This is a genomic window from Sneathiella sp., from assembly GCF_029233945.1.
Taxonomy (GTDB): Bacteria; Pseudomonadota; Alphaproteobacteria; order Sneathiellales; family Sneathiellaceae; genus Sneathiella.
Genome location: NZ_JARGOQ010000009.1, coordinates 1 through 81932 on the forward strand (window position 1 = coordinate 1; position 81932 = coordinate 81932).

General features: G+C 53.3%; 85 protein-coding genes, 1 tRNA gene and 1 other RNA gene. 43 read left to right on the forward strand and 44 right to left on the reverse strand.

Going from position 1 to position 81932, the window contains the following annotated elements:
* Positions 1–888, forward strand: an 888-nt coding sequence (locus P1U71_RS04600) for a HAMP domain-containing sensor histidine kinase (protein ID WP_301104378.1), incomplete at its 5' end; no start/stop codon positions are given.
* A gap of 46 nt (positions 889–934) precedes the next feature.
* Here P1U71_RS04600 and P1U71_RS04605 read toward each other — a convergent pair.
* The 14 genes from P1U71_RS04605 to rplU all read right to left on the reverse strand — a co-directional run bounded on the left by P1U71_RS04605 (position 935) and on the right by rplU (position 14889).
* Entirely contained in the window at positions 935–2395 is a 1461-nt protein-coding gene (locus P1U71_RS04605) for a PilZ domain-containing protein (RefSeq protein ID WP_301104379.1), read from the reverse strand.
* Between the two features lie 336 nt (positions 2396–2731).
* On the reverse strand, positions 2732–3211 hold the full coding sequence (locus tag P1U71_RS04610) for an RNA pyrophosphohydrolase (RefSeq protein ID WP_301104380.1): 480 nt from the start codon (positions 3209–3211) through the stop codon (positions 2732–2734).
* A 2-nt stretch (positions 3212–3213) separates the two neighbouring features.
* Positions 3214–4614, reverse strand: a complete 1401-nt coding sequence (locus tag P1U71_RS04615) for a divergent polysaccharide deacetylase family protein (RefSeq protein WP_301104381.1) — start codon at positions 4612–4614, stop codon at positions 3214–3216.
* Between the two features lie 90 nt (positions 4615–4704).
* On the reverse strand, positions 4705–5997 hold the full coding sequence (locus tag P1U71_RS04620; RefSeq protein WP_301104382.1) for a S41 family peptidase: 1293 nt from the start codon (positions 5995–5997) through the stop codon (positions 4705–4707).
* Entirely contained in the window at positions 5997–7325 is a 1329-nt protein-coding gene (locus P1U71_RS04625) for a peptidoglycan DD-metalloendopeptidase family protein (protein ID WP_301104383.1), read from the reverse strand. Before P1U71_RS04625 ends, P1U71_RS04620 begins: the two co-directional genes overlap by 1 nt.
* Positions 7312–8895 (reverse strand): 2,3-bisphosphoglycerate-independent phosphoglycerate mutase, encoded by a 1584-nt coding sequence (gene gpmI, locus P1U71_RS04630; RefSeq protein ID WP_301104384.1) that lies wholly within the window; start codon positions 8893–8895, stop codon positions 7312–7314. Before gpmI ends, P1U71_RS04625 begins: the two co-directional genes overlap by 14 nt.
* A gap of 42 nt (positions 8896–8937) precedes the next feature.
* Entirely contained in the window at positions 8938–9396 is a 459-nt protein-coding gene (rlmH, locus tag P1U71_RS04635) for a 23S rRNA (pseudouridine(1915)-N(3))-methyltransferase RlmH (protein ID WP_301104385.1), read from the reverse strand.
* 42 nt (positions 9397–9438) lie between these two features.
* A complete protein-coding gene (gene rsfS / locus P1U71_RS04640; protein WP_301104386.1) occupies positions 9439–9798 on the reverse strand; it encodes a ribosome silencing factor in 360 nt (119 codons plus the stop codon).
* Positions 9799–9873: 75 nt separating this feature from the next.
* Positions 9874–10479 (reverse strand): nicotinate-nucleotide adenylyltransferase, encoded by a 606-nt coding sequence (locus tag P1U71_RS04645; RefSeq protein ID WP_301104387.1) that lies wholly within the window; start codon positions 10477–10479, stop codon positions 9874–9876.
* Between the two features lie 7 nt (positions 10480–10486).
* Positions 10487–11773, reverse strand: coding sequence for a glutamate-5-semialdehyde dehydrogenase (locus P1U71_RS04650; RefSeq protein WP_301104388.1), 1287 nt, complete (start codon positions 11771–11773; stop codon positions 10487–10489).
* A gap of 22 nt (positions 11774–11795) precedes the next feature.
* Positions 11796–12920 carry a glutamate 5-kinase gene (proB, locus tag P1U71_RS04655; RefSeq protein WP_301104389.1) on the reverse strand — a complete coding sequence of 375 codons (1125 nt, stop codon included), beginning with the start codon at positions 12918–12920 and terminating at the stop codon, positions 11796–11798.
* Positions 12908–13972: a GTPase ObgE gene (obgE, locus tag P1U71_RS04660; protein ID WP_301104390.1), complete on the reverse strand. Its 1065-nt coding sequence runs from the start codon at positions 13970–13972 to the stop codon at positions 12908–12910. The genes proB and obgE overlap by 13 nt, the downstream gene beginning before the upstream one ends.
* 117 nt (positions 13973–14089) lie before the next feature.
* Positions 14090–14347 carry a 50S ribosomal protein L27 gene (gene rpmA / locus P1U71_RS04665; protein ID WP_161313885.1) on the reverse strand — a complete coding sequence of 86 codons (258 nt, stop codon included), beginning with the start codon at positions 14345–14347 and terminating at the stop codon, positions 14090–14092.
* Between the two features lie 5 nt (positions 14348–14352).
* On the reverse strand, positions 14353–14889 hold the full coding sequence (gene rplU, locus P1U71_RS17990) for a 50S ribosomal protein L21 (protein ID WP_367281121.1): 537 nt from the start codon (positions 14887–14889) through the stop codon (positions 14353–14355).
* Positions 14890–15128: 239 nt separating this feature from the next.
* Here rplU and P1U71_RS04675 point away from each other — a divergent pair.
* The 10 genes from P1U71_RS04675 to P1U71_RS04715 all read left to right on the forward strand — a co-directional run bounded on the left by P1U71_RS04675 (position 15129) and on the right by P1U71_RS04715 (position 23530).
* Positions 15129–15218: transfer RNA gene (locus P1U71_RS04675), tRNA-Ser, on the forward strand.
* Positions 15219–15341: 123 nt separating this feature from the next.
* Positions 15342–16739, forward strand: coding sequence for a cytochrome ubiquinol oxidase subunit I (locus P1U71_RS04680; protein ID WP_301104391.1), 1398 nt, complete (start codon positions 15342–15344; stop codon positions 16737–16739).
* A gap of 21 nt (positions 16740–16760) precedes the next feature.
* Entirely contained in the window at positions 16761–17771 is a 1011-nt protein-coding gene (gene cydB, locus P1U71_RS04685) for a cytochrome d ubiquinol oxidase subunit II (protein WP_367281124.1), read from the forward strand.
* The gene (locus P1U71_RS17995; RefSeq protein ID WP_367281122.1) at positions 17771–17878 is read left to right on the forward strand and encodes a DUF2474 domain-containing protein; all 108 of its coding nucleotides are present in this window, start codon (positions 17771–17773) and stop codon (positions 17876–17878) included. Before cydB ends, P1U71_RS17995 begins: the two co-directional genes overlap by 1 nt.
* A gap of 242 nt (positions 17879–18120) precedes the next feature.
* A complete protein-coding gene (locus P1U71_RS04690) occupies positions 18121–19047 on the forward strand; it encodes a branched-chain amino acid ABC transporter permease LivH (RefSeq protein WP_301104393.1) in 927 nt (308 codons plus the stop codon).
* Complete coding sequence (livM, locus tag P1U71_RS04695; protein WP_301104394.1) at positions 19047–20384, forward strand: high-affinity branched-chain amino acid ABC transporter permease LivM; 1338 nt, start codon at positions 19047–19049, stop codon at positions 20382–20384. Before P1U71_RS04690 ends, livM begins: the two co-directional genes overlap by 1 nt.
* A 1-nt stretch (position 20385) precedes the next feature.
* Positions 20386–21243 (forward strand): ABC transporter ATP-binding protein, encoded by an 858-nt coding sequence (locus tag P1U71_RS04700; RefSeq protein ID WP_301104395.1) that lies wholly within the window; start codon positions 20386–20388, stop codon positions 21241–21243.
* Positions 21240–21968, forward strand: a complete 729-nt coding sequence (locus tag P1U71_RS04705) for an ABC transporter ATP-binding protein (RefSeq protein WP_301104396.1) — start codon at positions 21240–21242, stop codon at positions 21966–21968. Before P1U71_RS04700 ends, P1U71_RS04705 begins: the two co-directional genes overlap by 4 nt.
* The gene (locus tag P1U71_RS04710; protein ID WP_301104397.1) at positions 21968–22321 is read left to right on the forward strand and encodes a DUF6867 family protein; all 354 of its coding nucleotides are present in this window, start codon (positions 21968–21970) and stop codon (positions 22319–22321) included. Before P1U71_RS04705 ends, P1U71_RS04710 begins: the two co-directional genes overlap by 1 nt.
* A gap of 105 nt (positions 22322–22426) precedes the next feature.
* Positions 22427–23530: a branched-chain amino acid ABC transporter substrate-binding protein gene (locus P1U71_RS04715; protein WP_301104398.1), complete on the forward strand. Its 1104-nt coding sequence runs from the start codon at positions 22427–22429 to the stop codon at positions 23528–23530.
* Between the two features lie 64 nt (positions 23531–23594).
* On the opposite strand, the gene P1U71_RS04720 is transcribed toward P1U71_RS04715, so the two are convergent.
* Positions 23595–24401 (reverse strand): PhnD/SsuA/transferrin family substrate-binding protein, encoded by an 807-nt coding sequence (locus P1U71_RS04720; protein ID WP_301104399.1) that lies wholly within the window; start codon positions 24399–24401, stop codon positions 23595–23597.
* A 9-nt stretch (positions 24402–24410) separates the two neighbouring features.
* A complete protein-coding gene (locus tag P1U71_RS04725; protein ID WP_301104400.1) occupies positions 24411–25304 on the reverse strand; it encodes a fatty acid desaturase in 894 nt (297 codons plus the stop codon).
* A 140-nt stretch (positions 25305–25444) separates the two neighbouring features.
* On the opposite strand from P1U71_RS04725, the gene P1U71_RS04730 reads away from it, so the two are divergent.
* Entirely contained in the window at positions 25445–26320 is an 876-nt protein-coding gene (locus tag P1U71_RS04730; protein ID WP_301104401.1) for a helix-turn-helix domain-containing protein, read from the forward strand.
* On the opposite strand, the gene P1U71_RS04735 is transcribed toward P1U71_RS04730, so the two are convergent.
* Genes P1U71_RS04735 through P1U71_RS04750 form a run of 4 tightly spaced genes read right to left on the reverse strand, consistent with a single transcriptional unit; the run spans position 26317 to position 30360 of the window.
* Positions 26317–27357 carry an ABC transporter ATP-binding protein gene (locus P1U71_RS04735; protein ID WP_301104402.1) on the reverse strand — a complete coding sequence of 347 codons (1041 nt, stop codon included), beginning with the start codon at positions 27355–27357 and terminating at the stop codon, positions 26317–26319. The genes P1U71_RS04730 and P1U71_RS04735 overlap by 4 nt on opposite strands.
* A complete protein-coding gene (locus P1U71_RS04740; RefSeq protein ID WP_301104403.1) occupies positions 27354–28202 on the reverse strand; it encodes an ABC transporter permease in 849 nt (282 codons plus the stop codon). The genes P1U71_RS04735 and P1U71_RS04740 overlap by 4 nt, the downstream gene beginning before the upstream one ends.
* Complete coding sequence (locus P1U71_RS04745) at positions 28199–29056, reverse strand: ABC transporter permease (RefSeq protein WP_301104404.1); 858 nt, start codon at positions 29054–29056, stop codon at positions 28199–28201. Before P1U71_RS04745 ends, P1U71_RS04740 begins: the two co-directional genes overlap by 4 nt.
* A 56-nt stretch (positions 29057–29112) precedes the next feature.
* Positions 29113–30360 (reverse strand): ABC transporter substrate-binding protein, encoded by a 1248-nt coding sequence (locus P1U71_RS04750; protein ID WP_301104405.1) that lies wholly within the window; start codon positions 30358–30360, stop codon positions 29113–29115.
* 216 nt (positions 30361–30576) lie between these two features.
* Between P1U71_RS04750 and P1U71_RS04755 the strand changes: the two genes are divergently transcribed.
* Positions 30577–31071: an Lrp/AsnC ligand binding domain-containing protein gene (locus P1U71_RS04755; protein ID WP_301104406.1), complete on the forward strand. Its 495-nt coding sequence runs from the start codon at positions 30577–30579 to the stop codon at positions 31069–31071.
* The gene (gene guaD, locus P1U71_RS04760) at positions 31068–32405 is read left to right on the forward strand and encodes a guanine deaminase (RefSeq protein ID WP_301104407.1); all 1338 of its coding nucleotides are present in this window, start codon (positions 31068–31070) and stop codon (positions 32403–32405) included. Before P1U71_RS04755 ends, guaD begins: the two co-directional genes overlap by 4 nt.
* Here guaD and P1U71_RS04765 read toward each other — a convergent pair.
* The gene (locus P1U71_RS04765; protein WP_301104408.1) at positions 32402–33205 is read right to left on the reverse strand and encodes an IclR family transcriptional regulator; all 804 of its coding nucleotides are present in this window, start codon (positions 33203–33205) and stop codon (positions 32402–32404) included. The genes guaD and P1U71_RS04765 overlap by 4 nt on opposite strands.
* A 143-nt stretch (positions 33206–33348) precedes the next feature.
* Between P1U71_RS04765 and P1U71_RS04770 the strand changes: the two genes are divergently transcribed.
* The 10 genes from P1U71_RS04770 to P1U71_RS04815 all read left to right on the forward strand — a co-directional run bounded on the left by P1U71_RS04770 (position 33349) and on the right by P1U71_RS04815 (position 42574).
* Positions 33349–35529 carry a malate synthase G gene (locus tag P1U71_RS04770; protein ID WP_301104409.1) on the forward strand — a complete coding sequence of 727 codons (2181 nt, stop codon included), beginning with the start codon at positions 33349–33351 and terminating at the stop codon, positions 35527–35529.
* Between the two features lie 49 nt (positions 35530–35578).
* A complete protein-coding gene (locus P1U71_RS04775; RefSeq protein ID WP_301104410.1) occupies positions 35579–36004 on the forward strand; it encodes a heme-binding protein in 426 nt (141 codons plus the stop codon).
* A gap of 152 nt (positions 36005–36156) precedes the next feature.
* On the forward strand, positions 36157–36573 hold the full coding sequence (locus P1U71_RS04780; RefSeq protein ID WP_301104411.1) for a MarR family winged helix-turn-helix transcriptional regulator: 417 nt from the start codon (positions 36157–36159) through the stop codon (positions 36571–36573).
* A 327-nt stretch (positions 36574–36900) separates the two neighbouring features.
* Complete coding sequence (locus P1U71_RS04785) at positions 36901–37083, forward strand: hypothetical protein (protein WP_301104413.1); 183 nt, start codon at positions 36901–36903, stop codon at positions 37081–37083.
* 133 nt (positions 37084–37216) lie between these two features.
* Positions 37217–37747: a hypothetical protein gene (locus P1U71_RS04790; protein ID WP_301104414.1), complete on the forward strand. Its 531-nt coding sequence runs from the start codon at positions 37217–37219 to the stop codon at positions 37745–37747.
* The gene (locus P1U71_RS04795; protein WP_301104415.1) at positions 37722–38477 is read left to right on the forward strand and encodes a hypothetical protein; all 756 of its coding nucleotides are present in this window, start codon (positions 37722–37724) and stop codon (positions 38475–38477) included. Before P1U71_RS04790 ends, P1U71_RS04795 begins: the two co-directional genes overlap by 26 nt.
* Positions 38478–38591: 114 nt before the next feature.
* Positions 38592–38993 carry a PilZ domain-containing protein gene (locus P1U71_RS04800; RefSeq protein WP_301104416.1) on the forward strand — a complete coding sequence of 134 codons (402 nt, stop codon included), beginning with the start codon at positions 38592–38594 and terminating at the stop codon, positions 38991–38993.
* Positions 38993–39985 (forward strand): response regulator, encoded by a 993-nt coding sequence (locus P1U71_RS04805; RefSeq protein ID WP_301104417.1) that lies wholly within the window; start codon positions 38993–38995, stop codon positions 39983–39985. Before P1U71_RS04800 ends, P1U71_RS04805 begins: the two co-directional genes overlap by 1 nt.
* Before the next feature lie 135 nt (positions 39986–40120).
* A complete protein-coding gene (locus P1U71_RS04810; protein ID WP_301104418.1) occupies positions 40121–41086 on the forward strand; it encodes a TAXI family TRAP transporter solute-binding subunit in 966 nt (321 codons plus the stop codon).
* Positions 41087–41191: 105 nt separating this feature from the next.
* Positions 41192–42574: a M17 family metallopeptidase gene (locus P1U71_RS04815; RefSeq protein ID WP_301104419.1), complete on the forward strand. Its 1383-nt coding sequence runs from the start codon at positions 41192–41194 to the stop codon at positions 42572–42574.
* A 3-nt stretch (positions 42575–42577) separates the two neighbouring features.
* Here the strand turns inward: P1U71_RS04815 and P1U71_RS04820 are convergent, their stop codons facing one another.
* The 9 genes from P1U71_RS04820 to P1U71_RS04860 all read right to left on the reverse strand — a co-directional run bounded on the left by P1U71_RS04820 (position 42578) and on the right by P1U71_RS04860 (position 53135).
* Positions 42578–43189, reverse strand: a complete 612-nt coding sequence (locus P1U71_RS04820; RefSeq protein ID WP_301104420.1) for a LysE family translocator — start codon at positions 43187–43189, stop codon at positions 42578–42580.
* 30 nt (positions 43190–43219) lie between these two features.
* Entirely contained in the window at positions 43220–44149 is a 930-nt protein-coding gene (locus P1U71_RS04825) for a glyoxylate/hydroxypyruvate reductase A (protein WP_301104421.1), read from the reverse strand.
* Between the two features lie 29 nt (positions 44150–44178).
* Positions 44179–45801, reverse strand: coding sequence for an ABC transporter ATP-binding protein (locus P1U71_RS04830; protein WP_301104422.1), 1623 nt, complete (start codon positions 45799–45801; stop codon positions 44179–44181).
* Positions 45801–46826: an ABC transporter permease gene (locus P1U71_RS04835; RefSeq protein WP_301104423.1), complete on the reverse strand. Its 1026-nt coding sequence runs from the start codon at positions 46824–46826 to the stop codon at positions 45801–45803. The genes P1U71_RS04830 and P1U71_RS04835 overlap by 1 nt, the downstream gene beginning before the upstream one ends.
* A gap of 2 nt (positions 46827–46828) precedes the next feature.
* A complete protein-coding gene (locus P1U71_RS04840) occupies positions 46829–47935 on the reverse strand; it encodes a microcin C ABC transporter permease YejB (protein ID WP_367281123.1) in 1107 nt (368 codons plus the stop codon).
* 28 nt (positions 47936–47963) lie between these two features.
* Positions 47964–49814, reverse strand: coding sequence for an extracellular solute-binding protein (locus P1U71_RS04845; RefSeq protein ID WP_301104424.1), 1851 nt, complete (start codon positions 49812–49814; stop codon positions 47964–47966).
* A 27-nt stretch (positions 49815–49841) separates the two neighbouring features.
* Complete coding sequence (locus P1U71_RS04850) at positions 49842–51692, reverse strand: extracellular solute-binding protein (RefSeq protein WP_301104425.1); 1851 nt, start codon at positions 51690–51692, stop codon at positions 49842–49844.
* Positions 51693–51794: 102 nt separating this feature from the next.
* Positions 51795–52568: a histidinol-phosphatase gene (gene hisN, locus P1U71_RS04855; RefSeq protein WP_301104426.1), complete on the reverse strand. Its 774-nt coding sequence runs from the start codon at positions 52566–52568 to the stop codon at positions 51795–51797.
* Between the two features lie 21 nt (positions 52569–52589).
* A complete protein-coding gene (locus P1U71_RS04860; RefSeq protein WP_301104427.1) occupies positions 52590–53135 on the reverse strand; it encodes a cytochrome c family protein in 546 nt (181 codons plus the stop codon).
* A gap of 142 nt (positions 53136–53277) precedes the next feature.
* On the opposite strand from P1U71_RS04860, the gene P1U71_RS04865 reads away from it, so the two are divergent.
* The 3 genes from P1U71_RS04865 (at position 53278) to P1U71_RS04875 (ending at position 55576) form a co-directional block, all read left to right on the forward strand.
* A complete protein-coding gene (locus tag P1U71_RS04865) occupies positions 53278–54024 on the forward strand; it encodes a 3-deoxy-manno-octulosonate cytidylyltransferase (protein ID WP_301104428.1) in 747 nt (248 codons plus the stop codon).
* Positions 54025–54042: 18 nt separating this feature from the next.
* Entirely contained in the window at positions 54043–54903 is an 861-nt protein-coding gene (locus P1U71_RS04870; protein ID WP_301104429.1) for a prephenate dehydratase, read from the forward strand.
* Positions 54904–54997: 94 nt separating this feature from the next.
* Positions 54998–55576 carry a queuosine precursor transporter gene (locus P1U71_RS04875; protein WP_301104430.1) on the forward strand — a complete coding sequence of 193 codons (579 nt, stop codon included), beginning with the start codon at positions 54998–55000 and terminating at the stop codon, positions 55574–55576.
* Here the strand turns inward: P1U71_RS04875 and nudC are convergent.
* Positions 55573–56508: an NAD(+) diphosphatase gene (gene nudC, locus P1U71_RS04880; protein ID WP_301104431.1), complete on the reverse strand. Its 936-nt coding sequence runs from the start codon at positions 56506–56508 to the stop codon at positions 55573–55575. The genes P1U71_RS04875 and nudC overlap by 4 nt on opposite strands.
* Before the next feature lie 135 nt (positions 56509–56643).
* Here nudC and ffs point away from each other — a divergent pair.
* The 4 genes from ffs (at position 56644) to recR (ending at position 59594) form a co-directional block, all read left to right on the forward strand.
* Positions 56644–56739, forward strand: an RNA gene (gene ffs, locus P1U71_RS04885) — signal recognition particle sRNA small type.
* Between the two features lie 85 nt (positions 56740–56824).
* Positions 56825–58657, forward strand: coding sequence for a DNA polymerase III subunit gamma/tau (locus P1U71_RS04890; protein ID WP_301104432.1), 1833 nt, complete (start codon positions 56825–56827; stop codon positions 58655–58657).
* Positions 58654–58977: a YbaB/EbfC family nucleoid-associated protein gene (locus tag P1U71_RS04895; RefSeq protein WP_301104433.1), complete on the forward strand. Its 324-nt coding sequence runs from the start codon at positions 58654–58656 to the stop codon at positions 58975–58977. Before P1U71_RS04890 ends, P1U71_RS04895 begins: the two co-directional genes overlap by 4 nt.
* Before the next feature lie 20 nt (positions 58978–58997).
* Positions 58998–59594 carry a recombination mediator RecR gene (recR, locus tag P1U71_RS04900; protein WP_301104434.1) on the forward strand — a complete coding sequence of 199 codons (597 nt, stop codon included), beginning with the start codon at positions 58998–59000 and terminating at the stop codon, positions 59592–59594.
* Here recR and P1U71_RS04905 read toward each other — a convergent pair.
* Positions 59591–60721, reverse strand: coding sequence for a DNA recombination protein RmuC (locus P1U71_RS04905; RefSeq protein ID WP_301104435.1), 1131 nt, complete (start codon positions 60719–60721; stop codon positions 59591–59593). The two genes, recR and P1U71_RS04905, sit on opposite strands and share 4 nt — an antisense overlap.
* A gap of 110 nt (positions 60722–60831) precedes the next feature.
* Here P1U71_RS04905 and def point away from each other — a divergent pair, with 110 nt between their 5' ends.
* From def to truA, 3 genes are read left to right on the forward strand one after another with little or no spacing between them, the layout of a single operon-like run.
* On the forward strand, positions 60832–61353 hold the full coding sequence (gene def, locus P1U71_RS04910; RefSeq protein WP_301104436.1) for a peptide deformylase: 522 nt from the start codon (positions 60832–60834) through the stop codon (positions 61351–61353).
* A 19-nt stretch (positions 61354–61372) separates the two neighbouring features.
* A complete protein-coding gene (gene fmt / locus P1U71_RS04915; protein ID WP_367281125.1) occupies positions 61373–62287 on the forward strand; it encodes a methionyl-tRNA formyltransferase in 915 nt (304 codons plus the stop codon).
* Positions 62287–63027 (forward strand): tRNA pseudouridine(38-40) synthase TruA, encoded by a 741-nt coding sequence (gene truA, locus P1U71_RS04920; RefSeq protein WP_301104438.1) that lies wholly within the window; start codon positions 62287–62289, stop codon positions 63025–63027. Before fmt ends, truA begins: the two co-directional genes overlap by 1 nt.
* Here truA and P1U71_RS04925 read toward each other — a convergent pair.
* Positions 63024–63602: a hypothetical protein gene (locus P1U71_RS04925; protein WP_301104439.1), complete on the reverse strand. Its 579-nt coding sequence runs from the start codon at positions 63600–63602 to the stop codon at positions 63024–63026. The genes truA and P1U71_RS04925 overlap by 4 nt on opposite strands.
* Positions 63599–64762, reverse strand: a complete 1164-nt coding sequence (gene dapE / locus P1U71_RS04930; RefSeq protein ID WP_367281126.1) for a succinyl-diaminopimelate desuccinylase — start codon at positions 64760–64762, stop codon at positions 63599–63601. The genes P1U71_RS04925 and dapE overlap by 4 nt, the downstream gene beginning before the upstream one ends.
* Before the next feature lie 150 nt (positions 64763–64912).
* Between dapE and P1U71_RS04935 the strand changes: the two genes are divergently transcribed.
* The gene (locus P1U71_RS04935; RefSeq protein ID WP_301104441.1) at positions 64913–65791 is read left to right on the forward strand and encodes a DMT family transporter; all 879 of its coding nucleotides are present in this window, start codon (positions 64913–64915) and stop codon (positions 65789–65791) included.
* Between the two features lie 39 nt (positions 65792–65830).
* Here P1U71_RS04935 and dapD read toward each other — a convergent pair whose 3' ends face one another.
* Entirely contained in the window at positions 65831–66676 is an 846-nt protein-coding gene (gene dapD / locus P1U71_RS04940; RefSeq protein ID WP_301104442.1) for a 2,3,4,5-tetrahydropyridine-2,6-dicarboxylate N-succinyltransferase, read from the reverse strand.
* A gap of 85 nt (positions 66677–66761) precedes the next feature.
* Positions 66762–67457 carry a pyrimidine 5'-nucleotidase gene (locus P1U71_RS04945; RefSeq protein ID WP_301104443.1) on the reverse strand — a complete coding sequence of 232 codons (696 nt, stop codon included), beginning with the start codon at positions 67455–67457 and terminating at the stop codon, positions 66762–66764.
* A gap of 167 nt (positions 67458–67624) precedes the next feature.
* On the opposite strand from P1U71_RS04945, the gene P1U71_RS04950 reads away from it, so the two are divergent.
* Positions 67625–68866 (forward strand): DUF2336 domain-containing protein, encoded by a 1242-nt coding sequence (locus P1U71_RS04950; RefSeq protein ID WP_301104444.1) that lies wholly within the window; start codon positions 67625–67627, stop codon positions 68864–68866.
* Positions 68867–68876: 10 nt separating this feature from the next.
* Here the strand turns inward: P1U71_RS04950 and argB are convergent, their stop codons facing one another.
* The 6 genes from argB to rpmH are packed head-to-tail and all read right to left on the reverse strand — an operon-like array spanning position 68877 to position 73037.
* Entirely contained in the window at positions 68877–69788 is a 912-nt protein-coding gene (argB, locus tag P1U71_RS04955; RefSeq protein ID WP_301104445.1) for an acetylglutamate kinase, read from the reverse strand.
* Between the two features lie 5 nt (positions 69789–69793).
* On the reverse strand, positions 69794–70456 hold the full coding sequence (yihA, locus tag P1U71_RS04960) for a ribosome biogenesis GTP-binding protein YihA/YsxC (RefSeq protein ID WP_301104446.1): 663 nt from the start codon (positions 70454–70456) through the stop codon (positions 69794–69796).
* Positions 70457–70469: 13 nt separating this feature from the next.
* Positions 70470–72221, reverse strand: a complete 1752-nt coding sequence (yidC, locus tag P1U71_RS04965; protein WP_301104447.1) for a membrane protein insertase YidC — start codon at positions 72219–72221, stop codon at positions 70470–70472.
* A 21-nt stretch (positions 72222–72242) separates the two neighbouring features.
* A complete protein-coding gene (gene yidD / locus P1U71_RS04970) occupies positions 72243–72527 on the reverse strand; it encodes a membrane protein insertion efficiency factor YidD (protein ID WP_301104448.1) in 285 nt (94 codons plus the stop codon).
* Complete coding sequence (gene rnpA / locus P1U71_RS04975; protein WP_301104449.1) at positions 72524–72898, reverse strand: ribonuclease P protein component; 375 nt, start codon at positions 72896–72898, stop codon at positions 72524–72526. Before rnpA ends, yidD begins: the two co-directional genes overlap by 4 nt.
* A gap of 4 nt (positions 72899–72902) precedes the next feature.
* A complete protein-coding gene (gene rpmH, locus P1U71_RS04980) occupies positions 72903–73037 on the reverse strand; it encodes a 50S ribosomal protein L34 (RefSeq protein ID WP_227947988.1) in 135 nt (44 codons plus the stop codon).
* A 265-nt stretch (positions 73038–73302) separates the two neighbouring features.
* Between rpmH and P1U71_RS04985 the strand changes: the two genes are divergently transcribed.
* Positions 73303–74142, forward strand: a complete 840-nt coding sequence (locus P1U71_RS04985) for a TVP38/TMEM64 family protein (protein ID WP_301104450.1) — start codon at positions 73303–73305, stop codon at positions 74140–74142.
* Between the two features lie 19 nt (positions 74143–74161).
* The gene (locus P1U71_RS04990) at positions 74162–75592 is read left to right on the forward strand and encodes an FAD-dependent oxidoreductase (RefSeq protein WP_301104451.1); all 1431 of its coding nucleotides are present in this window, start codon (positions 74162–74164) and stop codon (positions 75590–75592) included.
* 100 nt (positions 75593–75692) lie between these two features.
* Here the strand turns inward: P1U71_RS04990 and P1U71_RS04995 are convergent, their stop codons facing one another.
* Entirely contained in the window at positions 75693–75926 is a 234-nt protein-coding gene (locus tag P1U71_RS04995) for a hypothetical protein (RefSeq protein WP_301104452.1), read from the reverse strand.
* Positions 75927–76065: 139 nt separating this feature from the next.
* Between P1U71_RS04995 and P1U71_RS05000 the strand changes: the two genes are divergently transcribed.
* The 3 genes from P1U71_RS05000 (at position 76066) to P1U71_RS05010 (ending at position 78762) form a co-directional block, all read left to right on the forward strand.
* Positions 76066–77448 (forward strand): HAMP domain-containing sensor histidine kinase, encoded by a 1383-nt coding sequence (locus tag P1U71_RS05000; protein WP_301104453.1) that lies wholly within the window; start codon positions 76066–76068, stop codon positions 77446–77448.
* Between the two features lie 74 nt (positions 77449–77522).
* A complete protein-coding gene (locus P1U71_RS05005; protein WP_301104454.1) occupies positions 77523–77900 on the forward strand; it encodes a hypothetical protein in 378 nt (125 codons plus the stop codon).
* Positions 77901–77988: 88 nt separating this feature from the next.
* Positions 77989–78762, forward strand: a complete 774-nt coding sequence (locus tag P1U71_RS05010) for a methyltransferase domain-containing protein (RefSeq protein ID WP_301104455.1) — start codon at positions 77989–77991, stop codon at positions 78760–78762.
* On the opposite strand, the gene ggt is transcribed toward P1U71_RS05010, so the two are convergent.
* On the reverse strand, positions 78763–80487 hold the full coding sequence (gene ggt / locus P1U71_RS05015) for a gamma-glutamyltransferase (protein ID WP_301104456.1): 1725 nt from the start codon (positions 80485–80487) through the stop codon (positions 78763–78765).
* A gap of 103 nt (positions 80488–80590) precedes the next feature.
* Between ggt and P1U71_RS05020 the strand changes: the two genes are divergently transcribed.
* Complete coding sequence (locus P1U71_RS05020) at positions 80591–81577, forward strand: P1 family peptidase (RefSeq protein WP_301104457.1); 987 nt, start codon at positions 80591–80593, stop codon at positions 81575–81577.
* A gap of 32 nt (positions 81578–81609) precedes the next feature.
* Positions 81610–81932: ABC transporter substrate-binding protein (locus P1U71_RS05025; RefSeq protein ID WP_301104458.1), on the forward strand; the 323-nt coding region annotated here is incomplete at its 3' end.

Consider the following 81932-nt stretch of genomic DNA (forward strand, 5'->3'; position numbering starts at 1 on the left):
TTCCTTGTCTGCGCCGCCGCTATGAGCATTTTCGCAAGTTATATCCAGGAACTCGCGCGGCGGAAAGACTTCATCAATATGCAGATGCTCGATGACGAACGGATGAAGAGTGATGTTCTCGCTGAAAAAGCGCAGGCGGCCAACCATTCGAAATCTGAATTTCTCGCCATCATGTCTCATGAATTACGGACACCGCTCAACGCGATTATTGGATTTTCCGAAATTCTGGAAAAAGAGATGTTCGGCCCCCTCGGCAGGGAGCAATACAAGGAATACTCCAAGGATATTAACGTCAGCGGACAGCATCTTCTGAGTATCATCAACGACATTCTCGATCTTTCGAAAGCAGAGGCCGGCAAGCTGATCTTGCAAGAAGAGGATGTAGCTGTTGTCGATATTGTCAATTCCACCTTGCGGATCATTCGCGATCATGCGGCAGAACGTGGTGTACGCCTTGCCTTTGATATACCGGCGCATGACTATCACATGACTGGCGATCCGCGCCTGTTGGCGCAGGTGTTTCTCAACCTCTTTTCCAACGCCGTGAAATTTACCCATAAAGGCGGGGCTGTGGCGATCAGCTTCGAGGAAATGGCGTCCGGTAACCTTGCCATCCGGATTAAGGATACCGGCATTGGCATCGATCCGGAGAATATTGAAAAGGTCTTCGCTCCCTTCGTGCAGATTGAAGGCTCGATGGCACGAAATTACGAGGGAACAGGTCTCGGCTTGCCGCTTACCAAGAATATTATGGAACTGCATAGCGGGACCATCACGCTGGATAGCCAGCTGGGAGAAGGCACTGTTGCCATCGTTGAATTCCCAAAAGAAAGAATGATCAATCACCTTTCTGGCGATGAAAACAAAAAGTTGCTTGTACAGGTCTAGGAGTGGACGGCAGGCAGCATAGCCTCTGTTCTCAATCGTGGGAAGATTACAGCGGCTTGGTGACGATCAACAGATGGCAGTGACCTGTTGAATCAACGGCAATTTCCCGAGTAGCTTCACTATCAAGATTATGTGCAAGGTCTCGCATTTCTTCTTCTGTACGATGCACCAAAGTCCAGTCGACGGCATACTCGACCTGCCATTCCAGGCTCGTGTCAGAAGTTTTCATGCAGCCAATGATCAGTGTTCCGCCGGGGACGAGATTGGCGTAAAGGTCGTCGACCATCCTTGTCGCCCTTTTCTTGCCGAGGTAATCGGCAAGACCGACAGCATAGATAAGGTCCTGCTTTTCCAACTTCCGGAACAGTTTGCCCGTGGCCAAAAATTCGAGGAATGTCGCATGCAGGCACTTGACGGACGCTTTGCCTTCCAAACGGGCAACCTGCGGATAGGTACTGTTATAGGCATATGAAAGGGCGTCATGATCCTGATCGATCAGGGTAAATTCCATATTTAATGGTGGCGCCATCGATTTTAGGAAATTCGCGACTTCCTGCGCCGGTCCGCAACCAAGGCTCGCAACCCTGAAGCTTTTCTGGCCTCTTTCCGCCGCCCTGTTGCTCAGCTTGGCGATGGCCTGCTTAGTCATGGTCATGCGTGTCGTGATAAATTCACCTGTAGAGGTGCCGAGCCGATGGCAAAACTTAGCGTAAGCTGTATCCCCTTCCAAGCTGAGGTTATAGGCATAGTTCATGACCTGATAATCACCCGGGTACCCGAGTGGCTTCATGTATGCCCTGTTCCAGCTCGCGCCCGGTAGTAATTCTGGCGTCAGAACCAATTCCGTATATGTCTTGGTCGCCGCGATTACCGCCTCGTCATCGCCAAGTTCTTTGGTGATCTTCAGGCATTTTTGGGAAATCTCTTTCCAGCGGGCCAAGGCCTTCGTCTCGCAGGCAAGGATAATGTCCTTTATTCGTTCGTCGCGCCGGGAATCTTCCGGATTGAGGTCTTTCTCGACCTTATCCAGCACCTTGTGAATGGAGCGGAGCATATAGACGGCATCGCCGATTGCTTCCTTGTAAGTTGCCGGCACCAGATGCGATTGATCCGCCAGTCCGACGGTAACCGCCTGCTGGAGGGCGAGATCGTCATGCTGATCCAGGATTTTCTGTATGTCGAGAAATCCCTTAGTGAGCTCAATGGCGACTTTATGTTGGCTCTCGTGCGGTTCAATACGGCGGATTTTGCCATTTCCGACAAAGATCTCTGTCGTTCCCAGATTTAGCTTGAGGGGAACGTCCTTGTTCATCTCTTCAAGCCAGGAAAAATTCTGCGGACTAACAAAGCTAATTCCGCTCATGCTGATATCGAATAAATCAAAGGCTTTATCGTCGACCTTGATGACGGGCGAAATGCTGCTCATCAGGGTCTTTGCGTTAAATCGTTCGGCGCGATAAAAAACGCGTCTACCCTCGCCCCCGGTAAGCTCTTCATAATGTTTCATATTACGCTCACTAAACGATTACTGGACATTTTTTAAATAACCTACTGGTAGTGCACATGTTTTGCAACCAGCTAAATTCTAAATTAGCAACAAAAGTAAATAACGAGCAGCACGTCAGCTACCTGATCAAAAAATTAACCATAGTCATTAACTATACGCATTTAAATACAGTTAACAATTGGTTAAGATTATAATCGTATCTTAAATGGAAAGACAACCAGATAACATGCGAATTCTTTGTCAAGAAGATAAATACTATATATTGGGATTTATCGGCACATATTTAGTTTATTTCCCACAGATTGTGGTAATCGGTTGCCATTTTCACGTCGAAAATCAGATGTATGGGGAAAATTTCTGTAAAATTGTCTCATAAAGATCACGCTTAAATGGAACGATCAGGCTTGGTAGTTCCGAAAATTCAGCCCATTTCCACTCAGCGAATTCAGGATGCTGTGTTTCGATATTGATGTCATGATCCTTCCCCAGATATCGAAACAGGAACCATTTTTGCTTTTGGCCGCGATATTTTCCCTTCCAGACTTTGCCGATCAGGTTTTTCGGTAAATCATACGTCAGCCATTCATCCAGGCTGTGAATAAGCTCGACATTCCGGGTGCCGATTTCTTCGTCAAGCTCGCGAACAGCGGCCTGAAAAGGGTCTTCTCCCGGATCGATCCCGCCTTGAGGCATTTGCCAATGCTCCGTGACCATATCGATCCGCCGGCCGACGAACACCTGCCTTTTTGTGTTCAGAACCATCATGCCCGCACAGGGCCGGTAGGGAAGATCTTCTCTGGAAGCTGTTTCAGTCATGACTATTCTTGCCTTTTGATAAGGGCTGACACGGGTGCCAGAACCAGCCCTTTCTGATCCAATGTACCGGCCCAGTCCGACAAATGCCGGAATGTTTCGCTGTGAGGATAGGCTATCCCGATGGCTGATCCTGTCCTTTGGGCGATTGATTCCAGTTCTGCGAGACGCACATCAATAAGGGCGGCATCGGCCTTATGATCCAGAAATCGGTTGTTGATGGCAACAGGAATGTCCAGGTCATCGGCGATTTCTGCCGCTACACTATTGCTGGCCGTCCGGCTATCCAGATAGAAAACCGCTTTTTCCTTAAGAACTGTCAAAACGGGCCGAATGCTGTTGGTCGTTGCCGTGAACTTCGACCCCATCTGGTTGGTGACGCCGGCATACCCCGTGAACCGGTCAAGAGCCCAATCAAGGCGCGCGAGGTTCTCGCCTTCGTCCAGATCTGTTCTCATGGCTTGCGGTCCCGGATCAATTCGTGGATAGCCCACAGGTTCCATCGGCAGCTGGAGAAGCACTTCATGTCCCGCATCGCGCGCCTGATCGACCAGTTCTTGCAGGTTCTGGCCATATGGATTAAATCCCAGCGTCACAGCGGCAGGAAGACTTTCAATAGCCTCGCGCGCGCGGGAGGGATTTACACCCGCCTCGCTGATCACAATCGCGATACGAGGGCGGTCGTCCGCATAGTTGAAAGCCGCGGCATATGCCCGCCAGGGAGGGATTATCCCTGAAGATATGATTTCCTCCGACTTTGCATCGGGTTCTTCAGCCGTTTTTGTTGTCTCTTGCTCCAATTCGCTTGCCTCGTCCTGAGGTATGGGCAGTGTTGGGGGCGGGAGGTTTTTTAGTGTTTCTTCTGATGTTTCTATTTCATTCTCGCCGGGCTTATCGACGGGCGTTAAAATATGCTCCGTAACTTCGGGCTCGGTTGACGGAGCAGGAAGTTCAGGTTGATTGATACTCTCGGTGTCAGTCTCTTCATCAGTAGCAGAGTGGAGTGGAACGATATCGGTTGGTGATGGTAAGCTCTCTGGAGCGTCAACCATCACGTCAGCCAGTTCTTCCGGATCTGGGGGTGGTGTCGTAACCTGGGGGGATGCGGGCACTGGCGCGACCGGCTCAGGCGCAATGCTTGCGGAGGCTTCCTCCGTAGAGATATCTGTCGGCGTCTCTGTGATATCGCTCTCTGGCGGCAGTTGCGGTATTGCCTCAACCGATGCGTCAATCGCGGTGCTGGCCGTTATAACGGGGGCAGCGTGCTTGTCGTTATGCTTGCCAAAAAAGCTCCAGCTACTAATGCCAATAACGGCAAGAATAACGGCCAGAGAGAGCATAAATAAAACCGACACCTTGTTCTTCGGTGTCGGTTTTGAAGTATCGTCTGTTTTCAGCTTTCCCACAGTAATCCGCCGGTGTTTTTAATCCTGCCGGCGCAAGCGATGTTGCCGGATACAGACTAACTCGCCGGAAGGACTAAGATGTATAGCTACTTATTTCGCATCCTTTTTTGCAAAAAGCCAGACACCTTTTAACAGATCTTTCGCGCGAAGCAGTTGATAGTCGAGAATTTCCTCTTCAATCGCCGCTTCTACCGCGCCGTCCGCAGAAGATTCCGCTTCATCCCCATTTTCAAGGTGGTTCCGCAAATCCGCCTCGGACCGGCCTCCGGTGGATTCCAGAACTTCAAGCTTCGCCTGTTCCACTTCGATATCCGGGACGATGCCCTTGGCTTGAATAGACGTTCCCGATGGCGTGTAGTAGCGCGCCGTTGTCATCCGCATGGCCCCATTCCCCTGCAATGGAACGATTGTCTGCACAGAGCCCTTACCGAAGCTTTTTGTGCCAAGGATAACAGCGCGGCCATGGTCCTGAAGGGCGCCGGCTACAATTTCAGACGCACTAGCGGAACCGCCGTTGATCAGGACGACAATCGGCTTGCCATCGACGATGTCATCCGGTTTCGCATTGTACCGCTGCGCATCGTCTGCCTTGCGGCCCCGGGTAGAGACAATCTCGCCTTTTTCAAGGAAGTCATCCGAGACCGCGATTGCCTGATCGAGCAGTCCGCCGGGATTGTTACGAAGATCAAGAATAAGGCCCTTGAAATTGCCGTCGGCCTCTTCTTTCAATCGATTAATCGTCTTGCGAAGGCCATCATCGGTTTGTTCGGTAAAGCTGGAAACCCGAACATAGAGGATATCATCATCCTCAAGCCGACCGCGAACGGACTGCACGGTTATGATGGCGCGGGTCAAGGTAATATCAAGCGGTTCCTTCTCACCTGCGCGGCGGATGGTGAGTTTGAGGTCTGTGTCGACCAGTCCGCGCATTCTCTCAACCGCTTCGGCAAGCGTGAGGCCCAGCACGGCCTCGTCATCAAGATGGGTAATATAGTCGCCTGCAAGAACGCCTGCCTTGGCCGCGGGCGTATCGTCGATCGGCGCAACAACTTTGACCAGGCCATTTTCCATGGTGACCTCAATCCCAAGTCCGCCGAACTTACCACGGGTCTGTACTTTCATGCCGTCATAATTTTTCGGATTGAGATAGCTCGAATGCGGATCGAGAGAGCTGAGCATGCCGTTAATCGCCGCTTCGATCAGCTTTTCGTCATCGACCTCTTCAACATAATCCTCGCGGATTTTTGCAAAAACATCGCCAAACAAATTCAGTTGGCGATAGGTTTCGGAACTGGCTTCCACGCGGTCATCCGGTGTCGCAATAATGGCGACCGACAATATGAGTACCGACGCGGCCAACACTCCTGTTACAAACTGTCTCATTATCCGCTAACCTTTCTATTCTCCGCCATTAACCAGGGGACAGGGTCAATGGGCGCACCGTTGTTTCTAAGCTCCATATAGAGCTTTGGGTTTTCTTTACTACTCTTTTTCATCTGGCCCACCGGTTCACCGGCCAGCAATAATTGTCCGACCGATCCGTCAATAGAGCCCATTCCAGACAGCAGTGTATGATATCCATCACCATGGTCAATGATCAGCAATAATCCATAGTGCCGGAAAGGGCCGGCGAAGGCAATCTGACCATCAAAAGGCGAGATGACCGCCGCCTGCGCGCGGGTTTCGATAACAATTCCCTTTTCATGGCCCGCCTGATCACTTTCATCATATTTCGTTATGATCCGGCCACCAACAGGTAAGGGGAGCAAGCCTTTCGCCTCTATGAAATGGCGTGCGCGGCCAATATTGGCAAGCTTCGGCGATATGGCCGGTCTTTTTAGGACGACTTCATTCGCTGAGTTCTTCGCGTTTTCTGCCTCTTGCGCGGCGCGGGCTTGCATCTCTTTTTCTCGTTCGGCTATTTCCCGTTGAAGCCTTGCCTGTTCGGCGGCTCGTTGTCGCGCCTTGTCTTCTTCCAACCGCTGCATGAGAGTTTCCGTATCACGGACATTTGCCGCCAGTTTTTGAAGCCGTTGCTGTTCGGTTTTGTTTGCCGCGGCAATTTCTTTCTGTGCAGCGCGTTTCTCGGCGAGCAATTGATCAAGCTTATCTTGCTCGGCGATACGTTTTTCGCGTAGCGCGGTGAATTCCTCCCTTTCGGTGGCATATTGCGCACGGAGGCTTGCCAGGGTGTCAAGCTGGGCAGACAGTTGATCCGCCTCTTTTTTCAGTTTTGGCAATATGGATTGCAACAAGGAAGAGGCGCGCAAGCTATCTACCAGCCCGCTCGGGTTCCCCATCAGTGTCCCTTCCGGTTGGCGGCTGAGATTGACAAGGGCAGAGAGCATGACGGCGAGATCAGCATTCCTTTTGGAAAGATTCTGGAACGTTTCATCCTCTACCTGCCGGATTTGATCAAGCCGTTCTTCCACGTCAACGAGATCTTGGTCAAGCAGGGTGAGGTTGCGACCAGCCGTAACAAGCCTTTGCTTGAGAACCTTGATTTCACCGCCGAGATTATCCAGTTGGCTGGAGAAGCTTTCCTGCCGGGTTTCCGCATCCGCCAGCGCTTGTCGCAATTTCTCGAGATCGGTGTCCGGGGACGCCGCCCAAGAGGCTACAGGCAGCAGGAGTGACAACCCGAGAAACCCGCAGGTGATACGCCACGAAACCCGACGCAAACGAAAAAAACTGAACTCAGGACGCAACACGGTCTTTTTCCAGCCCCTCCCTCACATGCACAAGATTTGTACCGGTCATTTCCGAGGGGATATCCAAGCCCATAAGATTTAGAACCGTTGGTGCAAGATCGGCAAGTGTGCCATCTTTAACGGATGCGCCTTCGGGCCCCACGGCGAGTACGAAAGGTACAAGGTTCGTTGTATGCGACGTGTAGGGCGCCTGTGTTTTCGGGTCGCGCATAACCTCTATATTACCGTGATCGGCGGTAATCATCATCGCCCCGCCAACGTCTTCGATTGCCTTGGCCAGCTTGCCGATACAGTCGTCGATCACTTCAACCGCTTTGATTGCGGCCTCCATCACGCCTGTATGGCCAACCATGTCCGGATTGGCGAAATTAACGACGATCAGGTCAAATTTTTCAGATTGAATGGCTTCTATAAGGCTGTCCCGGACTTCAAACGCAGACATTTCCGGCTTTAAGTCATAGGTTGCAACCTTCGGGCTGGGAATCAGAAGGCGTTCCTCCCCATTATAGACCTGTTCTTCCCCGCCATTCAGGAAAAAGGTGACATGGGCGTATTTCTCGGTTTCCGCAATCCGAAGCTGTGTCTTGCCGGCAGTTGCGGCCACTTCACCCAGCGTATGCCTTACCTCGATCGGCGGGAACAGGGCAGGAATAGAGTTGGAAAGCTCTGTCGAATATTCAACCATTCCCTTGATAGTCGCCAAATTCGGCCGTTTTGCTCGCTTGAAACCGCTAAATCCGTCATCAGTGATTGCGGTAAGAAGCTCCCGTGCGCGGTCGGCACGGAAATTTGCCATGATGAAGGCATCTCCGTCCTGCAGGCCATCGTATCCGTCTGCGATATGCGGCTGGAAAAATTCATCGGTTTCACCTGACTCATACGCGTGCTCCAGCGCTGCAATTGGGTCGGTGAATTTCTCGCCTTTAGCAGAAAAAATAGCATTGTAGGCTTTCTCGACACGATCCCAATTGGTGTCGCGGTCCATGGCAAAATAACGCCCGACAAGAGTGGCAATGCCTGCGTGATTGAGGGTGCCGAGCTGTTTCACAATGTCTCTCGTGTAGTCAGCGCCACTTGTCGGCGGGGTATCGCGACCATCCATGAAGCCATGGAGGCAAACGTCAATGCCCGCATCATCCATGATTTTGGCGAGTGCTATCATATGGTCCTGATGGGAATGTACGCCGCCGGGGGAAAGCAAGCCCGCGATATGACAGCGGCCACCCGATGTTTTCAGCTTGGCAATAACATCCAATAGTCCCGGGTTTTGCGCCAGGGCGCCGGTTTCAATCTCGTGATTGATGCGGGGTAGGTCCTGAAGGATAATCCGACCGCTGCCGATGGTCATATGCCCGACCTCGGAGTTGCCCATCTGTCCATCCGGGAGGCCGACATCCGCGCCAGACGTCCCAAGCAGGCTATGCGGCTGCGTCGCTACCATACGGTCCCAATTCGGGGTATTTCCGGCGGTGATGGCGTTATCGACGTTCGTTTCGCTATGGCCCCAGCCGTCAAGAATACAGAGCATAACGGGACGTGGAGTATAAGAATGATCACTATGGCTTTTCATAACCGTCTTTATAGTCCCGTTAAAATTAAGATTCCATTATAATCATGCGCGATGATAGGGATGATTCGCCAAAATCGAGGAGGCCCGGTAAAGCTGCTCCGCCAGCAGGCCCCGGACCATCAAATGCGGCCATGTCATGGCGCCAAGGGAGAGTAATCTGTCGGCCTTTGCCAGGGTTTCCTTGCTATGACCATCCGCCCCGCCAATCAGGAAGGATACCGACTGCACGCCGTCATCGGCATATTGTCCGAGCATTTTCGCAAATTCCGAGCTTGTCATGCCTTTACCCTTTTCATCAAGGGCAATAAGAATCGAGCCGTCCGGGACGGCACTCATCAAAAGCTCCGCTTCGCGGCTTTTGCGCTTTTCCCCTTTGAGCGGCTTCTTTTCCTCGACTTCCTTCAAGTCAATCGGCCAGGGCAGGCGGCCCGCATATTCGGAATACATCGCCTGCAGCGGACCGCCCCGAAATCTGCCGACGCTGGCAATAACAAGGCGCATCCCCTTATCCTTCAAGCGTAGAAACCTAGCCCTTAAAAAGGGTTAGCTGATCATTTCCATCGGAATATCCGGGGCCCAGATTTTCTCCAGGTTATAAAAATTCCGAACTTCCGGTCTAAAAAGATGAACGATGACATCGCCGGCATCGACCAGTATCCAGTCACCGCCGGTTTGCCCCTCCATCCGGACCGAACCGAAACCTTCCTCCTTGATCCGCTCTTTCAAATGGCTAGCCATCGCCGCCACCTGACGGGTGGAGCGGCCATTGGCAATAACCATGTAATCAGCGAAGGAGGTTTTTCCGGCAAGGTCGATAGAGATGAGATCTTCCGCTTTGTCGTCGTTCAGTGTTTTTTCAACGAGATCGCGGAGTTTAGCAACTACAGCTTTGTTAGCTTTCATAATAGGGATCAATTATTCTCCAAAAAGTAATGATCATGTTTCGTCCTTACACACCTAATTTGGGAATTTTTTGGCTCAAGAGCAAGTATTTCCTACGCTGTCATGATAATTTCTTATTTGCGTACTGCTTAGGTTAAACGCCGTTTCGGGCAGAAATGCCCAAGCCGGTGGCGGCAATTCCGCAAGTTGACGGCGGTAATCCCCGTGAAGCGTGTTCAAAACACGGCTCTTTCGATACATAGAGGCAACCTTTCCGTTCAAGGCCTTATAGGTATATCCGGGCCGGTTGAAAATCGCAATCGGGACCATTTCCATGATCTGTTGCCATTGTTGCCATGCTGGTAGCTGGATCATATTGTCAGCCCCCATAAGCCAGACAAATTTATGTTGCGGATAAGTCACTTTAAGGGCAGCGATAGTGCGCGCGGTTCTTTGCTCCCCGATCCGCGCCTCAAAATCGGAAATATGGATTTTAGGATGATGGGCGATCTTTTCTGCCGCCATCATCCGGTCTTCAAATTCCGCCATACCTTCAGATGACTTTAACGGATTTTGCGGGGAAACGAGCCACCAAATCTGATCGAGATTGAGAAGACGAAGCGCCGCCAGGCTGATCTGACGGTGCCCGTCATGGGCGGGGTTGAACGATCCACCCAGCAATCCGATTTTTTGTGTTCTCATGAAACTGTCAGGGCCGGGTCTGGCCGGTGCCCTTGACGATATATTTAAAGCTGGTGAGCTGCTCAACACCGACGGGGCCGCGCGCATGCATCTTGCCGGTGGAGATCCCGATTTCCGCGCCCATGCCGAACTCTCCGCCGTCCGCGAACTGGGTCGAGGCATTGTGAAGAACAATTGCGCTATCCACCTTTCGCATAAACTCAGCGGCTGCATGATTATCTTCGGTGATGATACAATCGGTGTGATGGGAGCCATAGGTCTCGATATGGTGGATCGCCGCCTCCAGATCATCGACGATGCGAATGGAGAGGATCGGCTCCAGATATTCAGTGCGCCAGTCTTCCTCCGTTGCGGGCGTGACACGGCTGTCCAACGTTTGAACGTCTTCATCGCCACGTACATCGCATCCGGTTGCAATCAGGTCGTCGAGAATAGCGGGCAGTTGCTCCTTAGCCACTGCGCGATTGACAAGCAGGGTTTCAAGAGCGCCACAGACACTTACCCGGCGCATTTTTGAATTGAGCACAATGTCATGCGCTTTTTCCGGGTCAGCTTTTTCATCGATATATATATGAACCAGCCCCTCAAGATGGGAAAAGACGGGAATGCGGCTTTCCTTCTGTACCCGTTCGATCAGGTTGCGGCCACCGCGGGGAACGATTACGTCCACATAATCGGACATCCTCAGCAGTTCGCCGACGGCGGCCCGATCGGTTGTCGGGATCATCTGGATCGCTTCCACGGGAAGTCCGGCGGCGGCAAGCCCGTCTTGCAGGCAGGACCAGATGGCACGGCTGGAATGATAGCTTTCCGAGCCGCCGCGCAGGATGCAGGCATTTCCGGACTTGAGGCAGAGGCTCCCCGCATCCGCCGTGACGTTGGGGCGGGATTCATAGATGATCCCGATGACACCCAAGGGTACGCGCACCCGCGAAATCTGCAACCCGTTGGGTCGATCCCATTCAGCGATGACATCACCAACAGGGTCTGTTAGCTCTGCAATGGCCTCAAGACCTTCCGCCATGGCCTCGATCCGTGTGTCGTTTAGCTCTAACCGATCGAGAAGCGCGGCCGAGATTCCTTTACTGCGGGCGGTGGACATGTCCTTGGTGTTCGCGGCCATGATCTCATCTTTACGCGCGCGCAGGGCATTGGCCGCTTTGCGGAGGGCCTTGTTCTTTGTATCCGTTGGGGCAAGGGACAGCTCACTTGCGGCCTTTCGTGCGCCGCGACCCAACTCTTCCATCATGCGGGCAATGTCACCGCTGTTGCTGATCTGAGGCTGTGCTGTCATTTTTTGCTTCCCGTTTATCGGATTAGTTTAACGCAAGTTCATCCCGGTGAATCATCTCGTCGCGGCCAGAATAGCCGAGAATTTCGGCAATCTCACTACTTTTATGCCCAATGATATATTGTGCATCATCAGACGAATAGGCAACCAGACCGCGCCCGAGCTCCTCTCCGTCCATATTCACGACGGTCACAAGATCGCCCCGCTCGAACGGACCATTCACTTTGGTCACCCCCGCGGGGAGCAGGCTTTTCCCTGATTTGAGTGCTTTTTCCGCACCTTTGTCGATTGCCAGCTGACCGCGAGATGAAAGACTGGCCGCGATCCATTTCTTGCGGGCCTTGCGGGGCGTTTCATGGGCGATAAAGCAAGTAGATAGCGCACCGTCCTCCAATGCTTTTAGCGGATGCATAACCGTACCGCTTGTAATAAACATATTGCAGCCCGCCGCCATGGCGATCTGCGCCGCTTTCAGTTTGGTTTCCATGCCGCCACGGCCGACATCGGTTTTTGTCTTGCTGGCCATGGCAAGGATATGGCTGTCGAGGTCTTTGACTTCCCGAATGAATTTTGCATCCGCATCTCCCTTTGGATCGGCGGTGTAAAGGCCGTCGACATCGCTCAGCAGAACGAGGCAATCCGCGGATATCATCTGCGCCACGCGGGCGGCAAGGCGGTCGTTATCGCCATAGCGGATTTCGCTCGTCGCGACAGAGTCATTCTCGTTCACAACGGGCAGGGCGCCGAGTGAGAGGAGGGTGGTAATTGTGCTCCGGGCGTTGAGATAGCGGCGGCGCTCCTCCGTATCTCCGGGCGTGAGGAGGATTTGCGCGACCTGAATTTTTTCAAGCCCGAGTATTTCCTGATAGGCATGGGCGAGCTGAATCTGGCCGGTTGCCGCCGCGGCCTGACTTTCCTCCAGCCGGAGGGGGGTATTTTTCAAACCCAGCACATGGCGACCCATGGCGATGGAGCCACTGGAAACGATCAGCACGTCCTGCCCGCGTTCCCGCATTCGAGCGACATCCTGGCTGAGTGCTGTCAGCCAGTCCCGGCGCAGCTGGCCCGTAGCGCTGTCGACTAGAAGGGAAGAGCCAATCTTGACGACAACGCGTTTTGCACGGGTGAATCTGTTGATCAGGGACGCCATGTTGTCGGTTCTTCTCCGGCCAGCAGTTTTTCTTCAGCGTCTTGTTCAGCCTTTTCCTCCGCCTTGCTTTCATCCACGATTTTTAAGAGCGCGAAAAGCAAGGGCTCGACATTTTCGCCAATCACGGCGGATATTACATGAACGGGCTTTCCTGAAATATCCTTGATCGCGTTGATTTTTTCTTCCAGCTCTTCTTCGGTCACCGAATCCATCTTATTGAGCGCAATAATCTCGGGCTTCGCCGCAAGGCCCTCATCATAGGCCGTAAGCTCTCCCCGGATCGTCTTGTAGGAGGTGACGACATCCTCTTCAGTTGCGTCGATCAGATGCAGAAGAACGCGGCACCGTTCCACATGCCCAAGGAAGCGATGGCCGAGTCCCACGCCTTCCGACGCGCCCTCGATCAGGCCCGGAATATCGGCAAGGACAAATTCCCGCTCCCCGGCGGCAACGACGCCAAGCTGCGGAACAAGTGTGGTAAAGGGATAATCTGCAATCTTTGGTTTGGCGCGGCTTGTGACACTCAAAAAAGTCGATTTGCCTGCGTTGGGCAATCCCACCAGTCCGACATCCGCAATCAGTTTGAGGCGCAGCCAGATCCAGCGTTCTTCACCGGGCCAGCCGGGTTCGATTTTACGCGGTGCGCGATTTGTTGCGGTTTTAAAAGCGGCATTCCCGCGTCCACCATCCCCGCCCTTGCAAAGAACTATCCGCTGCCCGACTTCCGTCAGGTCAGCAATCAGGGTTTCATTGTCTTCTTCAAAAACCTGCGTTCCGACAGGAACTTTCATAATCATATCGGCTGCTGCGGCACCGGTCCGGTCGCGCCCCATACCGTGGCCGCCACTCTTTGCCTTGAAATGCTGCTGATAGCGGTAATCGATCAGCGTATTGAGGCCTTCAACGCATTCAACAATGACTGAGCCACCCCGGCCACCATCGCCGCCGTTCGGGCCGCCGAACTCGATAAATTTTTCGCGCCGGAAACTGAGCGCGCCGGGCCCTCCGTTGCCGGAGCGAAGAAACACTTTCGCTTGATCGAGAAATTTCATAACGCTGTCGCTTGCCTTCTCTCAACGCCAGATATAATCCGCGCGTCATTTAAAACAAAAAAGGGGAATGGCCGAACCATTCCCCTTCTTCAATCTTCTAACCGTTAGAAGCGGGCGTTATGCCTGCTGTTCCACGGATACATAGATCTTTCCGCCGCTTTTCTTGGTAAATTTTACATTACCATCGATAACAGCGAAGATGGTGTGGTCCTTGCCCATGCCTACATTGTCGCCCGGGTACCATTTGGTGCCGCGCTGGCGCAGAATGATGTTGCCTGGAATAACTTTTTCGCCACCATATTTCTTGATGCCAAGGCGGCGACCAGCTGAGTCGCGACCGTTGCGGGATGAACCGCCAGCTTTTTTATGTGCCATCTAGCTTACTCCTCGGTTTTCTTTGCGGCTGCCTTTTTGGGCGCTGCTTTCTTTGCAGGTGCTTTCTTTTCAGCCGCGGCCTTCGGGGCGGCCTTTTTGGCAGGGGCCTTTTTCGGAGCTGCTTTCTTCGGTGCGGCTTCGGCCTTCTCTTCCTTTGCGGGAGCAGCAGCTTTTGCTTCAGCTTCCTTCTTCGGAGCTGCTTTCTTGGCAGTTGCCTTCTTCGCGCCCTTGGCGGCGATATCCGTGATTCTCAGAACGGACAGGTCCTGGCGGTGCCCGGCCTTGCGGCGGTAGTTCTGCCGACGCTTCTTCTTGAAGACAACAATCTTGTCGGCACGTGCCTGCTCCAGCAGGGTTGCCGAAACAACGGCACCGTCGAGAAGCGGCGCACCAATGGTCAACGCGCCGTCATCACCTGAAATGGCCAGAACTTCATCGAGCTGAACGCTGTCACCGGCTTCACCTGCCAGGCGTTCCACCTTGATGACATCGTCTTTGGCGACTTTATATTGCTTGCCGCCGGTTTTGATCACTGCAAACATGGCTGATCCGTTTCGAACATGTTGAATGGGCCGCCAAGACCTAATTCCTAGCGCACCGCAATTGAAGGGCGCAATATATCCATGGAGAGGGCGAAGTCAACCTGATTCAAGCGCGGATCTGAAGTTTTTGATGCATTCTGCTCTTGCGCCACCAAATCCCATGCGCTACAAGCCGCTTTCCACGGATTTTGAGCGTAAACTTGGTACAAAATAAGCCTCTATGCGAAAAATGCAAATGCGGTCGGTTGGCAGAGTGGTTGAATGCGCCGGTCTCGAAAACCGGTAAGGGTGAATGCCCTTCGAGAGTTCGAATCTCTCACCGACCGCCATATCGTTCGCACTGATATTTCAACCAGTTTGCAGCAATTTGTCGCAGCGCGTGCAAAAACACCTGACAACGCCTGAAGAAATGCTAGTCTGTCCGCATCTTGGAGTGTGCGGAGTAGGGCAGCATGTTTGGCATTGACGCAATCGATCTCGCGCGAATGCAATTCGCCTTTACAGTGTCGTTTCATATTATTTTCCCGGCATTTTCTATTGGACTGGCCAGCTACCTTGCTGTGCTTGAAGGCATGTGGCTCTGGAAAAAGGAAGAGCGATATCTAGAGGTCTTCAATTACTGGAAGACAATTTTCGCTGTTGGTTTTGGTATGGGGGTAGTGTCCGGCATTGTGATGGCCTATCAGTTCGGCACGAACTGGTCCGTCTTTTCTGATAAAGCAGGGCCAGTGATCGGGCCACTCATGGGCTATGAGGTTATGTCTGCCTTTTTCCTTGAGGCAGGCTTCCTTGGCATCATGCTGTTTGGCCAGAAGCGGGTCGGGTCCGGGCTCCATTTTTTTGCGACGCTTATGGTAGCGGCAGGCACTCTCTTCTCTGCCTTCTGGATTCTCTCTGTCAATTCCTGGATGCAGACGCCCACTGGTCATATCATCAATGCAGCAGGCCAGTTTGTCCCGGACGACTGGTTTAATGTGATCTTCAATCCGTCTTTCCCCTACCGGCTCGTCCATATGGTGCTGGCGGCGTATTTGACGACAGCCTTTGTCGTTGGTGCTGTCGGTGCTTTTCATTTGCTGAAAGACAAGGCCAGCAAGAACGCCCGGCTAATGTTTTCAATGGCAATGTGGATGGCGGCGATTGTGACGCCAATCCAGATCATCGCGGGCGATCAGCATGGGTTGAACACCCTGGAGCATCAGCCGGCCAAGATTGCGGCGATCGAAGGGCATTATAAGAATGTAAAGGGAGCGCCGCTCCTTCTATTCGGTATTCCGGATAATGAAGAGGCAAAGACTCTCTATACGATTGAGGTGCCAAGGCTGGGGTCTCTTATCCTCACTCATAGCTGGGATGGTGAGCTACAGGGCCTTGAATCCTTCCCCAGAGAAGACTGGCCGAACACATTTCTTATTTTCTGGGCCTTCCGGATCATGGTTGGAATCGGCATGATTATGCTCTTCATCGGGATGTGGAGCTTGCTTCGGCGCCATCAGGGCCGATTTTATGAGGATCGCTGGCTCGCCCGGGCCGCAGTGGCCGCAGGGCCGATTGGCTTTGTGGCCGTACTCTGTGGTTGGGTCACGACGGAAGCGGGGCGTCAGCCCTGGACGGTTTATGGTTTATTGCGAACGGCGGACAGCGCCTCTCCGTTAAATGCGGTGGAAGTTGGCGGAACGTTAATTGCGTTTATCGTTGTCTATTTTGTCCTGTTTGGCGCGGGCGTTTACTACATGTTGCGGCTTATGGCGAAAACCCCGGAAACCGTCTCGGAGACTGCGTCCACCAGCCTGAAGCGGGCGTCCGGCATGACGGGTGCACCCTCAACTCTTGATCGCTCCGAATCTTGACGCGGGGAAGGAAAAAGCATGTTGGAATTTGACCTACCACTGATCTGGGCCGCGATTATTGCCTTCGCGATTCTGGCTTATGTGTCGCTTGATGGATTTGATCTCGGGGTCGGCATCCTCTTTCCGCTGGTTGCGGAAGAAACGGGCCATCGCGATGTGATGATGAATTCCGTCGCGCCGATCTGGGACGGGAATGAAACCTGGCTCGTCCTGGGTGGAGGGGGATTGCTTGCTGTCTTTCCGCTTGCCTATGCGGTTGTTCTGCCCGCCCTTTATATCCCGATTATTGCCATGTTGCTGGGTCTCATCTTCCGGGGGGTCGCCTTCGAGTTCCGCTGGCGCGCGTCCGAGAAGAATCGTATCTGGTGGGATCGGTCCTTCGCCTTTGGGTCCATTGTGGCCACTTTGGCCCAAGGGATATGCCTGGGCGCGCTTATTCAGGGGATTGAGGTTGTGGATCGGAGCTATGCTGGTGGCCGCCTTGACTGGCTGACGCCGTTTTCATTGCTGACCGGTGTATCCCTTGTCGTGGGATATACGCTTCTGGGGGCGACATGGCTGGTCATGAAAACCGAGGGGGAACTGCAGAATACCGCTCGTAAATTTGCCATGGTGTCGGGCATCGGAACTCTTGCTTTGATTGGCATTGTCAGTATCGCGACCCCGTTTCTTGATGCGCAATATCACCATAGATGGTTTGAAGGGGCAAATCTTGTCTTCAGCATCATTGTCCCTTTCCTGTTGGCGATTTGTGCCTCTGTGCTGTTTCTGGGGCTAAAGCGCCATCATGACATTCGCCCGTTTTTTGCGGCTCACGGGATATTTCTGCTCTGCTACATTGGTATCGGGATTAGTTTCTATCCGCGTATGGTGCCGCCGGACCTGACCATCTGGGCCGCGGCTGCCCCGGAAAAAAGCCTGCATTTTCTCATCGTGGGGACGATTTTTCTGGTGCCGATAATTCTCGCTTACACCATCTACAGCTATTGGGTGTTTCGGGGGAAAGTGGATAAGGAAGGCGGATATCACTGATGTCCGTTCGGTGGCGGCAGTATCTCTGGTTTATCGCTCTATGGGTGCTGGGTGTTCTGGCCGTCGGCAGCGTTGCGTTTCTCATTCGGCTCATACTCATGCCGTGACTATTATGATGTCCGGGTATCGTCGATCCGGATGAAGCCAAGTATTGCTAATATACTATTTTATAAAAATTAATCCCTCTTGCGTCTGTCATATGTCTGTCATACGGTGATATTGCTGGGTACTTGGATCAGCTTTTTGGAAGGGAGAGGGTCGGGATCCACAACGACAGTAATTACTGTCGATTTAGGGTATGGAAGAACTGTCCTGCATTTCGGCGGTTTTCGTCTCCGGGGGGAGCTTGATGGAATATTTTTTACAGCAATTGATCAATGGGATCACGCTGGGGTCGATCTATGGCCTTATCGCGATTGGTTACACGATGGTTTATGGAATCATCGGCATGATCAACTTCGCTCATGGTGACATTTTCATGGTGAGCTCGTTTATCGCACTCATTGTCATCACGGCGCTTGGGTTGACTGTGTCCACGGGACTCGGCTTGACCATTCTGGCGTTAATTCTCGTTCTTGTAACCTCCATGGTGATCGCCTCCGTCTTCGGCTGGACGACCGAGCGGCTGGCCTATCGCCCCCTTCGCGGCTCATTCCGGTTGGCGCCGCTGATTACAGCCATCGGCATCTCCATTGTCCTTCAGAACTACATCCAGATCACGCAAGGTGCCCGCGTGAAACCGCTGCAGCCGCTTATTGAAAATGGCTATACTCTGATGACACGGGCCGATGGGTTCACTGTTCAGCTGTCCAATATGCAGATTTTGATCATCACCGTGACCATCATTTTGATGACGATTTTCTCCCTCATCATCGCCAAGACATCCTTGGGCCGGGCACAGCGCGCCTGCGAGCAGGACCGCAAGATGGCCTCCCTCCTCGGTATCAATGTTGACCGGACAATCTCTATGACATTCGTTATGGGGGCGGCGCTGGCCGCTGTCGCGGGCCTGATGTTCTTGCTCTACTATGGCGTCATTGATTTCTTTATCGGCTTTGTCGCCGGGGTGAAGGCATTTACTGCTGCCGTGCTTGGCGGTATCGGATCGCTCCCGGGGGCCATGCTCGGGGGATTGGTTATTGGTCTTATTGAGACTTTCTGGTCGGCCTATTTCTCAATCGAATATAAGGATGTCGCCGCCTTCTCCATGCTGGCAATTGTGTTGATCTTTCTGCCGCAAGGCCTGCTTGGTAAGCCAGAGGTGGAAAAAGTATAATGACGGACACAGCAAACAGCGGCCCGCAGCCCGGCAGGCATCTGGATATTCCCAAGGTAACCAAAGACCTCATTGTGACAGCACTGATTGCGACGGCAATTTTTGGCTCGACAATTGCGTTTCGCACTGTGTCTGCGGCAGGCGGCCTGCGGCTGGAGGTCCGGTATGATGTTGCCTTTTATGTGATCGCCGCTGTGGTTGTTGGGCGATTGCTCCTCTGGCTTTTCTTCTGGAGCAAGCCCGCCGGTACGTCGGCTGTTGAAATGCCAACAAGCATCAAGTCGGGCGTGGCGAAGATTTCCGCGAAGGTGGGCAAGGGATTCGCGCCGACGATGCTTATATTTGCGCTGGTTTTTCCTTTTCTCCCCTTTACCGATCGTTATCTCCTCGACCTGAGCATATTGATCCTGACCTATGTCATGCTTGGCTGGGGCTTGAATATTGTGGTCGGGCTGGCCGGGTTGCTTGATCTTGGCTATGTGGCCTTTTATGCGATTGGGGCCTATTCCTATGCTCTGCTCGCGCAGTATTTCGGATTTTCTTTCTGGATGTGTCTTCCGCTCGCCGGGATATTGGCAGCATTCTGGGGGATTATTCTCGGGTTTCCTGTTTTGCGGTTGCGCGGTGACTATCTTGCTATTGTGACACTTGCATTCGGGGAGATTATTCGCATCGTCCTGCTCAACTGGTATCAGTTCACGGGCGGCCCCGATGGGCTTTCCGGTATTCCCCGCCCAAGCTTTTTCGGTCTGGAATTTACGCGCAGGGAAGGCGGTTTCGCGGACTTTTTTGGTCTCGATTATTCATCGATCCATCGCATTGTCTTTATGTACTTCCTGATCCTCGCATTGGCGCTTCTTACCAATTTTGTAACCAACCGCCTCCGCCGCCTGCCGATCGGTCGCGCGTGGGAGGCCTTGCGCGAGGATGAGATTGCCTGCCGGTCGCTTGGGCTCAATACAACATCCGTGAAACTCACGGCCTTCGCCATCGGCGGTATGTTCGCCGGTTTCGCCGGTTCCTTCTTTGCGACGCGGCAGGGGTTTATCTCACCGGAAAGTTTCACCTTTATCGAATCCGCCCTGATTCTGGCAATCGTGGTTCTTGGCGGCATGGGATCGCAAGTCGGTGTAGTGATTGCCTCTATCGCCATGATCGGCGGGTTTGAGATCTTCCGGGAGGCAGAGCAATTCCGGATGCTGATATTTGGCCTCGCCATGGTGGTCATCATGATCTGGCGTCCGCGTGGTCTGATTTCGACGCGTATTCCTTCCATCTTCCTGAAAGAGAAAAAAGCGGTGTCGGCGGATATGGTCGCGCAAGGGGAGGGGCACTGACATGACGCATCATGTTGATGATCCCGTTCTGACCGTTGAGCATTTAAACATGCGCTTTGGCGGCTTGCTCGCCGTCGATGACCTTTCCTTTGATGTGGGCCGGAGCGATATTACCGCGCTGATCGGGCCGAATGGTGCGGGAAAGACCACCGTATTCAACTGCATTACCGGCTTTTACAAACCGACAGAGGGGCGCATCACCGCGCTTCATGAGGGTGGCGCGAAGTTCTTGCTTGAACGCATGGATGATTTCAAGATTCCGAAAGTTGCAAAAGTTGCGCGAACTTTCCAGAATATCCGATTGTTTGGTGGGATGACGGTGCTCGAAAACCTGATGGTGGGGCAGCATAACCCCCTGATGCTTGCCTCTAACTACACATTCGGCGGGATATTCGGGTTGAGCGGATATAAAAAGGCCGAAAAAGTAGCGGTGGAGCTTGCAAAATACTGGATGGAGCAGACGGGTCTTACTGCTCGCGCAGATGACGCGGCGGGAGACCTTCCGTACGGGGAACAGCGCAAGCTTGAGATAGCCCGGGCCATGTGCACGAAGCCGAAGCTGCTATGCCTTGATGAGCCGGCGGCCGGTCTGAACCCGCGTGAATCGGACGAGTTGAACAAACTCTTGCTGTTTATCCGTAAGGAGCGGGACACAGGCGTGCTCCTGATCGAGCATGACATGAACGTAGTTATGGGGATTTCTGACCATATTATCGTGCTTGACTATGGCAAGAAAATTGCCGATGGCACGCCGGAGGAAATTCGCAATGACGCAAGCGTTATTGCTGCCTATCTCGGTGTGGCGGACGATGAGGTAGAAGAAGTGGAACATGAAATTGAGGAGGGAGCATCCTCATGAGCGATCAGCCCCTTCTTGCAGTCAAAGACGTTCAAACCTTTTACGGAAAGATTCAGGCTCTCAAAGGTGTCACCATGGAGGTGAACGCTGGCGAAATCGTGACCCTCATTGGCGCGAACGGAGCCGGAAAATCCACCCTGATGATGACGGTTTGCGGGGATCCGCGCGCCGCCGCCGGGCAGATCATTTTTGATGGGCAGGACATCACTAAACTGCAGACCCACGAAATCACGCGTATGAATATCGCCCAATCGCCGGAGGGGCGGCGGATTTTTCCGCGCATGACGGTTTATGAAAATCTGATCATGGGAGCGACTACCTCGAACCCCGCCTACTTCGAGGAGGATCTGGCCCACGCGTTTTATCTGTTCCCAAGACTGAAAGAGCGGAAAGATCAGCGCGGCGGGACGCTTTCGGGCGGAGAGCAACAAATGCTGGCGATTGCCCGGGCGCTGATGGCGCGGCCCCGGCTCCTGCTGCTAGACGAGCCGTCCCTCGGATTGGCGCCGCTCGTCGTGAAGCAGATTTTCGAAGCAATCAAGGAACTCAATGAAAAGGACGGATTGACCGTTTTTCTGGTAGAGCAGAACGCATATCATGCACTTAAACTGGCGGATCGTGGTTATGTCATGGTCAATGGCAGTATAACCTTGAGCGGAACCGGCAAGGAATTGCTGGCAAGCGAAGAGGTGCGTGCGGCTTATCTGGAAGGGGGGGCGCACTGATGGGAATTCTGTGGGAAAATAGCTTCGTAACCTTCCTCTTTGTCAATGTCATAATCGGGGGAGGCGCCGGATATCTCTCCGGGCGGGCGCTGGCATCAAATTGGCGCCCCATTTCGCATCTAATTTTCTTTATGCTGTTGCTGGCGCTCGTTGTGAGGTTTTTTCATTTTGCTTTATTCGACGGGACATTGCTCTCCCTCCATTATTATGTCGTTGATGCTCTGGTATTGGTTGGCATTTCTCTATTGGGCTATCGTTTGACCCGTGTGCGGCAAATGGTGACGCAATATCGCTGGCTTTATGGACGGGACGGGCCTTTTTCCTGGCGCGAGAAAAAAGGCGCGGAGGACTGATGCCTGTCACTCGAATTCGCTTTCAAATTGCTATAAAAGTTTGATATAATTGCGAAAAAGTAGCGTATCTATTAGAATTACATTTTACCAACTGGGAGTACGAAGATGAAAAAAATGTTACTTGCCATGTCGGCCATGTCGATGGGCGTGATGATCAGTTCAGGTGCTGCCTGGGCAGACATTGCGATTGCAACGGCGGGCCCGATGACAGGACAGTATGCCAGTTTTGGCCAGCAGATGAAGGCTGGTGCGGAGCAGGCTGTCGCTGATATCAATGCGGCTGGCGGTGTGAATGGCGAAATGCTGACACTGGAGATTGGTGATGATGCCTGCGATCCGAAGCAGGCTGTCGCTGTCGCCAACCAGATGGTGTCAAAAGGCGTGGTCTTTATGGCCGGCCATTTCTGTTCCGGTTCTTCCATTCCGGCTTCCGCCGTGTATGAAGAAGAAGGGATCATCCAGATTTCACCCGCTTCCACCAACCCGAAGCTGACCGATGAAGGCGGCCCGAACGTCTACCGCGTCTGCGGCCGTGATGATCAGCAGGGCAAGGTTGCCGGTGCCTATCTTGCCGATGAATCAAAAGCAGGTAAGAAAATTGCTATTTTGCATGACAAGACGGCTTACGGTAAAGGCCTCGCCGATGAGACCAAAGCTTCTATGGAAGCTGATGGTGGCAAAGCAACCATGTATGAAGCCTATACCGCTGGCGAAAAAGACTATACGGCGCTTGTTTCCAAAATGAAGCAGGAGGGCATTGATATCGCCTATGTTGGCGGTTATCACACCGAAGCCGGACTGATTGTTCGCCAGATGCGGGATCAGGGCATGAGCACACAGCTCGTTTCCGGTGATGCTCTCGTGACCGATGAATATTGGTCAATCACGGGTGATGCCGGCGAAGGCACGCTGATGACCTTTTCTCCCGATCCTCGCAAAAACCCGGGGGTTACTGAACTGGTTGCCAAGTTCCGTGAAAAGGGCATCGAGCCTGAAGGTTATGTTCTCTACACCTACGCGGCCGTTCAGGCCTGGGCGGACGCAGCTAAAGCTGCGAAATCCGTCGATCTGGAGCCAGTTATGGATGCCCTGAACGAGGGCACGTTTGAAACGGTTCTTGGCTCTTTGTCTTTCGATGACAAGGGCGATGTAACCTTGCCGGGTTATGTTTGGTACGAATGGAAAGATGGCAAATACGACTATAAATAAGTCTATTTGACGTCAGAGAAAGACCTCGGAAGTTTTGGCTTCCGAGGTTTTTTATTGCGGTTTTTCACAGGAGATTTTCCAGATCAGGGCGGATTTTTTCATAGTTGCGTTTGATGAGTTGATAATCTGCCTCCTCTGTTGCAGCAAAGCCCGTTAACAGAAGCGCATCCTGCGTCACACAGGGTAGGGAGGCCATCGCTTCAACAACCGCGTGATGTATGCGGTCAACTTCGCTTTTTGACCGTCGCGCCGTTATCATAGGAAGGCCAGGCGTTGGGTGAGTGCGCGCGATGACTATCAGTTTATCCGTTGCCGTCTCAAACCGTTTCGCAAGCTCCCATGTCACGGCATCGATTGAGGCAATATCAATCCGCCGTTCCGCCAAGTGCTTTATAACGGTTCGATGAGACATAAGCCTGCTATATTTGCGGATTTTTTGAAACGCAATTCCTTGCGTCATGAGATGATAGAAGAAGGCTGCAACACCGGACTGGGACAGCGGATCGTTATATCCGAAGTGTGCGGAATTTATATCCGAGAGGCTTTTTATGCCGCTGTCTCTATGAACGACAATCACACTGAAGTAACTGCCAGCCCCGCAGTTAATATCATAGGCGGGCGTGCCGACAAGGGAGACAGTGCCCGATAGCTTTTCCACATAGGGTAGCCCGCAGGTTTGACCGAGTAGAAGGCCCGGGTCTCTCCAACATTCGAACGGATCGCCTGCCCGGGTGAGATGCTCTGGTGGATGAAATCCGGCAGCGCCGAGGCTTTCGCGAAGGGCCGACCAGAAGGCATCCGTTGTGCTCTGGATTTCAGGCCAGTCATACATGGGGAGAAGCGCCACAGAGGACGCTGTCGAGGATACCATTATCAAATATTAAACCGGGTCCAGGGGAAAGGCGACCGGTTCTTTTCGTCTAAAAATATAAGCGCGAATGACGTCGGTATAGCTTTTGTAAAAATAACCTTTGTTCATTTCGACGAAGCGCTCCTGGTGGAGTCGGAATAAACCCGGCAGCCGGTACCAAGCGACAGAGGGGTAGGCATGATGAACTGCATGAAGATTATTGTTCAAAAACAAAAATCGCAGCGGTCCTTTATCATTAATTAGCACGGAACGCGCCCGCCGGTCAGGATGCGCCTGGTGCTCAAGAAATGTGCGGATCATCAAAAGGGACATGGCAGAATAGGCAGCAATACAGTAGCCAAGAATGGAAATGTTGGAAAAATATCCAATGAAGATTAGAAGCAGGGCGCAAAGCATAAAATGAAACGCCCAGTCGCCAAGCATTCGTCGGTTGCCATTTCGAATTTTCTGGATATCCGCTCGAACGAGGCTGGATACCCCAATTAAGGGGCCAATCAGCATGCGACCGACAAGAATGTTGTTGGCATTCCAAATCAGCTTTTGAATTTTGCCGAACTTCGCCCAGTCATTCCGCGAGACATACCAGCTTTCCGGATCCTCGGTCGGGTCGGTAATTCTAGCCCGTTGATGATGGGTGAGATGAACCTCCTTGAAACGGGGATAGGGCATGAACAATCCGATGGGCAGATAGACAATCAGGTCGTTCAGGCGACGATCAACAAGAGGATGGCCGTGTATGCATTCATGCTGGAGTGAGGAGTGAAAAGTAATCACCGGAATTACCAGCAGCGTGACCAGCCATATGGGTAAAGAAATCGGCCCAAACAGGACGAACCCCCAAGTTCCGTAGCACAGAAAAATCAATGCAAGGGTTCTTATTTCTTGTCGTTCACGCAACAACACAGTTCGCCTACTCCATAAGTTATTGTTAGATGAAGAGAATTATGAGCTATTAGACAGGGAATATACAATGTGACAGTTCGCTAATCTTTATGTTAATATAAAACTTAAGTTCTATATTGTTACTTAAATAGGAATTTGGTGTGAAATCACTGCGTTTTGAGAAGGAAAATCCAGATAAGCGAGATGTTGCCGAAATCTTTCGCGACCGAATGGCGCTGCTGCTGGCACGCAAGGGATTTAATCTTAGCCAGTTTGCGAACAGCGTCGGTATTGATAGATCAGCTCTCAGCCAGTTCCTTGCGCCGGGCTCCACGCGATTGCCGCGCGCTGAAACCCTGTGTGCTATCTCCCGCACTTATGGTGTCTCCGTTGATTGGCTGATGGGCCTGATCGCGAATGATGAAATCGCCAGCGAGGCCGTTCCCATGATCGAGATAGAGCGGGTCACGGAAGCCTCGGCCAGTGTTAAACTCGCGAAATGGCATCGGGAGGCGATGGGATATAAAATCCGTTATGTACCGAGTACATTGCCCGATCTCCTCCGGACAGAGGAAATCGGCGTCTATGAATTCGGTGACTTCACGACTACGGAGCGGGAAGCGAAAGAACGGCAAATGCAGGATCAATTGAGCTATTCCCGGCGTCCCGAAACGGATATGGAGGTTTGCATGCCGCTTCAGGCAATTGAACAGCTTGCAAAGGGGGAAGGGATATGGCGTCAGGTTCCGATTGCTATCCGTCGAGATCAGATGAAAAATATGATCCGCCTGACCGAGGAGCTCTACCCCACCTTTCGGTTGTTTTTGTTCGATGCACGGAAGATTTACTCCGCAGCCTATACCCTGTTCGGTCCGTTGCGCGCCGCCATCTATATCGGGAATATGTATCTTCTGGTAAATTCCGTCGAGCATATTCGCGCATTAACGGCGCATTTTGACGGACTAATACGGAGTGCGGAAGTCGGGCCGGATAAAGCGCCGGAGAGAATTTCTGAATATTTAGCGTCATTGAGCTAGCCCAGTACCCAGAGGGAGCGGCGCGGCAGATGAACGGATACCGGTGATCCTTCCATCAAAGGCTCTGCGATATGCGGTGCCAGCAGGGCCTGAAACGTCACCGCGTCTTTACGCAACTCAAGGCGTGTCTGACTTCCCAGAAACTTCTTGGACATGAGCGTTGCCTGAAAGCTGTTCTCTGTGTTCCGGGCGGTCCCCAGGATGACATTTTCCGGCCGAAAGGTCAGAATTTTCCCCGCAATGGAAGCCTCCTCCGGAAGGGCAAGGCAACCCAGGGCACACTCGAAGTAACCGTCCGTACAGTTGCCCGGAATAAAGTTTTTCGCCCCAAAAAATTTTGCAACTTCCCGATCGGCCGGTTGATCATAGAGGGTGGCGGCCGGCGCATATTGCCGAAGCGTTCCTTCTAGGACGAGGGCGATCCTGCTGGAAAGGCTCACGGCTTCCTCCTGGTCATGGGTAACGAACAGCATGGTCGTTCCAAGTTTCTGATGGAGGGATATAAGAAGCTGCTGCATTTCCAGACGCAAATTTGCATCCAGATTTGAAAATGGTTCGTCCAGCAGCAGTATCTGTGGGCGAAGGACGAGCGCGCGGGCAAGGGCAACACGCTGTTGCTGTCCACCGGAAAGCTGGGAGGGTTTACGCTGCTCCATACCGGCCAACTGCACAAGCTCCAGCATTCTGCTAACAGCTTGGGTTATTTCCTTCCTTGTTCGATGTCGCATTTTAAGGCCAAACCCAACATTCTCCCCCGCCGTCATATAGGGGAAGAGGAGGTGGTTTTGAAACACCATAACCGCATCGCGCCGGTCGGGGGGCAGGCGCAAGATGGATTGACCGTCGAAGCGGATATTGCCCGATGTAGGCGCCAGAAGTCCGGCAATCATCTTGAGAATTGTTGATTTTCCGCAAGCGGACGGACCAAGCAGCGCCGTGAGGGAGCCGCTCTCTACCTGCAAGGAAACGTTTTTCACGGCGGGCATTGTTTCGCCGGGATAGAACTTGGTGAGGTTTTCGAGACTGACATTGGTCATATCTGGCGCAGACTTTCTGCAGCGGTGTTGCGTCCGGTAAGATGCCGCGCGCCGAGGAGGAGCAGAACAACGCCCGGCAGGATATAGATCATGCTGATGGCGCCGGTAATGTCATTTCGTCCAGCACTGGCAAAATTAAACAGAAGAAGGGGCAATGTCACAACCCGCCCGCCGCCAATCAGGAGGGTGAGGATATACTGGCTCCAGGAGACCAGAAAGGTGAATAATGACCCAATCAGCAGACCGGGCAGGATGGCGGGCAGAGTGACATAGTAGAATGTCTGAAACGGGTCGGCGCCAAGGCTACGGGCCTGTGCCTCAATCTCCGGGTTGTAGTTTGCGAAGACGCCCGCCATGACCAGCACCATATAGGGCAATGTCGGGATGAGATGTACAATCAGAACACCCAGAAAGGAGCCGGCAAGCCCGAGATTGAGGAATACCACATGAAGCCCGAGCGCAACGGCGATGCCCGGCACGATCGTGGGCGCGAGGATGAGAAGCTCGACTGCCGACTTTCCCCGGAATTGATAAAGTCCAAGTGCCCGGCCCGCAGGCAGACCGATGATCGCGGACAGAAGTGTTGCGCAAAGAGCAATCAATGTTGTCACGCCAAGGGCGGGAAGAACCTCCGATGTGCTTGAGAAGACATAGCGCCAGGCGCGAAGGCTGTAGGCGGATGGAGTGATATCCGGGAAGAACCAACTCCGGCTGATGGACCAGACGGCAAGCGGAATTAACGGGAGGATCAGCCAGCTGATCAGTAAAACAAGTGCAAACCACGTCGGCCCTGATAGCCCGTCGCGGGAAATTTCCGCCCGTATTCGTATCTCGACCATAGTCATGTGCGGACATATCTCCGCGCCAGGCGGGCGTAGCCGACTATCATGACCGCGCTCAGGGCGGCGATAATCATGCCCATGGCAAGCGCCTCCGGCCGGGCGTTAAGATCTACATCGGTGAAAGACTGATATGCCAGAACGGGAAGGGCCGCCGGGTAGTTCTGTCCAAGCAACGCCGGGATTTCATAGGCACCGAAGGTGAAGGCGAACACGATCAATGCGGCAGCAAGAAGGCCGGGGGTAAGAAGCGGCAGCAGGACGTAGCGAAAGCTCTGCCAGCGACTCGCACCGAGGGAGCGGGCGGCGGTTTCATAGTCCTGCCCGAAGGTTTGCATGTTGGCTAGCAGGATCATCCCGATGAAGGGAACCTCTTTCCAGACATATTGAAGGATAATACCGATGGCGAGCGGATCGTAAATGAGCGCCGGAAAGTCAGAAGGTCTCGCAATCAGCTCAAACTCATAGGCGAGACGGGCAAAAAAGCCGGACTGGGAGAAAAGATACAGAATGCCGACCGCACCCACAAGATGGGGGACAGTGAGATTAATTTGAAAAAGGAAATTGATAACAGAGCGTCCGATAAAATGCCGACGAAGGATCAATGCCGCGATGATGGCCAGCGCAGAGGCGATCACCGTGGAGGTGAAAGAGATATAAAAGGTCAGCAGGAAGGAAAGACAGAAACTCTCCGATGTCAGAATATTGCGATAGGCATCGAAGCTCAACTCCTCTCGTCCGAGCTGCGGCATATAGCCCAAACTACCGATCAGGCCGAGGAATAACCCACCCAGAAACAGCCCCACGATGAGGAGGAGCGCGGGGGAGAGCAATAACGGAATTTTCCAGCGATCAAGCAAGCGTGGCCTCAAGAAGGGTTTGGAAGTCGGCAAATCTTACCTTAAGTGCCGCTGCGTCATTTGGCGACATTTTCCTGCCAGCCCTTTTCAATCGCGCTGATCCAGTCAGGATGCAGCTCCGGCAGAGCCTTCTTGGAGAGCGTCGCCGGATCGACAACGGCCGGGTGGCGCGGCAAGTCGGTAAAGCGCTGCTTTTCCTCCTCGGGGAGACGATTAATGTCAATCGCGGGTGCAGCGCCCCAGACATCGGCCTTTGCTTTTTCACGCTGCGCATCCGCCGACAGGATAACATTGGCAGCCACCATCGCGGCGGCCTTATTGGGTGAGTTATAGGGAATGGCGACATAGTTGGTGTTACCAATGGTGCCGTCTTTCAGGCCATAGGACCGGGTCGTTTCCGGAAAGATGCCATTTTCGACATTGATCCCGAAAATTGCCGGATCATAATCGAAATAGAGAGCAACTTCCCGGTTCGCGAAAAGCTGAGCCAAATTGGCGATGGCATTTGGATAGGTTTCCCCCTCCCGCCAGAGATAAGGTTTCATCTCGTTGAGGATAGCCCAGGCCTTCGGTGCGATGGCGTCAAATTTTTTGGAATCGAAATCCCCGAGAAGGGCGTCCGGTCCGCCCGCCGCGTGATAAAAGACATGGCGGATGAAGACACTGCCATTGAAATCCGTTGCTGCCGGATAAGTGAACTCGCCCGGATTATCCTTCACCCAGTCAATGAGCTCCGCAATGCTTTTCGGCGGGTTTTCCGTGCGGGCACTGTCATAGGCAAAAGCGAACTGCGCCCGGTTCCACGGCACTTCGCATTCATCGACGGCAAGGCCGAAATCATTCGCGATGGACGGGTTCTGCCAGTTTACGAGTTTATTATTGGGAAGAAGAGAATGATACCCGCAGAAGAGTAAACCTCCCTGTTTCATCGTCCGGAAATTTCCGCCGTTAATCCAGATCAGGTCGACGGAACCCTTATCGTCGATGCCGGCCTGTTTCTCGCCAAGGACAATATTGACAGCCTCCGCCGTGTCATTGATACCGATGCGCTTTAAGGTGATACCATAGCGTTCCGTCAACTCCCCACCGATATAGTCGGAAACATATTGATTGATATTGTCCGCGCCGCCCCACATGAACCAGTTGACCGTGCCTCCCTTCGCGGCGCTCATTACCTCTTCCCAGCTCTTATATTCTGTCTTGGTTTCCGCCTGGGCGGAAAAGGGAAAGGCAAGCGCGACATAGGTGATCAAGAGGCAAAGACCTTGCCAAACAGAAGAACTTATTGACGGGTAGCGAGACATATTTTCCGGTTCCGATAATTCTAGATGAGCACAGTAATGCATCATATCCTACCCAAAAGCATTTGAGGCGTCCGCCAAATACTCGTCAATTCACTACAACTTTTCGAGATCACCCGATATCTGTCCGTTGGGCAGCATGGCAAAAATGCTAGGCGGGGAGCTGCTCCTTGGCATACAGTATGAAGTTGTGCTTACAGAGGATGTTAGGGATTAAGTATGGTGATACCGCCCTTGGACCGGACAGATTATCGTATTCTGCGGGAAATTCAGGCAAATGGCCGTATTTCAATGGTCGAGCTGTCCCGCCGCGTGAATCTCACCAAAACCCCCTGCGCCGAGCGGGTGAAGCGCTTGGAGAATACCGGAGTGATTAAAGGGTATTTCGCCGAACTGGAGCCGGATACAGTCGCTGCCGGTCATGTCGTCATGGTGCAGGTGCAGCTTTCCCGAACGACCGAGACGGAGCTTAGGGAATTTAATGAGGCCGTCCAACAGGTCCCGGAAATTCAGTCATGCATGATGATGGCAGGCGGATTTGATTATCTTTTAAAGATACGCACCAGAGATATCGCCTCATACCGGGAGTTATTGGGAAAGGCCATTTCTCAACTGCCCCATGTTATGCAGACCCAAACCTATGTGGTGATGGAAGTGGTGAAGGATGAAGTAACCCTCTCAATGGCGGGAACTCCGGGAAAGCGCGGTAAATGAAAAAGGCTATTCGGGGGCGCTGCATTTCATATCGGGACAATCCTTTCACAAAGCCGATCGATGATTGTCTCCGCTATGAGGGAGATGGCCTCATCGTAATCGAGGACGGTAAGATTACCGGCTTCGGCCCAGCCCATGAATTGCTCGCAGATCTTGATGAGGCTGTGCCTGTAACCCGATATGAAGACGCGCTGATCTGCCCCGGTTTTATTGATTGCCATGTTCATTATCCGCAAACCGAGATAATTGGCGCCTTTGGCAGGCAGCTTATTGACTGGTTGAATAATTATACCTTCATCGCCGAGCAGAAGTTTGCCGATAAGGAATATGCATCGGCAGCGGCAGAAGTTTTTTTGAAGGAAATCTTGCGGGCGGGAACAACCACGGCCGCTGTGTTCTGTACTGTCCATCCGGGCTCCGTTGATGCCTTTTTTGAGCAATCAGAAAGAATCAATATGCGCAATATTGCGGGCAAGATGCTGATGGACCGGCATGCGCCCGCCGCCCTCACCGATACGGCCCAAAGCGGATATGATGAGACAAAGCGCCTGATAGAGAAATGGCATTGCAATGGGCGGGCGCTTTATGCCGTAACCCCGCGTTTTGCGCCGACAAGCTCAGAGGAGCAGATGGAGATGACAGGCGCCGTCTGGAGGGAGCATCCTGGCACCTATCTGCAATCTCATATTTCAGAGAATAAACAGGAAATTGAATGGGTGCAGGCACTTTTCCCTGACCGGAAAGGGTATGTGGATGTCTATCAACATTATGGCCAGCTGGGACCGCGTGCGATCTATGGGCATGGCGTTCATTTCACGGAAAAGGATTTCCACATCTTTCATGAAACAGGCACGGCCATTGCGCACTGTCCAACGTCAAATCTTTTTCTCGGAAGCGGTCTGTTCAGCCTCGAACAGGCGATGCAAGGCTCCTTTCCTGTGCGCACGGGCCTTGCGACAGATCTTGGCGGGGGCACGAATTTCTCTCAGCTGGTCAGCATGAACGAAGCATACAAGATTGCGCAAATGGGCGGTTTTTCGCTGGATGCCCATAAGGCGTTTTATCTGGCTACTCGTGGCGCCGCTGCGGCCCTTTACCTGGAAGGCATCATTGGAAGTATTGAACCCGGCTATGAGGCTGACATTACAGTTCTCGATTTGAAGGCAACGCCTCTGATTGCTCATCGAATTGCCTATGCCGACAGTCTGGAAGAGCAACTCTTCGCCCTGATGATACTGGGGGATGACCGGGTTGCGAAGGCGAGCTATATCGCCGGGGAATTGGTATACAGCCGAAATACCGAAACGCGGGAGGAACAATTCTACGGTTTTTAGCCGGGTTTCCGCCCGCCAAGCGCAGCCGTCACCTCACTCGCTATCTCCACCGTTATCTGTCCAAGTTCCATCAACCGCTCTTTCGATATACGGGCGGCAGGGCCTGAAATGGAAAGTCCGGCGAGCGGTTCCGCATGTTCCTCATAAATAAGCGCCGCCGCGCAGCGAAGACCGACGGCATGCTCTTCATCATCTACGGCGAAGCCACGGGCGCGCGCTGCCGCAAGCTCTTCATATAGCAAATTTGGATCGGTAATGGTTTTATCCGTCAGCCGTGCAAGACTCTGGTCTTCAATTATCCGGGATACGTCTTCTCTGCTCATGGCCATCAGCATTGCTTTTCCGACCCCCGAACAATGCATGGGCACGCTATTCCCGGGTTTGGAGAAAACCCTCATCATTTCCCGGCTTTCGACCTGGGCCAGATAGATGACCTTGTCGCCGTCTGCGATCGCCAGATTTACCGTCTCACCGCTGAGTTCCATCAGGCGCCGCATATAGGGCCGCGCGACAGTCGCAAGATCGCGGGAGACCAGAAAGCCGTTACCAGTCACAAATGCCTGCATGGCAATCTGCCACCGGCTCGTGTCGCGGTCATACTGCACATAACGCTCTTCCTGCAGGGTGGTCAACAGCCGGTGGGTCGTCGACGGGGCAAGCGTCAAGGACTTGGCGATTGCCGTTAGGGACAGGCCCGGCGGATTTTCGGCAATCGCATTCAAAATAGACAGCGCCCGCGTCAGAGATTGTACCTGGCCTGTCCGGACAGCTGTGGTCTTGGCCGCGTCTGCCATCGTCATGCTAATTAATTCCATAATGCGAAAATAGTTCCATTTTAGTTTATTCCCTTTGTCGGTCCTGTCAATGTTATGCTGTAATTCACCGGCGGTCGGGGTCTCCCGCACTGTCTATTTCTCATTTGGGCGAGGGTAAAAATAAGCAGATGACAAAGCATGTGACAAAAGCAGGGCTTCAGGTGGCGCCGGAAATTGTGGATCTCGTGGAAAGGGAGATTGTGCCAGGGCTGGATATAACGGCCGAGACAGTATGGACCCTTCTTGCAGACCTAGTCGCAAATTTTGGCCCACGAAACAGGCAATTGCTTGCTAAGCGTGAAGAGTTGCAGACGAAAATCGATGCCTGGCATCTCGCGGCGAAAGGAAAGCCACATGATGCGCGTACTCACAAAGCGTTTCTAGAGGACATAGGTTATCTGGTGCCGGAGGGGCCGTCATTTCAGGTCACGACGGCCAATGTTGACCCCGAAATTTCGGACGTCGCCGGGCCGCAGCTTGTCGTCCCGGTCATGAATGCCCGCTATGCCCTTAATGCGGCAAATGCCCGTTGGGGCAGTCTGTATGATGCACTCTATGGGACGGACGTTCTGCCTGAGACAGACGGTTGCGAGAAAGGTAGCGGTTATAATCCGGCGCGCGGCCTGAAGGTTATCGAGTATGGTTTTGGTGTTCTTGATCGCGCCGCGCCGCTCGCCAGCGGCAGTCACAAGGATGCGCGTGCCTATCTTCTGAAAGAGGATGGTGATCGCAAGCAACTGGAAATCGAGCTTGCTGACGGTTCGCGCACCGGTCTTGAGAATCCCGTACAGTTTGCCGGGTATCTGGGGAATGATGCAACGCCCACTTCCATCCTGCTTAAAAAGAACGGCCTGTATCTCGATATCCAGATCGATCCTGCACATCCTGTAGGGAGAGATCATCCGGCGGGCGTGAAGGATGTTTTGATGGAATCGGCTCTTTCCACCATTCAGGATTGCGAGGATTCTGTCGCGGCGGTTGATGCGGAGGACAAGGCTCTTGTTTATCGCAACTGGCTTGGCCTGATGAAAGGCGATCTTGAGGATCGCTTTGAAAAAGGCGGACAAACAGTGGCACGGTGCCTGACCCCAGACCGGGCTTATCTCAATCCGGCGGGAATGGAAATTTCCCTCCACGGCCGCAGTCTGTTGCTGGTCCGTAATGTCGGTCATCTGATGACGATAAACGCGGTGCTTGATGCGGAAGGGAATGAAATACCGGAAGGCATACTCGACGCAGTCATGACCACTGCAGGGGCACTTCATGACCTGAAAGGACTAGGGCGTTATTCAAACAGTCGTGCGGGCAGCCTTTATATTGTAAAGCCGAAGATGCACGGACCGGAGGAAGTGGCTTTCACGAACGATCTTTTCTCCGCGGTGGAGGATGGCTTCGACCTTCCCCGGAATACATTGAAAGTCGGCGTGATGGATGAGGAACGTCGGACCACGGTCAACCTGAAGGAATGCATCCGGGCCGTTTCGGAGCGAATTTTCTTTATCAATACAGGCTTCCTCGATCGCACCGGTGATGAAATCCACACCAGTATGGAAGCCGGCCCCTTTATGAGGAAAGACGCCGCGAAGGGCGAACCCTGGATCGCCGCCTATGAGGACTGGAACGTGGATATCGGTCTGGAAACAGGTCTCCCCGGTCATGCCCAGATTGGCAAGGGCATGTGGGCGATGCCCGATGAAATGGCGAAGATGATGACCGCAAAAATCGGCCATCCAATGGCGGGTGCCAATTGTGCCTGGGTCCCCTCTCCAACGGCGGCAACCTTGCATGCGATGCATTATCATGAAGTATCGGTGAAAGATCGCCAGAAGGAGATAGCGTCACGTGGCCGGGCGAGCCTTGATAGTATTTTGACGCCACCGTTGTTAAAGGGCGAAAATTTGTCTGAAAAGGAAATTCAGGCGGAACTGGACAACAACGCGCAAGGGATCCTCGGTTATGTGGTGCGCTGGATCGATCAGGGCGTCGGTTGCTCCAAGGTGCCGGACATAAACAATGTCGGCCTTATGGAGGATCGCGCGACTTTACGTATTTCCAGTCAGCATATCGCGAACTGGCTGCATCATGGGGTTTGTACGGAAGATCAGGTAACAGAAACCATGAAACGGATGGCGGCGATTGTCGATGAACAAAACGCGGGCGATCCGCTTTACAAGCCAATGGCCGGACATTTCGATACATCAGTCGCCTTTCACGCGGCCTGCGACCTTGTTTTCAAGGGGCGGGAACAGCCAAGTGGCTACACCGAACCAATCCTTCATGCACGCCGTATCGAGGCCAAGGCCAGCTAGTTTTTCATAAAACTTGTAATTGACGAAACGAATTTAACAGGAGGGCTTTATGCTCACAGTAAACCGATTATCTCATGCGGATGCACTTATCCTCATTCATGGCGCCCGCGAGAAAGCCAGCGAAATCCATGTTCCGATGTGTATTTCCATTGTGGATGAAAGTGGCAATTTGATTGCGTTTGAACGCATGGATGGCGGAAAGGTGACAAGTATTACGATCTCCGCCGATAAAGCCTATACGGCTGCTGCCGCCCGCAAGGCGACACATGACTATAATGCGGTAAATGTGCCGGGCAATCTGGCGTTCGGTATTCATACGGAAGTCGGAGGGCGTCTGTCGTCTGTCGGTGGCGGCTTGCCAGTGGTTGTAAATGGTGAAGTCGTCGGTGGGATTGGCCTCAGTTCGGGAACACCTGCGCAGGATATGGAATGCGCGGAAGCCGGTCTCAATCACTTCTATCAGACATTGGAATAACATCGCGTTCTCTTGTGCTGTACGGGTTTCTACGGCTATAACAAGCAATCATACAGATTAATTGTTTGGTCTGGCAGGGAAAAGGGACCCGGTTGAGTACAATGGCGGGCGATAAAGTAAAAAGCGGTAAGCAAGCCTCCAGCGAGATGAAAATGACAACACTTGATGGCGTTGTCGGGTTTCATATGCGCAAGGCAACCTTGCGGGCGCAGGGCACATTTGCAACGGCGGCCGGGAAAAAGCTGATGACCGGCCAATATTCCGTTATGGCCATCATCAACGAAAACCCGGGCCGCACGCAGAGCGCCATCGCGGAAGCTGCGGGGCTCGATCGATCGTCCCTTGTTCCCATTCTCAATAAATTCGAGACCGAAGGTCTGATCTTGCGCGCGCCCGTTAAGGGGGACAAACGGGCCTATGCTGTTCGCCTGACGAAGAAGGGGGAGCAGGAACTGGCCAAGCTCGAAGATAACGTGAGGGAGATCGAAGCAAAAGTGATTGCCGGTCTCGGGGCGGATGACCACCTGCGTCTGATCGACTTGCTGAAAAGGTTTCACGACATCTTATAGCCGAAAATTTTAAAGCATTAGTCGAAACATTCCTCACGGCACTCTTCGTTGAGTTATTTCGCGTAGATGACTGACGATTCGTCTATCTTGATGGAATTTATATTTTGCCGTTATGAAAGTTTAACAGACGTTAGGTCCATTCAGCACGGAATCGACTATATCTTGTGATCGAATTAATATGTAGTTATGCACTTATAGAAATATATCCTTAAAAGTGCATAAAAACCGTATATAGCAACCAAAGGGATGGTTCTGGGCGTGGCAATTTCGTATACTTTCTCCATCGGCAGGGTGTTCATCCGGAACGCGATGAAAAGGGGGGAAGATATGGGGATGTTGTTTAGGGACATGAACAAGGCACTTTCCGTCAAGACCTGCTATTCAAATTTCTTGCTCTCTTCCGCTGTCTTTATGCTGACCCTGCTTCTTTCCGCCGCCCTGTTTATCCAGGATACTCCGCATGAAGATCAAGGGCCGGCTCCCGATGAGGAGACTGCGCTCCTCGATTAATATCTCTATTCATGCCTGAAGCACTGAAAACTGCGGCTTTTCTTGTGCAAACACTTCCTTAATTATATTGCTGCTAAATTCATCATTTAATCCCGATGCTATGGTTGATGGAGAAGGTGAAACGCGGCTTAACATGAGTATTGAGACCAGCGCCCTGGCGGCGTATCGCGCCCGCGCCCGCAATACAAACGTAAATGACGTCACTCTTTTAGCGACGGATTATCTCAATCATTTCAATGAAGCCTTGATGCTGGCTGAACTGGTGATTGATATGCCGGACATGCTGGAAGACTTGATCGATTGGTCGCCCGTCACGTATGGGAATCATTTTCGTGACAGCGGCATAGCTGACCGGGAGCTTGCAATTGAGGCCTACGAATTTTCCCCAACGGAATATAAAACGCCGTTCGAGGCAATCACGACGCGGCTAGATGAAGAAATTGAGGATCTGCAGACCAACTTAAGGTTAATAGACAATTTGGAAGACGATGAAGCGAAAATGATGGCCGACGAGCAGTGCGCGATTATTAGGGGCCTGATCGAACAGGCGGGTGCCATCATAAATGGCCATATCGGTGATTTCAATTCGCAAACTCCCTCCGAAGACAGTATGGAGGATGAAGGAATACTCGATCAGGATGAAATCAATGCGATGTTTGGCTAGGTTCATTTTGGATCGAGGAAAATGTCCGGAAAATTTAAGCCGATTTTCCCGCTCTGCTTTACGCATGCTCTTAACCGCCATTCCGGTAGTTTTGGCGATAAGCAATGTAGCCTGGGCAAATACGGATAAAGAATGCTTGGCCAGTTGGCAGGATCCCCGGATAACGATTGAGATTGTCAACGCAAAACCGGTTCTTGACCATGGGAAAACTTCCCACCAGATAGAGATGGTCGCCAAGAAAAGCGGGTATGCAAAATCGACGCGCCATGCCAATTTACTTGGTCTTACTTATTCCTTCATCACGCCCAGACTTGGCGCGGCGACAAAATACAAGCCCGCGAAATCTGGAAAATACTGTCTACGTCTCGACCGGGTATCGCTGAAGTTCGGGGCGCAAAAAACCAGTATTTATATTGATCGGAAATATAAAAAGGGGACCTGCGCCTATGAGGTCATTCTGGCGCACGAACGTGAACATGTCCGCATCAATGAGCGGATCATCGCTGACTATGTACCAAAAATAAAACGTGAATTGACGGAGCGCGCGGCGAGTATCCGTCCCTTCTACACGAAGAGTCCGAAAACGGCAGGTAAATCGATTGCGAACCGGTTGCTACTTGAGCTGGATCCTCTGCTCGATGAATTTAATGTGGCGCGAATGGACGCGAACGACGTTATCGATACACAGGAATCATATGCGGCTACTCAGGCTAAATGTCGAGATTGGTAAGATTCTATCTTTTAATTTGCAAATTATTAACAATTTCTTGATTAACTGGATCATGGTCAGGGAACAGGATTAGTTCCAGCATAGAATTCAGCCAGCAGGTTACAGAGAACCGAAATGATCATTGCTAAAGACATCAAAAAAATGTTGAGAGCCCTTGAGGTGGAGTGTGATCATAAGAAGACTGGCACTGCTGCGGATCGCCGCTACCGCCGGGCCGATGTTACATGGCCTGCAACCATCCGCGCGGAGCGAGGGCACGCCTGCCTCCATGAGGAAGAGCGCGAAGTCAGCGGTATCATCAAGGACATATCAGCCAACGGCGCGAGAATTGACGTCGAGGGCCTGTTTTTCGAAAAGAACAACCTTCTTTTGCAGGCATCGCAGCTGGGCGCCATTCGCTGCGATCTGGTGTGGCGGCGCGGCAATAAAATCGGGTTACAGTTTTCCGAAGACCCTAAAAAAATACAGGAAAAACTTCAGGAACTCCTTCCGGAGTTTGACAATACGCTTCCCTGATGCACGATCCACGGTTTAAAGCGGCATCGGCCCTTCTTTTTGATTCCGAACCGTCGATGCGCCAAAACACAAGAAGCGCCCTTCTTAATCTTGGCCTCGGCGACGTCATTGCCTGCTCCGATCTCTATCAATTTACAGCGCTGGCGAGCCGCGGGGAATTTGATCTCATACTGGCGGAAGCCTCAATCGCTGGAACTGGTGTTCACCAACTCATTCAGGAAATCCGTAGTCATAAAATCGGGCCCGATCCTTTTATCAACGTTATTTTGTTTTTGTGGAACTCAGAGCCCAACATGGTCGGCGAGATCATGAATGCTGGCGCGGACGATGTGATAACCCGGCCGATGTCACGCACGCAGATATTTTCGCGGCTTAAGCGGCTGGTCATGGCGCGTAAACCCTTTGTTGTGACCGCGGATTACTTCGGACCCGACCGACGCAATGCATTGAGAAGCAGATCGGGCGTCCCGACGATGATTGTCCCAAATTCGCTAAAGGCAAAGGTGGAAAACCGACCGGAACTCGCCGCCACACCGGAGGCGATCAAAAGCGCGATGAAAGTGGTGAAAGAGCGTAAGATATCGACATATTCAGAACAGTTGATGCGCCTTTCCTCTGCCGTCATTCTGCTCTCCGGTTCGGCCGACAGTTTTGGAGACCGCAGGGACGTGATTAGTGTCATGCAGCAGAGAAATAACGCCCTGATCGACAGCGTTGAGGGAACTGAACATGTGCATGTCATCTCTTTGTGTCAGGCACTCGCCGATCTTCTGAGTTCCATCGTCCATGCGAATTCATCCCTTAAAGACAAGGACCGTGAGCTGCTATCACAAATTCCATATGCCATCCATAAAGCCTGCGCGGACCTTCATCAAACGGCAGGTCTGGCCTTTGACATAAGGGAGGTGTCCGCACGGGTAAGCGACACCCGGAAACAGTCAAGATACGGTTACTTTCGGGCCGAGGGGAAAATTAGTCACACATTGAGGTAAATCTTACTTTGTTCTGCCCGATACCCTCCTATTATTAATGGTAGGCCGGTGATGTTGGAATGTCAGGAGGATGGGGTCATTATATACGTAAAATCTTTAAAACGCTTGACCGTGATAGGGTTCTGTCTGACGCTGATGGTGCTTTATTTAGGAAGTGCTGTTGCCCAGAATGTCTATTTCTTGCGCATTGGGACAGGATCCACTGCCGGAACATATTACCCCATTGGAACGCTGCTTGCGTCGGTTATCTCTAACCCGCCGGGAAGCCGGAGTTGTGAGGATGGAGGATCTTGCGGCGTTCCGGGGCTGATTGCGACAGCGCAGACAACTCATGGATCCGTGGACAATATATATGGCGTCACACGAGGCTATTTTGATACCGCCCTTGCCCAGTCGGACACTGTTGTTGCAGCATATAACGGTACCGGTATTTATGATGATAAGGAACCTATCACCTCTCTTCGGGTGATTGCCAATCTGTATCCCGAGGATGTCCACCTTGTTGTCCGTCGCGACGCTGGCATAAAAAACATACGGGACTTAAAGGGAAAAAAAGTATCGATTGACGTGCCGGGTTCGGGAACGCGGGAAAATGCCAAGGAAATTCTGAAGGCATATGGCCTCTCCGTAAAAGATATTGATGCCATATCCGCCAGCCCGGATAAGTCCGTTACCCTGATAAAAGCGGATAAGCTGGACGCCTTTTTCCTGGTCGCCGGGTATCCCGTTACAGCGGTCTCTGAACTCGCCGATGTTGGCAAAATAGAATTAATACCAATCAGTGGGAAGATTGCTGAAAAATTTGTCGCCGGACATGGCTATTACTCCGTTTCTCAGATACCAGCCGGGACTTATCGGGACCTTGATACCGTGCCAACCCTGGCGGTTAGCACCCAATGGATCGTTAGTGAGAACGTGTCGGAAGAGTTGGTCTATGAAATTTCCCGTGCGCTTTGGCACCCGAAAAACCGTCATCTCCTCGACCGCGGTCATGCGAAGGGCTTGCTGATACATCTTGATACGGCCCTGAAAGGGGTTTCGACGCCGTTGCATCCCGGCGCAGAGCGCTATTACAAGGAAATAGGTATTATTACTGACTAGGATAACAGGCCGGTCTTTTATAAGCTCTCTGATCGGCGGGCTCGATAGCGGTTGTCGCCCGAATACGGCTTTGATAAGGTCGCATAAAATCATCAGGAGAGCATCGTGATACCATTTGTCGTCGCAACGTCCAAAACCGACCCCAAGCCGATTATCGTAGTCGAAAAGTCAAATTTTGTTGAATGGCTTTCGGCGCAACCTGACCTTCACAAAAGCTGGATAGAGGCGCAAGGGTTTGAAGCGGATGGCGGCAAGACGTTGCTTCTACCCGGGTCCGCAGGCGATGCCGAGGCCGTTGTCTACGTAAAAGATGGTGATTGGAATATCTGGTCGCTTGCGGATTTGCCTTCAACGCTTCCGAAGGGAACCTATGCAATCACAACCGAATTCACAGAGAAGGAAGCGACGGACGTGGCCATCGGCTGGTCCCTTGGCACCTATTCGTTTGACCGGTATAAAAAGGACGGTAAGAAATATGCGACGCTGATGTTGCCAAAGAGCGCCGATAGAGACATGGTCGCGCGGACGGTTAAGGCTGTTACTCTGGTGCGGGACCTTGTCAATCTGCCCGCCGGAGATCTCGGCCCTACCGCGCTTGAGGCCGCCGCATCGCAGGTCGCGGGCGAGTTTGAGGCTGAACAGGGCAATATCGTCGGTGAAGATCTGCTCACCTATCATTTTCCCATGGTGCATGCGGTTGGCCGCGCCGCGGCGGATGCCCCGCGACTGATTGACATTAGCTGGGGTGATAAGGATGCGCCAAAAGTAACGCTGGTCGGTAAAGGCGTATGTTTTGATAGCGGTGGCCTTGATATTAAATCGGCGGCGGGCATGCTGATGATGAAAAAGGATATGGGCGGGGCGGCAACGGTACTTGGCCTTGCGCATATGATTATGGACGCGAACCTACCGGTGCGGCTCAGGGTTCTGATCCCGGCGGTTGAAAATGCCATCTCTGGAAATGCCTTTCATCCTGGTGACATTCTGACCAGCCGAAAGGGCAAAACAGTTGAAATTGGCAATACCGATGCGGAAGGCCGGCTTATCCTTGCCGATGCACTTGCTGCCGCCGATGAAGAAGAACCCGATCTCCTGATCGATATGGCGACGTTGACGGGCGCCGCAAGAGTTGCGGTTGGGACGGAAATCGCCGCGACTTTCACGGATGATGAGGCGCTTTATGCGGATATTGCCAAGCACAGCGAAATGGAAAAGGACCCGGTCTGGCGCCTGCCGCTGTGGGATGAGTATCGCCATCTTCTGGACAGCAAGTTCGCCGATATTAATAATGCCGGATCTGGCGGATACGGGGGGGCAATTACGGCTGGACTGTTCCTGAAAGAGTTCGTCGAAAAAGCCAAGAGCTGGGTTCATTTCGACATCATGGCTTATAACGTCCGACCTCGTCCCGGCCGACCGGTTGGCGGAGAAGCCTTCGCGTTACGTGCCCTCTTCGCCCTGATCAAGGAGCGTTACGAGAAATCGTAAATTTTATCGATCAGTAAGCGCCAGCTTCAACCCGAGTCCCGCAAATGTTGCGGCAATTCCGTACTGTATCCCGCGAACGATCTTGGGCGTGCCCAACAAATAATGTCGTATTCTTGAGGCGAAAAGGCCATAGATTACAAAAATGACGAAAGTAACGGCCATAAAGACAGCGCCATGCCAAGCGATGAGGAGGGTCGGGCTGTTGGTCGATGCCGGGATAAACTGAGGCAAAAAGGCAAGAAAGAAAATTGTCAGTTTTGGGTTCAGGATATTAATCAGCGTGCCTTTGCGGGCAATTCGCCAATAGTTTTTGCTTTTCTCATTTTTGCTCAGGTCGAGATTTCCTGAATTTCGAACTGTCTGCCATGCGAGATAGAGCAAGTATGCGACCCCGGCATATTTCAAGAATTGAAATGCTAATGCACTTGTATGCAGGAGGGCCGCAACACCGAACATGCAGGCAAGAATGCTGGGCAAAATGCCGAGAGTACAGCCAAACGCCGCCGCGATGCCTGCCTTGGCCCCATCTGTCAGGCCGACCGCCAAGGTGTAAAGAACGCCGGTTCCCGGCGCGATTGTAACGATCAGGGTCGTGAGAAGAAATTCAATGCTCATTCTTTATCTCCAAACCTGATCCGGCATTGCCTAGTATCCTTTTTCGACATCCACGGCGTGAAGCAGGCCCTCGCCTTTTTCGGTGCGGATGATATTTTCTGCAACCAGCTTGGCAACGCTTGCCGGGTCGGAAATGCTGGCGACATGGGGGGTGATGCGGATTTTTGGATGATCCCAGAAAGGATGATCTTCCGCCATCGGTTCCTCATGAAATACATCCAATGTTGCCGCAGAGAGCTGCCCGCTATCGAGAGCCGGGATCAGGTCTTCTTCCAATAAATGAGGACCGCGCCCTGCATTGATAATGCCGGCGCCTTTCGGCAGCTTGGCAAAGAGTTCAGCATTCAGGATGTTTCGCGTGTGCGGTGTGAGAGGTAGAAGGCAGACCAGAATTTCCGTTCGGGCAAGAAAGGCGTCAAGCTGGCCATCGCCGAAGAAACTCTCAACGCCGTCGATTTTCTTTTCTGACCGGCTCCATCCCGCGACATCGAATTTTAGGAAGCTGAGAGCTTCTGCCGCGCCGCCGCCAAGTTCGCCCATGCCCAGAATACCGACTTTCCGCTCGCTGGCGAAGGGGGCGAAATGTTCTTTCCAGACATGTTTGCGCTGCTGCGCATCATAGGCGTGGCAGAAGCGGTGATGGTTCAACACATGCTGCACGACATATTCTGTCATGCGTCCGGTCAGGTTCGGATCGACAACGCGGGAGAAGGGCAGATGGCGCGGAAAATCTGGATCGGCGAGCAAATGATCGACACCGGCACCCAGTGAATAGACGGCGCATAGGTTTTTCAGTTTCGCGAGCTCCCCGTGCGGCATTTTCCAGCAGAGCGCATATTTGATCTCGTCTGGATCGCCAATATCGGGCCAGATACGTACGTCTAGATCCGGGATATACTTACCCAGTTCACGCCGCCACCAGTCCGCGCGATCAATATTACTTTTAAACAATAGAGCCATTTTCTTCTCCGGTATCTTGTGCCGACACCTTAACTATTAACTACATCAGCGGCAGCCGTTTCCAGATCAAACGCTGCCTTCATCAATGCCTTTGTATAGTCTGTTTCAGGATTGTCAAAGATTTGTGCCGCAGGGCCTTGTTCAACAATTTTACCATTGCGCATAACAAGAACGCTATCGGCGATGGCGCGGACGACTTTAAGGTCGTGGCTGATGAACAGATAGGTCAGGTTGTGGCGGTTCTGCAAGTCCCGCAACAGATCGACAATTTGTGCCTGCACGGACATATCCAGAGCCGATGTAGGTTCGTCCAGCACAATAAATTTCGGTTTCAGGATAAGGGCGCGGGCGATGGCAATACGCTGTCGCTGGCCACCTGAAAATTCGTGAGGGTAGCGGTCCTGCGCATCCGGGGTGATGCCGACTTCTTTCAGAACCTCCGATATTCTGTCCCGGCGCTCCAGCCGATTGCCATGCCCTTCATGGACAATCACACCCTCCTCAATTATTTGCCCGACAGAGAGGCGGGGACTGAGGCTGGAGTAGGGGTCCTGAAAGACAATCTGCATTTCCGCGCGTAAGGGGCGAAGCTCTTTCCAGCTTGCGCTTTGGATTGATTGCCCGTTGAACCTGATCTCTCCTTTGGAAGAGATAAGCCGCAACATGGCAAGGCCCAATGTCGACTTACCCGAGCCGCTTTCTCCGACGATGCCAACCGTATGTCCCTGTTTCACATTGACCGATATGTCATCGACCGCACGGACATAATCGACAGTCCGTTTAAGCAGGCCCTTCTTGATCGGAAAGTAGACCTTCAGATTCTTGCAGGACATCACATCGGGCAGGGCGTCATTCTTGCGAAGCGGCAGACCCTTAGGTTCCGCTTCCAGCAACATCCGGGTATATTCATGGCGCGGTCGCGAGAATAGCTCATGAGCCGTGTTGGCCTCGACAATTTCGCCATCGGTCATGACGCATACGTCTTTTGCCATCTTCCGCACAATGCCGAGATCATGGGTGATCAGCAAGATCGCCATGCCAAGCCGCTTTTGCAAATTCATCAGAAGTTCAAGAATTTGAGCCTGGATCGTTACGTCAAGGGCGGTTGTCGGCTCGTCCGCGATCAACAGGTCCGGCTCATTGGCAAGCGCCATGGCGATCATCACACGCTGACGCTGGCCACCCGAAAGCTGGTGGGGATAGGCATTCAGCCGCTCGTCAATGGCGTCCAGCCCGACCATCTCCAGAAGTTCCCGCACCCGTGTGGCGGCCTCCTTCTGGCTCATCCCCTTATGGACGAGCAGCGTTTCATTAATCTGCTTTTCGATCGTGTGAAGCGGGTTGAGAGAGGTCATTGGTTCCTGAAAAATCATGGAAACATGATTCCCTCGAAAGTTCCGCATTTCTTTTTGCGGCCTCCCGACAACTTCCTCGCCATTTATCTTGATGGACCCTTTCGGATGCTTGGCGAGCGGATAGGGTAGAAGCTGCAAGATGCTGAGTGCGGTGACCGATTTTCCCGATCCGCTTTCCCCGACAAGGGCGAGGGTTTCTCCTTTCTCGATATTGAAGGAGATGCCCTTGACCGCGGGCACATCCTTGCCGTCGGATTTAAAAGTGACCCACAGATCGTTAATCTCAACTAGCGTCATTATTGAAATGTCTTTCTTGGATCAAAGGCATCCCGGATACCCTCTTGCATAAAGAAGGCGAGGGTCAGCATGACCGACAGGGTCAGAAAGGCGGTTATGCCGAGCCAAGGGGCCTGCAGATTGGCCTTGCCCTGCGCCAGCAGTTCGCCGAGGGAGGGGGAGCCGGGCGGCAGGCCGAGACCCAGAAAATCAAGTGAGGTCAGGCTGACGATGGAGCCTGTCAGGATGAACGGCAGAAAGGTGAGCGCGGATACCATGGAGTTCGGCAACAGATGCTTGAACATGATCACTCTGTCACGCACACCAAGTGCGCGGGCTGCCCGGACATAATCGAAATTGCGGGACCGCAGGAATTCAGCCCGCACTACACCGACAAGGCTTGGCCAGCTAAAAAGAAGCAGCAGTACGAGCAAAATCAGGAAGCTGGGCTCAATCAGAGCGGCAAGGATAATCAGGATATAAAGGCTTGGCATACCGCCCCATATTTCCAGCAAGCGCTGGAATATCAGGTCTGTCCATCCACCGAAATATCCCTGCACCGCCCCGGCTGTGACGCCGATGATAGAGCTGAAAATGGTCAGGATCACGCCAAATGAAACGGAGATACGGTAGCCGTATATCACCCGCGCAAGCACGTCGCGACCCTGATCATCGGTTCCGAGCCAGTTTTCTGCATCTGGCGGCGAGGGTGCGGGAGAGGTCAGGTCATAGTTGATCGTTGTATAGCTGTATCGGATCAACGGCCAGATTTGCCAGCCTTGCTCATTGATGAGGTCGGCAACGAAGGGGTCGCGATAGTCCGCCTCTGTCTCAAAATCACCACCGAATGCTGTTTCCGGATAAGCGACGAGGAAGGGGAAATAAAGCTGGTCTTGGTAAGAGACAACGAGCGGTTTGTCATTGGCAATCAGCTCCGCAAACAGAGAAATCACGAACAACAACACGAAAAAGATCATCGACCAGTAACCACGGCGGTTGGCTTTGAAGTTATTGAGCCGACGCTGATTGATGGCGGAGAGAGACATGACTACGCCTCCCGTGCTTCGAAATCGATGCGTGGATCGACCAATGTATATGTCAGATCGCCGACCAGGTTCATGATCAGGCCAAGAAGCGCGAACACATAGACGGTCGCGAATATCACCGGGTAATCGCGGTTGATCGCCGCCTCGAACCCCAGCAACCCAAGGCCATCAAGACTGAAAATCACCTCAATCAATAAAGACCCGGTAAAGAGGATGCCGATAAAGGCACTCGGGAAACCGGCTATGACGATGAGCATCGCGTTGCGAAACACATGGCCGTAGAGCACGCGCCGCTCGCTCAGACCCTTCGCGCGCGCTGTGAGCACATACTGTTGGCTGATCTGGTCGAGGAAGGAGTTCTTGGTAAGCTGAGTGAGGGCGGCAAAACCGCCAATCACCAATGCCGTTACCGGCAGCGCGATATGCCAGAGATAGTCTGTTACCTTGCCGAAGGTGCTGAGCTGTTCCCAGTTGTCCGACGTTAGGCCCCGCAAGGGGAACCAGTTGAAATAGGAGCCACCCGCGAAAAGTACGATGAGCGCGACGGCAAAAAGAAAACTCGGGATGGCGTTGCCAACAATCACCAGACTGCTCGTCCAGATATCGAATTTCGTGCCGTCCCGAACGGCCTTCGCAATCCCAAGGGGGATAGAGATCAGATAGACCAGAAGCGTTGTCCAAAGCCCGATGGAGATCGACACCGGCAGTTTTTCGATCACCAGATTGACGACGGTCTCGTCGCGGAAATAGCTCGTGCCGAAATCGAACATCAGGTAGTTCTTCATCATCAGGAAGAAGCGTTCATAAGCGGGCTTGTCGAACCCGAACTGAACTTCCAGCTCCTTGATAAATTCGGGGTCGAGCCCTTGCGCGCCGCGATAGCTGCTCTCCGACCCCAAGCCAGAGGACGCACTGCCGCCACCGCCCGTATCGCCCGTGCCGCTGCCGCCGATACGCGCCGTGGCGCCGACGGCCGTTCCTTGAATTTCTGCGATGATTTGCTCGATCGGTCCGCCGGGAGCGAACTGGATAACCACGAAATTGAGAACCATGATGCCAAATAATGTCGGTATCATGAGAAGGATACGTCTCAATATGTAGGCAAACAACGGCTACTCCTCTGTCCGCAGGTTAAATTTACTTACCCTGTCGGGCGGCCAGTTCTTCGGCTTTGGCCTGATCATACCACCAGCTTTGCAGAACCGCACGATCAAAACCCGGCTTTTTTGACGCTGGGCGGCCGAATTTGTCCCAATAGGCGATAAAGTGGCTGTTCTTATGCCATTGCGGGATAAAATAGTAATTCCACATCAGCACCCGATCAAGCGCGCGTGCGGCGGTGATCAGTTCATCGCTGGTTTGTGCCTCGATAATTTTTTCTATAATCGCATCAACGGCGGGATTTTTAACACCAGCAATGTTGAGCCCACCGGTAACGCCTGCGGACGCCGACCCCCACCAGTCCCGCTGCTCCACGCCCGGCACTTGCGGTTGCGGGAAACGCCGGACGACGATATCGAAATCAAATTCCCGGACCCGGTTCTGCCAGCTGGCGCTGTCAATCACGCGGACCGAGGCATCAATTCCTACACGGCGTAAATTGGCGACATAGGGATTGATGATGCGGGTGAAGGATTGCTCATAGAGAAGGAAGCTGACCTGCATCTGCTGTCCGGCCGCATTCACGAGCTTCTTGTCTTGAATAGTCCAGCCCGCCGATTTAAATAGCTCGACTGCGGCGCTAATCTGCTTGCGGATATTGCCCGATCCGTCCGTTTGCGGTGGTTTGAACTCCGTTGTGAAGACGCCCTCCGGCAGAATATCCTTGAAGGGCGTTAGAAGATCAAGTTCCGCCGGAGAGGGCAGACCGGTCGCCTTCATGTCGGAGTTCTCAAAAACCGACTCCAGCCGGTCATAGGCCCCGTAAAAGAGGTTCTTGTTCGTCCATTCGTAATCGAACAGAAGGCCGAAAGCCTCCCGCACCTTGATATTGTCAAACGGCGCGCGGCGGCTGTTCATGAAGAAGGCCTGCAAGCCGGTCAACGTGGCATCCTCAAGCTCGTCCCGCTTAATAAAGCCCTTTTCGACCGCAGGTTTATTGTCATATTCAGTCGCCCAGGAGCGGGCGGTGAACTCTTCGCGGAAATCATACTCCCCGGCAAAAAACGCCTCTAACGCAATGGTTCGGTCCCGGTAGTAATCGACCTGGATCACATCGAAATTGAACCTGCCTTTATGAACCGGGAGACTTTCCGCCCAGTGGTTCTTCACCCGCTCGTAGGTAAGGGAGCGGCCCGGACTGACTGTTGTGAGTTCGTAAGGGCCGGATCCCAATAGCGGTTCCATGGTGGTGACCGCGAAGTCTCGGGTTTCGAATGACGCCTTGGACAGGATCGGCATGGTCGCTACCTGATAGGGCAGGTCCCGGGTCAGAGCCCCTTCACGAAAGTCAAAGCGGATTTTATGCGGGTCCAGCACTTTTGCCGCGATGACATCCCGGTACTGGATGCCATATCTTGGATGGCCCTTTTCTTTTAAAGTATTGAAGGTGTAGGCCACATCCTCGGCGGTGATGGGTGTATCGTCATGAAAACGCGCCTCGGGTCGGAGGGTGAATTCCACCCATTGACGTTGATCGTCAATGGTGACTGTTTCCGCCAGCAGACCGTAAACCGCGTCTGGCTCGTCGTAGGACGGTGTCATCAGCTGTGTGAAATTGAAATAGAGATCGCCCCCCTTGTCACCATTGATCAGTGCGGGCTTACCTTTAAGCAAAAATGGATTTACTGTATCGAAGCTGTCAAGATCACGGAGCTTGATTCTGCCGCCCTTGGGAGCATCGGGATTGACATAGTCGAAATGAGTGAAGTCCGGGCCGTATTTCAGATCGCCGAAGGTGGAAAACCCGTAGCTTGTGCGAGGCTCGGCTTCGGCCGTCACGGCTCCGACGAGAAGGAAGGCGAAAAGCGATATGAGTGGCTTTTTCATCTCAATCCTCCTGTCTGGGCGCTTGATCTATTGCTTTTGACGTAATGTCCGGAGCCCTTCTTCCAATTGCCGTTCTTTCTCAGGGTCGACCCACCAACTCAGGATATCCGGCCCTTGGCCCGGATTGACGTCGGTATGGCCAAACTTGTTCCAGTATGCGATGCGGTCATAGGCGGCATGGAACTGAGGGATAACATAAAAATTCCAAGTCAGGACACGATCAAGCGCGCGAACAGCCGGAATTAAATCGTCATAGGTTGGCGCAGCAATCAGGTTTTCGATCAACGCATTAATTACCGGACTGTCGATACCCATCACATTCCGGCTTCCCGGGCGCTTGCCTGCGGCGCTGCCCCAGAATTCCCGCTGTTCATTGCCAGGGCTGATAGATTGAGCGAAGCCGGCGGTCGTGATATCGAATTCATAGTTGCGAAGGCGTTCTGTATACTGAGCCGTGTCCACTACGCGGGAGGAGGCATCAATCCCCAATCTCTTGAGGTTCTTGATCAGGGGGCCGGTAATTCTGAGGCTATTGGGATCATACATCAGGAATTCAATGGTGAACGGCTCTCCCGTCGCGGGATCGATCAGCTTGCCATTTTCAACTTTATAACCCGCATCTTTAAGAATTTTCTTGGCCGTACGCAGCGGATTCCGGTCTTGTCCTGATCCGTCCGTCACGGGCGCCTGATATGCGGGGCCGAATACGCGAGGCGGCAGCTGATCGCGATAGGGTTCCAGAATAGCGAGCTCCTCCTCTGTCGGTTCACCCGTGGCCGCCATGATGGAATTTTCGAAAAAGCTGTTCGTCCGGCTGTACTGATCATAAAATATATTCTTGTTCAGCCACTCGAAATCAAAGGCATAGCTCAGCGCTTCACGAAGGGCCGGGTCCTGAAATTTTTCGCGCCGGAGGTTAAACGCATACCCCTGCATACCGCCAGATCTTTCATTCGGGACTTCTTCGAGGATGACTAGCCCTGCCTTCACCGCCGGGAAATCATAGCCGGTGGCCCAGTTTTTCGCGCTGTTTTCCGACCGGTAATCATATTCGCCAGCCTTGAACGCTTCCAGCAGGACGGCCGTGTCGCGATAAAAATCATACCGGAGCGTATCGAAATTATTGCGTCCGACATTGATCGGAAGATCGGCGCCCCAATAATCCACTACGCGTTCAAAAGTAATGTAGCGATTTGCCTCAAAATCCTTAACGCGGTAAGGCCCGGAGCCGAGGATCGGGGTGAGGGTCGTTTCCTCAAAATTATGGGTTTCAAAATACTTCTTGGGGAGGATCGGCAGGAGCTGCCCGACAATTTGTGGCAATTCCCGGTTCGGCGGGCCGGAGAAATTAAACTTGATCCGGTGATCACTCAACTTCTCGGCCGATTCGACATCCGCGTAATAGTACCGGAACAGCGGCGTTCCCTTTTCCTTGACCGCCTGCAGGCTGAAAATAACGTCATCTGCCGTCATGGGCGTACCATCGTGGAACCGCGCCTCAGGGTGCATATTGAAAATGGCAAAGGAGAGGTCTTCGGCGACTTCCACGCTTTCCGCGACAAGGCCATATTCCGCACTTGGATCGTCGTAGGATTGAGTCAGCAAGGTCTCGAACGTCAGGCTCAGGCCATTTGCCGCCTGTCCCTTGGAAATAAAGGGATTGAGATTATCGAAGCCGCCAACCGCCGAAAGCTTGACGTTGCCGCCCTTTGGCGCGTCAGGATTTACATAGTCGAGATGCTTGAAATCGGGGCCGTATTTTAGCGGGCCCGCCAGGGACAACCCGTGACTTTTGATCATTTTTACTTCTTCCGCAGTAGACGGATAAGCGATTAGAAGCAAGAGGAGTGCGGTGGTGGTTGATTTTAATAATCCCATAAATGTCCTCGCTTGACGGCTCTTGTCTATAATATTTCGACTCAAGATGGGGAGTTCAGCCCATAACATCAAGTAGAAAAGGCTCCGTCGGCTCTGCCTTAATTATGCCAGTATTTCAACCGCTTGGCGATGCAGCGCCGGATCACCAACCGCAAGAACGAAGCCTGGGTTGTTCAAGGATAGCGGATTCCCCTCCCAGTCGGTAATTTTTCCGCCGGCATTTTCAATGATCGGGACAAGGGCGGCATAGTCATAGGGTTTCATATCGCAATCCGCGACGGCATCGACATACCCAAGCGCCAGCAGGCCATAGGCGTAGCAATCATAGCCAAATCTTTTGCGTTTCACGGCATCATATAACTTCCGAAAGCGAGGACCATGTTCCCCTTCCATCAGTTCGGCACCATAGGCGAATAAGGTCGCATTGGAGAGGTCAGGACAGGCGCGGGTTGAGATGGCCGCGCCGTTCATCGTTGCGCTGCCATTCGCCCCGAACCATCTCTCGCCGGATATGGGTTGGTCAATGATACCCATGATGGGCACACCATTTCGGGCGAGCGCGATCAGGCTGCCAAAGGTTGGGCTGCCGGAAATAAAGGAAAGCGTGCCGTCAATCGGGTCAAGGACCCAGACATATTCCGCATCTGTCCGCACGCTGCCATGCTCTTCGCCAATGACACCATGTGAGGGGAACTCGGCTTCGATAAGGGCGCGCATCGCGGCCTCGGCATCACGATCGGCAATGGTGACGGGGCTGTTGTCATCCTTACCGATAATATCGATTTTCTGCCTGAAATATTTGCGGATAACCTCACCGGCGGCATCAGACATCCGGTGAGCAAGGTCAATAAATTCTTGAGGGCACTCTTTATTCACGATACCCGGCCGTAAACTCAGCTATTCAGCGGGCGGAAGCGGAACGTCGCTCTTGCCGAGTGTCCTGAGATACGCGATGAGGTCCGCCCGGTCTTCAGGCTTCTTCACACCGGCAAATGACATCTTGGTGCCTTTGATATATGTGCTTGGCTTCGTCAGGAAGAGATTCAGATCTTCATATCCCCAAGCTCCGCCTTTTTCGAGAAGAGCGCTGGAGTAACTGAAATCGGCATGGACACCTTTGTCGCGGTTCAGAATGCCATGCAGATTAGGACCGATCTTGTTCGGGCCGCCGTCTTCAACCGTATGGCATGCCCCACATTTCTTGAAAATTTTCTCGCCCTTGGCAACATCTGCGGAGGCAAGTAGCACACCAAGCGACGGGCCTTCAACTTCATCATTCGAGGCAACTTCAGAGGATGCAACCGCGCCTGTATCAATCACGTATGCAGGTTCCTCCGGATAGGTCGGATGAATTGCCAATGTGGCAACTTCATTGATGACCATTATAATTAGAACGCCAGCCAGAACGGCGGCGGCAATTTTATTAAACTCGAAAGTATTCATTGCTGACCTCAGCTATCAAACCTGCGGGTACATTTACCAGCCGCGATAAAAAAAAGCGAGGGGAAATTAACCGCTTTCTCATGCCGAGCGCAAGACGTATATATGCCATTGTTAGTTAAGAGAGACGATTTGGATTGTTGTTATGGGTTCCGCGCCGAAAAAACCAGTTATAGTCATACCGGCCCGAATGGCCTCCAGCCGGCTTCCGGGTAAACCGCTTGCAGATATCGCTGGCTTGCCAATGATCGTCCAGGTCATGCGCCGGGCGGAGGAAGCGGATATTGGCCCAGTCCTTGTAGCCTGCGCGGAAGAAGAGATTGCGGAGACTGTGCGCGCCGCGGGTGGAACGGCCTTGCTAACGCGCGCGGATCACCCTTCCGGCTCGGATCGGGTGTTTGAGGCGGTGGAGGCTTTCGATCCCGATGGTGCCTATGATGCCATCGTCAATCTGCAAGGGGATTTACCCGCCCTCGACCCGTCCGCGATTGAAGCTGTTTTTCAGCCGCTACAAAATGTCGCAGTCGATATCGCAACGCTTGTCGCCGAAATCACCGATGAGGAAGAGCTGGATGATGAAAATGCCGTCAAGGCGGTTGTCTCGCTGGCGGAGGGTGAGAGCGTTGGCCGTGCCCTCTGGTTCAGCCGGTTGAAATCACCCTGGGGGAACGGGCCGCATTATCATCATATCGGCCTCTATGCCTATCGGCGGGAAGCGCTGGCGCGGTTCGTTGCGCTTCCACCCGCACCACTTGAGCAGCGGGAACGGCTTGAGCAGTTGCGGGCGCTTGAGAATGGGATGCGGATTGATGCGGCGGTCGTTGACACGGTGCCGCTTGGTGTTGATACTCCCGAGGATTTGGCGCGTATCTGCCGCATGTTTGTTTCCTGAGAAATTGAGAAGTTAGAAATGTCAGACATCGATCCCGACAACCACATTGCCTTTCAGGGTGTTCCGGGGGCTTATGGCCACCTGTCCTGCAGCACCGTCTATCCGGATATGGACGCGATTGCCTGCGATACCTTTGCCGATGCCTTGGCGATGGTGCGTGATGGAGATGCGGCGCTTGCCATGATCCCGATTGAAAATTCGCTCGGCGGGCGGGTTGCCGACATACATCATCTGTTACCCGATTCCGGGCTTTATATCATCGGGGAGCATTTCCAACCGGTGATGCATCAGCTTCTCGGTGTGCCGGGGTCAACCTTGTCTGATATCAAGGCTGTCCATAGTCATGAACAGGCACTCTCTCAATGCCGCGGTCTGACGCGCGATCTCGGGATCGAGCCCATCATCCATGCGGATACGGCCGGTTCGGCGAAGATGATCGCGGAGTTGGGGGACAAGACTCAAGCATCCATTGCCTCCAGCCTTGCCGGGGAAATCTATGGCCTTGATGTTTTGCGTGACCGGGTTGAGGATCGTATTGGCAATACGACGCGGTTTATCATCATGTCCCGTCAGCGGCAGGATCCCGATCCGAAAGATGGAAGCTGCATGATGAGCTTTGTTTTTCAAGTGCGGAGCCAGCCGGCGGCCCTGTATAAGGCGCTGGGTGGGTTTGCCACCAACGGCATCAATGTAACGAAGCTGGAAAGCTATATCACGGATGCAAGTTTTGAGGCCGCACAGTTCTATATCGATATCGAAGGCCACCCGGATGAAGCGCGGGTTGCCCGGGCGATTGAGGAATTGCAATTCTTCTCCGCAAAACTCAAGATTTTGGGTGTTTATCCAATGAACCCCTATCGTCGGCAGTATGGGGCTTAAAACGGGTTGCCTCATCTGGCACGATTGAATATAAGCTGACGCAAATTCAATTCCTTCACGGGCGGGATGCCTGTGCACTGCAATCGAGATGGAAATGCTCAAAGATTATATTGATGATGTGGTAAAACTCAGCCGCGCCCAGAAATTGTTCCTGCTTGCTGGCGTTGTGGCGATGGCTGTCGTTGTCACGGCATCGAACATTCTGGTCGAGATGCCGGTGAATGACTGGTTTACATGGGGCGCACTCTCTTATCCGATTGCGTTTCTCGTGACCGATATTACCAATCGGGTCCTGGGGGTCCGGCTTGCGCGTGACGTTGTTATTGTTGGATTTATTGCGGCTGTCGTCATGTCGCTTCTATTGGCAAATCCGCGCATTGCAATTGCCTCCGGGTCGGCGTTCTTTATCGCGCAAATGCTGGATGTCACCATTTTCGACAAACTGCGGCGTCAGGCATGGTGGAAAGCGCCGGTGGCGTCTTCTGTCATTGCGTCATTCGTCGATACGGCGATCTTTTTCGTGCTTGCCTTCGCAGGGACCGGCCTTCCCTGGCATACTTGGGCGCTCGGTGACTATGCGGCCAAGCTCATTATGGTGGCTGTACTGATCCTCCCCTTCCGCGGGCTGATCAAAATTACCAACCCGCTCACCCTTGCGCCGGTCGCGCGCTAGGCAACAGGCGTAGTCTGCTCAACCCAGGCTTTCGCCAGTTGATGGGCGAGGGCAATGGGGCCGCCTATCCGCAAACCGGTCGGCTTGGTGCTCTGCTCCAGCATCATACGAACTTCTTCACGGCTGAACCATCGCGCATCGTTAAGTTCTGTCCGGTCCACCGTGATTTCCTCGGTAAGCGCTTCGGCAAAACAGCCGATCATGAGGGAGGAGGGGAAGGGCCAAGGTTGCGACTGATGATAGCGGACGTCGCCGGTTTGGATACCTGATTCTTCCATAACCTCGCGCCTGACACCCTGCTCAATAGTTTCGCCGGGCTCAATAAATCCGGCAAGGCAGGAATAAAAATCGCCCGGAAAGTTTATGCCTTGACCGAGAAGGCATTTATCACCACGGGTCACCATCATAATGGCAACCGGATCAGTGCGCGGGAAATGTGTGGCGTTACAAGTGGTGTCTTCGCATTTTCGCGAATATCCTGCTTCCTGTGACTGGGTGTGGGTGCCGCAAACCGCGCAGAATCCATGCCGATTATGCCAGTCGATCATTGAGCGTGCCTGCGCAAGCGCACCGGCTTCACTAGAGCTTAATTGCGGCGCGACGGAGCGGACATCAATGAATTTACCCCAATCCTCATTCGCCGGTCGTTTCGGATTTTCAATGGCCGAGACATCAATCGCAAAGTGACAAGTGTCTTCCGTGATGCCCAAAAATATCAGGGCGGCACCGGCCGCGACAAACTCCTGTACCTCCGAATATCCACGCCAGTCGATGCGCGCACCTTCCGTCAGGCTGATCAGGGCCTTCAATTGATGCATCGGGAGGAACCGGCTGCTCGGATCTTTTAATTTTTGTTCTATCCAGTTTGGATCTGTCCGCAAATGGGACGCGCGGTCGAAGTCACCGCCAGCAAAGACAATCGGTTTTTTCATGGGCGGCAGATTGTCACAACTTATCCGCTCCTGCAATCGCCAAGACGTTAAATTTTGAATGATTGTTCAAGATCGGGACCAAAAAACAGGAAAAAGGGCTTGCTTCTCTCCCTCAACTGCATGATATAGGCGGTGGAAGGCTGGCGGCGGGCGTGCCCCTCGCGAACCCGGTCAGATCCGGAAGGAAGCAGCCGTAACGAGTTTCGGTGCGGGTCGTTGTCAGTCTTCTTCTATTCTTTATCTTTCCTACACAGAAGCAAACAAATCCTCCTCCTTTGACTGGTATTTAGCTGAAGTTCTCTGCTATGATTGCGCCATGACAAGCGATCAATCCAATAGTCCCTATCGCGTTCTCGCCCGGAAGTACCGGCCGTCGACCTTCGACGAGTTGATCGGCCATGAGGCCATGGTGAAAACGCTCTCCAATGCGCTTGAGACGGGGCGCCTTGCGCATGCGTTTGTATTGACGGGCACACGCGGGATCGGCAAGACGACGACGGCGCGCATCATCGCCCGGGGCCTCAATTGCATTGGGCAAGATGGCAACGGCGGACCAACTGTCACCCCATGCGGTGTCTGCAAGAACTGTGTTGCCATTGCGGAGGATCGCCATCAGGATGTTCTGGAAATGGACGCGGCGAGCCGTACCGGCGTAGACGATATTCGCGAACTCATTGACGGCGTGCGGTATTTGCCCGTTGCGGCACGGTTCAAGATCTACATCATCGACGAAGTGCATATGCTCTCGAAAAATGCTTTCAATGCGTTGCTGAAAACGCTGGAAGAACCGCCAGAGCATGTGAAATTCATCTTCGCGACAACGGAGATTCGGAAAATTCCGGTGACGGTGCTTTCCCGTTGTCAGCGGTTCGATTTGAAACGCGTCGATGGCGATACCCTTGCCGCTTACTTTGCGACGATCGCGGAGAAGGAACAGACCGAGATTGAAGAGGATGCTTTAGCTCTTATCGCCCGCGCAGCGGAAGGGTCGGTGCGCGACGGCCTCTCCCTGCTGGATCAGGCGATTGCGCATGGGGACGGCAAGGTAACGGCGCTGCAGGTGCGCGATATGCTGGGCCTTGCGGACCGGACCCGCATTCTGGATCTTCTGGGCCTGCTGATGGAAGGAAATATCAAGGACTCGCTGGCGCTTCTGCGCGGACAGTATGACAGCGGTGCAGATCCGGTAGTGATCATTCAGGATTTGCTGGAACTGACGCACTGGCTGACATCGCTGAAAGTCACGCCGGAGGCGGCCAATAATATTGCCATGGCAGGCGGCGAGATAACCCGTGGGGAGGAAATGGCAAAAAAACTTTCCATGCCCGTTCTTGCCCGCACTTGGCAGATGCTGTTGAAAGGTCTCGACGAAGTCAGTCATGCGCCAATGCCGCTTGCGGCGGCGGAGATGGTTCTTGTCCGTTTGGCCTATGTGAGCGAGTTGCCAACGCCAAATGATCTCGCCCGCCAGATTGCGGATAACCCCAAGGAAGGCGGCACGGCCCCTTCAACAAACAGTGGGGGGCGACCTTCATCTGCATCTCAGGCGGGACCATCAATGAGCCATGGAGGGCACGCCGCAGCAGTTGCGGTATCAACCTCCCCAGCGCCGCAGCAGGAAAGTGAGCCCCGCGCTCATTTATCGCTGGTTGCGCGCAATGACGACTTGCCGGAACGCGAACCGGTTAAGGCCGAGCCTGCCCCGGGAAAGCCACCGCTTCAATCCTTGGAGGATGTGGTTAATCTCCTTAACGAACGGCAGGATATCAAACTCAAGGGGGAGGTACTCAACTTCGTACGTCCCGTTGCGTTTGAGCGGGGATTGATCGAGTTTAGCCCGGCGGCGGGCGCGGCGGCGGACCTCGCCGCTCGGCTTGGCAAGCGCTTGCGGGAGATTACCGGCGATCAATGGGATGTGCGGATGACCGCCCAGGCGGAAGGCGCGGCGACAGTGGCGGAAAAGCGCCAGAGTGATAAAGCAGCGGAGATTGAGGCGATGGAGGCCCATCCCATGGTGCAGAATATCAAATCGCTTTTCCCCAACTCAACAATCCGGGAAATCCGGCATCTCGGCCCCACACTTGACATCATGCTTCCCGATGACATATCCGGTGAAGACGAAATCGATGACGGAGATACATTCGAATGAAGAACCTTGGCAATCTGATGAAGCAGGCCAAAGAAATGCAAAGCAAAATGGCCGAAATGCAGGCTGAGCTTGAAACCCATGAAGTAACGGGACAGTCCGGCGCCGGCATGGTCAAGGTGACACTCAATTGCAAGGGTGAAATGCGTAAACTTGAGGTGGATTCCTCTCTTGTCGATCCTGAGGACAAGGAAGTAATGGAAGACCTTATTCTCGCTGCCCATGCGGATGCGCGTAACAAGGTCGATGCCTACTCGGCGGAGAAGATGAAGGAAATGACCGGCGGGTTGGACCTGCCGCCCGGCATGCAGATGCCTTTCTGATCGGGCGGCATGACAGTTATATGAGCCAGTCTGAAATTGATCATCTGATACAGCTTTTATCCAAGCTTCCCGGGTTGGGCCCCCGTTCGGCGCGCCGGGCAACGCTTTACCTGATCAGTCGCCGGGAAAGCCTGTTGACGCCGCTTTCCGCCGCCATGCAGTCCGCAGCGGACAATGTAAAAGTCTGCGGTCAATGTGGGAACCTGGATGTGACCGACCCTTGCGATATCTGCCGCAATGTAAAGCGCGATCAGAGCCTTCTCTGTGTGGTGGAGGATGTCTCTGATCTCTGGGCGTTGGAACGGTCCGAGGCGTTTCGCGGTCGCTATCATGTTTTGGGCGGCACGCTATCTGCCCTCGACGGGATTGGCCCGGATGAACTCAATATGGAACCCCTGATCCGGCGCGTCGGGGAGGGGGGGATTACCGAGGTTATTCTTGCCCTTAACGCCACTGTCGATGGTCAAACCACATCACATTATCTCTCCGACCGCCTTTCGGAATACGGCGTACAGATCACCCGGCTAGCCCACGGCGTTCCCGTCGGCGGGGAACTTGATTATCTGGATGATGGGACCTTGTCTGCGGCGCTCAAATCCCGTCGCACGATGGGTTAAGTCTGCTCGTCCATCAGATGCGGTTGCTCTGGTGGCCTTGCCAGAATATCGCTTTCTTCCTCCCCCAGCTGCAATTCTTCAATTTTTTCCGCGCGGCTACTGATCTTTCGGCTTGAGGTTTCGATATGCTCGATATCCTTGCTGGCCTGCAGGAAATGCTTCCCGAGATTGCCGACGCGATCATCCAGCCGTTCGACATCCTTGAGCAGAACCCCGACTTCTTTCTGGATCACTCCGGCCTGTGCTCGCATCTGGCTGTCTTTCAACACGGCGCGCACGGTATTCAGCGTCGCCATTAATGTCGTGGGAGAGACGATCCAGACGCGCGCTTTGTAAGATCTTTCAAGTATCGCGGGGAAGTTGGCATGAAGCTCCGCATAGACGGCTTCGGACGGCAGAAAAAGAAGCGCTGATTCGGCGGTTTCCCCGTCCAGAATGTATTTCTCGCTAATATCGGCGATATGCTTCTGCATGGCGCCGGTAAGCGCGCGCGATGCTTGAACCTTATCGCTTTCAGTTTCTGCCTGCCGCAGCATGTGATAGCTCTCGAGAGGGAATTTTGCGTCCACAACGATGGAGCCGGGCGGATTGGGGAGCTTGATCAGGCAGTCCGCGCGCCGCCCATTGCTAAGTGTTACCTGGAATTCATAGGCGGATGGCGGCAGGGCGGATTTCACCAGATCATTAAGTTGAATTTCCCCGAAAGCACCCCGCGCCTGCTTGTTGGCGAGGATATCCTGCAGCCCGACAACCTGATTGGAAAGCTCCGTGAGGTTATTCTGGGCCTTGTCGATCACGGCCAGCCGTGTTTGTAATTCAGTCAGGCTCTGCCCGGTTTTCTCCGCTGACTGGCTGAGACTATCACCCAGGCGTTTTGAGACCGTGTCCAGCCGCTCGCTCAAGGTCTGGTTGATTTCCTGCCGACTTTGCGCGCTATCGGTGGAGATTTGTTTGAGCTGCCCTTCGAGCTGTGCCTGCTGGTTAATCAGACTCTCGGTCAGGCGGGTTAGATTCTCACTATTTGTGGAGGCTGTTTCCGCCAGATTTGCCGCCTTCGACATCTTGAAGAACAGAACCAGCGTGATAACCGCCAGAAACGCGATGACCGCAATCAGGGCAATTTCCATTAAAACTCTCCCATATGCCCTATTTCCCGCCCGTCAATGGCCTTGACGAACGCGAACAGGCATAATACCTACTCTTTTGTATATCGTAACGCGAACAACAACGGAACACCATGGCCCTTTTGCCCATATATACCGCGCCGGACCCGCTTTTGAAAACCATCTCCAAACCGGTGGAAAAGGTGGATGCGGAAATCCGCAAGCTGGTCGATGATATGTTCGAGACCATGTATGCCGCACCGGGCATTGGCCTCGCGGCCATACAGGTTGGCGTGCAAAAGCGTCTGCTTGTCCTCGATGTTGTCGGCAAAGGAAACGAGGAAGAGGACCCGCAACCGCTCGCGTTGATCAATCCGGAAATCACCTGGGCTTCGGATCATGATGTCACCTATGAAGAAGGCTGCCTTTCCGTGCCGGAACATTACGCCGATGTCGTCCGCCCGGCTGAAGTCGAGGTGAGTTATCTTGATGTGGACGGGCAAAAACAGAACCTTCACGCCGATGGCTTACTGGCCACATGCGTTCAGCATGAAATGGACCATCTGGACGGAATCCTGTTCCTCGATCGTATCTCGGCGCTTAAGCGCAACATGATCCTGAGAAAGCTACTCAAGCAGAAAAAACTGGCGAGCTGAAGGAGCCGTTATGGCGGGATTGCGACTTGGCTTTATGGGAACGCCGGCGTTCTCCGCCCATATCCTGAAAGCATTGATCGGATCACCGCATGAGGTGGCGTGCGTCTATTCCCAGCCACCGCGCCCCGCGGGTCGGGGCAAGAAGCTGATGCCTTCCGCCGTGCATCAACTGGCGGAGGTGGAAGGAATACCGGTTCGTACGCCAGTGTCGTTAAAATCGTCTGAGGTACAGGCAGAGTTTGCAAAACTGAATCTCGATGCCGCCATTGTCGTTGCCTATGGACTTATCCTGCCGCAGGCCATTCTCGATGCGCCGACGTACGGTTGCCTCAATCTTCATGCGTCTTTGTTGCCGCGCTGGCGCGGCGCCGCCCCGATCCAGCGTGCGATCATGGCAGGGGATGAGGAGACCGGCATCGCTGTCATGCAGATGGAGGCAGGGCTGGACACAGGGCCAGTCCTGAGCGAAGCGCGCGTACCGATTACTACGGAGACAACAGCAGGCTCGCTCCACGACGAACTTGCGGATGCAGGGGCGACGCTGTTGATTCAAACTCTTGAACGCCTTGGAGATTCGGATCTAGTCGCGACGCCGCAAACGACTGGCGGGGTGACATATGCGGAGAAAATTTCAAAATCCGAAGCCGCGATTGACTGGGGTCGCAGCGCAATCGATCTTAATCGTCATATTCGCGGCCTGAATCCGGTGCCCGGCGCTTATTTTGAATACCGAGGGCAGCGCATCAAACTGCTCGCGACGACGCCGGTCGAGGGAAGGGGGAAGCCCGGCGAAGCACTGGATGATCAATTGACAATTGCTTGTGGAAAAGGTGCATTGAAGCTCGTCACCTTGCAACCCGCTGGGAAGGGCGCAATGGATGCGGCAGCATTTCTAAACGGTCGACCAATCGCTAAGGGCGAGGTGCTGGGCTGATGCCCTGTTACCGCATAACAATCGAATATGACGGGCGCGATCTTGTCGGTTGGCAGCGCCAAAACAATGGCCCCTCTGTCCAGCAGCATATCGAAGAGGCGATTTTCGATTTCTGCGGGGAAGAGGTGCGCATTCAGGGCGCGGGCCGCACGGACGCTGGCGTTCACGCTCTTGGGCAAGTCGCAAATTTCGAGCTTGCCTCCAACCGAAAGCCGCAAGTCGTGATGAATGCGCTGAACCAGCATTTGAAACCGGCATCGATTGCTATTCTTGATTGTGCGGAAGTGGATGAGGAATTCAGCGCGCGATTTTCTGCGAAGAAACGGCATTATCTTTACCGGATTATCAATCGCCGGGCCCCCTTGACTGTGGATGCGGGTCTTGCCTGGCTTGTCAAACGGGAGCTCGATGCGGATGCGATGAATGAGGCGGCAAAAGTCTTGATCGGCCGCCATGATTTTACCAGTTTTCGCGCCGCGGCCTGTCAGGCCAAGTCACCCGTTCGGACGCTTGAAAAGCTTTCCGTTTGTCGCGAAGGAGAGGAAATACAAATCCGGGCCTCTGCGATTTCCTTCCTGCATAATCAGGTTCGGTCAATGGTTGGTAGTCTTTCCCTTGTGGGGACCGGACAATGGGCAAAGGAAGATTTAGCGGCTGCGCTGGACGCAAAAGACCGTCAGCGAGCGGGGCCGAATGCGCCTCCCTATGGGCTCTATCTGACGCAGGTGGATTATGACTAGACCGGCGCGGTAAAAACCCACTCCAAAAAAACCGCCTGTACCAATACCACAATCAGAAATTCCAAAAAGGCAAAGCCGGCCGCCGTCATTCCGGTCAGGTTGAGCGTAACCTTCAGTACGTACCAAAGAAGGGCGTAAGTTGCCGCAATGAAAAGCAGGGTTATCGTCGCGGCAATGTTCTCAGGGAGTATGCCCGTCGCAATGATGGAAATTGGGAACCAGACAAGGATAATCCCGAATTGCATCCAATTGTATACCACGACAAAAATGCTATAGCGTTCCGAAAAGCCCATATGACGCGCGAGTACGGCCATAATTGCCAGATATGAGCCCCAACTGACCAACAAGGCGAGGCAGAGGAACAGCAAGAATGGAACAATTGACGTATCCGTTGGAATTTCCCGGTAGTCGATCGAATTTTCGATTGCGAACAGAGGCAATGCGAGGATCATCGCCAGAAACGAACGATAAAACCCTTCCATCGACATATTGAAATAGGTGAGGGCGTGGGAATCCCGCCGCGCGAGAAGATAAGCGCCAAAAAGTGAATTGACGATTTCCCTAATACTGATCATCCGTCTTTCGCGAAATAGCTTTTCAGTATATCCGCATAGATATCGGTCAGCGCTTCGATATCCGACACATTCGCCCGCTCGTCAATTTTATGCATGGTCTGGCTGATAAGGCCGAATTCCGCAACCGGGCAGTGATCCTTGATAAAGCGGGCATCCGAGGTGCCGCCGGTGGTCGAAAGCTCGGGCTTCCGGCCAAGACGCTTTTCAATTGCACCCACAATAAGTGCACTGAACTCCCCTTCCGGTGTCAGGAAAGGGGACGAGTTTTTCCGGATATCGAGTTCATACTGGCAGCCGCACTCTTTGGCGATGCGATCAAGAACCTCAATAACTGTTTGTTCGAGCGAATCGAGACTATGATGCGTATTGAACCGGATATTGAAGGTCGCCCGCGCTGACTTTGGGATGACATTTGTTGCGGGATTGCCGACATCAACCGTTGTGAATTCCAGATTGCTTGGCTGGAAATGCTCCGTCCCGTTATCGAGAACCAACTCGTCCAGCGCTGTCACCATGGCTGCGAGATGAGGGACGGGATTATCCGCAAGATGCGGATAGGCGACATGCCCTTCCGTTCCGATCACATCCAGATAGCCGGTGAAAGAGCCGCGCCGGCCGATCTTGACCATATCGCCAAGCTCCTGCGGGTTGGTCGGTTCGCCGACAATGCAATGATCGATCTTCTCGCCATTTTTGACCATCCAGTCCAAGACCTTGCGGGTACCGTTAATCGCCGGGCCTTCCTCGTCGCCGGTAATCAACAGACTGATGGAACCTGCAAAATCATCTCCGCTTTCCTTGATAAAGCGCTTTGCGGCGGTCGCAAAGGCGGCGACGGCGGCTTTCATATCGGCGGCCCCACGGCCGATGATCACTCCGTCCTTTATCGTTGCATTGAAAGGGTCGACACTCCAGGCATCGGTATCGCCGACAGGCACGACATCCGTGTGGCCGGCAAAGCAGAAATTTGGCCCTGCCGTGCCAAAGCGGGCATAGAGATTCCCCACATCCGCCGTACCCTCATCGCTGAAGGTGAGGCGATGACAAACAAAGCCAGTCTCCTCAAGATTTTCCTGAAGCACGTCAAGAGCACCGGCATCCTCCGGTGTTACGCTCGGGCAGCGCAACAATGCCTGGGTAAGGGCGATGACATCCGATATTTGCAGGTTTTTATCCATGACTGACCTTTACCGTTCGCTGACCCTTCCGGTCAATGGCGAAGGTGGCAGGCTGAAATAAATAATCAACTTTCATTGCAGTTTTTGCAGGCCCGGGATAAGACTGCTCCGCTTAAATAAGAAAGTTGTACTATGTCTCTCACCTCACTTACAGAATCGGGAAATATACGCGGTATCATTTTTATAGTCGTCGGTATGTTTTTTATGACGTCCATGGATGCGGTCGCGAAGCTTCTGGTTGAGGCGAATTATTCCGTCGTTCAGATGCTGGCTATTCGCGGCGCTGTTCTTTTGCCGCTTTTACTGATCTGGGTAGGTGCGCGCGGGGAATCCCATATGATCAGGACCCGCCAGATTGGTGGTCACGCCCTCAGGATCGCCTTTGGCATCTTCGCGCCACTTCTGTTTTTTCAGTCGTTGAAGGAATTGCCGCTTGCCGATGCGACAGTTATCTTTTTCATCTCTCCATTCGTGATGACGGCGCTTTCCGTGCCGCTATTCAAGGAGAAGGTCGGTATCCATCGCTGGAGCGCGATCTTCGTTGGTTTCGCGGGCGTCTTGTTCGTCCTGCAACCCACGTCCGGTCTGCTGAAGGTGGAGGCCTTTATGGTGCTCGCCGCCAGCCTTTGTTATTGCGGTGTCATGCTGACCGGGCGGGTGTTGAGCCGGACCGAGACGACCTTCACGATCATTTTCTACAGCAACCTCGGTCTTTTGGTTGCTTCCGGAATTGCGTCAATCTTTGTCTGGCAACCCATGCCGATGATCGATCTGGGCCTTGTGGTGTTGATGGCGCTGTTGTCGCTCGCGGGGAATATCTGCCTGGTCAGGTCATTCGCCATCGGCGAGGTTGGCGTGATTACGCCATTTGAGTATACAGCGCTTCTTTGGGCGGTTTTACTGGGATATTTCGTTTTTGCCGATTTTCCGGCGTTTAACGTCTGGATCGGTGTTGTCATTATCGCCGGCAGCGGTCTTTATATGATCTACCGCGAAAACCTGCGCCGATAAGACCATCGGCGGGAGCGTTCCCCCGCCGATACAAAGCGTTTAATCTCTCAACAGATCATTGATCGAGGTTTTGGAGCGGGTCTGCGCATCCACCGTCTTGACGATAACAGCGCAATAAAGGCTCGGGCCAGGGGTTCCATCTGGCAGCGGCTTGCCGGGAAGGCTGCCGGGGACAACCACGGAATAGGCGGGAACGCGGCCGATATGCACTTCGCCGGTATCGCGGTTGATGATCTTGGTGGACGCGCTGATAAAGACGCCCATGGAAAGCACGGAGCCTTCCTCGACAATGACACCCTCCACAATCTCGGAGCGGGCACCGACGAAGCAGTTGTCTTCAATGATGACCGGGTCAGCCTGCAAAGGTTCCAGCACGCCGCCAATGCCAACGCCGCCAGACAAATGCACATTCTTGCCGATCTGTGCGCAGGAGCCGACCGTCACCCAGGTATCGACCATCGTGCCGCTATCGACATAGGCGCCGAGATTAACAAAGCTCGGCATCAGAATAGCGCCGGGGGCGATGTAGGCACTCTTGCGAACGATGCAGTTCGGCACCGCCCGAAAGCCGGCCTCGCGAAAGCGGTTCTCTCCCCAGCCTTCAAATTTGCTTGGCACCTTGTCCCACCAGCTTGAATTGCTGCCCGGACCACCGGCGATCATTTCCATGTCATTAAGACGGAAAGACAGAAGAACCGCCTTTTTTGCCCATTGATTGACAACCCAGCCGTCACTTTCTTTTTCCGCAACACGGAGCTCTCCGCTGTCGAGAGCATTCAGCGTTGCTTCGACGGCATCGCGAACTTCGCCCGTCGTAGTGGTTGAAATGGCGTCCCGGTTCTCCCAAGCGGCCTCAACAACCGGTTGCAATTCGGCTAATGTCATAGTGGTTTATCCCCAAAATCTGGTAAATCTGCGTTTGCGAGAACATACCCCGCCACCGGCAGATGTCAATCTGCGCAGGGTGTTTTTATGTAATTTGAGGGCGGTCCGTCAGCAGGGCGCTCAGCCATTGGGCGAGATCGTCTGTCTGGTAGTGAATATGCTCCCCTTCGGCGCCATGGCTCGACCAATGCGCTTCATTCGGGATCCAGACGGTCGTCATGCCCATTTCATGCGCCGGTGCCAGATTGACGGCCATATCCTCGAAAAGAACGGCTTGTTCCGGATTGATATCAAATTCACGCACCAGCTTTTCATAAACTGGCTTGTGCGGCTTGGGTTTGAAATCAGCCGCAACAATATCGAAGATATGCTCAAAATGATGATCGATCCCGAGCTGCGTCGATACATTGGTTGCGTGATAATGCGATCCATTGGTGAAAATGATCTTGCGCCCCGGTAATTGCTCCAGCGCGGTACTCAGCTCCGGGGAGGCGACTAGGTCAGAGACATCGATATCATGTACATAGTCAAGGAATTCGGCGGGATTGATATCATGATTCAGCATGAGCCCGTTCAGAGTAGTGCCATGTTCGTGAAAAAACTTCTTCTGAATATCTTTTGCCTCGACAAGGTCGACTTTCAGGAAATCGGAAATAAACTCTCCCATTTTCTTGTCAATCTTCGCGAACAGGTTCGATTTTGATGGATAGAGAGTGTTGTCCAGGTCGAATATCCAGCAATCGATATGGGCGAAATTTTTCCAGCGGGGATTTTCTGTCATGGGCTCGACTTTGCCGCGTCCTCCCGGTTGCGACAAGAAATAAATGTCTGTGAGTGAAAAATAGGTGCCGCTCATCAAAAAATGCCCTTTTTAAGAGGCTATTAAGCTTAAAACCTTATTATATCCGTCCATGATACAACTATTGGTAACCGGCGAGTGTTAGTGGCGTGAGTGGGCAATCAAATCTGGAAAAAACGGCCTCCCCAACTTATGAGGATAATAAGGCTCGTGCTTTGAGTGCGGATGTCACTATCCGCGCGGACCTCGCTGCGTATGAGGAAGCCGAACCGGAAATTCTTTACTACCTTACGGATGATTCGTCTGACAAAGTACGAAAGAATCTTGCCCTCAATCCCTGCACGCCGGTTAAGGCCAATCTCATTCTTGCGCAGGACGAAGACGAAGAAGTGCGGATGGATCTGGCGCGGAAAATTTGCCGCCTCCTGCCCGACCTCTCGGGGGAGCAGACGGCCATAATCCTTGAAAAAACGATCGAGGTTCTGGAAATTCTCGCAAGAGATCAGGTAACAGCGGTGCGTGCGATTATTTCAGATACACTGAAGGAAAATGTCGGCGCACCGAAAAATATCATCATGGATCTTGCCAGGGATGTGGAAGAAATCGTCGCGAGCCCGATCCTGGAATATTCCCCGCTGCTTTCCGATAATGACCTTCTGGAAATCATGGCGAGTGGGATTGCGGCAGGCGCGCTTCCCGCCGTCGCCCGTCGTCCTGGCCTAAGCGAAGATGTTTCCGGCGCCGTTGTGGCACAGCTAGAGGTGCCCGCAATTTCCACTTTGCTTGCCAATCCATCAGCGAAGATACGCGAAGAGACGCTCGACCAGATCATGGATCAGGCCGAAAGTGTCGAGTCATTGCATGAACCTCTGGTGATGCGGATTAATCTGTCGCTTCGGGCAATGCGCCGGATTTCTGGGTTTGTTGCTTCTTCCCTCGTTGAAAAGCTGGTACGCCGGAACAACCTCCCGCCCGCAACTGAAAAGGAGCTCAAAAATATCGTTCGCGGACGTATCGAGGAAACCCGCGAGTTTACTCCCAAAGAGGAAGGTGGTTCGGTCCGTGCCGAGAATTTGTTTGCGGAAAGCACGCTCGATGAAGACGCTATTGCCGATGCTGTTGACCTCAAAGATCAGGAATTTGTCGTGACGGCTCTTTCGTTGCTCAGTAAATATAGCGCAAAGAAAATCAACACCATGATGGCATCCCGCAACGGCAAGGTGGTAACTTCGCTCTGTTGGAAGGCGGGGCTTTCCATGCGCCTTGCCTTTAAAATACAGACAGTTATCGCCCATGTGCCGCGCGGTGATATTGTCAATGCCCGCAACGGGATTGAGTATCCCTTCACGGACAAGGAAATGGACTGGCAACTGTCCTTTTACGAGGGATAAAGCCTGTGGCTTAGGTCGTTGCTTCGGTAATCATGGTCCCGACACCATGCTCGGTGAAGGTTTCAAGCAACAGGACATGCGGAATACGGCCATCAAGTATGGTCGCGGCTTCCACCCCTTCTTCAAGTGCGAAGAGGCAGGTTTCAAGCTTCGGGATCATTCCGCCAACGATAGTGCCGTCTTTCTGTAGCCGCCTCACTTCATCCGGACTCAAGCGGTTGATGAGCTTTTTATTCTTGTCCAGAACACCTTCGACATCGGTCATCATGATAAGCTTTGTCGCGCCAATTGCCGCCGCGATATGACCTGCGGCCGTGTCGGCGTTGATATTGAAAGTCTGGCCGTTTGACCCAACGCCGATGGGCGCGATCACCGGAATTAGGTTATTCTCCTCGAAGCTCTCCAGAATTTCCGGGTTGATGCGCCGTGGCTCCCCGACAAAGCCGAGATCAAGTATCCGTTCGATATTGCTGTCCGGATCGCGTTTGGTACGGTTCAGCTTCTGCGCCTCGATCAGGTTGCCGTCCTTGCCTGAGAGGCCGATGGCAAGACCGCCAGCGGAGTTGATCGAAGTAACAATTTTTTTGTTTAATGAGCCGGACAAGACCATTTCGGCGATTTCCACCGTTTCCTTGTCCGTAACCCGGAGGCCGTCGATGAAGGAGCTCTGGATTTTCAACCGCTTCAGCATGCTACCGATCTGCGGGCCGCCGCCATGGACGATAACCGGGTTAATGCCGACCTGCTTCATCAGCGCGACATCCCGTGCGAAATAATGGGAAAGCTGCTCATCTCCCATGGCATGGCCGCCATATTTGATGACGAAGGTCTGGCCGCTGAACCGGTGCATATAAGGCAGGGCTTCGGACAGTGTCCGCGCCTTGGCAAGCTGCTCCTCGACTGACAGGGGTTTATCACTCATTTCTATCATCCAACCTCTTCTGCCAATGACGCAAGTTCCGCCCGGAGCGTCTCTATCCCGGTTCCTTTGATGGAACTGGTGAGCAAGATCTCCGGATGGGCCGCTGGCCGCTTGGCAAGCTCCGCCTCAATTTTTTCGGTGAGCGATTTCACGTCACTTTGATTGCTCTTGTCAACCTTTGTGAGGATGATCTGATAGCTGACGGCGGCAACGTCCAGCATGTCCATAACCTCCCGATCGGTCACCTTCAGCCCGTGGCGCGCATCAATCAGCAAGAGAACCCGCCGCAAGGTAGAGCGCCCCTTGAGATAGCTGTTTACCAGGTCCGTCCAAATGCCGATTTTTTGTTTCGATGCCTTGGCATAGCCATGTCCCGGCAAATCGACAAGATGAAGCTGGCCGCCCAAATTGAAAAAATTGATCTGCTGCGTGCGTCCCGGCGTATTGGATGTCCGGGCGAGGGTGTTACGATTGGTCAACGCATTAATCAGGCTGGACTTGCCGACATTCGACCGACCGGCGAAGGCAACCTCTGTCAGGTCCAACTCCGGCAGCATTTCCTCCGTTGCGGCGCCGGCGACAAACTGGCATTCCTTCGCAAAGAGCAAACGCCCCGCTTCTATACGCCTTGCTTCATCTTCGTCGCGGGGGTCCGTCGCGTCAGTCATTCCATGTCACTCGTCAGCTTTTTCCGCTGGTGCCGGAAACGGAGACACCCATCCGCTTCATGATCAACCACTGCTGAGCCATGCTGAGAATGTTATTCCAGGTCCAGTAAATCACTAGCCCTGCCGGGAAGCTTGCCAGCAGATAGGTGAAGAAGATGGGCATGAACAGGAAGATCTTCGCCTGCACCGGATCGGCCGGTTGCGGATTGAGCCTCTGTTGTAAAAACATGCTGAGACCCATCAGGAGCGGCAGGAAGCCGATCATCAGGAACTGGGGCGGATCCCAGGGAATAAGGCCGAAAAGGTTGAACACGGTTGTTGGATCTGGTGCTGCAAGATCCTTGATATAGCCGTAAAAAGGCTGATGCCGCATCAGTAGGGTCACGAACAGCACTTTATAGAGCGCAAAGAATATCGGGATTTGCAGCACAATCGGAAGGCACCCAGCGGCAGGATTCGCCTTCTCCCGCTTGTAAAGCGCCATCATCTCCTGATTGAGCTTCTGCTTGTCGTCACCGTATTTTTCGCGGAGTTTCACCATTTCCGGCTGCAGGCGCTTCATCTTGCTCATCGACACATAGGACTTATGGGCAAGCGGCAGCAGGATGAGCTTGATGATGACCGTCAGTGCCATGATTGCGAGGCCGAGGTTACCAATCCAGCTATTGAGGAACTCAAGTGCGAAATATATCGGCTTGGTCAGGAAGTAGAACCAACCCCAGTCAATCGCGAGATCGAAGCGGGCAATCTCGTATTCCTTCTCATAGGTATCAAGAACCGAGACGACCTTGGCGCCTGCGAACAAATGATTGGTCAGGCCGACCGTTTCGCCGGTGGGGACATTGATGCCTTCCTGATTAAGAAAGTCCGTCTGGTATCTTTCGCCCTGCGGGGCGTAGGAAAAACGGGCCTTGATACTGGTTTCCTGATTGGGAACCAGCGCCGTCAACCAGAATTTATCGGTAATACCAAGCCAGCCCCCAACGGAAGAAAAGCTCTCAGCCTTACCTTCCTGAAGATCGTCATAGTCTATTTCTTCCAGCGTTTCATTGAGAACGCCGATCGGACCTTCATGCAGAATGTAGAAATTCGTTGTTTCTGGTGTGCCGTGGCGGGAAATCAGGCCGTAAGGATAGAGCGTGACGGCCGTGCCGGTGTTATTCTCAACCATCTGCTCAATCGAGAACATATAGTTGTCGTCGACTGAGATAGTGCGATGAAAGGTGATGCCCTCGCCATTATCCCATGTCAGTATCAGTGGTTTTTCCGGAGTAAGTTCCGTGCTGTCCGTTGCCCAAATCGTTTGTGCGCCGGGGAGCTTGATATCTGCGCCAGGGGCAGGGCTCCAGCCAAACTCCGCATAGTAAGGACGCGGGCTACCTGCCGGAGAGAGGAGCTTGATCTCCGGGCTCGTCGGATCAACCTGTTCGCGATAGTCGATCAGCGTTAGATCATCAAGGCGCGCGCCGGTCAGGGAAACAGAGCCGTGTAATGTCGGCGTATTGATTTTAATCCGGTCCGCCTTCTGCAGGCTTTGCGCTCGGGTCATCCCGCTTTGGCCCGCGGATCCTTGCACGCTTGGGGCGCTTGCGCCATCAACTGCGGCAGACGGAATTTGCGACGGCGTATCCCCATCCGTTGTCGATGTTTCGGTTTGTTGCTGCGGGGCCTGCTCCATCTGCGGGCCTTCAACGAAATACTGGAACCCGAAAATAATCAGGAAACAAAGAACGATCGCAATGACCAGGTTTTTCTGATCCGACATTATTTTTACAGCCCTTACGTTTTATTCTATGTGGGCGCGACCCGAGAGACCCGTTGCGCCGTGATGACAATTTCCATGTTTATGTGGTACCGGATCGTATCCTTCGCCACCAAACGGATGGCATCGCCCAAGCCGCTTCAGGGTAAACCAGCCACCCTTCAGAGGGCCATGCACTGATAGCGCCTCCATTGCGTAGGATGAACAGCTGGGATAATAGCGACAGCTTGCCGGCAGCATAGGCGAAATGAAATAGCGGTAAAAGCGGATTGGCAGAATAAACGCCCAAGAGAGAATTCTTCCGATCATGGTCTGCTCCGCCGATGCGACGTGGTAGCGCCAACCTTACCGAGTGCTGTGCGCAGGTCTGACTTTAATTCGTCAAACAGCCGGTCCTTTGTTTTGGCGCGGCCAATCAGAACAAAATCCCATCCCGCCTCAGCGTGATCTGGAATAATCTCCCGGGCGGCAGCGCGAAGACGGCGTTTAATACGATTGCGGACGACTGCGTTGCCAACCTTTTTGGTCACAGTAAAGCCCACGCGCGCGACATCGGCCTTTAGGGGGCTCGGGTCACGGGCGGCCTGAAGCACCATCCCCGGCGCGGCCCATTTGCGGCGAACGGACGCAACACGGAGGAATTCCGAGCGTTTTTTGAGCCGTTCGACGCCTATCGGCATGGGATTAGGCTGAAAGGCTCTTACGGCCTTTGGTGCGGCGATTGGCAAGGACGCGGCGTCCACCGACCGTTGCCCGGCGGGCACGGAATCCATGGCGGCGAGCGCGCACAAGTTTGCTCGGTTGATATGTACGTTTCAAGAGACTTCTCCGTCGATCATCCGCGCGATCTGCGCGAAGGGAAAACAAGCCCCGCTGTATAAGGTTTCTCCCCGGTTAAGTCAATGCGGGAGATAAATTTTGCGGCTTTGCAGGGTGCGGCGGTTCAATTCGGCTCACTTTTGGGTGAAAGAGCCTTTCGAAACTATCGAGGAACCATAAGTTTCGATAAGTTTCAAGGCGAACCGTAAGCTGCTTTAAAGGGAATTGCCGGTGTACGCTAAATTTTGTCCCCAAGGAGGGATTCATGTTAGGTTTCGACAAACAGATGCCGGTAGCGCGGGCAGGGGGCGAATCAGCCATGGGTAAGGCCACGGGTCAAAACGGCGATGTCGGAAATGGCTTCTCGCTCAAGAAAATGGTGCCGTTGCTGGTCATTGTCGGGGCCATTGCCGCGTTTTTTGTTCTGGGGCTTGATGACTATCTAACGTTCCGGGCCCTCAGCGATAATCGCGACCGCCTGATTGATTTTGTATCGGCGAATTTCCTTCTGGCGGCGCTTCTCTACATGGGGCTGTATATCATTGTCGTCGCGTTTTCGCTGCCGGGCGGACTGTTGATGACAGTGACAGGTGGATTTCTGTTCGGCTGGCTTGCCGCAGGGCTTATGACGGTGTTTGCGGCGACGGTTGGTGCGACAATTCTCTTCCTGATCGCGGCGACGTCCCTTGGGGAACCGCTTCGCAAGAAAGCAGGGCCGAAGCTGAAAAAGCTGGAAGACGGATTTGCTGAAAATGCGCTTAGCTATCTTCTGTTCCTGCGGCTGGTTCCGCTTTTTCCGTTCTGGCTTGTCAATATTGCGCCGGCGTTTCTGGGGGTGAAACTCAGCACTTACATAATCGGGACGTTTGTTGGTATTATTCCGGGAACCTTTGTTTTTGCTTATCTCGGAGGTGGTCTCGACAGCATTATTCGTGAGCAGCAGGCAAGTTATCAGGCCTGCCTGGATAGCGGGCAGAGTGGTTGCGTGTTGGATTTTCAAATTACTTCTCTGGTGACGACAGAAATTTTGTTCTCCTTCATTGCGCTTGGTGTCATCGCCCTTCTGCCGATCGTTCTGAAGAAATTCCGTAAGAGTCCAAATTAACACGCAGGAGCCTTCCTTTATGACAACGCAGATCAAGGCAGATATTTGTGTAATTGGCGGTGGCTCCGGTGGCCTCTCTGTTGCGGCGGGGGCAAGCCAGATGGGGGCGAAAACCGTTCTTGTCGAAGGTGGCAAGATGGGCGGCGATTGCCTGAACTATGGCTGTGTTCCGTCAAAGGCATTGATCGCAGCGGCGAAAAAAGCGGCGAGCCTGAAGAATGCCGGTGAATTTGGTGTAACAGGCCCGGCCCCTATTGTTGATTTCCCGAAAGTCATGGATCATGTGCAGGATGTTATTGGTTCTATCGCACCCCATGATTCGGTTGAACGCTTCGAAGAGTTGGGCGTTGAGGTAATTCAGGGCTATGGCCGCTTTGTTTCGGGAAATGAACTTGCGGTCGGCGATACGCGAGTGACCGCCCGCCGTTTTGTTATTGCAACCGGATCGACCGCGACCGCCCCTCCCATTCCGGGCCTGGAAGAGGCTGGCTATCTAACCAATGAAACTATATTTGAGAATCGCACCCAGCCGGATCACCTGATTATTATCGGTGGCGGACCGATTGGCCTTGAAATGGCGCAAGCTCATGTCAGGCTTGGATCGAAAGTCACCGTGCTGGAAGCATTCAAGGCGTTTGGCCGTGATGACCCTGATTTGAGCGCAATCGTTCTTAAAACCCTTCGGGAGGAGGGGATCGATATCCGTGAAGGAGTCAAAATTTCCGACGTTAAGAAAGATACGGAAGGCGCTTATCATATCTCGCTGGGTGAGGGCGCGACGGTGGAAATCCTGTCAGGGTCGCATCTCCTCGTCGCGGCGGGGCGCAAGGCAAATGTGGACGGGCTCAATCTTGAAGTGGCGGGCGTGGAATATTCCCCCAAGGGCGTCACGGTTGATGCACGCCTGCGCAGCACAAACAAGAAGATTTATGCCATTGGCGATGTTGCAGGTAGTTATCAGTTTACGCACATTGCCGGGTATCATGCGGGTATCTTTATTCGAAACGCGCTTTTCCGTCTTCCTGCGAAGGTCGATTATAGCGCTGTGCCCTGGGTGACCTATACGGATCCGGAGCTTGCCAATGTCGGCCTGAGTGAAACGGTGGCGCGCGAACAATATGGTGACAAGATAAAAGTCCTCACCTTTTCCTTTGCCGATATTGATCGCGCCCGGACGGAGCGGGAGACAGAGGGTATGATCAAGGTGATCACAACAAACAAGGGAAAAATACTGGGCGCTGGCATTGTCGGCCCTCATGCGGGGGAATTGATTCACCCCTGGGGCGTCGCGATTACCGGGAAGCTCAAAATCGGGACCATGGCGAGCTATATTGCACCTTATCCGACCTTGGGCGAGATCAGCAAGCGGGCCGCAGGCAGTTATTATACGCCAAGCCTGTTCAGCTCCCGCACCCGCATGATCGTGAAATTTCTCTCTCTCTTTGGATAGCCTTTTTGATAACGCGTTCGTTATCGCAGTTGATTCGGAATTCAACCTTAAAAGAGGCATTGTTCCGGTAAGCAATAATTGCTTACCGGGATATCAGATTTTAACAGGAGAGAATTATGTTCAAAGAAGTATTAACCGCCGCCGCGATCGCCTCTATGGCCGCAACCGCTGCTGTGCCATCTGCAATGGCAGCCTGCGCGCCGAAAAAAGCTTGTAACGCCTGCGCTGCAAAGAAAGCCTGCAACCCCTGTAACCCTTGCGCCGCGAAAAAGGCTTGTAATCCGTGCAATCCATGCGCTGCGAAAAAGACCTGCAACCCTTGTAATCCCTGCAAGGCTAACCCTTGCGCAGCTAAAAAGAGCTAACGCTTAGAAAAGTAATATATCGCGTTCATAGATATTTGTATCGGACCGGCCGGTATCATTCAGTTGATGCCGGCCCGTTTTTTTGATCTATTCTGAAGAATGGCTTTTTTGCGAAAAATAGTGGCGCCCTTCCGCAGCCTTTCAGCGCGACTGCTGATCCTGACGCTGGTTTTCGTCATGCTGGCGGAGGTGCTTATTTTTGTGCCGTCCATTGCCTTTTTCCGGCTGAACTATCTTGTTAAGAAGACAGACTTTGCTCATCTCGCAACCCTTTCGCTGCTGGCATCGCCCGACAATATGGTGTCGGAGGAACTGCGGGAGGAACTGCTGTTTCGTGTCGGAGCCCGAAGCGTTGTTCTGCATGGCGCAAACTCACGACTTCTAATTTTGCGTGAGAATATGCCGCACGCCATCGATGCGGAATTTGATCTCGCCCATCAGAGCCCCTTTACCCTGATCGAGCATGCATTCATGAGCCTGATGGTCGGGCCGGGGCGCATTATCCGGATTATTAGCCCGATCGAGAATGAGCCCAATTCCTCCCTGGAAGTCGTTATTGACGAGGCACCCCTGATCGATGCCATGTATGATTATGCGTGGAATATTTTCTGGCTATCCCTGATTATTTCGACCTTGACGGCGATACTTGTCTATCTGACCCTGCATTGGTTGATGGTGCGTCCGATGCGTCGTTTGAGCGAGAGCATGATCGCTTTTCGTCGCGCCCCGGAGGATGTCAGCACTGCCCTTGTCCCATCCGGGCGGAGTGACGAAATCGGCGTTGCCGAGCGAGAGCTGGAAATTATGCAGACACGTCTTCGGGCAGCTCTGAAGCAAAAACAGCATCTTGTTGCGCTCGGCACGGCCGTTACCAAGATCAGCCATGACCTTCGAAATATCCTCTCTACCTCCCAGATTGTCAGTGACAGCCTGTCCGAGGTGAAGGACCCGAAAGTACAAAAAGTGATCCCGCGGCTGATGACCAGCATTGACCGGGCGATTGAGCTTTGTACGCAGACCTTAAAATACGGCCGCGCCGACGAGTTGGAGCCCAAACGGGAACGATTCCTGCTTGAACCGCTTGTAAATGAGGTGAAAACCTCTGTGGGATTGAAGGAGAATAACGGCATCATCTGGCAAAATAAAATTCCGGCTGGATTGATGCTGAATGCCGATCGCGATCAGTTCTACCGGATATTGCTCAACCTATGCCGGAATGCCGTTCAGGCGATGGAGGAGGAAGGTACGATTGATATCCATGCGCTGCGCGCGGGATCGCGCACTCTTATCCGGATATGTGATTCCGGCCCGGGATTGCATGCAAAGGCGAGGGAGCATCTGTTCGAGCCCTTTTCCGGTTCCGCCCGCGCTGGCGGAACCGGCCTTGGCCTTTCCATTGCACGGGAGCTGATTGTCGCCCATGGCGGCGAAATCACGTTGGAACGAACGGGAAGCGCCGGCACGATTTTTTGCCTGGAAATACCGGATTAACGCAAAATAAACGCTCCTCCGATACGCTAAGCGGATCATTTTGGCTGGTTCGATCGGATGTTAGGGTGTTCTGCATGACAATAATGCGGGGTTTTACAATTGCGGCGTTACTTGGGGTTGCCGTCGCAACAAGCGGTTGCTCGAGCGATGTCTTTAAGGCGGTCGACAAGAAAGTTGCCGGCATCTTCGGTGACTCCTGTTCTTTCACCAATCTTTCATCTGGAGATGACTTCTGCCCGACCAAGAAAGAGATTTTCATCCAGCCACCGCTTTATTGTTATAAAACACTTGGTAGCGTCAATTGCTACCGCGAGGAAAACCCCTACATAACGGAAAAGTCGGTAAGGGTGCGCAAAGTACCGGCTCTGTTGTCCTCCGGTGTGGAAAATATCTCCGTTGAGGAATTTGAACGCTTGCAAGCCGCAGAAGCGAAAATAGTGGCCGCCGACTAGGCTTGTTGATTTTTCCTGAAACGCCGCTGTATTTGCCGCATAAAGTTGCTACCTTGTAGATAACCAACAACAAGGAGGCAAACCGACGATGGCATGGAACCCGGAACAGTATATTCTTTTCTCCGATCATCGGCTGCGTCCGGCGCTGGATCTGCTGTCGCAGGTGCCGCTTATCTCACCTTCCGTTATCTATGATCTCGGTTGCGGTACGGGAAATGTCACGGCGCTCCTCTCCCAACATTGGAATGAGGCGATCATTACCGGCATAGACAGTTCCGAGGAAATGCTTGCCAAGGCGCGGCGCGATCACCCGTCCATCGAATGGAAGCTGGCGGACATCAGCCGCTTTTCCCCAACCAGCAAGGGCAACCTGATTTTCAGCAATGCAGCGCTCCACTGGCTGGACGATCATGAAAACCTGTTTCCCAACCTTCTGAAGCAACTGCGCCCGGGCGGCGTGCTGGCCGTGCAGATGCCGAATAACTTTTCCGCCCCGTCCCATCAGAATCTCTATGATCTGGCCCAGTCCCCGGAATGGGTCGACAGGCTGGGGGCTTTGGTCCGCCCGGCGCCCGTTCATAACATTAACTGGTATTTCGATCTCTTGTCGCCGCTGTCGGAGAAAGTCAATATCTGGGAGACCACCTATTTTCAGGTCCTGAAAGGAAAGGATGCCGTTCTGGAATGGACAAGGGGCACCGCGCTTCGGCCCTTCCTCGCGGCGTTGGACGCAAAGGAGGCAGAGCTGTTTGAAAGTCAGTATGCCGAGACATTGCTGGAATCCTACCCACTAAGGCAAGACGATGCGACCCTCTACCCATTCTCCCGGCTCTTTATCGTCGTGCAAGTGCCAGAGGAATAATTATTCCGCGCTTCCGCTCAGGACCACGCCCTCGCGCCTTGGGTCCGCGCCGCCATCAAGGCCGCTATCCGTTATCCGAATGCCATGAAGGCCGCTGTTAAGCGTGCGGACCTTGACGTCGTGGCCCATGGCTTCCAATTCAGGTTGAAGATCGGCGAGAGGCGTGTCCGCTTCCAGATCGAGAGAGCCATTCCGGTTAATGAAATGGGGCATTGCGATGGCCGTCTGCATATCCATATTCCAGTCGAGCGAGGCAATAATTGTTTTCAGGACATAGCCGATAATCCGGCTGCCGCCGGGGGAACCGATAATCATCTCAAGGTTCCCGTCCCCGTCGAACACCATGGTCGGGGACATGGAACTGCGGGGGCGTTTGTTCGGCTCAATCCGGTTTGCGACGGGGCCGTCCTCGGAGGTTGGGGAAAAGGAAAAGTCAGTCAATTGGTTGTTGAGGATGAAACCGCCCGCCATCAAGCGGGACCCGAACACATTCTCGACCGACGTGGTCATGGAGACGGCATTGCCCATGCTATCGAGAATGCTGAAATGGCTGGTGGAGGGAAGTTCGATTGCGTTATCCAAGCCGAGGGAGCCCTGCTTCTTTACCGGAGTACCCGCCTGAAACGGCAGCGGCGATTCGCCGGGTTTGGCCAGTTTTGCCCGGGCGCCAAGATATTCTTCGCTCAGTAACCCCTTGATTGGTATATCGATAAAATCGCCATCGCCGAGATATTTGCCGCGATCTGCAAAGGCAAGGGCGCTTGCCTGAGCGATCAGATCGATTGCTTCGGCGCTACCCGGGTTGATTGTGGGCATGTCCCATGTCTCAAGGATGCGCAAAGCCTGCAACAGGGTAATCCCGCCAGACGTTGGTGGCCCCATGCCACAAACATGATGTGTGCGATAGGGTGCACAAACGGGCTTCCTTTTTATCGCGTTATAATTCGTCATGTCTTCGAGTGTCAGCAGGCCCGGATTCTGGTTATCCCCGCGGACCGTCTCGACAATCGCCTTGGCGATCTCTCCGTAATAAAATGCGCCCGCGCCACCCTCTGCGATTTTTTTGAATGTGGCCGCAAGGGCGGGGTTTTTAAGACGCGTGCCTTCAAGCTTTGCGGTTCCGTCGACATTATAGAAGTAGGTAGCGGCTGCAGCTTTGGTTTTCAGATACTTATCCCGGTCGAGCAGATAATGAAGACGCTGCGAGATAAGAAAGCCTTCCTCAGCCAGTTTGATTGCCGGTTCGAACAGGTCTTTCCAGGGCAGCTTTCCGTGATCCTGATGCGCTTTTGCCAGCAAGGCGACAACACCGGGAACGCCAACCGACCCGCCTCCAACGACTGCTTCATAAAACTTCTTCCGGCTACCGTCCGATTTCAGGAAATGTGTCTCCGTCACAGCCGCTGGCGCGGTCTCCCGCCCGTCAAATGTTTCAAGCTCTTTTGTTTCGCTATCAAAATAGAGCAGAAATGCCCCGCCGCCGATACCGGAGGATTGCGGCTCCACCAGTGTGAGTACCATCTGGGTTGCTATGGCTGCATCAACAGCACTGCCTCCGCGTGCGAGCATGTCCCGCCCGGCTTCCGCCGCGAGCGGATTGGCAGCAGCAATCATGAATTTCTGGTCAGCCTCCGCCCGAAGTGCTGTGGCAAGCAGCAGGCAAAATAAAGAAAGCGCCAGTACTCGGCGCCATGACGGGACTTGTAACAGGGAGAAGGCGGCCATTAAAAAGAACTCCTTGCTTGAATTTTCTGCGGTCATGAAGATAAGTTGACCGATAGTATGACCAAGGCTAACGTTAAGGAAATAAAAGCAAAAGATAAATCTTATGAACAAACCCGGCACGAAGAATCTTATCACAGATGTAGACGGTATAAAAATCGGTAACGCCGAAGATGAGCGGGCTATGACAGGGGTCACGGCGATCATCCCCGATACTTCGGCGGTCACCGGGGTCGATGTTCGCGGCGGCGGCCCGGGCACCCGTGAAACAGAGGTGCTTAACCCCGATTGCCTGGTGGAGCGCGTGGAAGGTATCGTTTTAAGTGGCGGTTCCGTCTACGGGCTGGAGGCGGCGGCAGGCGCCGTTATGGCGCTTGCCAAGCAGGAGCGCGGCTTCGATGTGAGAGGCATTCGCGTGCCGATTGTCCCGTCGGCCATTTTGTTTGATCTGGCCAATGCGGGCCGCAAGGATTGGGGGGATATGCCGCCTTATCGCCAACTCGGGATCGAAGCCGTGGAGAATCTGTCGGACGATTTTCCTCTCGGCAATATTGGCGCAGGGTATGGCGCTGCCGCCGGTAAGATGAAAGGGGGGCTCGGTAGTGCCTCCCTGATCAGTGAGAATGGTGTTCAGGTCGGGGCGGTTTTCGCCGTTAATCCGGTCGGTAGCGTGGTTATCCCCGGGACGCGGCATTTCTGGGCCTGGCCTTTTGAGCAGAATGCGGAATTCGGTGGCTGCGGGTCTCCCGAATTTGACGGGGATATGCCGCTGGATATACCGGCCGAGTCCCGCCTTGCGGAAAATACAACTATCGGTGTTGTCGCGACGAATATTGCCCTTACAAAATCAGAGGCCAAGCGCGTCGCCATCATGGCCCATGACGGCCTTGCGCGCGCAATTAGGCCTGTACATACCCCCTTCGACGGCGATAGTATTTTTGTCATGTCGACTGAAAGAGAAGAGTTATCAGGCTCAAGACCATTTGGTGTGGCGAGGATCGGTGCAATGGCTGCCGACTGTGTCGCACGTTCCATCGCCCGGGCCGTCTATAACGCCAAAAGTTTAGGCGGTTTGCCGGGATACATGTCTTAGATTTTAAGGTTTCACATTAGGGAGATAAGTCTATGAAAAGATTGCTTATTGCCGCCGCCCTTGCCGGCGCCGTTCTGGTGCCGATATCGGTACAGGCAGCAAATGATACCGTTACCTTCGCCCAGCGACTGGAGCCACCGGGGCTTGACCCGAGAACTGGCGCCGCAGCCGCGATTTCGCTGACCACGCTCTATAACGTTTATGAGGGCCTGACCCGAATGGACGAGAAAGGTGCGGTACAGCCTGCGCTCGCTGAAAGTTGGACCATCAGCGATGACGGATTGACCTATACCTTCAAATTGGTTGAGGGCGCGAAATTCCACGACGGCGCGGATTTTGACAGCTCCGATGTTAA

What these genes read in the sequence shown, in the direction of transcription:
- P1U71_RS04605 (WP_301104379.1), bottom strand. Translation starts at nt 2,395, where the DNA reads ATGAAACATTATGAAGAGCTTACCGGGGGCGAGGGTAGACGCGTTTTT.
- P1U71_RS04610 (WP_301104380.1), bottom strand. Translation starts at nt 3,211, where the DNA reads ATGACTGAAACAGCTTCCAGAGAAGATCTTCCCTACCGGCCCTGTGCG.
- P1U71_RS04620 (WP_301104382.1), bottom strand. Translation starts at nt 5,997, where the DNA reads ATGAGACAGTTTGTAACAGGAGTGTTGGCCGCGTCGGTACTCATATTG.
- gpmI (WP_301104384.1), bottom strand. Translation starts at nt 8,895, where the DNA reads ATGAAAAGCCATAGTGATCATTCTTATACTCCACGTCCCGTTATGCTC.
- rlmH (WP_301104385.1), bottom strand. Translation starts at nt 9,396, where the DNA reads ATGCGCCTTGTTATTGCCAGCGTCGGCAGATTTCGGGGCGGTCCGCTG.
- rsfS (WP_301104386.1), bottom strand. Translation starts at nt 9,798, where the DNA reads ATGAAAGCTAACAAAGCTGTAGTTGCTAAACTCCGCGATCTCGTTGAA.
- P1U71_RS04645 (WP_301104387.1), bottom strand. Translation starts at nt 10,479, where the DNA reads ATGAGAACACAAAAAATCGGATTGCTGGGTGGATCGTTCAACCCCGCC.
- P1U71_RS04650 (WP_301104388.1), bottom strand. Translation starts at nt 11,773, where the DNA reads ATGACAGCACAGCCTCAGATCAGCAACAGCGGTGACATTGCCCGCATG.
- proB (WP_301104389.1), bottom strand. Translation starts at nt 12,920, where the DNA reads ATGGCGTCCCTGATCAACAGATTCACCCGTGCAAAACGCGTTGTCGTC.
- obgE (WP_301104390.1), bottom strand. Translation starts at nt 13,972, where the DNA reads ATGAAATTTCTCGATCAAGCGAAAGTGTTTCTTCGCTCCGGCAACGGA.
- rpmA (WP_161313885.1), bottom strand. Translation starts at nt 14,347, where the DNA reads ATGGCACATAAAAAAGCTGGCGGTTCATCCCGCAACGGTCGCGACTCA.
- rplU (WP_367281121.1), bottom strand. Translation starts at nt 14,889, where the DNA reads ATGTTTGCAGTGATCAAAACCGGCGGCAAGCAATATAAAGTCGCCAAA.
- P1U71_RS04680 (WP_301104391.1), top strand. Translation starts at nt 15,342, where the DNA reads ATGTTTGGCATTGACGCAATCGATCTCGCGCGAATGCAATTCGCCTTT.
- P1U71_RS17995 (WP_367281122.1), top strand. Translation starts at nt 17,771, where the DNA reads ATGTCCGTTCGGTGGCGGCAGTATCTCTGGTTTATCGCTCTATGGGTG.
- P1U71_RS04690 (WP_301104393.1), top strand. Translation starts at nt 18,121, where the DNA reads ATGGAATATTTTTTACAGCAATTGATCAATGGGATCACGCTGGGGTCG.
- livM (WP_301104394.1), top strand. Translation starts at nt 19,047, where the DNA reads ATGACGGACACAGCAAACAGCGGCCCGCAGCCCGGCAGGCATCTGGAT.
- P1U71_RS04700 (WP_301104395.1), top strand. Translation starts at nt 20,386, where the DNA reads ATGACGCATCATGTTGATGATCCCGTTCTGACCGTTGAGCATTTAAAC.
- P1U71_RS04705 (WP_301104396.1), top strand. Translation starts at nt 21,240, where the DNA reads ATGAGCGATCAGCCCCTTCTTGCAGTCAAAGACGTTCAAACCTTTTAC.
- P1U71_RS04710 (WP_301104397.1), top strand. Translation starts at nt 21,968, where the DNA reads ATGGGAATTCTGTGGGAAAATAGCTTCGTAACCTTCCTCTTTGTCAAT.
- P1U71_RS04715 (WP_301104398.1), top strand. Translation starts at nt 22,427, where the DNA reads ATGAAAAAAATGTTACTTGCCATGTCGGCCATGTCGATGGGCGTGATG.
- P1U71_RS04720 (WP_301104399.1), bottom strand. Translation starts at nt 24,401, where the DNA reads ATGGTATCCTCGACAGCGTCCTCTGTGGCGCTTCTCCCCATGTATGAC.
- P1U71_RS04735 (WP_301104402.1), bottom strand. Translation starts at nt 27,357, where the DNA reads ATGACCAATGTCAGTCTCGAAAACCTCACCAAGTTCTATCCCGGCGAA.
- P1U71_RS04740 (WP_301104403.1), bottom strand. Translation starts at nt 28,202, where the DNA reads ATGACTATGGTCGAGATACGAATACGGGCGGAAATTTCCCGCGACGGG.
- P1U71_RS04750 (WP_301104405.1), bottom strand. Translation starts at nt 30,360, where the DNA reads ATGTCTCGCTACCCGTCAATAAGTTCTTCTGTTTGGCAAGGTCTTTGC.
- P1U71_RS04755 (WP_301104406.1), top strand. Translation starts at nt 30,577, where the DNA reads ATGGTGATACCGCCCTTGGACCGGACAGATTATCGTATTCTGCGGGAA.
- guaD (WP_301104407.1), top strand. Translation starts at nt 31,068, where the DNA reads ATGAAAAAGGCTATTCGGGGGCGCTGCATTTCATATCGGGACAATCCT.
- P1U71_RS04765 (WP_301104408.1), bottom strand. Translation starts at nt 33,205, where the DNA reads ATGACGATGGCAGACGCGGCCAAGACCACAGCTGTCCGGACAGGCCAG.
- P1U71_RS04770 (WP_301104409.1), top strand. Translation starts at nt 33,349, where the DNA reads ATGACAAAGCATGTGACAAAAGCAGGGCTTCAGGTGGCGCCGGAAATT.
- P1U71_RS04775 (WP_301104410.1), top strand. Translation starts at nt 35,579, where the DNA reads ATGCTCACAGTAAACCGATTATCTCATGCGGATGCACTTATCCTCATT.
- P1U71_RS04780 (WP_301104411.1), top strand. Translation starts at nt 36,157, where the DNA reads ATGACAACACTTGATGGCGTTGTCGGGTTTCATATGCGCAAGGCAACC.
- P1U71_RS04785 (WP_301104413.1), top strand. Translation starts at nt 36,901, where the DNA reads ATGGGGATGTTGTTTAGGGACATGAACAAGGCACTTTCCGTCAAGACC.
- P1U71_RS04790 (WP_301104414.1), top strand. Translation starts at nt 37,217, where the DNA reads ATGAGTATTGAGACCAGCGCCCTGGCGGCGTATCGCGCCCGCGCCCGC.
- P1U71_RS04795 (WP_301104415.1), top strand. Translation starts at nt 37,722, where the DNA reads ATGAAATCAATGCGATGTTTGGCTAGGTTCATTTTGGATCGAGGAAAA.
- P1U71_RS04800 (WP_301104416.1), top strand. Translation starts at nt 38,592, where the DNA reads ATGATCATTGCTAAAGACATCAAAAAAATGTTGAGAGCCCTTGAGGTG.
- P1U71_RS04805 (WP_301104417.1), top strand. Translation starts at nt 38,993, where the DNA reads ATGCACGATCCACGGTTTAAAGCGGCATCGGCCCTTCTTTTTGATTCC.
- P1U71_RS04810 (WP_301104418.1), top strand. Translation starts at nt 40,121, where the DNA reads ATGGTGCTTTATTTAGGAAGTGCTGTTGCCCAGAATGTCTATTTCTTG.
- P1U71_RS04820 (WP_301104420.1), bottom strand. Translation starts at nt 43,189, where the DNA reads ATGAGCATTGAATTTCTTCTCACGACCCTGATCGTTACAATCGCGCCG.
- P1U71_RS04825 (WP_301104421.1), bottom strand. Translation starts at nt 44,149, where the DNA reads ATGGCTCTATTGTTTAAAAGTAATATTGATCGCGCGGACTGGTGGCGG.
- P1U71_RS04830 (WP_301104422.1), bottom strand. Translation starts at nt 45,801, where the DNA reads ATGACGCTAGTTGAGATTAACGATCTGTGGGTCACTTTTAAATCCGAC.
- P1U71_RS04835 (WP_301104423.1), bottom strand. Translation starts at nt 46,826, where the DNA reads ATGTCTCTCTCCGCCATCAATCAGCGTCGGCTCAATAACTTCAAAGCC.
- P1U71_RS04845 (WP_301104424.1), bottom strand. Translation starts at nt 49,814, where the DNA reads ATGAAAAAGCCACTCATATCGCTTTTCGCCTTCCTTCTCGTCGGAGCC.
- P1U71_RS04850 (WP_301104425.1), bottom strand. Translation starts at nt 51,692, where the DNA reads ATGGGATTATTAAAATCAACCACCACCGCACTCCTCTTGCTTCTAATC.
- P1U71_RS04860 (WP_301104427.1), bottom strand. Translation starts at nt 53,135, where the DNA reads ATGAATACTTTCGAGTTTAATAAAATTGCCGCCGCCGTTCTGGCTGGC.
- P1U71_RS04865 (WP_301104428.1), top strand. Translation starts at nt 53,278, where the DNA reads ATGGGTTCCGCGCCGAAAAAACCAGTTATAGTCATACCGGCCCGAATG.
- P1U71_RS04870 (WP_301104429.1), top strand. Translation starts at nt 54,043, where the DNA reads ATGTCAGACATCGATCCCGACAACCACATTGCCTTTCAGGGTGTTCCG.
- P1U71_RS04875 (WP_301104430.1), top strand. Translation starts at nt 54,998, where the DNA reads ATGCTCAAAGATTATATTGATGATGTGGTAAAACTCAGCCGCGCCCAG.
- nudC (WP_301104431.1), bottom strand. Translation starts at nt 56,508, where the DNA reads ATGAAAAAACCGATTGTCTTTGCTGGCGGTGACTTCGACCGCGCGTCC.
- P1U71_RS04890 (WP_301104432.1), top strand. Translation starts at nt 56,825, where the DNA reads ATGACAAGCGATCAATCCAATAGTCCCTATCGCGTTCTCGCCCGGAAG.
- P1U71_RS04895 (WP_301104433.1), top strand. Translation starts at nt 58,654, where the DNA reads ATGAAGAACCTTGGCAATCTGATGAAGCAGGCCAAAGAAATGCAAAGC.
- recR (WP_301104434.1), top strand. Translation starts at nt 58,998, where the DNA reads ATGAGCCAGTCTGAAATTGATCATCTGATACAGCTTTTATCCAAGCTT.
- P1U71_RS04905 (WP_301104435.1), bottom strand. Translation starts at nt 60,721, where the DNA reads ATGGAAATTGCCCTGATTGCGGTCATCGCGTTTCTGGCGGTTATCACG.
- def (WP_301104436.1), top strand. Translation starts at nt 60,832, where the DNA reads ATGGCCCTTTTGCCCATATATACCGCGCCGGACCCGCTTTTGAAAACC.
- truA (WP_301104438.1), top strand. Translation starts at nt 62,287, where the DNA reads ATGCCCTGTTACCGCATAACAATCGAATATGACGGGCGCGATCTTGTC.
- P1U71_RS04925 (WP_301104439.1), bottom strand. Translation starts at nt 63,602, where the DNA reads ATGATCAGTATTAGGGAAATCGTCAATTCACTTTTTGGCGCTTATCTT.
- P1U71_RS04935 (WP_301104441.1), top strand. Translation starts at nt 64,913, where the DNA reads ATGTCTCTCACCTCACTTACAGAATCGGGAAATATACGCGGTATCATT.
- dapD (WP_301104442.1), bottom strand. Translation starts at nt 66,676, where the DNA reads ATGACATTAGCCGAATTGCAACCGGTTGTTGAGGCCGCTTGGGAGAAC.
- P1U71_RS04945 (WP_301104443.1), bottom strand. Translation starts at nt 67,457, where the DNA reads ATGACAGAAAATCCCCGCTGGAAAAATTTCGCCCATATCGATTGCTGG.
- argB (WP_301104445.1), bottom strand. Translation starts at nt 69,788, where the DNA reads ATGAGTGATAAACCCCTGTCAGTCGAGGAGCAGCTTGCCAAGGCGCGG.
- yihA (WP_301104446.1), bottom strand. Translation starts at nt 70,456, where the DNA reads ATGACTGACGCGACGGACCCCCGCGACGAAGATGAAGCAAGGCGTATA.
- yidC (WP_301104447.1), bottom strand. Translation starts at nt 72,221, where the DNA reads ATGTCGGATCAGAAAAACCTGGTCATTGCGATCGTTCTTTGTTTCCTG.
- yidD (WP_301104448.1), bottom strand. Translation starts at nt 72,527, where the DNA reads ATGATCGGAAGAATTCTCTCTTGGGCGTTTATTCTGCCAATCCGCTTT.
- rnpA (WP_301104449.1), bottom strand. Translation starts at nt 72,898, where the DNA reads ATGCCGATAGGCGTCGAACGGCTCAAAAAACGCTCGGAATTCCTCCGT.
- P1U71_RS04985 (WP_301104450.1), top strand. Translation starts at nt 73,303, where the DNA reads ATGTTAGGTTTCGACAAACAGATGCCGGTAGCGCGGGCAGGGGGCGAA.
- P1U71_RS04990 (WP_301104451.1), top strand. Translation starts at nt 74,162, where the DNA reads ATGACAACGCAGATCAAGGCAGATATTTGTGTAATTGGCGGTGGCTCC.
- P1U71_RS05005 (WP_301104454.1), top strand. Translation starts at nt 77,523, where the DNA reads ATGACAATAATGCGGGGTTTTACAATTGCGGCGTTACTTGGGGTTGCC.
- P1U71_RS05010 (WP_301104455.1), top strand. Translation starts at nt 77,989, where the DNA reads ATGGCATGGAACCCGGAACAGTATATTCTTTTCTCCGATCATCGGCTG.
- ggt (WP_301104456.1), bottom strand. Translation starts at nt 80,487, where the DNA reads ATGGCCGCCTTCTCCCTGTTACAAGTCCCGTCATGGCGCCGAGTACTG.
- P1U71_RS05020 (WP_301104457.1), top strand. Translation starts at nt 80,591, where the DNA reads ATGAACAAACCCGGCACGAAGAATCTTATCACAGATGTAGACGGTATA.